Origin of the sequence: Pseudomonas sp. D1-1 (assembly GCF_051132225.1) — a bacterium.
In the GTDB taxonomy this organism is placed as follows: domain Bacteria; phylum Pseudomonadota; class Gammaproteobacteria; order Pseudomonadales; family Pseudomonadaceae; genus Aquipseudomonas.
In genome coordinates this window covers 3,923,744-4,039,086 of record NZ_CP071676.1, presented here as the reverse complement: position 1 = coordinate 4,039,086, position 115,343 = coordinate 3,923,744, and the positions used below count along the sequence as shown (strand labels likewise).

The window sequence follows — 115,343 nt, the reverse complement described above, 5'->3', positions numbered from 1 at the left end:
AACAGGCTGGGCAGCATGGACGGGCTCCTGAGCGTTAAGATGGGTTCATCTTCGGTCAGGTCAACGATCGAAATCTAATATAAGTTTTAACCCGTTTTGATCGAATTTATGGAGCGATTCCCATGGACCCCGAGTTTTGGCACAAGCGTTGGTCAACCAACCAGATCGGTTTTCATCTGCCGGAAGTGAACCCTTACTTGCAGCGTTTCTGGCCACAGTTGGGATTGCCTGAAGAAACTCGAGTATTGGTGCCCTTGTGCGGCAAGACGCTGGATCTGCTGTGGTTGGCGCAACAAGGTTTTTCCGTGCTGGGGGTGGAGCTATCGGAAAAGGCCGTCACTGATTTTTTCCAGGAGCATCAGCTTGAGCCAAACGTGAGTGAGGAGGGCGCCTTCAAGGTATTTCGTTCTGGTGCCATCGAGATCCGCTGCGGTGATGTCTTTGCGTTGACGCCTTTGGACGTCGCGGATTGCGCGACGTTGTATGACCGTGCGGCACTGATCGCCCTGCCTGCACCGATGCGCGAGCGTTATGCGGCCCATCTGCAGAACATAATGCCGGACTGCGTCGGCCTGCTGATTACCCTGGACTACAACCAGGACGAGATGCCTGGGCCGCCGTTTTCGGTAGGACATGAAGAGGTGCAGCGGTTGCTGGGCGGGGCTTGGCAATTGCAAGTCCTGCAGGAGCAGGATGTGCTGGGCGAGAGTTGGAAGTTCTTGCAGGCGGGCGTGAAGCGGCTGGATGAGCGGGTATATCTGGTGTCCAGTCGTGGGGTGCGCTCAATGACCCCGTCCCGGACGGGCCCGCTGCCGCTTTTGACTTAGCAGGCAAAAGAAAACCCGCATCGCTGCGGGCTTTCTTGTATCAGTTGGCGGTTAGCCGCGACGACGCAGTGCGTCGATTCGCTCTTCCAGCGGTGGGTGGCTCATGAACATGCGAGCCAGGCCCTGCTTGATGCCGCCGTTGATGCCGAAGGCATTCAAGGTATCGGGCATGTGCACCGGCAGGCCTTGTTCGGCGCGCAGGCGCTGCAGGGCGCCAATCATGGCGCTGGTGCCGGCCAGGCGCGCACCGGCGTCATCGGCGCGGAACTCGCGTTTGCGCGAGAACCACATGACGATGGCGCTGGCGAGGATGCCCAGGACCAGCTCGGCGAAGATGGTCGCCACGTAGTAGGCGATACCCTGGCCTTCTTCGTTCTTGAAAATCACCTTGTCGACAAAGTTGCCGATGATGCGGGCGAAGAACATGACGAAGGTGTTCACCACACCCTGGATCAACGCCAGAGTCACCATGTCGCCGTTGGCGACGTGGCCGATCTCGTGGGCCAGCACAGCTTTCACTTCATCTGGCGAAAACCGTTCCAGCAGGCCCTGGCTGACGGCGACCAAGGCGTCGTTCTTGTTCCAGCCGGTGGCGAAGGCGTTGGCTTCGTACGCCGGGAAGATCCCGACTTCCGGCATCTTGATCCCGGCTTCACGGGACAACTGCTCGACGGTCTGCAGCAGCCATTGTTCGTGACGAGTGCGCGGCTGGCTGATGATCTGGGTGCCGGTGCTCATCTTCGCCATCCACTTGGAGATGAACAGCGAGAAGAGGGAACCGGCAAAACCGAACACCGCACAGAAGATCAGCAGCTGATTGAGGTTGAGATCAACCCCGTTGGCCGCCATGAACCCGTTGAAGCCGAAAAGGCTCAGGGTGATGCTGGCAATCAGCACGACCGCCAGGTTAGTGGCCAAGAACAGCAGGATGCGCATCATGGTGGTAGCAATCTCCTCATGCTAAAGATGTAGCGTTATGCGGGGTATATAAGGTGCTGCCGCAGGCTATTCAACTCGCCTTCTATTTCAAACTGTGTCCTACAGCGGTCCTCATTGTTTGAAAGACTTTTCTGAAAGTTGCGCCGGAAAAGAAATGTGGCCGCTGCGCCCCGTGAACGTTGCGTCTCGTCGTCCATCGGACAACGAGTCCCCGCGTCAGAAACCTGCGGAGGCAGGAAAATGGATATGTTGCTGAATCAAACAGAGTGCGAGGCGAACGCCCCGCACTCCGTCTGGCTCATTGACGGTAGGATTTGAGGAAATTGCCGATGCGGCCAATGGCCTGATCGAGGTCGTCAACCCGCGGCAGGGTCACGACGCGGAAATGGTCCGGCCATGGCCAGTTGAACGCCGTTCCCTGGACGACCAGCAATTTCTCCGACAGCAGCAGGTCGAGGACGAATTTCTCGTCGTTGTGTATCGGGCAGACCTTCGGGTCGATTCGCGGGAAGGCATACAGCGCACCCATCGGTTTGACGCAGCTGACGCCGGGGATGTCATTGAGCAGTTCCCAGGTGCGATTGCGCTGTTCCAGCAAACGGCCCTGGGGCAGGACCAGGTCGTTGATGCTCTGGTAGCCACCCAACGCTGTCTGGATCGCATGCTGGCTCGGCACGTTGGCGCACAGGCGCATGTTGGCCAGCATGTCGATGCCTTCGATGTAGCTCTGAGCGTGGTGCTTGGGGCCGGAGATGGCGATCCAGCCGGAGCGGAAGCCGGCGACACGATAGGACTTGGAGAGGCCGTTGAAGGTCAGGCACAGCAGGTCCGGTGCCAGCGAGGCGGTGCAGACGTGCACGGCGTCATCGTAGAGGATCTTGTCGTAGATCTCGTCGGAGAACACCACCAGGTTGTGCTGGCGGGCCAGTTCGAGCATGCCCAGCAGCACCTCGCGGGAATACACCGCGCCGGTCGGGTTGTTCGGGTTGATGATCACCAGGGCCTTGGTATTCGGGGTGATCTTGGCCTTGATGTCCGCCAGGTCAGGGAACCAGTTGGCCTGCTCGTCGCACAGGTAATGCACCGGGTTGCCGCCGGACAGGCTGACGGCGGCGGTCCACAGCGGATAATCCGGCGCCGGCACCAGCACTTCGTCGCCGTTGTTGAGCAAGGCCTGCATCGACATCACGATCAGCTCGGACACGCCGTTGCCCAGGTAGATGTCCTCGATGCCGATGCCTTCGACCTGCTTCTGCTGGTAATACTGCATCACGGCCTTGCGCGCACTGAACAGGCCCTTGGAGTCGCTGTAGCCTTGCGCGGTCGGCAGGTTGCGGATGACGTCCTGGAGAATTTCATCGGGGGCTTCGAAACCAAAGGGCGCCGGGTTGCCGATGTTCAGCTTGAGGATGCGATGGCCTTCCTCTTCCAGGCGTTTGGCGTGCTTGAGCACCGGGCCGCGAATGTCGTAGCAGACGTTGGCGAGCTTGTTCGATTTGCTGACCTGCATGGCGATGTGTTCCCGAAAATGAACGATCCAGGCGGCGTATGAACTACCGTACTGGGGATCCTGCGTCTGTGCCCGGGCCGGACGCGGTAGATGCGCCACAATCCATTTGAATGCGCATGACGTGACTGCCAGACTGGCGCCTGACGAGGCGCAATCATACGTGCCGCCCGATCTGCGGAAAAGCGTCGGATCGGGCTTTTTCAATTGCCGAGGTAGGACGATGGAAAAGTTGCAGAAAACCCTTGAAGAATGGCGTGAGATGCTCGACCCGGAGCAGTACAACGTCTGTCGCCTCAAAGGCACCGAACGCCCATTTTCCGGCAAGTACAACGCGACCAAGACCGACGGCATCTACCACTGCATCTGCTGCAACGAGCCGTTGTTCGATTCGACGACCAAATTCGATTCCGGCTGCGGCTGGCCGAGTTTCTACGCCCCGATCGAGGGGAGCGCGGTGGTGGAGGTGCGAGATGTCAGCCACGGCATGATTCGCACCGAGGTGGTCTGCGCCAGATGCGACGCGCATCTGGGCCATGTCTTCCCTGACGGCCCACCGCCCACTGGCTTGCGTTACTGCATCAACTCGGTGTGCCTGGATCTCGTGCCTCGCGAGTAATCGGCACAGTCTTTGTGGTGAGGGGATTTATCCCCGCTGGGCTGCGAAGCAGCCCCATTCTTCTGTGTGCAGAGCGAGGTATCCAACCTTCCAGGGTCGCTTTGCGACCCAGCGGGGATAAATCCCCTCGCCACAGGACTCGGTTTTGCAGCTAAATTAAATTGCACACAATTTAATTGCTCGCTATCTTCGGCATCCTACTTCCCTCTGGAGCCGTCCCATGTCCGACAATCTGCTGAGCATTCCCTGCACCACCATCAAGGGCGAGCAGAAGACGCTCGCCGATTTTGCCGGCAAGGCCGTGCTGGTGGTCAACACCGCCAGCCAATGCGGCTTCACCCCGCAGTACAAAGGTCTTGAGGCTTTGTGGCAATCCTACAAGGACCAGGGCCTGGTGGTGCTGGGCTTTCCTTGCAACCAGTTCGGCAAGCAGGAACCAGGCAACGAAGGGGCGATCTCCGAGTTTTGCGAGCTCAACTTCGGCGTGAGTTTTCCGTTGTTCAAGAAGATCGATGTCAACGGGGCAAACGCCCATCCGCTATTTGTCCAGCTCAAGCAGCGGGCGCCCGGTGTGCTGGGGTCCAAGGGCATCAAGTGGAATTTCACCAAGTTCCTGATTGGCAAGGACGGCCAGGTGGTCAAGCGCTTCGCCCCGACCACCAAGCCCGAGGATCTCACCGGCGAGATCGAAGCCCTGCTGAAATGAGCGACCTGTCAGTCGATTCGCTGAAGCTCGACAGCCAGTTGTGCTTCAAGCTGTACGCCGCATCACGGGCGGTGATTCGTGGCTACAAGCCGATGCTCGATCAGCTTGGCCTGACCTATCCGCAGTACCTGGCGATGCTGGTGCTGTGGGAATGGCAGGACAACTCCCCGGAGCAGCCCACGGTCAAGGCGCTTGGAGAGCGTCTGCTGCTGGATTCCGGCACGCTGACACCGTTGCTCAAGCGCCTGGAGCAACTGAGTCTGATCCGCCGCCAACGCTCGGTCCAGGATGAGCGAGAGGTACATTTGAGCCTGTCGGATGCGGGCCGCGCCTTGCGCGAGCAGGTCGGCCCGCTCAAGGCGCGCCTGCTGTGCGACAGCGGGATCGATCTGGATCGCGTGGGCGAGTTGCGCGATGGCCTGGATCACCTGCTCAAGCAGATCAAAGGGCTGACGTAGTCGGCACCCACTGGTCCAGCAATGCCGCCAGTTCCTCGCGACGGAACGGCTTGGACAGGTAATCGCTCATGCCGGCGGCCCGGCAGCGTTCGCGTTCCTCGGGCATCGCGTTGGCCGTCAGCGCGACGATCGGCAGGTCCGGCCAGCGGCCGCTGCGGCGAATCTGCCGGCTGGCTTCGTAACCATCCATGACCGGCATGTTGCAGTCCATCAGGACCAGGTCGAACGCTTGCTGTTCGAGCTGGTCCAGGGCTTCGGCGCCATGGGCCGCGACCACTACCTCACACCCCAGCTTGACCAGCATGCCCTTGGCCACCAGTTGGTTGACCGGGTTGTCCTCCACCAGCAGCACCCGGCCACGCCGCGAGGGCGCCAGTGCTTCGATCTGCGCGTCGTTGATGGTCGTCGCCTCGCTTTGCAGGGCCCGGCGCAGGATCTGGTAAAGCGCGTGGCGCGCCAGCGGTCGGGCCTGCTGCAGCAAAGGCGCGAGGGTGGCGGCTTCTTCGCTGGGCATGAAACTGCCATAGGCGGTGACGAGCAGGATCGGGGCGTCGAAGGTCGGGCGTAAATTGAACAGGCATTCCGGGCAATCGGTGATCAGGATGTCCGGCTTGAGCCCCAGCAGCCCGTCGTCCACGGTGCGCTGTATGTAATCCAGTCCCCAGACCGGCAGCAACATGCCCAGCAATTCGGCCAGCCCGCTGTTGGCGGTGGTGATGGCGACCACGTTGCCCCGCAAGGTCTCGACGGGCGCGGCCGGGCTGTGGGCGGGCAGCGGCAGGTCGGCGCAGAACTGGCTGCCGAAGCCCGCCTCGGAACTGATCGTCAACCGGCCCTGCATCGCCTCGCAGAGGTTGTAGGTCAGTGCCAGGCCCAGCCCGGTGCCGCCGAACTGGCGGGTAATGCCCGCGCCGGCCTGGGTGAACGGCTGGAGAATCCGCGCCTGGTCCTCCTGGGGAATGCCGATGCCGGTGTCCCAGACCTCGACCCGCACGCCGCCTTCATAGTGATTCAATCGCACATCGACCCGACCGAAACGGGTGAACTTCAACGCGTTGGAAAGCAGGTTGCTGACGATCTGGCGAACGCGGGTCGGGTCGCCCAGTACCTGGGCTGGGAACTGCGGATCGATCAGACACGCCAGTTCGACGCTTGGCGCCGCGTTCTGCGACAGCAGGTTGGCGGTGTCTTCGACCAGCGCGCCAAGGTCGAACGGGATACGTTCGAGTTCCAGTTGGCCGGCGTCGAATTTGGACAGATCGAGAATGTCGTTGAGCAGCTCGACCAATACCTTGCCGGAGTCATGCGCTATCGACAGCTGTTGTTGTTGCTCGGCCGTCAACGGGCCATCCAGGGACAGGGCGATCATCCCGAGCAAGCCATTGAGGGGGGTGCGGATCTCATGGCTCATGTTGGCCAGGAACGCGGAGCGCGCGTCAGCCATGTCGAGGGCGGTGCGCCGGGCAATATCCAGCTCCTCGTTGGACTGGCTGAGCCGGGCATTGATGGCCTTTAGCTCGGCCGTGCGCGCCGAAACGATATTCTCCAGTTGCGCCAGGTAATCGGTCAGACGATTTTCAGCCGCGCGCCGTTGCTGGATTTCAGTGGAGACATTCTCGAACTGCTGGTTGGCGACCGAGACCAGCACGCCGATTTCGTCGTGTTGGTGGCCGGAAGGACATTCCAGCGGGCGCTGTTCGCTGCTGCCCGGGTCGCGGCTGCTGAGTTCGCGGATGACCCGCACCAAGGGTTTGGTCAGCATGACATAGAACAGCGCCAGCAGCAGGCCGGTCAGGATCAGGCTGCGGGCGAAACCGTTGAGCAGTGTCACCTCGGCCCGGCGCAGGAAACGGCTGCCGAACGCATAGGTGTCTACATCCAGTCGCAGCACGCCGAGGGACTCGCCCGGCGAATGATTCAGGTAGAGCCGGTCTTCGAACTGTCGTTGGGCGCCAAAAAGCGAGTCGCTGATAAATCGGTAACTGCTTTGCAGCTCGGGTCGCTTGACGCTGGCCAGCACCGTATTGTTGTTATCGATCAGTTCGGCGCCGACGATGGCCGGCGAGCGCAACAGGCCCAGGGCCAGTTCCTGGGCAAGCTCGGCATCGATGTTATAGGCGATGCGCGAGGCCGGGTTGTGGCTGATTTCCAGCAACGAGAGGATTTCACGGTTGATCGACGCGTCTTCGCTGGCATAATCGATGCCGATCTGTACCAGGCTTAGGAAGGTGCCCAGCACGAAACCCACCATGACGGTCAGTCGAGCCTGTTTGTACGACAGCCGTTGGGTGAATCTGATGTCCATGGGATGGTGAACCACTTACGTTTCCCTTCGCCGGTCAAGCATAGCTGATCATTTCCGAATACCGGTGCGGCCGGTTTGCATTGTCTGAAACAGACCCGCAGCTGGCCTCGTCGTTTCGTCGCTGTAGCGTCATCATTACCGTGAACTTGTCCGAGGAAAAGACGTGGACGCCCGATTGAATGCTTTTCTTGAGCGCGCCGATGCGGTGCTTGCCCGTATCGAGCCCTTGTTGCCCGCTCCGCGGCCCGACATCGACTGGAGCCAGACCCTGGCCGCCCGCTGGCAACGCGACGGGCGCAGCGGCTTCCTGATGCCGTTGACGGTCAGCCTCGACATGCGCCTGTCGGACCTGATCGGTGTCGACCGTCAGGTTGAACAACTGGGCCGCAACACCCGTCAGTTCATCGATGGCATGCCGGCCAACCACGCTTTGCTCTGGGGCTCGCGCGGCACCGGCAAGTCGTCGCTGGTACGGGCCTTGCTGGCTGAGCATGCCGGGCAGGGCCTGCGCTTGATCGAGATCGAGCGTGACCACCTGGCCGATCTGCCCCGGGTAGTCGAGCAGGTGGCAAAACTGCCCCAGCGTTTTGTGCTGTTCTGCGATGACCTGTCGTTCGAGTCCGGCGAAGGCGACTACCGCGTGCTCAAGAGTGTGCTCGACGGTTCCCTGGAACAGGCGCCGGACAATGTGCTGCTGTACGCCACCTCGAACCGCCGTCACCTGGTACCGGAAAAGGAAAGCGACAACGAGAACTGGAAACGGGTCGACGGCGAGCTGCACCCCAGCGAGGCGGTGGAAGACAAGATCGCCTTGTCCGACCGCTTCGGGTTATGGCTATCGTTCTATCCATTTACCCAGGAGCATTTCCTCGATGTGGTAGAGCATTGGATCGGCGAGCTGGCGGCCAAGGCCGGGCTCGACTGGCAGCGTGACGAAGCACTGGATGTGCAGGCGGTGCGCTGGGCAACCGGACGTGGCAACCGCAACGGACGTTGCGCCTATCAATTTGCCCGTTATTGGGTGGGCCTCAAACTCCTGGAGCACAAAGCATGATCGATTTGACCCACACCGGTGACGGCCTCGAAGGCTACGGCCTGTTGTCGGCACAGCTGCAATCGTTGCTGGCGGATGAACGCGACTTCATCGCCAATGCCGCGCAATTCTCGGCTTTCCTGTTCAGTCAGTTGGAGGGTCTGAACTGGGCCGGTTTCTACCTCAACCGCAGCGAGGAATTGGTGCTGGGGCCGTTCCAGGGCCAGATTGCCTGTGTGCGCATTCCCTTCGGTCGTGGTGTCTGCGGCACGGCGGCGGCGACTCGCCAAACCCAGCGTGTCGAAGATGTCCACGCGTTTCCCGGGCACATTGCCTGCGACAGCGCCTCGAACAGCGAACTGGTGGTGCCGCTGGTCAAAGAGGGACGACTGATCGGCGTGCTGGACCTGGACAGTCCGAAACCGGCGCGCTTCACCGAGCACGACCAGGCCGGCATCGAGCAACTGGCGGCAATCTTCCTGCGGCTGACCGATTGCTGATCACGCCTTCAGCCCGGCATTGACCAGCAGGCTGCCCGGGTCGATCTCATCGATCTGGCTCGGGTCCAGGAACTCATCGGCATAAAGCAAGTAGATTCGCTCGTCGACAAACAGCTGGAACAGCTCGGGATCGATGTGGGCGTCGCGGCACATGGTGGCCATGATGCCGAGGGCTTCACTCAGTTTCTTGGCTTTTTTATACGGGCGATCCGCTGCGGTCAGCGCTTCGAAGATATCGGCAATCGCCATCATTCGAGCCGGCAGGCTCATCTGCTCGCGCTTGAGTCGCTTCGGATAACCGGTGCCATCCATTTTCTCGTGATGGCCGCCAGCGATTTCCGCAACGTTTTCCAGGTGGCTGGGGAAGGGCAGCTGGCTGAGCATCAGGATCGTCTGCACCATGTGGTGGTTGATCACATAACGTTCTTCGCGGGTCAGTGTGCCGCGCGTGATGCTGAGGTTGTAGAGTTCGCCGCGGTTGTATTTCCAGCGCGGTACATCGAGCTGGAAGCCCCATGGGTTGTCTGCCGGAATCAGCTCGGCTGCATGCCGCTCGATCAAATGCTCGGGTTTGTCCGCCAGCAGCGATTCAGTCACCGGAAGCGTCGGCGAAGGTGTGCGCGCCTGGCGTCGGCTTTCCTCCCAGGAAACTCCCAGACGATCATCCAGGGTGCGCGTCCACGTGCGCTGGGCGATGCGTTGCAGACGCTGCAGATCACGCTCGGCCATGGCTTCGGAGCCCAGGTTGCAGCGTGCGACAAAGGCAAAGTCATCATCGAGGGCGGCCAGCGTCGCGTCGCGCTGGCGGGCCAGGGCTGACGACTCGCCACCGGTTGCCAGGGCCTGCCAGTAATTGATCCAGGCGTCGCGCTTGAGTACCTCGAAGCGGGTACGGATTTCATGGATCCGGTCGTTCAGGGTTTCCAGCTTGGTGGCCTTGTCCACTACGTACTCGGGTGTGGTGACCTTGCCGCAGTCATGCAGCCAGGCAGCGATGTGCAGCGCTTCCCATTCATCGTCCGTTGGCCGGTAGGCGTCGAACGCCGGTGCCTGGCTGGCGGCCGCGGCCTGGGCGAGCATCAGCGTCAGGGCTGGCACTCGCTGGCAATGGCCGCCGGTGTAAGGGCTCTTGGCATCGATCGCCCCGGCGAGCAGTTGGATGAATGAGTCCAGCAGCTGCTTTTGCCTGGCTTGCAGGCGCTGGCTTTCGATGCTCACCGTCGCGGTGCCGGAAACGGCCTGGAGAAAGGCGATGCGGTCCGGCTGGAGTTTCTCCAGGTCGGCTTCAGCGCCGCTGTCTGTGATCAACAGCAACAAGATGCCAACGGTTTCCTGATGGCGGTTGCGCAAGCGGATGCCGATCAGGTGCACGCGCGGGGCATCCAGTTCCAGCAGGACGCTGCGCAAATCGGCAGCCTGCTCGAAGCCCAGCGAGGACACCAGGGTCTCCGCGGTGGCCAGTTCCTGTAACCACGGCGGGCTGTCCGCGCCATTCAGTGCGTAGCCTCGCAGGGCGAAGGCTTGCAGGTCCCGAGGCGTCCCATCGATCACCAGCCCGTAGGGCTTGACTTGCTCCTCGTCGTGTTCGCGCAGATAGATCAGGCCGGCCTGGGCCTGGCCGATTTTCACCGTCTCGAACAACACCCGCTCCAATAGCGGGGCAAAGCGGGTTTCAGCGCGCAGGCTGGCCGTGATCTCGAAAAAACTCGCCAGGGTTTCTTTCATGCGTGCCATCGAAACACCCAGTTGATCGACCTCCAGCACCGGAGAACGGCGGGACACCGGATAGTTGAAGTCGAAGCTGCGAATGGCGTCGGCTTCCTTGACCAGTGCGCGCAAGGGCTTGACCAGGATTCGCGAGGTCAGCCAGCCGAGGGGCAGGCACATCAGCAACGTGGCGAGGGTAATCAGCGCGCCTTGCCAGCGCAGGCGATAGGCATCGGCGAGCAGTTCGTCCTCCGGCACCAGCAAGGCCAACTCCAAACCCTGCGGCCCGCCCTCCTGCATGTGGCTGCGGGAAACGATCCAATGGCGTCCGGCCGCTTCCAGGCGTGGCGTGTCAGTGTGGTCATCGAGCGCAGCGGCGATGGCCGGGGCAAGGTCACGCGCCTTGATCAGGCGGGACGACTGAATGTCGGCGATCAACCGGGGGCTGTCCGGATAGCCCACCGCGTTGCCTTGGGGATCGATCAGGACAATTTCGGTGCCGGCGCTCACCTTGTGCTTGGCCAATGTCTGGGACAGGGCGGCGAGGGTCAGGTCAGCGCCGATGACGGCCTGCTCGCCGCTGCGCCGCGCAAGGGTGGTGCCGATGTTTCGGGTGGAAAAGAACACGTAGGGTTCGGTGGTGATCTGTTCATGGCTGTTCAAGGCGCTACGGAACCAGCCCCGGCTCCGCGGATCGTAGGTTTCGTCAGGATGTTGCAGGCGGCTGAGAAGGTTAAGGTCCCGGTCATAGAACAACGATTGCGAGCGAACCAGGCCTTCGTTGCCGGCGCGCTCAACGGTCCAGACCTGATACAGCGCGCCGACCGGTGCCTTCATCGCAGCCCTCAAGGCATCGGTGCGCAACGGCCGGACCATGAAAAACTCGCCCTTGCTGTCACCCAGGTACAGCGACGCCAGGTTCGGGTTGTCTCGCAGCGCCTGGCTGAAGGGCACGAGCAGGTCCAGCCGTTGCGCCATCCCAGGCGCACGCGTCGCCGGGTAATCGGCCAGCAGGCCCAGCAGATGACGGATCGGTTCGTAGGTGTCGTACAGGTCCAGGCGTACGTCCTGTTCAATTCGATTGAACAGCTTTTCGCTGCTGGACAGGATGATCTGGGTGGTTTGCCGGTAGTTGAAGACGCCCAGCACGACGCCGGTCAGCAGCAGGAGCAGGGTAAACATCACGCTGATATGGACGTGCAGGGGAAACCGGCGTTTTTCCGGACGCGGTGCGCTGGGCATATCCGTCACTCCAAGTGTTCGGGGGGAGATCGCCCCCTGATACGCACTGCTGAGCCAACAGCATAGTAAACACTGGATTATCCTGCCTTGGCGATCTCCGTTTCCAGCGCCTGTTCCAGTTCGGTCATCGCTCGGTGGAGCGCTTTCGCGCAGGCGTCGATTTGTCCGGGTGCCTGCTCTTGATGACAGGCGATTTCCAGAGCCTCGCACAATTCGATCAGCCCATTTGCCTGCACGATACGGGCGACACCTTTTATCTTGTGCGCCGTTTCGGCGAGCGCTTGGGAAGCGCCGGTACGGGCGGCTTGGAGCAGTTCCTGGCGGTCGGAACGGTTGCTGCTGAGCAGTTCCGCCAGCAGCCGCCGGACGGAGATCGGGTCGCCGCCGGTGAGCATGTGCAGGCTCCGGACATTGAACACGGCTGGGCGGCTCGCGGGCTTGATCGTGTTCATCCATTGGCTCAGGGTGCTCAAATTGATCGGCTTGAACAGGCAGTCGTCCATTCCGGCCTCCTTGCAGCGCTGCTTCTCCTCGGGTTGCGCATTGGCGGTGAACCCGAGGATGGTGCAGCGCGGCTGTTGATGTTCGGCCTCGTACCGACGGATGGCCCTGGCAAGCTCGTAACCGCTCATGACAGGCATGTTGCAGTCGGCGATGATCAGGTCGAAATCACCCTCAAGCCAAGCCTTGAGCCCTTGCGCGCCATCGTTGGCGAGGGAGTGGCGATGACCGAGGTATTCCAGTTGCTGCGTCATCAATAAACGATTGGCCGGGTGATCATCCACCACCAGGACGCTCAATTGGGCCGTGGCCGTTTCGACCGCAGGCTCCACCGGGATGCCGATCGTCGTCTCGGGCAGGATGCTCGGCTCCAGGGTAAGCCGGACCTGGGTACCGACGCCCGGTTGGCTGTCCAGGGACAACTCACCGCCCATCATCTGGCACAACTGGCGGCTGATCACCAGGCCCAGCCCCGCGCCTTTGCGGGCCATCCGGCTGCTGTTGTCGGCCTGGGCAAACGGTTCGAACAGGCGCTGCATGTCCACCGGACTGATGCCAATGCCGCTGTCGCTGACTTCTATCTGCATCCGCAACGTATTTTCGTGAGCGGTTCGGGAAAGCCTGGCGCGGACCTTCACCTCGCCCTGCTCGGTAAATTTCAAGGCATTGCTGATCAGGTTCGAGATCACCTGCTTGAATCTCGACGGGTCTATCAGGACGTCGTGTTTGTCGTCGTCGGGCTCTACTTGCAGCGACAACAGCAGATTTTTTTGCCGGGCCAGTCCCTCGAATACCCTGACCACCGAGCGCAGCAAGGTGCTGACATTCACTCGTTCGGGGGCCAGGGTCAGGTGGCCTGATTCGATGCGGGCAATGTCCAGGATATCGCCGATCAGCTCCAGCATGCCTGAGGCCGATTCGTACGCGACCGCTATGGTCGAACGGTCGACCTGTCCCTTGTCGGCATGCTTGAGGGCCAGTTCCAGCATGCCGATCACTGCGTTCATGGGCGTACGGATTTCATGGCTCATGGTCGCCAGGAAGGTGCTTTTCGCGCGATTGGCGGCGTCGGCCTGTTCCTTGGCGGCATGCAGTTCCTCGACAAGCTGGCGCCGTTCACTGATGTCGATCCAGCCACCGATGATGCCTTGCACGTGTCCCGCGGCGTTACGGTAGGGGAGGATCCAGTGATAGATCGTCAGCTTCCGAGCGCCAATCTGCAGTGGCCGGTCGGTGATCAAGGCGGTGCCTTCGGCCATGACACGCTGGTAGTCCGCCCGATATTCCTGCGCTTCGAAAACATTGCTCATGGATACCGCCGCGACGTCCTTGCCGATCACTTCTTCGCGTGTTGCGTTGAATGATTCCAGGTAACTGTCGTTACAGCTTTGCAGAAGCCCATGGCGGTCCCTCACGTAGATCGGATGTGGGGTGCCGTTGAGCAGGGCATGCATGAATTCAAGCTGGTCGTTGAGCGCCAGCTCCGCCTTCTGGCGTTGCCTGATCTGCCGCTGCATATAGGCATTCCACGCCAGGGACAGCAGCAATAACAGGCCGGCGCCTGCGACAAACTGCAGGAATACCCGGTGATAGGTGCGCCAGGTAAGCTCCGCCGCCGAGATATGCCCTCGCCAGCGGTTGTTGATGACCCCCAGTTCGGCGGGTTCGATGCTGGTCAGGGCCTTGTCCAGGATCGAGCTCAACTCTGGTGAGTTCGTTGCGCTGGCCAACGAGAACAGGGCTTGTCGGGTGCCTACGGTGCTGCTGATCTGCAATGTGTCGCGCAGCGTGTGGGAAGACAGGAAATAATTGGCCATGACCAGCGAACTGACGCTGCCATCGGCCTCTCCCTGGGCGAGCATATCGACGGCCCGCAGGGAGTCGGCGGCCTCGACCAGTTGGATATGCGGATATTCGCTGCGCAGCCAGTCGATGATGGGATTGCCCGCGGCGATTGCCAGACGCTTGCCGGCGAGCTGGTCGAGGGTCGCGGGCGTGTCGGATTGTTTGCGGGTCAGCAGGACAAAGGCGCTGTCGAGGTAGGGACGGCTGAACTTCAAGGACTGTTGCCGTTCGCTGCTGGGCAGGAGCGCGGCAATCATGTCGGCCTCGCCTTTCACCACCGCGGAGATCATTTCGCCGTCAGTCTGGCGCCGCTGGATCTCCAGGCGCAGGCCGGTACGCAGCCTGATCAGTTCCAGCAGGTCGGCGCTGATACCGCGAAAATCACCGTCCGGATCGAAGAACGTAAACGGCGCGAACGTTTCGTTTACGGCCACGCGAACGACGGGATGCTTCGTCAGCCAACGTTGTTCGCGGTCAGTCAGTTGTATCCGCTGATCCGTGAGGTACAGGTCGCTGCCGGCACTCCAGCGTTTTGAGATCGCCGTCTGCTCCGCAATCGGGAGCTGGCTCAGCGTGGCGTTCAGGATTTCCAGCAGCAGGGCATTATCCCGGCGGACCGCGAAACTGAAACCGTAGGTTTCGTGTTTTCCGAAGCTGGCCATGCGGACGTTGCTCAGGTAACCCTTGTTGATCAGATAGTGGGTAGAAACGGTGTCGCCGAGAAATACGTCGGCCTGGCCGAAGGCGACGGCATTGATGGCGTTCTGGTAAGAGGTGTAGGTGGTGATCTGCGCCCTGGGATAGAGTTTTCTGATTTCATCCAGGGGCAGGTAGTGATAGGCCATGCTCAGCCGCAGCCCTTCGAGATCTTCGGTCAGGGACGGGCTGTCGCCCGTCCGGGTAACAAGGACGGGCTGGTCTACTGCATAGGGTTTCGACAGGGCGATGCCCGGATTGCTGGCCTCGAAACCGTTGGCGCTGCCGAGCAAGTCGATTTGCCCGCTTTCCAGCGCGGCAATCGCGTCGCCACGGGAACTGAAGCGCAATACCTTCATGGGCAAACCGGTCGCCTGGGCGACGACACCCGCGTAATCGGCAGTCATGCCTTCATAATCGCGGCCACTGGTGGAAAGATCGAACGGGGGATAATCCGGTGCGGATGTACCCAGGACCAGCTCCTGACGACCTTGCAGCCAGGCGCGATGGGGAGCGTCGAGTCTGATCTGCATGGGATCCGCCGTCGCCCGACTCAGCAGCGTATAACGCTCGGGCAACTGCGGGGCGGCCATGAGAGTCGCGACATAGAGTCCTGCGCACGACAGCAGAAGAAATTCGCGTAGACATCTGTACATGCTGTTATTTCTCAAACCAGTGCGTTGCGCTTGGCCATCTCGATCAGATCTACCAGGGACTTGACCTTGAGTTTCTGCATCAAGCGTTTTTTATACGTGCTGACGGTTTTATTGCTGAGAAACATGCCTTTGGCGATGTCTTTGTTGGTACGGCCCTGCGCGAAAAGTTGCAGCACCATCAATTCGCGATCGTTGACGCTTTTGAAAAGATCCAGCTCGATACTGCGCGGATCATCATGACGCAGGGGCGTCAACGCCTGGCTCGGGAAATAGTTATAGCCGGACAGTACGGCCTTAATTGCGCTGATCAATTCACTGAGGTCTTCCTGTTTACACACATAGCCGGAGGCACCAGATTGCATGCAGCGGATGCCAAACAGCGTCGGTGATTGCGCCGTCAGCACCAGCGTCTTGATCGGGGCGGTCATTGCGTTGAAACGTGAAAGAATTTCCAACCCATCAAGCTTGGGAATGCTGATGTCCAGTATGACCAGGTCCGGCATACATTCACGGACCATTTGCATCGCGTCGACGCCGTTGTCGGTTTCTCCTACAACTTTATAACCTTCATGCTCCAGCAGCATTCGAACGGCGAGGCGGATGACCGGATGATCGTCGACAATGAAAACGGAGTTCATGAATAAATCCCCTGCGAACTGAATAAAGCGCGCACCTTAGCCCAGTTAAGTCAGGGTCGTACGAGGAGACGGGGCTACATTTCCAGTTTCGGAAGTTTCCTACAAGAAAAGAGGAAAGGTACTACGAAGTATTTAGGTTATTGGTAGGCGAATGGAGTGGGACGAGCGCGTCTTATATTCTATTCAAGGCAAGATGTTTAACTTTTAATCAAGCGCGCATAGTCCGTCAGTAGCTTGTTTCGCTCATTTCGTAGAGATAGCGAGTTTGAGAAAAGTTTGTTTATCTGTTGTTGAGTGAGCCGCCGATAAAGGCGGCGCTTAGCTCATTGACGAGTGCGACCGGTCATTTCCTGTGCCATTTCGCTGGCATAGCTGTCGGTCATGCCGGCGATGAAATCGATCATTCGCAGGAACGCGCTGTGCAAGGGGCCGTCAGGGTCTGGCGCGTTGTTACCCAGCAGATCGAGGATGCGCCGATTCTTGAACGAGGGTGTACGGCCGCCGTGTTGTTCCAGGGCGGCACCACAGAACCCGTTGAGCAGAATTTCCAGCGTGGTGTAGGCACCGATTTCATGCAGGGTCTTGCGCTTGTCCTGGAATATCTTCTTGCGGGCCATGTCCTTGGCGTTCAAGACACAGCGTTTGGCCGGGCCATGCATGTGTTCCACCAGGTCTCCCTGCAGCGTGCCTGCCAGCAGTGCCTCCTGCTGCTCGACGAACGCCCGGGCGGCGGCGTTGGTCAGGTGTTCGATGGCCTTGCCGCGCAGGATCGCCAGTTTGCGCCGCCGGGAATCCAGCGGGCCAAGCTGACGATAAGTCTCCGGCAGGTCATCGCCGACCAGATCCAGCAGCAGCGATTCCACCTGCGGGTATTCCAGCAGCTCCATTTCCACGCCGTCTTCCAGGTCGATGAGCGCGTAGCAGATATCGTCGGCGGCCTCCATCAGGTAGACCAGCGGATGCCTTGCCCAGCGCTGGTCCTCGATTTGCGGCAGGCCGAGCTTGTGGGCAATCTGCTCGAGCAACGGCAGTTCGCTCTGATAGCAGCCGAACTTGTGCTTCTTGTAGCCCAAGGAGTCGGCGTGGCGGGCAGTCCAGGGATATTTCAGGTAAGTGCCAAGCGTCGCGTAGGTCAGCCGGGTGCCGCCGTCGAACTGATGGTATTCGAGCTGCGTGAGGACCCGGAATCCTTGGGCATTACCCTCGAAATTGAGAAAGTCATTGCGCTCGGCCTCGCTCATGGCATCCAGCCAGCCTCGTCCGGCCGCCTGTTGAAACCAGTAGCGGATGGCGTCTTCACCGGAGTGGCCGAACGGCGGGTTGCCGATGTCGTGGGCCAGGCAGGCCGATTGCACCACCATGCCCAGGTCGCTGGGTTCACACCAGTCTGGCAGGGCGCCGCGGATGGTTTCTCCCACGCGCATGCCCAGAGAGCGCCCGACGCAACTGACTTCAAGCGAATGGGTCAGGCGCGTGTGGATATGATCGTTGCTGGAGACCGGATGCACCTGGGTCTTGCGTCCGAGGCGACGGAATGCACCGGAAAAGATGATGCGGTCGTGGTCTTTATGGAAAGGGCTGCGGCCCAGTTCTTCCGGACTGTGCAGGGGTTTTCCCAGGCGTTCGCGAGTCAGCAGGGTGTGCCAATCCAAGGCCAGTTGCTCCGTTTGGTGAGTCGATGCCCTAGCTTCCCGGTTCGGGACGCGTCCTGCAAGGGCCGCAGGCATCGACCTGTTGTACCCGGGTGTTGCACGGACGGGTCAATCGGGCCGTTCCAATGGAAAGGCCCGTTCAGGGTCGGCCCGAGGACACGGCCGTCAGGGTTTGCGTACAGTCTTGGCCAGCTTGATCAGCGGCAGCAGCGCGGTTGCTAGCCGGATCAGTCGCGAGAAGCCACCTGAGCGTCCTGAGCGTCCGCTTCGGGTCCGCTTGCCGCCGAGGAAGCCGAGCAAGGACACGGCGGCCACGCCCCAGAGTGACGCATGCTTCAGGCCGAAGCCCTCATGCCAGCTTTGCGTAAAGCCGCGCACCCGTTGCAGCGGGTGCAGCAGTTGCCGGGTTTCCTGACGAATTTCCTGGCGGTGCATCTCCATGCGCAGGCGCACCAGCGCCTTGCGCATCTCCTGCCGGGTACGGGCTTGGGGAATATCGGGCCGACTCATGGCAACAGGCGCTCCCGGTCGTTGGCGAGTTCTTCGAGGGTGGCATGGAAAGGCGAGGACTCATCAAAAATCGCTGCCTTGAGCCGAAGCCCGCAGAACAACGCCGCCAGCAGATAAAACAGGCAGAGGCCGATGATCCCCGCGAGGCGATAGGTATCCCACACCAGAATCAGCACCAGTGCGGACAGCCCGACCAGCAGCAGCAAACCGAAAACCAGCGCGAGCCCGGCAAACAACAACAGGCTGACGGTGCGGGCCTTCTGCTCCTGCAATTCGATGCCGAACAGTTCGACATGACTGTGCAGCAAGCCGAGGAATGCCGCGCCCAGGCGCCGCGCGGTAGGCTTCGTGCCCGATTCGGGCGAGCCGGATTCGTCGATGCCCATCATTAGCGCCGTGTCGCCAGCAGTCCGATCAAAAAGCCCACGCCCGCAGCGATGCCGACCGATTGCCAAGGATTGGCCTGCACATATTCTTCGGTGGCAATCACTGCAGCCTGACCGCGCTCGCGTACCGAGTCTTCGGTCAGCTGGAGGGTTTCACGGGCGCGCAAAAGGGTTTCGTGGATCTGGCTGCGCAATTCGTCAGCCTGATCACCAGCCAGGGTCGCCGTGTGGTCCAGCAACCGTTCGGTGTCCTTGACCAGCGTCTGGAAGTCTTCCTTCAAGGTTTCTTGAGCAGTCTTTGCCTGGGTTCTGGCCATTGGTGCATCTCCGTAAGTGACGTCTGAAGCGTTCGAGTATGAGCCTTGCCGGAAGGTTCAGTGAAACTGCTGGTACAACTTTTGCTCTGGTATCCGCCATGTACTGGTGCGTCAGCATGCGCCGGTGCGCTGAAGCTGGGCAAAAGCCCGCAGAACCTTAACTCAAATAATCAAAACCCGCGAAGCACCACGCTGCGCAACGTCGTGACAGCGGTTTTCGTGCACCAAAGCGGCTCGCAGGGGAATGAGGCGTTTCAACTTGGTGCGTCGGCCGCTCGATTGAACCGCTTTGGTGCCTTTTCAACTTTCTCAGGTCTGCCAACACCATGGAAAATCTGCAAAGCGCCGTGGACAATCTGGTCCACAGCTCCAACACGCTGTTCATCCTGCTCGGTGCGGTCATGGTTCTGGCCATGCACGCCGGCTTCGCGTTCCTTGAAGTAGGCACCGTCCGACAAAAGAATCAGGTTAATGCGTTGTCGAAGATTCTCAGCGATTTCGCAGTGTCGACCTTGGCCTATTTCTTCATAGGCTACTGGATTTCCTACGGCGTGACCTTTTTGCAGCCGGCGGCGGTGCTCAGCGCTGACCACGGCTACAGCCTGGTGAAGTTTTTCTTCCTGCTGACCTTTGCCGCCGCGATCCCGGCCATTATTTCCGGAGGGATCGCCGAGCGTGCCCGGTTCGTACCGCAGTTGTGCGCCACGGTGCTGATAGTAGCGTTCATCTACCCGTTTTTCGAAGGCCTGGTCTGGAATGGCAACTACGGCCTGCAAGGCTGGCTGCAAGCCCGTTTCGGCGCCAGTTTCCATGACTTTGCCGGCTCCGTGGTCGTGCATGCCATGGGCGGCTGGCTGGCATTGGCCGCGGTACTGTTGCTCGGGCCGCGCAATGGTCGCTACCGGGACGGGCGCCTGGTGGCGTTCGCGCCTTCGAGCATCCCGTTCCTGGCGTTGGGCTCGTGGATTCTTATTGTCGGCTGGTTCGGTTTCAACGTTATGAGTGCCCAGACGTTGCCTGGAGTCAGTGGGTTGGTGGCGGTCAACTCGTTGATGGCAATGGTCGGCGGGACCGTGGCGGCTTTGATCATCGGGCGCAACGACCCCGGCTTCCTGCATAACGGCCCGTTGGCCGGGTTGGTGGCGGTCTGTGCCGGTTCCGACCTGATGCATCCGGTGGGGGCGCTGGCGACCGGAGCCATCGCGGGCGGGCTGTTTGTCTGGTGTTTCACCGCGGCCCAGGGCAAGTGGAAAATCGACGACGTGCTCGGGGTCTGGCCCCTTCATGGCCTGTGCGGCGTCTGGGGTGGCATTGCCTGCGGCATTTTCGGCCAGCAAGCCTTGGGTGGCCTGGGCGGCGTCAGCCTGGTCAGCCAACTGGTCGGCACTGCGTTGGGCGTCGTCATTGCCCTGGTTGGCGGGTTCGCGGTTTATGGTGCGATCAAGTTCGTGCTGGGCCTGCGGCTGACCCAGGAAGAGGAGTACTACGGCGCCGATCTGTCGATCCACAAGATCGGTGCCGTCAGTCAGGACTGAACACTGCGCTACGGTTCCTTGTCCTGATTGCCGGGATAGAACCCGTGCAGCAGGCCATAGCGTTCGTGACGAACCTGATCCACATGATGCCGGACCCGCTGCTCCGGCAGCCCGAGCATGACCAGCGCGTGAGAGGCGAGCATCAGGCTCGATTCAAGCAGTTCCGGGACCACTTCGGTCGCTCCGGCGGCCTGCAGTTCGGCCAGTTGGCTGTCGTCCCGAGTGCGCACCAGGATCGGTACCTGCGAGTTTACGCGTCGGGCTGCCCTGAGCACGGTCAGCGCGATGTCCGTCTTGTCGACCGCAATGACCAGCAGCCGGGCGCGGCTCAGTCCGACGGCGGCCAGCAGGTCTGCCCGGCGTGAGTCCCCGTAATGTACGCAACGCTCGTCGACCGTGGCTTCCTGAATGATCACCGGGTCGTCGTCGAGGGCGACAAAGGCCAGGCCTTCGCGGCGCAGGAACCGCCCGATGGATTGGCCCACCCGACCATACCCGCAGATCACCACATGACCCGACAAGCCTGCATTGAGTTCGCTGATCTGGTCCAGTTGTGCTTCCTGGTTGGGTTTGCGGTGCAGGCGCGCGGCAATCGCCGGCGCTGCACGCAGCAAAAGCGGGGTCAGCAGCATCGAGCAGAATGTCGCGGCCAACAGCAGGCCGCCGATGTCGGCGGGCATCAGGCGGTTCTGCTGCATCAATGCCATCAGGGCAAAACAGAACTCGCCACCTTGAGCCAGGGCCAGGCCGCTGCGCCACGCGGTTTCGCCGTCGCTGCCGCGCCACTTGACCAGTGCGGCGACCACGCAGCCCTTGATGATCATCAAGCCGAGGGTCAATCCGAGTATCTGCAGGCCATCGTCGATGAACAGTCGAAGGTCGATCAGCATGCCGATGCTGACGAAAAACAGCCCCAGCAGGATGTCGCGGAATGGACGTATATCGGCCTCGATCTGGTGCCGGTAATGGCTTTCTCCCAGCAGCATGCCGGCTAGGAATGCCCCCAGGGCCGGTGACAGGCCGAGCAGGTGCGTCAGCCATGCGGTGAGCAGTACGATCACCAGCGCCAGCAGCACGAACAGTTCGGCGGACCGGGACGCGGCTACTTCATGGAATAGCCGGGGCAGCAGCCAGCGGCTGGCAAGCAGCAGACCGCCGAACAGAAACAGAGTCTTGCCCAGGGTCAGGGGCAGCGCCCAGTACCAGGCGTACTCGCTGCTGCCGGCAAAGACCGGCACCAGGGTCAGCAGTAATACCGCAACGACATCCTGGAACAGCAGCACACCGATAGCGTTCTGGCCGTGACTACTGAAAATTTCCCCCAGGCTGGTCAGCTCCTTGCTGACTATGGCCGTGGACGACAGCGCCAGCCCGGCGCCCAGGAGCAGTGCCGCCAGCGCCGGGGCACCGCAGATCACCAGCACGCCCCCCAGCAGCACCCCCGAACACACCACCTGCAAACTGCCGAGGCCGAACACCACCCTGCGCAGTTCGAGCATCTTCGACAACGAGAATTCCAGCCCCAGCGAGAACAACAGGAAGACCACGCCGAGTTCGGCCAGATCCGGCAATTCCTCGCTGTCGTTTACCCAGTCCAGGGCTGTGGGGCCGACCGCCAGCCCGACGCAGAGGTAGCCGAGCACCGGTGGCAGGCGTAATCGCCTGAACAGGGCGATGACTACCAGGGACGAGGCTAGGATGATCAGCAGGTTGGCGAACAAGAGGAACTCCGTTTCAAGACGCTGACATCCAGCTTAGGAGAGAAAATACGTCGAGCATTGCCGAAAAGACATTTGGGCTCAATGATTTGCGTCAGTGTTTTACTGAAACATGGTGAGCCACGGTACGCCGCTCGACGGCCACGTGGAGCGAGCCTAGAATGATGGTCTATTTTTTCGGGTCTACCTGCCATGCCGCCTGAATGCCAGTTGTTCGGCACCCTGGGGTGCCACCTGTGTGAAGTTGCCGAGGGCGTGCTGATGCCTTTCGTCGAGCATGGCCTCTTGGTAGAACTGGTGGATATCGCCGAAAGCGAGGCCTTGTCCGAAGCCTATGGCTTGCGCATCCCCGTGCTCCGTCGGATCGATACAGGGGCGGAGCTGGACTGGCCCTTCGATGACCCTGATCGGGTTGCGGCGTTTCTACGTTGATACCTTCCATCGCCTGAGTCCATCCACCGCCATTGGCGAAATGACATTCTTCGGTTACTGTATGCCCATACAGCAATCCGGAGTGCGTCCCTTGGTCAATGTCGAACAATTGAAAAACAGCGTGAACAGGATGTCCGCGGACGTTGTGCGCGAGGCGGTCCTGGAGTTGCGCCTGGATGGTCTGGTAACCGAAGGCAAGACACCCTTCAACAAGCTGCATTTCAACACCTGTTTTGCCGAGATCGAAGCGTTGTTCCAGCGTGCCGGTTACCACAAGCAATTGGACGTGGTGGGTTACCAGGGGCTGTTGTATGCATTGTACGACCCGGGACGTTGGGAGGCAGTCGAGGTGCTGCGCTGGTTGAAGGAGTTCACCGAGGCAGCGGAAAAACCGACATCAGTTCGCGCATGAGCCAATAAGCACTGTGCCGGCTTGTGCGAGTGGCGGATAATACCGGCCCCGTAAACGCTCAAGAGTTTTTAATGTCCGGTTCATCATTTTCCGCCGCGCACCATCAGGCCAGCACACTGTACTTGCCGCCTGGCTCCTGGCAGACGGTGCTGGAATGTCTTTGCGAGCATTTCAGCACGATCAGCCGCGAGCAGTGGCTGGATCGGATTGTCCGGGGGCGGGTGTTGGACGGGGAGGGGCGGGCGATCGGTATTGACCTGCCCTATCGCGAAGGTATGCGGATCCACTATTTTCGCGAAGTACCCGATGAAAAACCGATCCCTGTGGTGGAGTCGATTCTCTACATCGACGAGCATCTGGTGGTGGCGGACAAACCGCATTTCCTGCCTGTCACGCCGGCGGGGGAATACGTGGAGCAGACATTGCTGCGCCGTTTGATCCGTCGCCTGGACAACCCCCATCTGGTGCCCTTGCACCGTATTGATCGGCACACGGCCGGGCTGGTCTTGTTCTCAGCCAATCCGCAGACGCGTTCGGCTTATCAATCGTTGTTTCCGACGCGGCGAATCGAAAAAAGTTATGAAGCCATTGCCCCCGCACTGCCCGGAGTGGCTTTTCCGTGTGTGCACAGAAGCCGGATGATCGACGGCGAGCCTTTTTTCCGGATGCAGGAGGGGCCAGGCGAGCCCAATACCGAGACGGCCATGGAAGTGCTTGAGAGGAACGGCGACCTGTGGCGGTACGGCCTGTATCCGGTTACCGGGAAAAAGCACCAGCTGCGGGTGCATATGAGTGCCTTGGGGGCTGGCATCTGCAACGATCCGTTTTATCCCGATGTGATTAGGGATGCCCAGGATGACTATGCCAACCCGCTCAAGCTGTTGGCCAAGAGATTAGGTTTCATCGATCCGATCACGGGTCAGGAGCGGGTCTTCAAGAGTGATATTGCCCTGCGCTGGTAGCCATCGCACTTTCCGCCAGGCATTAAAAAGCCCGCAATGCTTGCGGGCTTTTTTCTATCTGGCTGTAACGCTGAAGATCACAGGTCTTTAACGGTACGAACCTGGTCCTTGTTCACGCGAGTCTGCTTGCCGTCCAGTTGCTCGAATTCGTAGAAGCCGCTGTCTTCGTCGTATTTTGGCGTGTCGACGGCCTGGATTTCGCGACCGTCATTCAGGGTAATCACTGTTGGCGATGCACACCCGGCGAGAGTGGCGAGGCCCAGCGCGAGCATGAAAGTGGCGAGGGTCCGTTGAGTCATGGTGTTTCTCCGAAATGGATTCTTCAAGTTACTGACCGTAAGACGTATACATCGCGTGTTAGTTCCTGGCTAGTGTCAATCTGACACGCCTGTATGCCGGGCCAGCAGTTCCGGCGTATTGAGATTGGCCAGCCGGGCATCGTTGGCCGGGCATTGCAAGGCGACGGCGTGTAGTGTGCGCATGATGCGGCCGGGACTGCGTTCGCCTTCGTCCCAGGCCCTTTCAAAGTCTGCTGCCAGGACCCGTGGGATGATGCATAACAACGGCTCCCAATGCTCACCCTGACGCACCATCAACGGCTTGCCGGGATGGCGGCTTGCCGTTTCGCGCATGCTGTCGAGCAGGCTTGAGTCGATTTGCGGGACATCACAAGGCAGTACCAGCAAATACGCGTGTCGCGCCACCTTGAGACCCGCCCGGATGCCTGCCAATGGCCCGGGAAAATCCCCTTCGGCGTCATGCACCAACTGATCGGCATACAATGCGTAGCGCTGCGGGTTGCGGTTGCAAGAGATGATCAGATCGTCGCTCAGGGCCCGGGTCCGCCGATGAAGGTGGGCAATCAACGGTTCGCCTTGCCATTCCAGCAGGCCTTTGTCCTGGCCTCCCATGCGTTGTCCGCGGCCACCCGCCAGGAGCAGGATCGAGCAGGCTGGCAAGGGATCGTTCGAGGTCATGATGTGTCTCCGCACAGGCGAAAAAATGGGGCGCTGTGATATAACACCGGGCTGTTTCCCCTACAACTGGACGAGCCTATGAAAGCCAAGGCTGATGTACCTTTCGTACCGCTCAATATCGCGGTGCTGACTGTCAGTGATACCCGTACTCTGGAAACCGACACGTCGGGACAGGTTTTTGTCGACCGCCTCACGGAGGCTGGGCATAACCTTGCGGCCCGGGTACTGCTTAAAGATGATCTGTACAAGATCCGCGCACAAGTCGCCACCTGGATCGCCGACGACGTGGTGCAAGTGGTGTTGATCACCGGTGGCACCGGCTTCACCGGTCGCGACAGCACGCCCGAGGCCGTTACGTGCCTGTTGGACAAGCAGGTCGATGGTTTTGGTGAATTGTTCCGGCAGATATCCGTGGCGGACATTGGCACTTCTACCGTTCAGTCCCGGGCGCTGGCCGGCCTGGCCAACGGTACGTTGGTCTGTTGCTTGCCGGGTTCGACCAATGCGGTGCGTACCGGATGGGACGGGATCCTGGCCGAACAACTGGACGCGCGCCATCGGCCCTGTAATTTCGTCGCCCATCTGAAACAGGCTGCCCCTTGTGAATCCCGTGGGTAAACCGGGCAAGGCCGGCGCCCTGATGGCCGTCGAGGTCGCGCTGGAGCGGTTGCTCGAGATGGCGGCAGCCACGCCCATCACTCAGCATGAGCGCGTGCCGCTGGCTGAGGCGCAGGGGCGAGTATTGGCCGAGGACCTGGTCTCGACACTTGACCTGCCGCCCTGGCCCAACAGTGCGATGGACGGCTACGCCTTGCGCCTGAATGACTGGAGCGGCGAGGCGTTGGTCGTCAGTCAGCGGGTTTTCGCCGGGCAGGCTCCAGACGCTCTCGCCGCCGGTACCTGCGCGCGTATCTTCACGGGTGCGCCGGTCCCGCCGGGTGCCGATTGCGTCGAAATGCAGGAAAACGCCATTGTCGACGATGATCAGCGGGTAAGATTCACCCAGCCCATGGTCAGCGGACAGAACATTCGACCTCAAGGACAGGAAACAACCATCGGGGAGCGAGTCCTCGACGCCGGCACCCGCCTGGGTCCGATCGAGTTGGGTCTAGCGGCATCCCTGGGGTGCGCATCGCTGCCAGTGGTGCGCAAAGTACGCGTTGCGGTGCTGTCGACCGGTGATGAACTGGTGGAGCCTGGTCAGAACCTGGGTCCAGGCCAGATCTATAACAGCAATCGTGTCCTGCTCTGTAGCTGGTTGCAGCGCCTGGGTTGCGATGTTGTCGACGCAGGTATCCTGCCCGATGATTTGCCCGCTACGCGTCGCTGTCTGGCCGGGCTGTCGGATGTCGACCTGATCCTTTCCACCGGCGGCGTATCGGTGGGGGAGGCGGATTTTCTCGGCGTTGCATTGCGCGAAGAAGGCGAGTTGACGCTCTGGAAGCTCGCTATCAAGCCTGGAAAGCCGCTGACGTTCGGGCACTTCCGTGGCCTGCCGGTAATAGGCCTGCCGGGAAATCCCGCTTCTACGCTGGTGACCTTTGCGCTGTTGGCTCGGCCTTACCTGCTGCGGCGCCAGGGCGTTCAGTCAGTGGCGCCCCTCAAGTTCAAGATACCTGCAGGCTTCACCTGGCCGAAGGCGGGCTCTCGCCGAGAGTATTTGCGAGGTCGCATTGAAAACGGTCAGGCGATCATCTACCGCAACCAGAGCTCAGGTGTCCTGCGCAGCGCCGCCTGGGCCGAGGGGCTGGTCGAAGTCCTCGAAGGGCGAACACTGGTCCAGGGTGATGAAGTGAGCTTCATTCCCTTGAGCGAAGTGCTGGATTAATCCTGGCAACGTTGTCCGCCCGAGTGAGTAACCGTGCCTTATGCCGGCCTTTATCGCGACAGCAACGTCACCACCTGATCGAAGCGGCTGTTCGCCACCCAGCCCAGCAGGCCGACCACCACTGCGGCTGCGCCGGCCAGATAGGCGAGCCGGTGTCGGACCGCTTTCACATCGGTACGGATTTCATCCATGTCCCTGCGGATGTATTTGAGGTGAGTTTCCAGTTCAACGACGCGCGGTTCCAAATCAATTCCTCCTACGGGATTAATGCAACTTTTGCCTTCGTTCTGCTTATCGGCCCGCTCGCTCCTGAGCGGGCCAAATTGCCGGGGGGACAATTTGAATTCATGGCCGGGCATGAGGCGTTCCTCCGCGGTGTCCATGAGCCTTCAAATGATTGGTCCTGGCCCTGCGGGCCTTGATGTATCCATCCATGGGTTATTCATCCTTGCCTATTGGGTGTTTTTTCGATTCAGCGCAACAGAATGCCAAGGTGTTCCAATACGGCTGGAGGGTCAATTGAGCTGATTCGCCAGATCTTGTAGGAAAAGTCCTTGAATGAAGGGTTGCCGAGAAGAGGCAGTCCGCCGCCTCCTTCGAGGTGCTGGGTCTTATTTTGTATAAATTGAGCAGCGCCGGGCTTTTTCGGCTGAATGAGCGGTCCCATTTCCTGAACCTTCCAATGACGGAGACAACGATGAGCAAAGGCAAGGCGCTACTGATCCTGCACGGCAAGCAAGCGCTCAACGAAGAGGTTCGCGCGGCAGTGATGCTCAAGCGCAAACAGGGCTGGGACCTGGCGGTACGGTTGACCTGGGAAGCAGGGGATGCCCGGCGATGCGTCGACGAAGCACTGGATGCCGGTTACACCCGATTGATCGCCGGCGGCGGTGACGGAACCCTGCGCGATATCGCCGAGGCGATGGTCCAGCGGCCTGGCGATGCCAGCCTGGTGTTGCTCCCCCTGGGCACTGCTAACGATTTTGCCCGGGCGGCCGGCGTCCCGTTGGAGCCGGACCAGGCCCTGGATCTGCTGGATGTCACGCCCAGGGCGATTGATGTGGGCGAGGTCGGCGGCTGTATTTTCCTGAACATGGCGACGGGCGGCTTCGGTAGCCAGGTGACCGCCAATACCTCCGAGGACTTGAAGAAAGTCCTTGGGGGCGCCGCTTATCTGTTTACCGGCCTGTCGCGTTTCAGTGAGTTGAGCGCAGCCTATGGCGAACTGCAGGGCCCCGATTTTCACTGGCGCGGCGACTTGCTGGCGCTGGGCATCGGCAATGGTCGGCAGGCGGGTGGGGGGCATTTGCTCTGTCCGCAGGCGTTCGCCGACGACGGTTTGCTCGATATCAGCATCCTCCCGGCGCCTCAAGAGGTTGTCAGTACGCTCAAGGATCTGCTGGCCGGTGGCCTGGGCATAGACAACATGTTCGTACGAGCGCGTTTGCCCTGGGTGGAAATCAAGGTGGCGCAGGGCCTGGACATCAATCTGGATGGCGAGCCGTTGCAGGTCGACGATCTGCGTTTCACCGTGCGCCCGAAAGCGCTACGGGTGCACCTGCCGTCGGATTCGCCATTGCTGGAGGGTGCGGCGCTGCTCAATCATCCAGGCTGATGATCTGTTCGCGGACCGCAAACAGTACCAGTCCGGCCACGTCATGGATCTGCAGGCGCTTCATGATCTGGGCCCGGTGCGTTTCCACGGTCTTGATGCTCAGGCTCAGGCCGTTGGCGATTTCCCGGGTGGACTTGCCACGAACGATCAGCCGCAGGATCTCCAGCTGGCGCGCCGTCAGGTTGTGGTTCTGGGCTGGATCGGGCTGATGTTTCTGAACGCGGGTCAGCGCCTGGTTGATCACGGTATGGGCAATGGCCGGGCTCAGGTAGCGTTCGTTGTTGCGCAACGCGTCCAGGGCGTGCGCCAGCTCGGTGGCAGTGGTGTCCTTGAGCAGGTAGCCATGGGCTCCTGATTCCAGCGCCTGCATGATCAGCGCGGGGTCAGTGTGCATGGACAGGATCAGCACCTTGCTCTGGGGGCGTACCTTCCTGAGTTGCTGCAAGGCTTCCAGGCCGCCGGTATCCTTCATGGAAATATCCAGCAGCACGATATCGGGGTTGAGGCGTTCTACCAGTTCCGGCAATTGCGCGCCGTCACTGGCTTCGCCGACGACGGCGTAGCCAGGGAGATCCAGGACCAGGGCGCGTACACCGGCCCGGATCAGCGAGTGGTCATCTACCAGAAGCAAATTACAAGTCAATGGAGAACCTTATTCTTGCTGGCCCGCTCAAGGGCACGCGGTGCCCAGGGAATACGAGCTTCGATATGCGTGCCTTTGCCGGCCTCGCTGGTGACCTTGAGGGTGCCGCCCAACTGTTCGACTCGCTCCGACATGCCGGCCATGCCGCGCTGTCCTTCGCGGCCGGGGTGGCTGGCCGGGACGAATCCCTGGCCGTCATCGCTGATCAGCAACGTCAGCCCTTCAGGAAGGCGTTGCAGGCGCACCAGCAGATTGCTCGCCTGGGCGTGGCGCAACATGTTGGTGACGGCCTCCTGGGTGATCCGAAAGGCGGCGACGGTCATTTCGTCCGGGATGCCGGTCATGCGCTGCTGGCAATCGAGGCTCCATTTCACCGGCGTATTGGCCAATGTCTTGAGTAGATGAGCGCGGAGACTGGCTTCGAGCCCAAGGCTGGTCAGTTGCCTGGGATTGAGGATCGCCGAGACATCACGCACTTTGTTCAGGGTTTCGTCCAGCGTGTCGCTCAGTACGCTGCATTGGCCCTGCAAGTCTTCCGGCAGGCGGCGCTTGAGCCATTCACTTTGCAGTTTTGCCGCGGTCAGCAGTTGGCCAATGTCATCGTGCAGTTCGCGGCTGAGCCGGTGACGCTCGTTTTCCTGGACCTCCAGCAGTCGGTCGGCCAGTTCCTGCGGCTGGAACTTGATGGACTTGCGCGACAGTCGATAGTGGATCCAGACACAGGCCAGCGCCGCGCCATTGAGCACCAGCAAGCCCAACGGCAGCGGATGGGCCAACAAGTAGGCCAGCAGGCAACCGAGGGTCGAGCAGATACACAGCAGCAATGTGAACCGGCGGGCGTTTTCTCGGGACGGTGGCCAGGTGATGATTGACTTGAAGCTGGCGTGCATAACGGATGGAGCCAATGAATGTTCGCTGCGGGCAGGCCAGTCAGCGCATCTGACGGGCCGGGTCGGGTAAATGTTTCAGGTCGGGGACGGCTTCGGTTGGCGGCTTCTTGCGCCGCTGTCCGAGGCGACTGACGCGAGACATAGTACCACTTCGGATTTCGTTGGTCGCGCCCGGCTTGGCGGCGGCAAGGCACGACGGGCCAGGCACATGATGTTGGTCGGCTGCTACCAGCTCACGCTTGTTTTTGTGCGTAAGGAACCAACGCCATCGGGCGCGGCGTCGGCAACGCCTCGCAGGGACTCTGGCCAACCTGGAAGGCAAATGCTTCGATCAGGGAAGTCTGTTCAGTGTTGTCCAGACTCAGTTTGCCGGTGGTGTGGTCGACGAGCTCCAATTGCCAGGCCATCAGGGTAAAGCAATCTTTCAGCGCGACCAGTGCCTGGTCATGCAGCTCCATGTGGTGTTGCGCATGACTGAGCAAGCCATGGATATGCAGCGAAAACTCCGAAACGGCCTCCAATGCGAGAGCGTCGGCCTTGTTTGCCAGCTTCAGCAACGTGCTGAGCATGCAGTCGATGGCATCCTTGTCGTTGTTGATCAGCTCCAGATGGCTCAGGCATTCCTCCGACTTGGCCAAGAGTGTCTCGGCTTCAATCAGGAACTCGGGAAGGCGCTGGCTCCAATTGTTGCGATCGTTCGGCATGCTTATCTCCACAACATCATGTCAGGCGAAAGTAGATCGCGTGTGGCGAACGGCTGGATCTCATGGCCGGTACGAACGAAGGTGCCTTGCGGATCGCAAACTCGGCCTCGCAAACGATTGCACTGAAATCGGTTGGGAGGCTGGAAATCCGTTGTTCTGCAGTCGCGCACAAAAGCCTGACTCCGTTCAGCAATGAGAATGGCGTCACATTAATGGCTATTGGATATCGGGAATATCAGGTTAGACCTGATTGTGCCTAGGGGAATCCCTTAGGCAGGGGAACTTACTGCATCAACGGAAGTCGCGCAGCGGAAAAAACGGATGTAAAACGGAAGGCCAGTAAAGCATGATGTCTATGTGACATCAATGCCCGCGGCGGTATTTAATGTCGGGGTCAAGATCCGGCGCATACCGCCGATAGCGTCTTTATAGATTCATCCGAACAAGCCCAGGAGTCATCGATGGCCGGCATTCTCGACACAGTAGATCAACGAACCCAATTGGTGGGTGAGAATCGCCTGGAAATTCTCATGTTTCGCCTGGCGGGGCGCCAATTGTTCGCCATCAACGTATTCAAGGTCCAGGAAGTGCTGCAACTGCCGAAGCTGACCTTGATGCCCCAGCGCCACCCGTTCGTCTGTGGCGTGGTCAATCTGCGTGGCCAGACCCTTCCGGTGATCGATCTTTCCCAGGCCATCGGCATGCGTCCGCTCGTGCCCGGACCTAACAGCACCATCATCGTCACCGAGTACAACCGTTCGGTACAGGCGTTCCTGGTAGGGGGCGTGGACCGCATCGTCAACATGAACTGGGAAGCCATCCTGCCGCCTCCGACCAGTGCCGGTCGCGAGCATTACCTGACGGCTATCAGCAAGGTCGACGACCAGTTGGTGGAAATCATCGACGTGGAGAAAGTCCTCGCCGAAATCGTCCCCTACAACGCCAAGGTCTCACGGGACAAGCTCGAGGATCCGGTGCTGGAACGAGCCCGCGGTCGAGAAGTCCTGCTGGTGGACGATTCCAATGTCGCGCTCTCGCAGTTGCGTGACACCCTGGGCCAGTTGGGCGTGAAGATGCACATCGCCAGCGACGGCTTGAAGGCACTGAACATGCTCAAGGCCTGGGCCGACACCGGCGAAGTGATGACCGACAAGTTGCTGATGATTTTCACCGACGCGGAAATGCCCGAGATGGACGGCTACCGCCTGACCACGGAAATCCGCAACGATCCACGCCTGCGTGGGCTCTACGTGGTGCTGCACACCTCGCTGTCCGGCAGCTTCAACGATTCGATGGTCAAGAAGGTTGGCTGTGACAACTTCCTTTCCAAATTCCAGCCGGACAAGCTGGTCGACGTGGTGCGCCAGCGGTTGATGCTCGGCTGAGGCTGATCGAGGTTTGCTTCACCGGCTCGCTCGTATAAGGTTGCGCTTTTTCGTCATCAGGGAAAGTTGATCATGTTGCGGCTGAGCGCGCTGTATCGGTATCCGTTGAAGTCCGGCAAGGGGCAGCCGCTGCAGGGCATCGGCCTGGACAAGCTCGGGCTCGACGGTGATCGACGCTGGATGCTGGTGGATGAGGCCACCGGGCGCTTCCTGACCCAGCGGGCCGTGGCAAAGATGAGCCAGCTTTCGGCGTTGTGGAACGCGGCGGGCGGACTGACACTCAGCGCGCCGGGCTACGGCGCCATCGAGGTGCCGCTGCCGTCTTCTCTCGAAGAACAACGGCGTGGCGTGATCATCTGGCGCGATACTCTGCGTGTGCCGGATGCCGGTGACGCGACGGCAGCCTGGGTCAGTGAATTCATCGGCAATCGCACCCGGCTGGTCCATGTGCCGGTGGAATTGGCTCGCACCACGGCAGCCGGCTACGGCAAGGATGATGACAAGGTGGCCTTCGCCGACGGTTTTCCCTTGTTGTTGATCGGCCAGGCCTCGTTGGAGGATTTATCGGGCAGGGTCGGCCGCTCGCTGGAAATGCTGCGCTTTCGTCCCAACCTGGTGGTCGAGGGCAGCGAGGCGTTCGCCGAAGACGGCTGGAAGCGTATTCGTATCGGCGAGGTGGAGTTTCGGGTGGTCAAGCCGTGTTCACGCTGCATCATGACCACGGTCGATCCGCAAACCGGCGAACGCGATCCGCAGCGCGAGCCTTTCGCCACGTTGCAGCAGTACCGTTCTACCCCGGATGGTGCGATGTTCGGCCAGAATCTGGTCAACGATGGCAATGGCCGACTTGAGGTCGGCATGCCGGTCGAGGTGCTGGAATAGAAGATCCCTGAATAAAAAATGCCCGTGTCGCTGGACACGGGCATTTTTATTTATCACGCAGGCGCTTTTGTGGCGAGGGAGCAAGCTCCCTCGCCACGGCTCAGCCGCGATATTCGCAGAGGTAAGCCGTGTCGACGGCTACCTTGAGCTGGAACTTGCTGTTGGCCGGGACGTTGAACTGGCTACCGGCGGCGAAGGTTTCCCAATCGGTGCTGTCGGGCAGTTTCACGGTCAGGGCGCCGGAAACAACATGCATGATTTCCCGCTGCGCGGTGCCGAACTCATATTCGCCCGGTGCCATGACGCCGATGGTCGCTGGACCTTCGGAGGTGCCGAAGGCGATCGACTTGACGGTGCCGTCGAAGTACTCGTTGACTTTGAACATGGGCGATTCCTCGAGAAAGGGCTGAAAAAGGCCGGCCAGTATGCACAAGGCCACAACAGTCGTCATCTGTCGCGCCTGGCAGGGCGCTCAGCCGGTCAGCACCAGCGGCAACAATCGCGCCGTATTGCGGGCGTCCTCCAATGCACGGTGTTGTTGGCCGCAGAACTGCAGGCCGGCCAGTTGCAACGCCGCATTGAGCCCCAGCGGTCGCTCCAGCCGACGGGCCTTGGCAAAGCGCTGCTTGAGATTCATGTGCGGTACCTGGCCGAGCGCGCTGTGCAAGTGCTGGCCTTGCCATTCCTGAAGCAATTGCTTGCGGTCGTAGTCGCCCCAACTGACCCAGCCTTCGAGGTTCGCTCGATAAGGCGCCAGCCAGTGTTCGAATGCCGGCCAGACCTCGGTCAGCGGTGCGGCGCCGTCAATATTGGCCTGGCTGATATGCGTCAGCGTGCGACAGAAAGAGGTCAGCAACGGGCGCCTCAGCGGCCGTACAAAGCGCTGGAAATGATCCACCTCGCGCCCATCCCGATTCACCAGGGTGGCGCCGATTTCGATGATTTCCATTTCGGTAACCGGCCAGCCACCTTCGTCGGTGGTGGCTTCCAGATCAATCACCAGCCAGTAAGGCATTGCAAGGTTCCCGGTATCGGCGTGCAGATGGGTTTGAGCGTAGTCAAACCCGAAGCATCCGCCTAGTCCCTGATGACGCCCGAGCGACCAGACCGGCCTGATGGAGGTTGTCCTGCATGGAAGATGGCTGTTCGCTGTCCGAGCGCTTGCTTGGTTGCCTTGGCCAGCTTAAATTGCCCCGCGCGACCGGATGAAAGAAGAACAATGATCGAGCCGCTGTTTTAAATTGACCGTGCGGCTGGCTAAGCGGCTGAAACCGCCTAGCGTGAAGAGTGATGGGGACTTTGGGGAGTGGTTATCTTGACGTGTTCGCCGATGGGGATGACCTCACGTACCTTGCTGGCCGTCCTGGCCATGTTCTTGACCGTGTCAGCTGAAGCTGCACAAGTGGTCCGGATCGGCGCGGCGCATTTCCCGCCCTATACCGTTCGTCCCGAAAACGGCGCCGACACCGGTCTGTTACCGCAATTGGTGGAAGCCTTGAACCGGTCACAGGCCGATTATGAATTCGTGCTGGTACCCACTTCGATTCCGCGCCGGTTCAACGATTTCAAGCAGGGCCGGGTCGACATGGCGATTTTCGAGAACCCCGACTGGGGTTGGCAGGATGTGCCCCATACTCCGGTAGACATGGGCCTGGAGGATGCGGAGATATTCGTCGCCCAACGCCAGCCGGATCGCCAGCAGAGCTATTTCGCCGATCTCAGGGGCAAGCGCCTGGCCCTGTTCAGCGGTTATCACTATGCGTTTGCCGAATTCAACGCCGATCCCAAGTTCCTCATCGGCCAATACAACGCCACGTTGACCTATTCCCACGACAGCAACCTGCAGATGGTACTACGCACCCGCGCGGACATTGCCCTGGTGACCCGTTCCTACCTCAGCGATTACGTGTTGCGCAATCCGCAAGTGGCCTCGCAGTTGCTGGTATCCGAACGCATCGACCAGATTTACCACCATTACGCACTGATTCGGCCCCAGGCGCCCATTTCTCCCCAAGCGTTCGCCCAGATATTGCAGAAGTTGCGGGACGACGGCCAGTTGCTGGAAATCTTCCAGCCCTACCGGATCGAGCTGGTGCCGACCCACGCCCATTGAAAGCGGACCTTAAATTTATCTGCCTGGCTCACGTCACACGTTGACCACCGACGAAAACGTGAGCTCCCATGTCCAACCTCAATCAGCCGACCCTGTTGCCCTTGCCCGGCGGGCGCAGCCTGGGTGCCGATGAAACCGAACGCCACCTCTGCCTGATGCTCGAAGGCGCGCCGCTGATCCGCCTGCGCCTGGAGCGCGGTCCCCAGTTGCACGTGCATTTGCAGGAAAGCAACGACCGGCCGGTCGGCCCGGCACTCTGGGCGGCCTGCTATTGGCTGTTTGCCAGGGATCCCGAATGTCAGCGCCTGGTCTGGCACCTCAATGAGCGTCCCGGTGAGGCCCTGCTCAGTGGTTTGCTGACGGGCGGGGAACTCAGCGACGAATACATCTGCGAACGCACGCTGTTCTGGCAACTGCCGCAGCCCTGGCTGGGAGAGTCGTTCAGCGGCAGTTATCCGCAACAGATGATCGTCACCGACGGCAAGCGCCATCCGCGTCGCCCGATCAAGCCGCGTGGCGAGGTGTATCGCCGTTTCGACGCGCGGCTGGGGGCCTGGGTGTCTTTGCGCACGCTTGAAATCGAGCAGGACCTGACGCGATTCAACCGCTGGCAGAACAGCCCCAGGGTGGCGAGCTTCTGGCAGGAGGAGGGCAGCCTGGAACAGCACCGCGAGTACTTGACCAGGCTTGAGCATGACCCTCGGGTCTTGACCTTGATCGGTTGTTTCGATGAGCAGCCATTCGCCTACTTCGAAGCCTATTGGGCCAAGGAGGATCGAATCGCACCGTTTTATGACGCTCACGCCTATGACCGCGGCATCCACATGCTGGTGGGCGAAGAGCAGCATCGAGGTCCGCACAAGGTCGCAAGCTGGCTATCGGCGCTGGTGCATTACCTGTTTCTCGACGATCCGCGTACCCAGCGCGTGGTGGCCGAGCCTCGGGCCGACAATGCCCGGATGATCAGGCATCTGCATAACCAGTGTTTTCACTGTGAAAAGGAATTCGATTTCCCGCACAAGCGCGCGGCACTGATGATCCTGGGGCGCGAGCGGTTTTTTGACCGGTGTTCGTTGGTGTAGGGCTTCAAGGCCCCATCGCGAGCAAGCTCGCTCCCACAGGTTGGTCGTGAACCCTGTGGGAGCGAGCTTGCTCGCGATGAGGACAGCAACCCAATGCGGATTTCACCGCCGGGCGAACGTATCCCCACGCACCCCTGACACCTTGCGGCAATGCACCAGGGCGTCGCGGATCATGAAGTTCACCAGTGTCGGCGAGACGCCCAGTTCCTTGGCGATGTCTTTCTGCGGTACGCCGTGCAGCCGGTACATCTCGAAGGCGTAACGGGTTCGGCTGGGCAGCTCGGTCAGCGCGTCGGCAATGTGCTCGAGGGTGGAAAAGTTGATATGCGACGTTTCTGGCGAAGCACCCTGGATCACCACGTTCAACCCTTCTTCTTCCGGCCCCGAATATTTCTGTTCCAACGCCTGTTTGCGGTAGTGGTCGATCGCCAGATTGCGCACGATCTGGAACAGGTAGCTGAGTTGAGCCTTGAAGGACGAGGTGATCTGGGGCGCCGATTGCAACCGGAAAAACGCATCCTGGACCACGTCTTCCGCGCGGGAGCGGCAACCGGTGATACGCGCTGCGATCTTGACCAGGATCATCCGGTTGTCGACGAAGGCCTGGAGTAGCGGTGAGTCGCACCTGCTTGTGGATACTTGTTCCGTCATGGAATTCACCTTACTGCAAATAGTTAGCGGGACGACCCGTGCATCGGATCCGTCCTACATGTCGAGCGCCAAATTAGGCTTAATGATAATCGTTGTCAATTGAGAAGAAGAATTATTGATGGGCGGAAGTCCAGCCTGGAAACTGCGACCCGTTGCCGCGGCGTGGCGCCGGCCGATGATCATCCGGATGCGCGGAGGCAAGGCCTGCGACTAATTATTTGCCGGTGTAATCCGTTCCCAAGGGTGACCACTTGCAAGCCGAATCCAGGCAGGAACCCCACATGACCGACGCGTTCGAACTCCCCAGCACCCTGGCCCATGCCCTCCAGCGCCGCGCCGCGTTGACGCCGGACCGGGTGGCCTTGCGCTTTCTTGCCGACACCCCGCAGCAGGGCGTCGTGTTGAGTTATCGCGACCTGGACTTGCGCGCCCGGACCATCGCCGCCGCTTTGCAGGCCGAGGCGGAACTGGGAGATCGCGCCGTACTGCTATTCCCGAGCGGCCCGGATTACGTCGCGGCGTTTTTCGGTTGCCTGTACGCCGGCGTGATCGCCGTTCCGGCCTACCCACCCGAGTCCACCCGCCGCCACCATCAGGAGCGTCTGCTGTCGATCATCGCCGACGCCCAGCCGCGGCTGTTGCTCACCAGCAGTGAAGTGCGCGACACGCTGCAGGCCATCGAATCGGCACCGCCGGTACTCTGTGTCGATATCCTCGATCCGGCCCACGCCGGCCAATGGCGGGCGCCGAACCTGCAAGACGACGACATCGCCTTCCTGCAATACACCTCCGGCTCCACTGCGTTGCCCAAGGGGGTGCAGGTGAGCCACGGCAACCTGGTGGCCAACGAAGCGCTGATCCGGCATGGCTTCGGGATTGACGTGAATCCCGACGACGTCATTGTCAGCTGGCTGCCGCTGTATCACGACATGGGCCTGATCGGCGGTTTGCTGCAACCGATCTTCAGCGGAGTGCCGTGCGTACTGATGTCGCCGGCGTATTTCCTCGCCCGACCGTTGCGTTGGCTGGAAGCGATCAGCGAGTACGGGGGCACCATCAGCGGCGGCCCGGATTTCGCCTACCGGCTGTGCAGCGAGCGGGTCAGCGAGTCGGCCCTGGAGCGCCTCGACTTGAGCCATTGGCGCGTGGCCTATTCCGGCTCCGAACCGATTCGCCTCGACAGCCTGGAGCGCTTCGCCGAAAAGTTTGCCTCGTGCGGCTTCACGCCGGACAGTTTCATGGCTTCCTATGGCTTGGCCGAAGCCACCCTGTTCGTCGCCGGCACGCCGCGTGGCCTAGGGATCCCCGCGATGCGAATGGATGACGCGGCATTGGCGCAAAACCGCGCCGAGCCGGGGCAGGGCAACGCAGTGATGAGTTGCGGCGTGAGCCAGCCGGACCACGCGGTACTGATCGTCGAGCCCGCCACGCTACAGCCGCTGGCCGACAATCAGGTCGGCGAAGTCTGGGCCGCCGGGCCGAGCATCGCCCACGGTTACTGGCGCAACCCCGAGGCCAGCGCCAGGACATTCGTCCAGCATGCCGGCCGCACCTGGCTGCGCACCGGCGACCTTGGCTTTGTGCGCGAAGGCGAGCTGTTCATCACGGGGCGCCTGAAGGATTTGCTCATCGTGCGCGGGCATAACCTTTATCCACAGGACATCGAGCAAGCCGTAGAGCGCGAAGTCGAGGTGGTGCGCAAGGGGCGGGTCGCTGCATTCGCGGTCGACAACGGCGGCGAAGAGGGGATCGGGATTGCCGCGGAAATCAGCCGCAGCGTGCAGAAAATCCTCCCGGCCGAGGCCTTGATCAAAGCGATTCGCCAGGCCGTGGCCGATGCCTGCCAGCAAGCCCCGAGCGTGGTGGTGCTGCTCAACCCAGGGGCCTTGCCGAAGACTTCGAGCGGCAAGCTGCAGCGTTCGGCCTGCCGGGCACGACTGGCTGACGGCAGCCTCGACAGCTATGCGCTGTTTCCCTCGGTCGAGGTGGAGCAAACCCATGAGGCGGGCGCTTCATCGAAGCTGCAAACGCTGATTGGCCAGATCTGGTGCGAGCAGTTACAGGTCGACCAGGTCCAGGGCGCCGATCATTTCTTCCTGCTGGGGGGCAATTCCATCGCCGCCACCCAAGTCATTGCGCGGCTGAGCGAAACCCTCGGCCTGGAGCTCAACCTGCGCCTGCTCTTCGAAGCCCCAACGCTCGGCGCTTTTGCCGCGGCGGTGGCGAACCTGCAGGAGGACGGCGGCCAGGCCCAGGGCGCCATCAGCCGGTTGCCACGCCACGAGCCGCTGCCGCAATCGTTGGCGCAAAACCGCTTGTGGCTGACCTGGCAGCTGGACCCGGCAAGCCGTGCCTACAACATTCCCGGCGCCATCCGCCTGCGCGGCGAGCTGGACGAAAACGCCTTGCGCGCCAGCTTCCAGCAATTGATCGAGCGCCATGAGTCCCTGCGCACGCGGTTCCTGGAACGCGATGGGGTGGCCTTGCAGCAAATCGATCCGGCCGGCGAGTTCAATCTTCAGGTGATCGATCTTTGCGACATGCCCGCTGACCAGCGCGAAGCGCGGGCGCGGCAGATCCGCGAAGACGAAGCCGCCACGCAGTTCGATCTGGAAAAGGGTCCGCTGCTGTGGGTCACCTTGTTGCGCCTGGATCAGGACGACCACCAACTGTTGGTGACGATGCACCACATCATCGCCGATGGCTGGTCGATGAACGTCCTGATCGAGGAGTTCTCACGGCTCTATGCCGCGGCGTCCCAGGGACAGGTCGCCGAGTTGGCGCCGTTGCCGCTGCACTACGCCGACTACGGCAGTTGGCAGCGCCAATGGCTCGGGCAAGGTGAAGCCGAGCGCCAACTGGCCTATTGGAAACAGCAACTGGGCGATGAGCATCCGACCCTGGCGCTGAGCACCGATCATCCGCGCAGCGCCCTGCATCAGCGCAGCGCCGCGCGCCACAGCCTGCGCCTGGACAAGGTCCTCGGCGATGCCCTGCGCCGGACGGCCCAGGCCCATGACGCCACGCCGTTCATGTTCTTGCTGGCGGCATTCCAGGCGCTGCTGCAGCGCTACACCGGCCAGTCCGACATCCGCATCGGCGTGCCCAACGCCAATCGTCCGCGCCGGGAAACCCAGGGCCTGATCGGCTTCTTCATCAACACCCAGGTGCTGCGCGCGCAAACCGATTCGCGCCAGCCATTCGCCGCGCTGCTGGCCCAGGCCCGGGAAGCCACGCTGGGCGCCCAGGCGCATCAGGACCTGCCTTTCGAACAACTGCTGGAAGCGTACCCACAGGCGCGGGACCAAGGTCTGTTCCAGGTCATGTTCAACCATCAGCAGCGCGACCTCGGCGCGTTGCGGCGCCTGCCGGGGCTGTTGGCCGATGAGTTGCCGTGGCACAGCCGCGAAGCCAAGTTCGACTTGCAGTTGCATAGCGAAGAGGACCGCAACGGACGGCTGACGCTGTCGTTCGATTACGCTGACGAGCTGTTCGAGGCGACGACTATCGCCCGCTTGGCCGAACACTTTTGCAGCCTGCTTCGGTCGGTTTGCAGCAACCCGCAACAGGCGATCGGCGACGTGCAGCTGTTGAGCGACGCTGAATCCGCGCAACAACTGCCATGGGGCTCGGCGCCTTGCGAGCCGGCCAGCCAGTGGCTGCCGGAACTGCTCAACGAACAGGCCCGCCGCACCCCGCAACGTACCGCGTTGCAGTGGGACGGTGGTGCGCTGGACTATGCCGAGCTGCACACCCAGGCCAATCGCCTGGCCCATTACCTGCGGGACAAAGGCGTCGGCCCGGACGTCTGCGTGGCGATTGCCGCCGAGCGTTCGCCGCAGTTGCTGATCGGCGTGTTGGCGATCATCAAGGCGGGGGGCGCCTATGTGCCGCTGGATGTCGATTATCCGGCCGAGCGCCTGGCCTACATGTTGGGTGACAGCGGCGTCGATCTGCTGCTCACCCAAACCGCCTTGCTGGACCGCTTGCCGGCCTGCGCAGGCGTCAGCGTCATCGCCATGGACGCCCTGCACCTGGAACAGTGGCCGAGCAACCCGCCGGGGCTGCATTTGCATGGCGAGCATCTGGCGTACGTGATCTACACCTCCGGTTCGACCGGTCAGCCGAAGGGCGTCGGCAACACCCATGCCGCCCTGGCCGAGCGCCTGCAATGGATGCAGGCCGCCTATGGGCTGAATGAAACCGACGTGCTCATGCAAAAGGCGCCGATCAGTTTCGACGTGTCAGTGTGGGAGTGCTTCTGGCCGCTGATCAACGGCTGCCAACTGGTACTGGCCGGCCCCGGCGAGCACCGCGACCCGCACCGCATCGCGCAGTTGGTCGAGCGGTTTGGCGTGACCACGCTGCATTTTGTACCGCCGCTGCTCAGCCTGTTCCTCGAGGAGCCGTTGAGCGCCCGCTGCACGAGCTTGCGGCGGATCTTTTCCGGCGGCGAAGCGTTGCCGGCCGAGTTGCGCAACCGGGTGCTGGCGCAACTGCCGGCGGTGCAGCTGCACAACCGCTACGGCCCGACCGAAACCGCTATCAACGTCACGCACTGGCACTGCAGCGAGGCCGATGGCGAGCGCTCGCCGATCGGTCGTCCGCTGGCCAATGTGCTCTGCCGCATCCTCGACAGTGACCTCAATCCGGTGCCGGTCGGTGTGCCGGGTGAATTGTGCATCGGTGGCCTCGGCCTGGCCCGGGGTTACCTGGGGCGACCGGGGCTGACGGCCGAGCGGTTTGTCGCCGACCCGCTGGGTTCGGCCGGCGCGCGGCTGTACCGCACCGGCGACCGGGCGCGCTGGGGCGCTGACGGCGTCATCGAATACCTCGGCCGCCTCGACCAGCAGGTCAAGCTGCGTGGTTTCCGGGTCGAGCCGCAGGAAATCGAAGCGCGACTGCTCGCCCAGCAGGGCGTCGCCCAGGCGGCGGTGCTGGTGCGTGACACCGCGGCCGGTGCGCAATTGATCGGCTACTACACCGCGGTCGATGTCGATGAAGATGAAACCGTCCAGGCTGCTCGCCTGAAAAACGCCCTCGTCGGTGAATTGCCCGACTACATGGTGCCTGCGCAATTGCTGCGCCTGGACGTCATGCCCCTGAGTCCGAGCGGCAAGCTCGACCGTCGCGCCTTGCCCGAGCCGCAGTGGCAAGTGCGCGAGCACGTCGAGCCGGTCAGCGCCCTTGAACAGCGGGTCGCCGGCATCTGGCGCGACGTGCTGGGTCTGGAGCGCGTTGGCTTGCGCGATGACTTTTTCGCCTTGGGCGGCCATTCGTTGCTGGCGACCCAGATCATTTCCCGCACCCGCCAGGCCTGCGATGTCGAGCTACCGCTGCGCGCGTTGTTCGAAGCCAGTGAGCTGGGCGCCTTCGCTGAGCAGGTGCGGTTGATCCAGGCCAGCGGCCAGACCAACCGCCAGCCGCCGATCGAGAAAGTCGACCGCAGCCAACCGGTGCCGCTGTCCTATTCCCAACAGCGTATGTGGTTCCTCTGGCAAATGGAGCCGGATAGCCCAGCCTACAACGTCGGCGGCATGGCGCGGTTGCGCGGGGTGCTGGATGTCGGACGCTTTGAAGCGGCGTTGCAGGCCCTGATCCTGCGCCACGAAACCCTGCGCACAACGTTCCCGAGCATTGATGGCGTGCCTCGCCAACAGGTACACGGCGAGACGGGCCTGCGCATGGGCTGGAAGGATTTCTCGATGCTGGACGCCGACATGCGCCAGCAACGGGTCCGGCAACTGGCCGACAGCGAGGCCCACGAACCCTTCGACCTGGAAGCCGGGCCGCTGCTGCGGGCCTGCCTGGTCAAGACCGCCGAGCATGAGCATTACTTTGTGCTGACCTTGCACCACATCGTCACCGAAGGGTGGGCGATGGATATTTTCGCCCGTGAGCTGAGCGCGCTGTATGAAGCCTTCGTCGATGATCGCGAGTCGCCGCTGGAGCCGTTGCCGGTGCAATACCTCGACTACAGCGTCTGGCAGCGCCAATGGCTGGAATCCGGCGAGCGCCAGCGTCAGCTGGACTACTGGACCGCCCAACTGGGCCGCGAACATCCCTTGCTGGAGCTGCCCGCCGATCGCCCGCGTCCGCCGGTGCAAAGTCATCGTGGCGAACTGTTCCGTTTCGACCTCAGCGATGAGTTGGCCGCGCGGGTCCGCGCCTTCAATGCCGAACGTGGCCTGACCCTGTTCATGACCATGACCGCCGCCCTGGCCGTGCTGCTCTATCGCTACAGCGGCCAGACCGACCTGCGCATCGGCGCGCCGGTGGCCAACCGCATCCGCCCGGAAAGCGAAGGGCTGATCGGCGCGTTCCTCAACACCCAGGTGCTGCGTTGCCAGCTCGACGGGCAAATGTCGGTGGGCGAACTGTTCGAGCAGGTGCGCCACACCGTGATCGAAGGCCAGTCCCACCAGGACTTGCCCTTCGATCATCTGGTCGAAGCCCTGCAGCCACCGCGCAGTGCCGCATACAACCCGCTGTTCCAGGTGATGTGCAACGTCCAGCGCTGGGAATTCCAACAGAGCCGCACGTTGGCCGGCATGAGCGTCGATTACTTGGTCAACGACGCCCGCGCCACCAAGTTCGACCTCAACCTGGAAGTCACCGACCTCGACCAGCGCCTGGGTTGCTGCCTGACCTACAGCACCGATCTGTTCGATGAGCCGCGCATCGCCCGCATGGCCGGTCATTGGCGCAACCTGTTGGAGGCGTTGCTGGTCGATCCGGCTCGGCGGCTGAGCGAATTGCCGTTGCTTGGCGTCGGCGAGCAGCAGCAAATGCTCGACAGCCTGGGCGTCGAGCCCGGTGAGCATCGCCTCGATCAATGCCTCCAGGTGCTGTTCGAAGAACAGGCCCGGGCGCGTCCCGACGCAGCCGCGCTGACGTTCGCTGGGCAGACCCTGAGCTATGCCGAACTCGAACGCCGCGCCAATCGCCTGGCCTGGATGCTGCGCGAGCGGGGCGTCGGGCCGCAGGTGCGGGTGGGCCTGGCGCTGGAGCGCTCGCTGGAAATGGTCATCGGCCTGCTGGCGATCCTCAAGGCCGGTGGCGCCTACGTGCCGCTGGATCCGGAATACCCGCTGGACCGTTTGCACTACATGATCGAAGACAGTGGCGTCGGTCTGCTGCTCAGCGACCGGACCATGTTCCAGGCCCTCGGCCCATTGCCGCCGGGCGTGCAGCGCTGGTGCCTGGAGGACGACAGCGAGGCGTTGGCGCAGTACCCGGACCAGTCGCCATCGCTGATCAATCTGCCGCAGCACCAGGCGTACCTGATCTACACCTCCGGCTCCACCGGCAAGCCCAAGGGCGTGGTCGTGTCCCACGGTGAAATCGCCATGCATTGCCAGGCGGTGATCCGCCGTTTCGGCATGCGCCCGGACGACTGCGAGCTGCATTTCTATTCGATCAATTTCGACGCGGCCACCGAACGCCTGCTGGTGCCTTTGCTCAGCGGCGCTCACGTGGTGCTGCGCGCCCAGGGCCAGTGGGATGCTCAGGAGATTTGCGGGCTGATCCGTCAGCACCGCATCAATATTCTTGGCTTTACCCCGAGTTATGGCAGCCAGTTGGCGCAATGGCTGGCGACCCAGGGGCAAACGTTGCCGGTGCGCATGTGCATCACCGGTGGCGAAGCCTTGACCGGCGAACACCTGCAGCGCATCCGCGCCGCGTTCAGCCCGAGTCTGTTTTTCAACGCTTATGGTCCGACCGAGACGGTGGTGATGCCGCTGGCGAGCCTGGCGCCGGAACAACTGGAGGAGGGCGCGGGCAGCGTACCGATCGGCAGCGTGATCGGCGCCCGGCGGGCCTACATTCTCGACGCGGACCTGGCGTTGGTGCCGCCAGGCGCGACGGGTGAGCTGTACGTTGGTGGCGCCGGCCTGGCCCAGGGTTATCACCAGCGTCCGGGCATGACCGCCGAGCGCTTCGTCGCCGATCCGTTTGCCGCCGATGGCGGTCGGCTGTACCGCACCGGCGACCTGGTGTGCCAGCGTGCCGACGGCCAAGTGGAGTACCTGGGACGAATCGATCATCAAGTGAAGATTCGCGGTTTCCGCATCGAACTCGGGGAAATCGAAAACCGCCTGCTGGAGCACGACGCCGTGCGCGAAGCGGTGGTCCTGGCCCTCGACATGCCGGGCGGCAAGCAGTTGGCCGCTTATCTTGCCAGCGACATCGCCGAGCAGGACGCCATGGCACAAGTGGCCCTGCGCGAAGCGCTGAAGCAGCACCTCAAGACGCAACTGCCGGAGTACATGGTGCCCGCTCACCTGATCCTGCTGGCGAGCATGCCGCTGACCGCCAACGGCAAACTCGATCGCCGCGCCTTGCCGATGCCCGATCCGGAGCTCAATCGCCAGCAATACGTGGCGCCGAGCAATGCCCTGGAGCAAGCGCTGGCAGCGATCTGGTGCGACGTGCTGAACGTCAAACAGGTTGGCCTCAACGACAACTTCTTCGAGTTGGGCGGCGATTCGATCCTGTCGATCCAGGTCGTCAGCCGTGCCCGGCAGCAGGGCATCCACTTCACGCCGCGAGACCTGTTTCAGCACCAGACCGTGCAGGCCTTGGCCGCCATCGCCACCCGCAGCGAGCAGGTGAGTGTCGAGCAGGGGCTGTTGAGCGGTGAGTCGGGGCTTACGCCGATCCAGCATTGGTTCTTTGCCAGCGAGATACCCAACCGTCACCACTGGAACCAGGCGCTGCTACTGGAGCCGACCACGCTGCTCGAACCACAGCTTCTGGAGCAGGCGCTGCAGGCTGTTTTCCAGCAGCATGATGCCTTGCGCCTTGGCTTCGCCAATACCACTGGGCATTGGCGCGCCGAGCACCAGCCCTTGTTCGATGGGGCGTTGCTGCAGCATCTTTCGGTGCAGTCCACACAAGCCTGCGAAGCGCTGTTTGCCCAGGCGCAGCTTGGCTTCCAGCTGTCGAGCGGGCCGTTGCTGCGCGCCGTGCTGGCGGACTTGCCGGACGGTCGGCAGCGCCTGCTGATCGCCATCCATCACCTGGTGGTGGACGGAGTTTCATGGCGGGTGTTGATGGACGATCTGCAGACGGCTTACCGCCAATCTGCCGGCGGGCAGCCGCTGCGGTTACCGGCCAAGACCAGCCCGTTGCGTGACTGGGCTGCGCGGTTGCAGGCCTACGCCGGCAGCGAATCCCTGCGCGAGGAATTGAACTGGTGGCGCGACCAACTGAGCGGGCCGGACGTTACGCTGCCTTGCGCGAACCCTGGCGGCGGGCGGCAGGAGCGACACGCCGCAAGCGTCAGCGTGCGCCTGGACGCCGAGCGTACCCGGCAACTGTTGCAGCAGGCACCGAGCGCCTATCGCACCCAGGTCAACGACCTGCTGCTCACGGCGCTCGCCCGCGTGCTGTGCCGCCAAGGCAATCAGCAATCGGCGCTGATCCAGCTCGAAGGCCATGGCCGCGAGGCGCTGTTTGATGACGTCGACCTGACGCGCACCGTGGGCTGGTTCACCAGTGTCTATCCGCTGCGCCTGAGCCCGGCGGCCGATGATGTCGGCGCGTCGATCAAAGCCATCAAGGAGCAACTGCGCGCGGTGCCCCACAAGGGCCTCGGCTACGGCGTGCTGCGTTATCTGGCGGACGCCGGCACACGCCAGGCGATGGCCGGTTTGCCGCAAGCGGCGATCACTTTTAATTACCTCGGTCAGCTTGACCATACGCTCGGCCAGGACGCGTTGTTCCAACCGCTGGATACGCCACTTGGCGCCATTCATGACCCTGACGCGCCACTGCCGAACGAGTTGAGTGTCGACGGCCAGGTCAGCGGCGGCGAACTGCTGTTGCGCTGGACCTTCAGCGCCGAGCGGCATGACCGTGAAAGCATCGTCGCGCTGGCCGAGGCCTATCTCGACGAGTTGCAGCGGCTGATCGAACATTGCCTGGCGGACGAGGCGGGCGGCCTGACGCCGTCGGATTTCCCGCTGGCAAAACTGACCCAGGCACAGTTGGACAACCTGCCGGTGCCGGCCGGGCAGATCGAGGATGTCTACCCGCTGACGCCGATGCAGGAAGGCATGTTGCTGCACACCCTGCTCGAGCCGGGCACGGGCCTGTACTACATGCAGGACCGCTACCGCATCAACAGCGAGCTGGACCCGCAGCGTTTCGCCCAGGCCTGGCAGGCGGTGATTGCCCGCCACGAAGCCTTGCGCGCTTCGTTCTGCTGGAACGTCGGCGAAGACATGCTGCAGATCATCCACAAGCCCGGGCGCACGCCGGTGGAATACCTCGACTGGCTGCACGTGCCTGAGAACGATCAGGAGCCCAAGCTCCAGGCGCTGCTCAAGCGCGAGCGCGAGGCCGGTTTCGATCTGCTCAACGAGGCACCGTTTCACCTGCGATTGATCCGGGTCGGCGCGGCGCGCTACTGGTTCATGATGAGCAACCACCACATCCTGATCGATGCATGGTGCCGTTCACTGCTGATGGATGATTTTTTCGAGATCTACACCGCCCTCGGTGAACATCGCGAGCCCCGGCTGGCCGTGCCGCCGCGCTATCGCGATTACATCGGCTGGTTGCAACGCCAGGGCCTGGCTGAAGCCCGGCAATGGTGGAAGCAGAACCTGGAAGGCTTCGAGCGGACCACGCCGATCCCCGCCGATCGCCCGTTCCTGCGCGAACACGCCGGTGACAGTGGCGGCATGGTCGTCGGTGACTGCTACACCCGGCTCGACGCTCGGGACGGCGCGCGACTGCGAGAACTGGCCCAGGCCCATCAATTGACCGTCAATACGTTCGCCCAGGCCGCGTGGGCCCTGGTGCTGCGCCGGGTCAGCGGCGATCGGGACGTACTCTTCGGCGTCACCGTGGCCGGGCGCCCGGTGGAATTGCCGCAGATGCAACACACCGTGGGCTTGTTCATCAACAGCGTCGCCCTGCGGGTGCAGATCCCGGGCGATGACCAGCGTTGCAGCGTGCGTCAGTGGCTCAACGGCTTGCTCGACAGCAACATGCAGTTGCGCGAATACGAATACCTGCCGCTGGTGAGCATCCAGGAAGTCAGCGAACTGCCCAAGGGCCAACCGCTGTTCGACAGCCTCTTCGTGTTCGAGAACGCACCGGTGGAAGTCTCGGTGCTGGATCGTGCCCAGAGTCTCAATGCCACCTCGGACTCGGGCCGCACCCACACCAACTTCCCGCTGACGGCGGTCTGCTATCCGGGCGATGACCTGGGGCTGCACCTGTCTTACGACCAGCGCTATTTCGATGAGTCCACCGTCCAGGGCCTGCTGGGCGAGTTCAAGCGATTGCTGCTGGCCTTGATGGAAGGTTTCCACGGTGACGTGGCCGAGCTGCCGCTGATTGGCAGCGCGGAACAGGACTTCCTGATCGAAGGCTGCAACCAGAGCGAGCGCGCCTATCCGCTGGAGCGCAGTTATGTCGAGCTGTTCGAGGCCCAGGTGGCGGCCCATCCGCAACGCATCGCCGCCAGTTGCCTGGAGGACCGCTGCACTTACACCGAGCTGAACGAGCGCAGCAATCGCCTCGGCCACGCGTTGGTCGCCGCTGGCGTCGGGCTCGATCATCCGGTGGCGCTGCTGGCCGAACGCGATCTCGACCTGTTGGGCATGATCATCGGCAGCTTCAAGGCCGGCGGCGGTTACCTGCCGCTTGATCCGGGCCTGCCGAGCCAGCGCCTGAGCCGTATCATCGAACTGAGCCGCACGCCGTTGCTGGTCTGCACCCAGGCCTGTCATGAACAGGCGCTGGCCTTGCTGGAAGAGTTCGCCTGCGCCGGCCGGCCAAAGCTGCTGGTCTGGGAAACCGTTCAGGCCAGCGATGTGTCGCGGGACAATCCGCGCCTCTACAGCGGGCCGGACAACCTGGCCTACGTGATCTACACCTCCGGTTCCACCGGCTTGCCCAAAGGCGTCATGGTGCAACAGCGGGGCATGCTCAATAACCAGCTCAGCAAGGTGCCATACCTGGCGCTGGACGAGACGGATGTGATCGCCCAGACGGCGTCGCAGAGCTTCGACATTTCCGTGTGGCAGTTCCTTGCCGCGCCGCTGTTCGGTGCTCGGGTGGACATCGTGCCCAATGCCATCGCCCACGATCCGCAAGGGCTGCTGGAGCACGTAAAACGCCAGGGCATCAGCGTGCTGGAGAGCGTGCCATCGTTGATCCAGGGCATGCTCGCCGAGGAACGCATCGGCTTGGAAGGCCTGCGCTGGATGCTTCCGACCGGCGAGGCAATGCCGCCGGAACTGGCCCATCAATGGTTGTTGCGTTATCCGGACATCGGCCTGGTGAATGCCTACGGTCCGGCCGAATGTTCCGATGACGTGGCGTTCTTCCGGGTCGACCTGGCTTCGACGCGCGGCAGCTACCTGCCCATCGGCACGCCGACCGACAATAACCGCCTGTACCTGCTCGACGGTGCGCTGGAGCTGGTGCCGCTGGGCGCGGTGGGCGAGTTGTGCGTCGCCGGCACCGGGGTCGGGCGCGGTTATGTCGGCGATCCGCTGCGCACGGCGCCGGTGTTCATGCCCGATCCGTTCGGGGCGCCGGGCGACCGGCTGTACCGCACCGGTGACCTGGCGCGCCGCCGCAGCGATGGGGTGTTGGAATATGTCGGGCGGATCGACCACCAGGTGAAGATTCGCGGCTATCGCATCGAACTGGGGGAAATCGAAGCGCGGCTGCATGAACAGCCCGAAGTACGCGATGCGGCAGTGGGCGTGCAGGAAGGCGCCAATGGCAGACATCTGGTGGGTTATCTGGTCGCCGCCGACGCGACGCTGAGCCCGACCGAGCGCCTGGATCGCATCAAGCAGCGCCTGCGCAGCGAATTGCCGGAATACATGGTGCCGCTGCACTGGCTGTGGCTCGACCGCCTGCCCCTGAACGCCAACGGCAAGCTCGATCGCAAGGCCTTGCCGGCCCTGGAGATCGGCCAGTTGCAAAGCCAGGATTACCAGGCCCCGGCCAACGAGCTGGAACAGACCCTGGCGGAAATCTGGGCCGAGGTGCTGAAGGTCGAGCGGGTGGGCGTACGCGACAACTTCTTCGAGCTGGGCGGACACTCATTGCTGGCCACACAGATCGCCTCGCGCGTGCAAAAAACCCTGCAGCGCAACGTGCCGCTCAGGGCCATGTTCGAGTGCAGCACGGTGCAGGAACTGGCCGAATATATCGCAGGGCTGGAAGCCAGTGAAATCACCGAGGAGAAAGTCGATCGACTGAATGATTTGATGGCGGAATTGGAAGGAATGTAGTTTTGCGGCGTCTATAAGGACCCTTTCGCGAGCAGGCTCGCTCCCACAGTGGATTGGTGGACATGATCCATGTGGGAGCGAGCCTGCTCGCGAAGGCGTCTGCATAAACAGTGCAAAACCCGAAGTTGACGACCCGCTCATCGCGGCCCAGTCTCCTGAAGGTTTTTCCGGACTCAATCAAGGAATTCACTCATGCCCTTCGCAACGATCGACGGACAACCGCTCCATTACCTCGACCAGGGCCAGGGCCCGGTGGTGCTGCTTGGCAGCAGCTATTTGTGGGACCACAGCATGTGGGCGCCGCAGATTGACGCCTTGTCGAAGCACTATCGGGTCATCGTCCCTGAACTGTGGGGCCACGGCCAGTCCGGACGTTTGCCCGAGAATACGTCCTCGCTGAACGATCTGGCTCGCCAGGCATTGGCGTTGCTCGATCAGCTGGGCATCGACTGCTTCAGCCTGGTGGGGCTGTCGGTGGGCGGCATGTGGGGCGCACGCCTGGCGCTGGCGGCGCCCAAACGCGTGCAATCGCTGGTATTGATGGACACCTATGTGGGCGTCGAACCGGAGCCAACCCGTCTGTACTACTTTTCGCTGTTCGACAAGATCGAGGCCAGCGGTAGCATCCCGGAGCCGTTGCTGGACATCGTCGTGCCGATTTTCTTCCGGCCCGGCATCGACCCGCAATCAGCGCTTTACCAGCAGTTTCGCGCCACCTTGGCGGCGTTGCCAGCCGACCGCCTGCGCGACAGCATCGTACCGCTGGGGCGGATTATCTTTGGTCGGGACGACATCCTGGGGCAATTGCGTGAGTTGAACGCCGAGCGCACGCTGGTGATGTGTGGTGACCAGGACAAGCCACGGCCACCGTCCGAGGCGCTGGAGATGGCTGAATTGATCGGCTGCGAGCATGTGTTGATTCCCGAGGCGGGGCATATTTCCAACCTGGAGAACCCGGCGTTTGTGACCGAGGCGTTGCTGGGGTTCCTGAAACACAGGCATTGATTGCTGCTCAAACCCGTGGCGAGGGAGCTTGCTCCCGCTGGGCTGCGCAGCAGCCCCTGGTTCTCTTGCTGCGGTTCTTCAGATTGATTGCCTATGCTTTTTTGGGGCTGCTGCGCAACCCAGCGGGAGCAAGCTCCCTCGCCACAGGTGGCCGGGGTTTATTTCGGCCCGAGAATCTTCACCAGTTTGTCCGGCGAGGGCGCGCCTTGCTGCTGTTGCAGGTCGCCCTGGTCGTCCAGGTAGAAAATCGCCGGGGTCGCGGACAGCTCCAGTTCATCCATCAACTGCTGGTTGGCGTCCAGTTTGGCCTGGATCGCCGGCGGTATTTCTTTCAGCGGTTTCAGCGGGCTGCCCTTGCCGGCCTTTTCGTGGTCCGCCAGGGCTTTTTCCGGCTCTTTGGCGGCCAGCAATGCGGCTGATTTCCCCGGGCTGTCTTCGCGGATGATGCCCACCATGATGTGGCGCAACTGCACCTTGCCGGCATTGACCCACGGCCGCGCCTGCTCCCAGAACATGTTGCAGTACGGGCAGTTCGGGTCGCTGAACAGGTACACGGTGCGCGGTGCGTCCTTGCTGCCGTCGGCGATCCAGCTGCTGGCTTGCATCTTCGCCCAGATCTCCTTCGACATCGGATCGTAGACCAGCTTTTTCAGGGGTTCGAGGCTCAGGTCCTTGCCATCGGCGTCGTACAGGTTGCCCAGCAGCACATGCTGGCCGTCCGGCGTCAGGTAGAGCGTCATGCCGCGGCTCTGGTACTGCGCCGCGTAGCCGCGCAAGCCGTTCGGTGCGTCGAAGGTGCCGACGATCTTTGCGCCCTTGGCTTCGATCTTCCTGATCGCCGCGGGCAGCTCTTCGGCCTGAAGCAGCGGCGCTTGTAGCAGTGCGCCGGCGAATGCCAGGGTCAGCAGGTGGTGGAGGCGGGGCATGGCAATTTCCTTGTCGCGGGGTGGATCGCCGTGGTGGAACCCGGCGTTTCGAAATTTTCCAGGGCGCGGGCCAGGCTCGCTTCCGACAGTTCGCCCAGGTGGCTGCCCAGCAGGCGACCCTCGGCGCTGTAGAACAGGGTCGTTGGCAGGGCCATGGAGCCGACGGCCTGGCCGAGGCGTCCACTGCCGTCGAACAGCACGTTGGTCAGGCTCAGGCCCTGGGTGGCGAGGTAGGTGCTGACGCTTTGCATGCTTTCGGCCTGATTGACGAACAGGAACGTCAGGTCCGGGCGCTGTTTTTGCGCCTCTTCCAGGACCGGCATTTCCCGTCGGCAAGGCGGGCACCAGGTGGCCCACAGGTTGATCACCAAGGGGCCGCCCTGGTAGTCGGCGAGGTTCACGGTTTCGCCTTCAGCGTTGCGCAGCTCGATCTCCGGCAGCCGGGTGCCTTGCTCGTAGATCGTCAGCGACATTGTCGCCACCAGCCAGAACAGCAGACCGCTGCCGACGCTGAAGCCCAGGGGCCGGCGCAGGGCGGGTCGGCGACGCGCCCAGAGCAGCGCGGCGACCAGCAGGGCGATGATGCCAGGCCAGGCCAGGAATCCGCCGTCGCGTAAATCGACGATCTGCCACGGGTCGTCCCGGTAATGGTTCCAGTACGCGGCGACGAAGCCGATTCTCGCGGCAAGCAGTCCCAGCAGGAACAGCCCGAACAGCACCGACTCGGGGTTCTCGCCGCCGCGCTTGGCCACGCGCCAGCCGACGAAAGTCGCCAAGGCCAGTGCGCTGATCAGCAGCAGATGATTGAGGGCGATGGCAAAGGTGCCCAGGGTAAACGTCAGCATCAGCGTGCGTTCCGGGTCATGTTCCAACGTTCCAGGAACGCCTCGGCGTCCACTTCTCCGGTGATCCGCTGGCTGCGGCGCTCTTCACCGTCGGCACCGATCCACAACAGGCTCGGCGGCCCCGGCACTTTGTAGCGACCCAGCAGCTCACGGCTGGCGGCGTTGTCAGCGGTGACGTCCAGGCGTAGCAGGCGCACGCCTTTCAGGGCGTCGAGCACTTCGACGCGGCCGAACACCTGTTTTTCCATGATCTTGCAGGACACGCACCAGTCGGCGTAGTAATCGAGCAACACCCATTGGCCCTGCGCCTTGGCGGCGTCCAGTTCGCGCTGCAGGGCGGCGGGCTCGCTGACCGTGACGAAGGCATCGTGGGCGCTGACGGTGGCGCTGCCCCTGGCGCCGCTGTAGACCTGCAGCGGCCTGAACAGATCGTCGCTGCCGCCCGCCGCGCCAATCACCAGCACGCTACCCCACAGGCCGAACAGCAGCGATACGCTGCCCCACAGATAGGCGGCGCGACCGAAGCCCTGGGTCTGGCGCCAGGCGCAATAGGCGGCGACAACCAGTAACGCGCCCCACAGTCCGATCCACAATGAGCCATCGATGACCGGGCGGAGCATCAGCAGCGCGGTGCCCAGGAACAGGAAACCGAACACGCCCTTGAGCAGATTCATCCAGGCGCCGGGCTTGGGCAGGAAGCGATTGCCCACCGTCACCAGCAGCAACAGCGGCAGACCCATGCCGACACCCATGGTGAACAGGATCAACCCGCCATGCAGCGCGTTGCCGCTCTGGGCGATGTACAGCAGCGCGCCGGCCAGGGGCGCGGTCATGCAGGGGCCGACCAGCAGGCCGGACAACGCCCCGAGAACGCCCGCGCCCACCAGGCTGCCGCCGCGGCGCTGGCGGCCGGCATTTTCCAATCGATCACGCAGAGCGGCCGGCAGTTGCAGTTCGAAGAAACCGAACATCGGCAGCGCCAACACCACGAATACCGCGGCGAAAGTGCCCAGCAGCCAGGGTTGCTGGAGCAATGCCTGAAGATTGGCGCCCAACAGCGCAGCAAGCACGCCCATGGCGGCGTACACCAGCGCCATGCTGATGACATAACTGCCGGCCAGTGCCAGGCCGCGCCGGGGCCCGGCGCCGCTGCCCACCACCAGCCCCGCCAGGATCGGCAGCATCGGCAGCGAGCACGGGGTAAACGCCAGCAGCAGCCCCAGGCCGAAGAACACCAGCAGGCTCCAGCCCAGCGCGCGCTGTTGCAGGCCGCTGGCCAGGGCCTGGTCCTGCGCCTCGCCACTGGCCGTGGCCGGTGCGTCGCCGCCCAGGTCGACCACCTGGGTCTGGGGCGGATAGCAGAGGCCCGCGTCGGCACAACCCTGGAAACCGACCTTGATCTTGCCGGTGGCCCCGGCGGGAATCTTCAGCTCCAGTGCCTGGCGATAGACTTGCTGGTCGCCGAAGAACTCATCGCTGTGAGCTTCGCCCTCGGGCAGCCTGGGCTTCTGCGCGTCGGCCAGGCCGTCGAATTTGAGCCGTTGCTGATACAGGTAGTAACCGTCGGCGATCTGCCAGAACAACTGGGTCTCACCCGAGTCCAGGCGTTCGGAGGTAAAGACGAAGGCCTTTTCCACCGGCAGGAAGTCGGGTTTGGTCTCGAAGGGATTGGCGGCCTGGGCCAGACCCGAGATCAGCAGTAGACACAGCAAAAACAATCGACGCATGGATAAAGCCTTAGAACGAAGCAAGTGGAATGCACATTGGTGGCTGGCGATTAACCGTCGATTAACCCGGCGACGGCCGGTTTACAGCGAAGATCCCCCATGCCTGGCGTACTCGTCGCATAATGTCGACTTAATCGGCCGGCGGCCTAATGTACCTTTTTCCACGGGGCTTACCATGCGCGTACTGGTCTGCGAAGACGACGAGTTGATCGCCAGCGGCATTGTCGCCGGGCTCACGGCTCAAGGCCTGACCGTCGAACATGTCGCCACCGCCTCGGCGGCGCGGGCGATGCTGGGTGTCGCCGAATTCGATGTCATGGTGCTGGATCTTGGCCTGCCCGATGAAGATGGTCTCAAGCTGCTCAAGCAATTGCGCCAGCAAGGCCTGGAGACGCCGGTGCTGATCCTCACCGCGCGGGATTCGGTGACCGATCGGGTCGACGGCCTGCAGGCCGGGGCCGATGATTATCTGCTCAAACCCTTCGATCTGCGGGAACTGGCGGCACGCCTGCACACCTTGCTGCGGCGCGTGGCGGGGCGCAGCGTCAACCTGATCGAGCACGGTCGCCTGACCTATGACCCCAGCAGCCGCGAAACCACCCTGGGCGGCCAGCCGGTGGACCTCTCGCGCCGCGAGCAGTCGCTGTTGCAGGCGCTGCTGCACAGTCGCGGTCGTGTGTTGTCCACCGAGCAACTCAAGGACAGTGTCTATGGATTCAGTGACGAGCTGGAAAGCAACGCCTTGAACGTGCATATCCACCATCTGCGCCGCAAGCTGGGCAACGGCATTGTCGAGACCGTGCGTGGCCTGGGGTATCGGCTGGGGCCGGCCGATGGCGGGGAATCCTCCAAGTGATGAGCCTGCGGCTACGGCTGAGCCTGACGCTCGGCGCGGCCTTTACCTTGATCTGGGCCCTGGCCGCGGCCTGGATGCTCAGCGACCTGCGCAACCAGATGATGTTTTCCCTCGACCAGCGCCTGGTGGCTTCGGCGCGGATGGTCGCCGGGTTGCTGGAGCAGTTGCCACCGGTGCCCAGCAAAGGTGAAGGCACGCACTTGAGCTCGGAGCAGTTGAGCATCCCGGGCGGCATGGCCTGCCAGGTCAGTTCCTTGCGCGGCGAGATCCTGGCACGCAGCCACGGTAACCCGGAACAGGCCCTGGAAGCCGAGAAGACAGGCTTCCATGACCAGATGATCGACGGTGCGCCATGGCGCAGCTTTACCCTGGTTCGAGGCGATTTGCGCATTACCACGGCCGACCGCCAGATCGAACGCGAAGCGTTGAACCTGTCGGTGCTGCTGGCAGCGTCGGTGCCGGTCGGCGTGGCGTTGCTCGGTTGCCTGTGCTTGTTGTGGCTGGGCATCGGCCAGGGCCTGGCGCCGCTCAACCGCATGCGTGATGCGTTGATGCGCCGTAACGCGGACTCCCTCGAACCCCTGCAGATCCATCCGCTGCCCAGCGAGCTGCGGCCCTTGCTGGAAACCCAGAACCAGCTGTTCCAGCGTATCGGCAAGACCATCGAGCGCGAGCGCCGGTTGACCGGTGACGCTGCCCATGAATTGCGCAGCCCGCTGACGGCCATCAAGACGCATCTGCAAGTGGCGCGCATGACCGAGGGGGCTGCGCGCGATCAGTCCTTGGCCCGGGCAGAGGAGGGCGCCGACCGCTTGCACCGTACCCTTGAGCAACTGTTGCTGCTGGCGCGGGTCGAGGGCAGCCTTTCGTTTGATGATGGCGTGCAATGCAACGCCGAGCAGGTCGCGCGACTGGCGATCCAGGATGCGGCCGGCGGCGCGCCCCAGCGGATCAGGCTGCACCTATCGCCGCCGCTGTCCGATGCGCCGGTGCAAATGCCGGCGGTGCTGGCTATCGCCGCGTTGCGCAACCTGCTGGAGAACGCCCTGCGCCACACCCCGGCCGATACCGAGGTCGAACTGAGCCTGGAGATGATCGGCCAGCGCGTGCGTTTCCTGGTACGTGATCATGGCGACGGAATCGCCGCCGACGATATCCAGCACCTGACCCAGCGTTTCTGGCGCAACGGCCACAGCACCGGCTGCGGTCTGGGCCTGGCGATCGTCCAGGCGATCGTCCAGCGTTGCGGCTGCGGTCTGCATTTCGATAGCCGCCCGGATGGGCTGCGGGTCGAGCTGACCGTGCCAGTGCAAGTCTCTTCGGGCCAGTAGATCTCGTGGCGAGGGAGCTTGCTCCCGCTGAACCGCGCAGCGGGCCAAAACTTTTCACCTCGGTCAATCTGATCTACCGCGTGCTCTGGCTTGAGGGGGCTGCTGCGCAGCCCAGCGGGAGCAAGCTCCCTCGCCACGGGATAGGGTGATAGTAAATCCTTGCCTCGCTGATGCGTTTCCACAACAGGAAACCTGCATGTGCGCCTTGAATGCGCACCTGTCCGGTGTGCCGTTTGGTCACTCATCGCGGGGTCGAGAAATGTCAGTCGCCAATCCTTCTGTCGAAGCAGCGCCAGCGCGGGTCAGTCCCGCGTCGGGCGAGACGCTCTATCAATTCAACGAATCACCGTTGCTGGCCCGCCAGAGCCGGCAGGAATCCAATGCTCGCAGCTATCCACGGCGGATTCCCCTGGCCCTCAAGCGCGCCAAGGGCCTTTACGTCGAGGATGTCGAAGGCCGCACCTTCATCGATTGCCTGGCCGGCGCCGGCACGCTGGCCCTCGGGCACAACCACCCGGTCGTGATCGAGGCGATCCGGCAGGTGCTCGCCGACGAGTTGCCCCTGCATACCCTGGACCTGACCACGCCGGTCAAGGACCGGTTTGTCCAGGACCTGTTCGGCCTGTTGCCGGCGAGCCTCGCCGCCGAGGCGAAGATCCAGTTCTGCGGCCCCACGGGGACCGACGCGGTGGAAGCGGCACTCAAATTGGTGCGCACCGCCACCGGGCGTAGCACCGTACTGTCGTTCCAGGGCGGATATCACGGCATGAGCCAGGGCGCGCTGAGCCTGATGGGCAGCCTGGGGCCGAAGAAGCCTTTGGGGGCATTGCTAAGCAACGGCGTGCAGTTCATGCCATACCCCTACGATTATCGCTGCCCGTTCGGGCTCGGTGGCGTCGAAGGGGTCAAGGCCAATCTGCATTACCTGGAAAATCTGCTGAACGATCCCGAGGCCGGGGTGCAGTTACCGGCGGCGGTGATCGTCGAGGTGGTGCAGGGCGAGGGCGGGGTCATACCGGCCGATCTTGATTGGCTGCGCGGCTTGCGGCGAATCACCGAGCAGGCCGGGGTGGCGTTGATCGTCGATGAAATCCAGAGTGGTTTCGGTCGCACCGGCAAGATGTTCGCGTTCGAGCACGCCGGCATCATTCCGGATGTGGTGGTGCTGTCCAAGGCCATCGGCGGCAGCCTGCCACTGGCCGTGGTGGTGTATCGCGATTGGCTCGACACCTGGTTGCCGGGCGCCCATGCCGGGACCTTCCGCGGTAACCAGATGGCGATGGCGGCGGGCAGCGCGGTGATGCGCTACCTGGTCGAACACAACCTGCCGGCCCACGCCGCCGCCATGGGCGCGCGCTTGAGCGAGCACCTGCATATCCTGCAGAGGGATTTTCCGCAATTGGGCGACATCCGCGGTCGCGGCCTGATGCTCGGCGTCGAGCTGGTGGACCCGACCGGCAAGCCGGACGCCTTGGGCCATCCTCCGGTGGACGCACGGCTGGCGCCGCGGTTGCAGCGTGAATGCCTCAAGCGCGGCCTGATCCTGGAACTGGGTGGACGGCAGGGTGGCGTGGTGCGTTTCCTGCCGCCACTGATCATTACCGCGGTGGAAATCGACCGTGTGGCCGAGCTGTTCCGGCGCGCCCTGGAGGCTGCCGTGGCCGACGCCTAATTTTCATCCGGCCCGGTACGTTCCTTTTCATACCTTGGCTGCGCCCATGGCGCGGCGAACCTTGAGCAACGACGGAGAAACACCATGACTTCAGTATTCGACCGCGAGGACATCCTCTTCCAGGTCGTGGTCAACCACGAAGAGCAGTATTCGATCTGGCCGGACTACAAGGCCGTTCCGGAAGGTTGGCGGACCGTGGGCAAGAGCGGCTTCAAGAAGGAGTGCCTGGCCTACATCGAAGAGGTCTGGACCGACATGCGCCCGTTGAGCTTGCGCAAGAAGATGGAAGAGCAGGCGACTGTGGCCCATTGATACAGAAGTTCTGAGAACACCCCTGTGGGAGCGAGCTTGCTCGCGATAGCGGAGAGTCAGCCGGCATTAATGTTGCTGATCCACCGCTATCGCGAGCAAGCTCGCTCCCACAGGTTTTGGTTTTGGGCGTCTAGATTACTTGAACCGCCGCTCCACCCCTTTCTCCACCAGGATCTTCGCCGAAATCTCCTCCACGGAAAAATGCGTGGAGTTGATGTGGGGAATATTCTCCCGCCGGAACAGGTTTTCCACTTCGCGCACTTCGAATTCGCACTGGGCATAGCTCGAATAGCGGCTGTTGGGCTTGCGCTCGTTGCGAATCGCGGTGAGGCGGTCCGGGTCGATGGTCAGGCCGAACAGCTTGTGCTGATGGGCGCGCAAGGCGTTGGGCAGTTGCAACCGCTCCATGTCGTCTTCGGTCAGCGGATAGTTGGCCGCGCGGATCCCAAATTGCATCGCCATGTACAGACACGTCGGCGTCTTACCACAGCGCGACACACCCACTAGGATCAAATCGGCCTTGTCGTAATAATGCGTGCGGGCGCCGTCGTCGTTGTCCAGGGCGAAGTTGACCGCCTCGATCCGCTCCATGTAGTTGGAGTTGTGGCCAATGGAATGGGACTTGCCGACCGAGTAGGAGGAGTGTTCGCTCAGTTCCTGCTCCAGGGGCGCCAGGAACGTGGAAAAAATGTCGATCATGAAACCATTGGACGTTGCGAGAATCTCACGGATGTCCTGATTGACGATGGTATCGAAGATGATCGGGCGAAAACCGTCGGTTTCGGCGGCTTTATTGATTTGCTGTACCATGGCCCGCGCCTTGTCGACGCTGTCTATATACGGCCGTGTCAGCTTGGTGAAGGTTATGTTTTCGAACTGCGCCAACAGGCTCTGGCCCAGCGTTTCGGCCGTGATGCCGGTGCCGTCGGAGATAAAGAAAGCGGATCGTTTCATTTGCGCCTTGGGCCTTAAGCTAGTGAGCTAGTAACGATTCTTGGATATGATAGGCGCGATTTGCCGGCCGCCCGTGGCCAGCATTCTCACTTATTTTCCAGGTCCAGGCCATATCGCCGGCGATTGCTCCCTGGAGCTGCCGGTACTTGAGCTTTTCCAACACAGTCAGTGGAGAGATCACCTTGGTAGAGTACGTAGTTTCCCTCGATAAGCTCGGCGTCCATGATGTAGAGCATGTGGGGGGCAAGAACGCATCCCTGGGCGAGATGATCAGTAACCTCGCCGGCGCCGGTGTCTCGGTGCCAGGTGGCTTCGCCACGACCGCCCAGGCATATCGTGATTTCCTGGAACTGAGCGGCCTGAACCAGCAGATCCACGATGCGCTCGACGCCCTCGACGTCGATGACGTCAATGCCCTGGCCAGGACCGGCGCCCAGATCCGCCAATGGATCATGGAAGCCGAGTTCCCCGAGAAACTCAACGCCGAGATCCGTACTGCTTTCGCCAAGCTGTCCGAAGGCAATCCCGACATCGCCGTCGCCGTCCGCTCCTCGGCCACCGCTGAAGACCTGCCGGACGCCTCGTTCGCCGGTCAGCAGGAGACCTTCCTGAACATCCGTGGCGTGGAAAACGTCATCCGGGCGGCCAAGGAAGTCTTCGCCTCCCTCTTCAACGACCGCGCCATTTCCTACCGCGTGCACCAGGGCTTCGACCACAAGCTGGTCGCCCTGTCCGCCGGCGTGCAGCGCATGGTCCGCTCCGAAACCGGCACCGCCGGTGTGATGTTCACCCTCGACACCGAGTCGGGCTTTCGTGACGTGGTGTTCATCACCGGCGCCTACGGCCTGGGCGAAACCGTCGTGCAGGGCGCGGTGAACCCGGACGAATTTTATGTCCACAAAGGCACCCTGGAAGCCGGCCGCCCCGCCATCCTGCGTCGCAACCTCGGCAGCAAGGCGATCAAGATGATCTACGGCGACGAGGCCAAGGCTGGTCGCTCGGTCAAGACCGTCGAGGTGGACAAGGCTGATCGCGCGCGCTTCTGCCTGACCGACGCCGAAGTCAGTGAACTGGCCAAGCAGGCGATGACCATCGAGAAACACTACAAGTGCCCGATGGACATCGAGTGGGCCAAGGACGGTGACGACGGCAAGCTGTACATCGTCCAGGCCCGCCCGGAAACCGTGAAGAGCCGCACCCAGGCCAACGTCATGGAGCGCTACCTGCTCAAGGAAACCGGCACCGTGCTGGTGGAAGGCCGGGCCATCGGCCAACGCATTGGCGCGGGCAAGGTGCGGATCATCAAGGACGTCTCGGAGATGGACAAGGTCCAGGCCGGCGACGTACTGGTTTCCGACATGACCGATCCGGACTGGGAACCGGTCATGAAGCGCGCCAGCGCCATCGTCACCAATCGCGGCGGGCGTACCTGCCACGCGGCAATCATTGCCCGTGAGCTGGGCATCCCGGCGGTTGTTGGTTGCGGCAACGCCACCCAATTGCTCAAGGACGGCCAGGGCGTCACCGTTTCCTGCGCCGAAGGCGATACCGGCTACATCTTCGAAGGCGAGCTGGGCTTCGACATCAAGAAGAACTCCGTGGACGCGATGCCGGAGCTGCCGTTCAAGATCATGATGAACGTCGGCAACCCGGACCGCGCCTTCGACTTCGCGCAGTTGCCGAATGCCGGCGTGGGCTTGGCCCGCCTGGAATTCATCATCAACCGCATGATCGGCGTGCACCCCAAGGCGCTGCTGAACTACGACGGCCTGCCGCAGGAAATCAAGGACAGCGTCGACAAGCGCATTGCCGGCTACGACGATCCGGTCGGTTTCTACGTCGAGAAGCTGGTGGAAGGCATCAGCACCCTGGCGGCGGCGTTCTCGCCGAAAAAAGTCATCGTGCGCCTGTCGGACTTCAAGTCCAACGAGTACGCCAACCTGATCGGCGGCAAGCTCTACGAGCCGGAAGAAGAGAACCCGATGCTGGGCTTCCGCGGAGCTTCGCGCTACATCAGCGAGTCGTTCCGTGACTGCTTCGAGCTCGAATGCCGGGCTCTGAAGCGCGTGCGTAACGAGATGGGCCTGACCAACGTCGAGATCATGGTGCCGTTCGTGCGCACCCTCGGCGAAGCGAGCCAGGTGGTCGACCTGCTGGCGGAAAACGGCCTGGCCCGTGGCGAAAACGGCTTGCGCGTGATCATGATGTGCGAGCTGCCATCCAACGCGATCCTGGCCGAAGAGTTCCTTGAGTTCTTCGACGGCTTCTCCATTGGTTCCAACGACCTGACCCAGTTGACCCTGGGCCTGGACCGCGACTCCGGGATCATCGCCCACCTGTTCGACGAGCGTAACCCGGCGGTCAAGAAGCTGCTGGCCAATGCGATTGCCGCCTGTAACAAGGCCGGTAAATACATCGGCATCTGCGGCCAGGGCCCTTCCGACCACCCGGATCTGGCCAAGTGGCTGATGGAGCAGGGCATCGAGAGCGTTTCGTTGAACCCGGACTCCGTGCTGGAAACCTGGTTCTTCCTGGCTGAGGGTCAGGCTGCGGTCTGATTGAGTGAAGGGGCTTCGCTGGTGATGTAAACCGAGGAATGCCTTGTGGGAGCGAGCCTGCTCGCGATTGCGGAGTGTCAGCCGATACGGGTTTTACTGACCCATCGTCTTCGCGAGCAGGCTCGCTCCCACAGGTTCGCGGGCGACCAGTCTCCCAGTCCCTTTTGATTTGAAGCAGGGCGGGCTCCACCAGGACGCCGCCCTTTTTTGTGCAAGAAGATCATGCAAAGCAGCAGCAACCTATTTCCTGTCGCCCTGATCAGCGCCGAGCGGCGCGGTGATCTGAGCGAAGATGTGTATCGCCTGAAACCTGGCAACAGCCCGGACTACAGCGTCGAAGTGGCCGTTACCCGCCTGGGCATGGCCGATGCCGGCGAGGTCCGTGGTGTTCCGGTGATCCTGCTCCACGGCAGTTTTTCCAACCGGCGCTTCTGGTATTCGCCCAAGGGCCTGGGGCTGGGAGCGTACCTGGTGCGCCTGGGGTTCGATGTCTGGATTCCCGAGATGCGTGGCCATGGGTTATCCCAGCGCAACCAGGGCTACCGCAATAACCGGGTCGCGGACTATGCCCGTTACGACTTGCCAGCCATCGGCGCTTTTGTGCGCGAGCAAAGCGGGCAAGTGCCCCACTGGATTGGCCATTCGCTGGGTGGCATCACCCTGGCGGCAGCGTTGGGCGGCCATTACCTGGGCGAGCCCGCCGTGGCGTCGGCGGCGTTTTTCGGCACTCAGGTCAGCCGCACTTACTGGCCCTTGAAAATCCCCCCGGTGGAGTGGAGCGGGCGCTTCATTCTCAAGCGTTTTTCCCAATTGTCCGGCCCAAGGCTCAAGCGCGGCCCGGAAGACGAGCCTATCGGCCTGGCCCTGGAGAGCATGCGCTGGTATGGCCTGTTCGGGCGTTTCGGCGATGCCGAGAAGAACTGGTGGGCCGGCCTGGCGGACGTGCAAGTGCCGGTACTGGCGGTGAGTGCCGCCGGCGATCAGCAGGATCCGACCTGGGCGTGTCGAAAACTTTTCGAGCAGATCGGTTCCGAGCGCAAGCAGTTTGTCTGCCTGGGCCGGGCGCAGGGCTTCGGTGATGATTACGGCCATGTCGAAATGCTTGTCAGCAAAGCCGCGCAAGCCGAGGTCTGGCCGCTGGTGGCGCGCTGGCTGGAAGATCAGCGCGCGCCGCTGTCGGCAGACCAGCCTCGCCTGGCCGAAGCGGTTTGAGGGGAAGGCTCTGACAAGGGCATTCCGCTCTGGTCGGCTTGCGGCTAAGATATGACGCGCTACGTTGTTTCGGTCACAAACGGTTATTCATTCAGCCAGACGTCCAACCCTTGCAGGAGCTGCCCGATGAACCATTACCTCACGCCCGACCTGTGCGATACCTACCCGGACCTGGTGCAGGTGTTGGAACCGATGTTCAGCAATTTCGGTGGCCGCGACTCCTTTGGTGGTGAAATCGTGACCATCAAGTGCTTCGAAGACAATTCGCTGGTCAAGGAGCAGGTTGAGCTCGAAGGCAAGGGCAAAGTGCTGGTCGTCGACGGTGGCGGGTCGCTGCGGCGGGCCCTGTTGGGTGACATGCTGGCCGAGAAAGCGGCGAAGAATGGCTGGGAAGGGCTGGTGATCTACGGCTGCATCCGCGATGTCGACGTCATTGCCCAGACCGACCTCGGGGTCCAGGCCCTGGCCAGCCACCCGATGAAAACCGACAAGCGCGGCATTGGTGATCTTAATGTACCGGTGACCTTCGCTGGCGTGACGTTTCGCCCGGGCGAGTATGTCTATGCGGACAACAACGGCGTGATTGTTTCGCCGAGCCCGCTGAAAATGCCTGAATGAAGCGCTACAGCCATAAGGGATGAGGATGTTCGAGGAAGAAAACGCGCAGTGGGGATTGGTGCATGCCCTGGTGCTGGATGGTAAAGGCGGCGCGCGTTCGATAGCCCGGACCGAACTGGACGACTTGCAGTTGCAGGCTCATGAAAGCCTGTGGCTGCATTGGGACCGCAGTCATCCGCAAACCCACACGTGGTTGCGCAAATCCAGCGGCCTGAGCGAATTCAATTGCGACCTGCTGCTGGAAGAGAACACCCGGCCGCGCCTGCTGCCGCTGCCCAATGCCGAGCTGCTGCTGTTTCTTCGCGGGATCAACCTCAACCCGGGCGCGGAACCGGAAGACATGGTCTCGGTGCGCATCTTCGCCTCGGCCCAGCGGGTGATTTCCCTGCGGTTGCGCCCGTTGCGCGCCACCGATGAGTTGCTGGCGGAACTGGCCGAGGGCAAGGGGCCCAAGACGGCTTCGGAACTCATCCTTTATATGGCGCAATACCTGACCAACAAAGTCCAGGACCTGGTCACCTGTCTCTCGGAAATCGTCGACGGCGAGGAAGAAAAACTCGATACCGACGAACGGTACACTCCCGAGCACGACGCCATTTTGCATATCCGTCGAAGGGCGGCCGGACTGAAGCGATTCCTGGCCCCGCAGCGGGATATCTTCGGCCAGATGTCACGGATCAAATTGCCCTGGTTCGTCGAGGACGACGGCGACTACTGGAATGAATTGAACAACAGCCTGACCCGTTACCTGGAAGAGCTGGAATTGACCCGGGAGCGCGTGGGGCTTGTGCTGGAGGCCGAGGACCGGCGTCTTTCGGTGCGCATGAACCGTACGATGTATCGCTTCGGCATCATCACCGGCATCTTCCTGCCGATGAGCTTTCTCACCGGGCTGCTGGGGATCAATGTCGGCGGCATTCCGTTTTCGGAAAGCCCCTATGGTTTCCTCGTTGCCTGCCTGTTGATGCTGTGCGTGGCCCTGGGGCAGTGGTGGCTGTTTCGCCGTTTGCGCTGGGTGTGACGAGGCTTCATGTGACCCAACGAAATCTGATCGCGTCTTCCACAGACATCACGAGAGGTGCGCGTATGCACGATCCGTTTGAACAGTCTCTGCGCGACATGCTCAAGGCTTCGCCGTCCAGCCGGGACGACGACGCATGCCTGGGACGCGTACTCAAAACCGCCAACCGTCAGGTTGGCGCCGGTGATCTTTTCAGCCTGCTGGGCCGCTGGCTGCCCGCGCTGATGATCGCCCTGAACAACGGGTCGGCCCATGTCTCGCCGGTCTCCCGTCGCAAACCCGTTACTCGCACCGCTGATAAGGCTGACTGAATATGGAACTTGATCTCTGGACCCAGAGCCTCGTCACGGCAATGACTGCGTTGTGGACCAAAGTGGCTAACTTCATCCCCAACCTCTTTGGCGCCCTGGTGGTGCTGTTGCTAGGTTTCGTGGTGGCCAAGCTCCTCGACACGCTGCTCTCCAAATTGCTCGCCAAACTTGGCCTCGACCGCCTGATGGGCGGTACCGGCCTGACCAAGTTGCTGTCGCGTGGCGGCATCCAGGTTCCGATCTCGACGCTGGTGGGCAAGATTGTCTACTGGTTCGTCCTGCTTATTTTCCTGGTTTCGGCGGCTGAGTCCCTGGGGCTGGAGCGGGTCTCGGCCACGCTCGACATGCTTGCGCTCTATCTGCCAAAGGTCTTCGGTGCCGCGTTGGTGCTGCTGGTGGGCGTACTGCTGGCGCAACTGGCCAACGGGCTGGTGCGTGGCGCGGCAGAGGGCGTCGGGCTGGATTATGCCTCGGGCGTTGGGCGTATCGCCCAGGGCCTGGTGATCATCATCAGTATTTCGGTTGCGATCAGCCAGTTGGAGGTCAAGACGGACCTGCTCAACCACGTGATCGTGATCGTCCTGATTACCGTTGGTCTGGCAGTCGCGCTGGCAATGGGGTTGGGGAGCCGGGAAATCGCCGGTCAGATTCTTGCGGGAATCTATGTGCGTGAATTGTATGAGGTTGGGCAACAAGTGCGTGTTGGCGAGGTCGAAGGCCAGATCGAAGAGATCGGCACGGTGAAAACCACATTGCTGACCGAGGAGGGCGAACTGGTATCGCTGTCTAATCGGATCCTGCTGGAGCAGCATGTGAGTAGCCGCTAACCCGGCAAATCCTGCTAATGTATGCCGCCGCAAAATGCCCGCCACGGCGGGTTGCGGCGCACATTGACCTAGACTGTCGGCCCGACTTGTTTTGAACAAACCCCAATCGCTATCCACGCGCTACGACCCCCGTGATCTCTCTGATGAGGAGTTGGTCGCGCGCGCGCATACGGAGCTGTTCCACGTCACGCGCGCCTATGAAGAGTTGATGCGCCGTTACCAGAGAACTTTATTTAACGTTTGTGCACGATATCTTGGGAACGATCGCGATGCTGATGATGTCTGTCAGGAGGTGATGTTGAAGGTGCTTTACGGGTTGAAGAACTTCGAGGGGAAATCGAAGTTCAAGACCTGGCTGTACAGCATCACCTACAACGAATGCATCACGCAGTATCGAAAGGAACGGCGAAAGCGTCGCTTGATGGACGCTTTGAGCCTGGACCCCCTCGAGGAAGCGTCTGAAGAAAAGGCGCCCAAGCCCGAGGAAAAGGGTGGGCTCGACCGCTGGCTGGTTTATGTGAACCCGATCGATCGGGAGATTCTGGTGCTACGATTTGTCGCAGAACTGGAATTCCAGGAGATCGCAGACATAATGCATATGGGTTTGAGCGCGACAAAAATGCGTTACAAGCGCGCGCTCGATAAGCTGCGTGAGAAATTTGCAGGCATTGCCGAAACTTAGTTCGGCGCAAATATCTCTTACGTGTAGGCAAGTTCTGATAGACTTGCCGCCGAGTTGTCCCCCGGTTTGCGGGACTGCTTCACAATCACCAGATGGGGATTTAACGGATGAAACTGAAAAACACCTTGGGCTTTGCCATTGGTTCTTTGATTGCTGCCACTTCGTTCGGCGCTCTGGCACAAGGCCAAGGCGCAGTTGAAATCGAAGGCTTCGCCAAGAAAGAAATGTTCGACAGCGCTCGTGATTTCAAGAACAACGGCAACCTGTTTGGCGGTTCGGTTGGTTACTTCCTGACCGACGACGTTGAACTGCGTCTGGCCTACGACGAAGTGCACAACGCACGTACCGACGACGGCACTAACGTCAAGGGCGCCAACACCGCTCTGGACGCTCTGTACCATTTCAACAACCCAGGCGACATGCTGCGTCCTTACGTCTCTGCCGGTTTCTCGGACCAGAGCATCGACCAGAATGGCAGCAACGGTCGTAACCGTTCTACCTTCGCCAACGTTGGTGGCGGCGCCAAGCTGTATTTCACTGACAACTTCTACGCCCGTGCCGGCGTTGAAGCTCAGTACAACATCGACCAGGGCGACACCGAGTGGGCGCCTAGCGTTGGTATCGGTGTGAACTTCGGTGGCGGTTCCAAGCCAGCCGCTGCTCCAGTTCCAGCACCTGCTGAAGTCTGCTCCGACAGCGACAATGATGGCGTGTGCGACAACGTCGACAAGTGCCCTGACACCCCAGCCAACGTAACCGTTGACGCTGATGGCTGCCCAGCTGTTGCTGAAGTCGTACGTGTTGAGCTGGACGTCAAGTTCGACTTCGACAAGTCGGTCGTTAAAGAAAACAGCTACGGCGACATCAAGAACCTGGCTGATTTCATGAAGCAGTACCCATCCACCAGCACCACTGTTGAAGGTCACACTGACTCCGTCGGTCCTGACGCTTACAACCAGAAGCTGTCCGAGCGTCGTGCAAACGCCGTCAAGCAGGTTCTGACCAACCAGTACGGTGTTGAATCGTCCCGCGTTCAGTCTGTTGGCTACGGCGAATCCCGCCCAGTTGCTGACAACGCCACTGAAGCTGGTCGTGCAGTTAACCGTCGCGTAGAAGCGCAGGTTGAAGCCCAAGCTAAGTAATTAGCCCAAAGCTTTGGAAAAGCCCGGCTCAGGCCGGGCTTTTCTTTGCCTGCGATTTGGTGAATTAGTGGCCGGCTGGAAAAACCAGGAACCTGTGGGAGCGAGCCTGCTCGCGAATGCGGCTTTTCAACCGGCATATCTTTACCGGTCGTACTCCGATTCTATTGTGGGAGCGAGCTTGCTCGCGATGGCGGCCTGAAAGTCGGCCAGGGTTTTGTTGACTGGGTACATATCCGTTGCTGCGGTGACGGCGGCTTAGGGTTCCGCCCTTACGGCGGGTCACTTTTTTCAGACGCCAAAAAAGTAACCCAAAACGCTTGCCCCACCACTCGGCACCTCGCCTGGGCTCGGTGTGCCCTCACTCCGGCATTGCTCCGTGGGCCCGCCGCGAAGGGCCGTCCCTGGCCCAGCGCGGCTATCCCGGCATCCATGCCGGGATGCCCACTGCGCACTGCCTGCGTTCGGCCAGCGTGGTTAACGGGGCGCCGAAATCAACGTCCACCGCGAGGCGGCCTTATAGCCGACCTGGTTTTGGGTGGATCCGCGTTTCCCTGTGGGAGCGAGCCTGCTCGCGAAGGCGGCCTGACAGTCGGCCTATCTCTCCCAGTCGTACCTCAATCCCATTGTGGGAGCGAGCCTGCTCGCGAAGACGGCCTGACAGTCGGCCTATCTCTCCCAGTCGTATCCCAATCCCATTGTGGGAGCGAGCCTGCTCGCGAATGCGGTAAATCAGTCACCAGTGAGGTTGCTGATACATTGCATCGCGAGCAGGCTCGCTCCCACATTGTGCAGGGCTGTCAGATGGTTGATGCCTGGGCGAAGACCGGCGGGGAGGCAGCCAGTTCGGCTGCACCGGCCACCTCGCCAATCACCAGGATCGCCGGGCTCTTGAGTTGAAACGCGACGGCATCGGTCTCCATCGAGGCCAGGTCGCTGCGGCAGTCACGTTGATGGGGCAGGGAGGCGTTTTCGATCATCGCTACCGGCGTGTCCGCTGCCAGTCCGCCGGCCAGCAGTTGCTCGCGGATCTCGCTCAGTTTCGCCACGCCCATGTACACCACCAAGGTCGTGCCGCTTTGCGCCAGGGCTTGCCAGTTCAGGCTGCTGCCGTCCTGGGTGTGAGCCGTTACCAAGGTCACGCCCCGGGCAACCCCGCGCAGGGTCAGTGGGATGTCGCACTGGGTCGCGCCGGCAAGACCGGCGGTGATGCCATTGACCAGCTCCACCTCGACGCCGTGCTCGCGCAGCCACTGTGCTTCTTCACCGCCCCGGCCGAAGATGCACGGGTCGCCGCCTTTGAGGCGCACCACGCATTTGCCTTGGCGGGCATAACGCAACATCAGCCGGTGGATGAACGCCTGGGGAGTGGAGCGGCAGCCGCCGCGCTTGCCGACGGCGATGATGCGCGCACTGGGGCAGTGCTCCAGCACCGCGTCGTTGACCAGGTCGTCGATCAACACCACGTCGGCCTCGGCCAGGGCGCGCACGGCTTTGAGGGTCAGCAATTCAGGGTCGCCAGGACCCGCACCTACCAGCCAGACTTTTGCGTTCATAGTGTTTTCCTCACGAGATCGCGGCGACCGGTTGCGCGGTGGCAACCAGCAGGCGCTTGATTTCCGGTACGCAGGAACCGCACTGCGTGCCGCAGCCCAGTTCTTTTTTCAGGCCCTGCAAATCCAGGCCGCGCTCGATGCCCGCGCAAACCGAACGCTGGCTGACATTCATGCAATTGCACAGCGTCTTCCCACCAGCCGTGGCGGCGCCGGTGTTACCCGGCGGTGCGCTCAAGGGGGCCAGCAGCCAGCGCCGCAACTGGTCGTCGGCGCGCCCTTCCAACCAGAGGTTTTGCAACCAATGCCGGGCCAGGGTTTCGCCGGCTAGGCGAATGGCGGTGATGCGGCTGTTTTCGATCCGTACCCGCTTGCCAATGGCGCGGCGCGGGTCGTCATAGGCCAGGACCGGGCCTTCGATCAGCCCCAGCTGTTCGTCGATCGCCTGCAAAAGCTGCGGTTCGGGCGCCACGGCGCTGGCAGCGCGTATCAGCAACGCGGGACGGTCGCGGCCGGTCAGGCTCAGGCTGACGTAGGAAAACGCCTCACACAGCGGACGCAACGCCTCCAGATGCTGTTGAACATTGCCTTCAACCAGGGCGAAAAGCTGCCAGGGCAGGTTCACCGGTTCCAGGCGTACGCCGCTGTGCTTGAGTTCCGGCTGTTTCGACAACGGGTCGAATGCCGGTTGAGTCAGGGTGTTGACCCCGCCCTTGAGAAACCTGTCGCCCCAGTGCATGGGCAGGAAGGCCTGGCCGGGGCGCACGCTGTCGTCGCTGTCCACGGCCACGATCACGCTGCCGCGACGGCTCTTCAGACTGACCAGGTCGCCGGACTGCAGGCGATGCCGCAGTAGTTCGTCGGGATGCAGGCTGAGCACCGCTTCGTTCACATGGCCGAACAACTGCGCGGCGGTACCGGTACGGCTCATCCCGTGCCACTGGTCGCGCAGCCGACCGGTGTTCAGCGTCAGGGGGTAGCGTGCGTCGCGCAATTCCTTGGCGGCGCGATAAGGGTCGGCCACGAATCGGGCGCGGCCGCTGTCGGTCGGGAAAATCCCGTCCCCGTACAAGCGCGCCGTTCCGACCGTGGCGCCCTCCGGGAACGGCCATTGCTGAGGGCCGAGGCGGTCGATCACGGCATGACTGATGCCGGACAGGTCCAGGTCGCGGCCACGGGTCAGTTGCTTGTATTCATCGAACAAGTGGGCCGGGGTTTCAAAGGCGAACAGGCTGGGCTGGCCGGGGCGCAGGCGTTTCTCCAGTCGTTGCGCGAAATCTACCGTGATCGCCCAGTCCGGCCGTGCTTCCCCCGGTGCGTTTATCGCCCGGCGAACATGGGAAATGCGTCGTTCGGAGTTGGTGACCGAGCCTTCTTTTTCGCCCCAACTGGTCGCCGGCAGCAGCAGGTCGGCAAAGGCGGCGGTTTCGGTAGTCCGGAAGGCCTCTTGCAACACCACGAACGGGCAAGCTTGCAGGGCTTCGCGCACGGCGGCCTGGTCCGGCATCGACTGGGCCGGGTTGGTGCAGGCGATCCACAAGGCCTTGATCTTGCCGCTGCGAACCTGCTCGAACAATTCGATGGCGCTCAAGCCTGTGGTGCTCGGCAATTGCTCAACGCCCCAATAGCTGGCGACCTCGGCGCGATGCTCCGGATTGCCGGCTTCGCGATGGCCCGGCAGCAGGTTGGACAGGCTGCCGGTTTCGCGGCCGCCCATGGCGTTGGGCTGGCCGGTCAGCGAGAACGGTCCCGCGCCCGGTCGGCCGATCTGGCCGGTGGCCAGGTGCAGATTGATCAGGGCGCTGTTTTTTGCGCTGCCGGCAGTCGACTGGTTCAAGCCCATGCACCACAACGAGAGGAAACTTGGCGAGGTGCCGACCCACTCGGCGCATTGGTGCAGTTGCTCGACGCTGATCCCGCACAGCTGGGCAACCATGGCGGGGGTGTAGTCGCGCACCAGGTTCTTCAGGTCCGCCAGGCCTTCGGTGTGGGCCTTGATGAAGCTGCGGTCGACCCAGTCTTCCCACAACAGCAGATGCAAGATCCCGTGGAACAAGGCGACATCGGTGCCAGGCAGGATCGCCAGGTGCAGGTCTGCAAGGTCGCAGGTGTCGGTGCGCCGAGGGTCGATGACGATGACTTTCATCTGCGGCCGGCGGGATTTGGCTTCTTCGAGCCGACGAAACAGGATGGGATGGGCGTAGGCCATGTTACTGCCGACGATCATCACGCAGTCGCTCAGCTCCAGATCCTCATAGCTGCACGGTGGCGCGTCGGCACCCAGGCTGCGCTTGTAGCCCACCACGGCGGAAGACATGCACAGCCGGGAATTGCTGTCGATGTTGTTGGTACCGACCAGTGCCCGGGCGAGTTTGTTGAAGGCGTAGTAATCCTCGGTCAGCAGTTGGCCGGAGATGTAGAAGGCCACGCTGTCCGGTCCGTGCTCGACAATCGTGTCGGCGAAGACGTTGGCGGCATGGTCCAGGGCGCTGTCCCAATCGGTACGGCCACGGGCCAGGCCTTTGCCCAGCCGCAGTTCGGGATAGAGGGCGCGCGCGGCGAGGTCGCCGGTCAAGTGCAGGGTCGAGCCCTTGCTGCACAGTTTGCCGAAGTTGGCCGGATGGGTGGGATCGCCACTGACGCCGAGAATGCGCTCGCCGTCATGTTCGATCAGCACGCCGCAACCGACCCCGCAATAACAGCAGGTCGAGGCAGTCGTCTGGCGGTTCATCAGCTTGCGTCCCGCAGGGCCAGCATCACCCGGCCGTTCTCGACGCGGGCCGAATGATGATGGGCGCAGCCCACGTCCGGGGCCTGGGCCTGGCCGGTTTCCAGGTCGATCTGCCAGTTGTGCAGCGGGCAGGCCACGCGCTTGCCATAGATCAGGCCTTGGGACAGCGGGCCGCCCTTGTGCGGGCAACGGTCGTCGAGTGCGAATACTTCATTGTCGCTGGTGCGAAAAATCGCGATATCGCCTTTCGGCCCGTTGATGATGCGTGAGCCCAAGGCGTTGATGTCTTCCAGCGCGCAGATATCCAGCCAGTTCATGCCAGTACCTCCAGGTTCTTCACGGGGATGACCTCGAACTCTTTTTTCAGCTGCGGTTGTTCCAGCCGTTGTTTCCAGGGGTCCTGCTCCAGCGACAGGGAAAACTTCAAGCGCTCGTGCAGGGCCTTGCGCCGCTCCGGGTCTTCCAGCACGGCTTTCTTGATGTGTTCCATGCCGACACGCTGCATGTAGTGCACGGTGCGTTCGAGGTAGAAGGCTTCTTCGCGGTACAGCTGCAGGAAGGCGCCGTTGTATTCGCGCACTTCTTCGGCGGTCTTGAGCTTGACGAAAAACTCGGCGACTTCGGTCTTGATCCCGCCGTTGCCACCGATGTACATCTCCCAGCCGGAATCTACGCCGATGATGCCGACGTCCTTGATGCCCGCTTCCGAGCAGTTGCGTGGGCAACCGGAGACCGCCAGCTTCACCTTGTGCGGCGACCACATGTTGAACAGGTCGTGTTCCAGCTCGATGCCCAATTGGGTGGAGTTCTGCGTGCCGAAGCGGCAGAACTCGCTGCCCACGCAAGTCTTCACGGTGCGAATGGATTTGCCATAGGCGTGGCCGGACGGCATGTCGAGGTCTTTCCAGACACCGGGCAGGTCTTGCTTCCTGATGCCCAGCAGGTCGATACGCTGGCCGCCGGTGACCTTGACCATGGGCACGTTGTATTTGTCGGCCACGTCGGCGATGCGGCGCAGCTCGGATGGGTTGGTCACGCCACCCCACATCCGTGGGACCACTGAGTAGGTGCCGTCTTTCTGGATGTTGGCGTGAGCGCGTTCGTTGATCAGGCGCGACTGCGGGTCATCCTGGGCTTCGCCGGGCCAGGTGGAAATCAGGTAGTAGTTCAGGGCCGGACGGCAGGTGGCGCAGCCGTTCGGGGTGCGCCAGTTCAAGTAACCCATGGTCCCGGCGATGGTCAGCAGATGCTGGTCGCGGATCGCCTGGCGGATCTGCCCATGGTTTAGGTCGCTGCAACCGCAGATGGCTTTTTCGCTTTTCGGCTTCACGTCCGCCGCGCCGCCGACGGTGTTGATCAGGATCTGTTCCACCAGGCCGGCGCAGGAGCCGCAGGAGCTGGCGGCCTTGGTGTGCTTTTTCACGTCATCGACGCTGAACAGGCCGTGTTCCTGGATCGCCTTGACGATGGTGCCCTTGCACACGCCGTTGCAGCCGCAGACTTCAGCGGTGTCGGCCATGCTCATGGCTTTGTCCTGGCCTTGATGGCCGACGTCGCCCAAAGCGTTTTCGCCAAACATCAAGTGATCGCGGATCTCGCTGATGCCGTGGTTCTCACGGATCTGCCGGAAATACCAGCCGCCGTCCGCGGTATCACCGTACAGGCAGGCACCCACCAACACGTCATCCTTGATCACCAGTTTCTTGTAGACGCCGCCAATCGGGTCGGAAAGGGTGATGGTCTCGGTGCCTTCGCCGCCCATGAAGTCGCCGGCGGAAAACAGATCGATACCGGTGACTTTCAACTTGGTCGACGTCACCGAACCCTTGTAAGTGGCGAAGCCCAGTTGCGCGAGGTGATTGGCGCAGACCTTGGCTTGCTCGAACAGCGGCGCCACCAGGCCATAGGCTGTGCCGCGATGGTTGGCGCACTCGCCGATGGCGTAGATGCGCGGGTCATAGGTTTGCATCGTGTCGTTGACGAGGATTCCGCGGTTGCACGGAATGCCGGATTTTTCCGCCAGTCCGGTATTGGGCCGGATACCGGCAGCCATCACCACCAGATCGGCGGGAATGATGTCGCCGTTCTTGAACTGGACCGAGCCGACCCGGCCGTTGCCGGCGTCGTGCAAGGCCTGGGTCTGCTCGCTGAGGCGGAATTTCAGGCCACGGTTTTCCAGGGCGGTTTGCAGCAGCTGGCCGCTGGTCTTGTCCAGTTGGCGTTCCAGCAGCCATTCGCCGATGTGCACCACGGTCACGTCCATGCCGCGCAGTTTCAAGCCATTGGCGGCTTCCAGGCCGAGCAGGCCGCCACCGATGACCACCGCGTGCTTGTGGGTCTTGGCCGTGTTGATCATGGCCTGGGTGTCGGCGATGTCGCGGTAGCCGATCACGCCATCCAGAGTGTTGCCAGGGATTGGCAGGATGAACGGCGTGGAGCCGGTGGCGATGAGCAGGCGATCGTATTCGGCTTCGCTGCCGTCTTCGGCGATGACCCGGCGCTTGACCCGGTCGATCTCCACCACCTTGCGGTTGAGCAGCAGCTTGATGTTGTTGTCCAGGTACCAGCTCAGGTCATTGAGCACGATTTCTTCGAACGTCTGTTCCCCGGCCAGCACGGGCGAGAGCAGGATGCGGTTGTAGTTGGTGTGGGGCTCGGCGCCGAAGACCGTGATGTCGTAGAGCTCGTTGCTCAGTTTGAGCAGTTCCTCGAGGGTGCGAACCCCGGCCATGCCGTTGCCGATCATTACCAGCTTGAGTTTTTTCATCAGGGTTCTCCGCAAGCTCAGGCCCGTTTCATCACGGCGGTCGGGCTGGCTCGGCAATTTTTTCGAAAACAAAAAAAGGCGTCTCGCTAGCAAACTAGCGAGGACGCCTTTGTCCTGGTCCCGTTCTCTCGGGAAGCACCGCCTTCATCGTTGGAGGCGTTGCTTTATGTATGGTGGAAGAGGTTATGCAGTGGTTGTGCCAAGTGGCGCGAGGGCGTGAATTTACTGGAGGAGGCGCGGATTGGCCGCGTTGCGGGGGGATTTATTGCACCGAATCAAAGCGTGTTGCCCGGTAATGGAGCGTGGCAGGGCTGGCGAGAAGGCTTTTGTGGCGAGGGAGCTTGCTCCCGCTGGGCTGCGAAGCAGACCCAAAAAAACGGCGACCGCTGCGCGCTCGAGCGGGAGCAAGCTCCCTCGCCACGGTGGTTATGAGTGAAACACCAGGAACAACAACACAACATTCACCACCAACGACACCAGCGCCAACGTCCGCCAGACCTTCAGCGGCTCCCGCTCAAGCAATGGCCGGGGCCTTACGCTCAAGCTTCGCCGCTCGCCCTGTTCCAGCTGCAACAGCCATTCTTCAGCCGTTTCAAAGCGCTGCGCAGGGTCTGCCGCCACGGCGCGTTCCAGGCTCTGCCCGAGCCATTCGGGCAGGTCCGGTCGATAACGATTGGCGCTCACGGGCACACCAAAGCGTGGTCGCTGGAAGGCTTCGATTTCGCCGTAGGGGTAATGCCCGGTCAGCAGGAAATACAAGGTCACGCCGACCGCATATAAGTCCTGTTGCGCCGTCGGCGCGGCGCCGCCGAAGGCTTCCGGCGCTATGTAGCTGGGGGTGCCGGGCAACACGTTGGCCTGGTCCTCGGACAGGCCCGGACAGTAGGCCAGGCCAAAATCCAGCAAGCGCAATTCCCCATCGTCGCCCAGATGCAGGTTTTCCGGCTTGATGTCGCGGTGGTAGATCTGCCTTCGATGCAACAGGCCCACTGCCCGCACCAGCCGCTGCGCCAGGTCCAGCCATTGGGCCAGGGGCAGCGGCCCACCCTGGTTGAACAGCTCGGCCAGGGTCGCGCCCGAATATTCACGCATCACGTAGTACAGATGTTGGCGCTGGGGTACGCCATGCACTTCCGGAAATTGCCGACCCGCGACCCGCTTGAGAAACCATTCCTCCGACAACAGCGCCTGGCCGGCGCGGGTGTCGTCCCGTAGCTGCACGGGCAAGGTTTTCAGCAGCCAGGGTTGGCCCTGACCATCGTGTACCCGGTAGAGCAACGATTGCTGGCTCTGGCCGAGCAGGCTTTCGATCTGCCAGCCTTCGAACGCCTGGCCCGCCTTCAGTGAAGGGGGCAGCGGCCACTGTTGCAGTTGGATCAGCGCGTCGCCGATGCTCGCTTCGCCCACCGCATCGACGCGCACCAACAGCGCGCTGGCGTTGTCCTGGCTACCGGCCAGGTGCGCGGCGTTGACCAGCGTCTGCGCCGCGCGATCCAGGTCTGGCTGGTCGCGCAGGATGCCGGCAATGGCCGTGTCTCCCAGTACCGCCCAGACGCCGTCGCTGAGCAGCACGAAGGTTTCATCTTCACGCAGCTCACCGTCGAGGAAGTCGAGTATCAAATGCTGATCCAGCCCCAAGGCACGCTTGAGCACGTGTTGCATGCCCTGTTGTTCCCAGACGTGATCTTCGCTGACTCGTTGCAAATGGTCGGCGTGCCATCGGTAGACCCGGCAATCGCCGACGTGCGCCAGGGTGAAGCGCCGCCCCCGCAGGACCAGCGCGCTGACCGTGGTCAGCAGCGGTTGGCCGCCGCCGTTGGCTTGCAGCCAGCGATTCTGCGCCAGCAGCAGCCGGTCCAGCGCCTGGGCCACGCCCCAGGTCTGCGGCGTGGAGTAGTAGTCCAGGGCGAGTGCCTGCAAGGTCGAACGCGCGGCCAATCCGCCATCGGCGCATTGGCTCACGCCGTCGGCGATGGCGAACAGGTAACCCTTGCTGGCGGCCAGGGCCGGGGCGGGAGTGACCAGGCGCAGGGCGTCCTGGTTTTCCTCTCGGGGACCCGTGGCGCTGGCTTCGGCAAAACTCAGTTGCAGGCTCATGGTTGCAGGTTATACCCGAGCCGCGGTGACCGCTGCCGAACCCCAGGTGGTCCTCCAGCGACGCTTGACCCCGTGCAGGCCGAACCAGGCCAGGACACCGAGGCTGGCGAACAACCACAGCGCCAGCTGGTAGCTGCCGGTGCTCTGCTTGATCGCGCCCATGCCCGCCGCCAGGGCGAAGCCGCCGATGCCGCCGGCCATGCCGATCAGCCCGGTCATCACGCCGATCTCGCGACGGAAACGTTGTGGCACCAGTTGGAACACCGCGCCGTTGCCCGCACCCAGGCCGAGCATGGTGCAGACGAACAGGGCCAGCGCCGCGTAGGAACTCGGCAGGTTGAAGCCGACCGCGGCGATGCAGATAGCCGCCACGGTGTACATGCCCAGCAAGGTGCGGATGCCGCCGAAACGGTCCGCCAGCGCGCCACCCAAGGGCCGCATCAGGCTGCCACCGAAGACGCAGGCCGCGGTGTAGTAGCCGGCGGTCACCGGGCTCAGGCCATACTGGTCGTTGAAGTAGCCGGGCAGGGCGCTGGCCAGGCCGATGAAGCCGCCGAAGGTCACGCTGTAGAAGAACATGAACCACCAGCTGTCGCGGTCACCGAGGGCCTTGAGGTAGTCAGCCATGGATTTGGCCTTGGGCCGCTCCGGTGCGTTCTTGGCCAGCCAGGCGAACAGGACCAGGGTAATCACCAGCGGGATCACCGCGAAGCCGAACACGTTGGTCCAGCCGAAGGCCACCGCCATCACCGGAGCGATCAACGCGGCAAGCACGGTGCCCGAGTTACCGGCACCGGCGATGCCCATGGCCTTGCCCTGGTGCTGTGGTGGATACCACTGGGAAGCCAGCGGCAGGGCCACGGCGAACGAAGCGCCGGCCACGCCCAGAAACAGGCCCAGCAGCAAGGCTTGTTCGTAGCTGTGGATGCCCAGCTTCCAGGCGCAGAACAGCGCGCCGATCACGATCACCTGGCCGACCATGCCGGCGGTCTTCGGTGAAATGCGGTCGGCCAGCAGGCCCATGAACAGGCGCAGCACGGCGCCGGCGAGGATTGGCGTCGCGACCATCAGGCCGCGTTGCTGGGTGGTCAGGTGCAGGTCGGCGGAGATCTGTACCGCCAATGGGCCGAGCAGGTACCAGACCATGAAGCTCAGGTCGAAATAGAGGAAGGCCGCGAACAATGTCGGGGTGTGGCCGGATTTCCAGAAGCTTGAATTCATCGCGCACCTCAGCTGTAAAAGTCTCGAGAAATGAGTCAGTGCTTTGAGCAGTGCGCCGTCTGTGGTCGCACCACCGGCCCCGCGGGGCCAAAACAAAAAAACGCCGCAACCCGGATCGCCAGAGAGGCGAGGAGGGTGTGCGACGTCTTTGTCGTAGGTGGGGCAACCGCCGTTGGTTACCTGTGGGGTTGCTTAAGCGAGATCTGTGCCAACCTGCGAGGTTCGGGGAGGGCCTTCGCGAGCAGGCTCGCTCCCACATGGAATCGGAGGTGTTCTCAGAACCTGTGGGAGCGAGCCTGCTCGCGAAGGCGTCTGGCCAGGCGCTACAAGGCTTTCAGCCGAGCAACTCGTTCATGGCAATGATCTGCTCCGCCACCTGGATCAGCTTCTGCTGGCGGCTCATGGCCTGGCGGCGCATCAGGGTGTAGGCCTGTTCCTCGTTGCAGTCCTTCATCTTCATCAGCATGCCCTTGGCCAGTTCGATGCGCTTGCGTTCGGCCAGTTGCTGGTCCCGGGCCAGGAGTTGCGCGCGCAGGGCCTGGTCGCTTTCGAAGCGGGCCATGGCCACGTCGAGGATCGGTTGCAGGCGTGCGGCATGGATGCCTTCGACGATGTAGGCGCTGACGCCTGACTTGATCGCCTGGCGCATCACATCCGGGTCGTGCTCGTCGGTAAACATGACGATCGGTCGTGGCTGGTCACGACTGACCAGCACCACTTGCTCCATGACGTCGCGCCCGGGTGACTCGGTATCGATCAGGATCACGTCCGGACGCACCGTTTCGACGCGCGCCGGCAGGTCGATGGTCAAACCGGATTCGTCGATCACCTCGAATCCGGCTTCAATCAGGGCCGCCTTGAGACGCCCGACTTTTTTCGCGGTGTCGTTGATCAGCAGGATACGCAGCATAATCGAGGCTCCTGTCAGCGGCTGGCGAGAAGGGGAGCCGCATCGCTCAAGGCGTGCAGTTTGAAGCTGCGGGCATACCCGACCGGGTCCGAGCCGTCCCAGGTCGTGCCGTCGATCAGTTGACTGCTGCGCATGTCCTGGCGAGGCGACGTCACGCCCAGCGCCGCGCAGGCTTCACGATACAGCTTGAGCTGTTGGACCTGGCGGGCCACGGCCAGGTAGTCCGGGTCTTCGCGCAGCAGGCCCCAGCGCCGGAACTGGGTCATGAACCACATCCCGTCGGACAGGTACGGCAGGTTCACCGCGCCGTCCCCATGAAAGCGCATGGCGTGGGGATCCTGCCAGCTGTTGCCCAGGCCGTCGGCATAAATCCCGAGCAGGCGCGGCTCGATGCAATCGAGCGGAGCGTCGAGATATTCCGGGGCGCTCAATAATTGCGCGGTACTGCGGCGGTTTTCAGTGCTTTGTTCGATGAAGCGGCTGGCTTCGAGGATGGCCATCACCAGCGCGCGGGCAGTGTTGGGGTATTGCTCGACAAACGCGCGGGTACAACCCAGGACTTTCTCCGGGTGGTCGGGCCAGATGGTCTGGGTAGTCGCCAGGGTAAAGCCGAGGTTCTGCTTCACGGCACTGGCGCACCAGGGCTCGCCGACGCAGAAACCATCGATGCGCCCGGCTTGCAGGTGCGCGATCATCTGCGGCGGTGGCACCACTACGCTGTCGACATCCGACAACGGATGGATGCCCTGGGCGGCGAGCCAGTAATAGAGCCACATGGCATGGGTGCCGGTGGGAAAGGTCTGGGCGAAGGTCAGTTTCGGGCGAGTTTGGTGCACATGCTGCTCCAGTGCCTCAGGACTGGTCACGCCTTGCGCCTGCAAACCATGGGACAGGTTGATGCTCTGGCCGTTCTGGTTCAGCCCCATCAGCACGGCCATATCGGTCGGCGCGACGCCACCGATGCCCAGGTGCACGGCATAAACCAGGCCGTACAGGCTGTGGGCCGCGTCGATTTCACCGCTGACCAGTTTGTCCCTCAGGTTGGCCCACGAGGCCTGGCGCTTGAGGTTCAGCGTCAAGCCGTAGGGCTGGGCGAAGCCCTGGGTGGCGGCCACGACCACCGGGGCGCAGTCGCTCAGGGCCATGAAGCCGAGGTTGACCGCGCTCTTTTCCGGGGCATCGCTGCCATTGACCCAAGCCAGGGGGGTGGCTGGAATTTCGTTCATCGCGCATCACCTTCCGCATAAAAAAGCGTCGCTTCCGGGCCGAGGAAGCCGGACGACGACGCCGTTGTCCCTTAAACCAGTGTGGCGCTCATTCCGTCACTGGCATGGGCGCTGATGACCAAAAGGGTGCAAGGCATATGCCAGCGCTATTGTTTTGTGCGGGCGCCTCGCTTGCGTTGCCGTTGCCCGGCTATAATCGCCGCCTCATTTCGCCCGAGTCAAAGCCGCCCATGTACACCCTGGCCCGTGAACTGCTGTTCAAACTTTCCCCGGAAACTTCCCATGATCTGTCCCTGGACCTGATCGGCGCGGGTGGACGTTTGGGGCTCAACGGGTTGCTGTGCAAGGCCCCGGCAAAATTGCCGGTGACAGTCATGGGCCTGGAATTTCCCAACCCGGTCGGCCTGGCCGCCGGCCTGGACAAGAATGGCGCGGCCATCGACGGGTTCGCCCAGCTGGGGTTCGGCTTCGTTGAAATCGGCACCGTGACGCCGCGTCCGCAGCCGGGCAATCCCAAGCCACGGCTGTTCCGTTTGCCGCAGGCCGAGGCAATCATCAACCGCATGGGCTTCAACAACCTGGGCGTCGATCATCTGCTGGCCCGTGTGGCTGCTGCCAGGTACAAGGGTGTGCTAGGGATCAACATCGGCAAGAACTTCGATACGCCGGTGGAGCGCGCCGTCGACGATTACCTGATCTGCCTGGACAAGGTCTACGCTCACGCCAGTTATGTGACCGTCAACGTCAGTTCGCCGAACACGCCAGGGCTGCGCAGCCTGCAGTTCGGCGATTCGCTCAAGCAATTGCTGGCCGATCTGGCGCGACGTCGCGCGGAACTGGCGGTGACGCACGGCAGGCATGTGCCGCTGGCCATCAAGATTGCCCCGGACATGAGCGACGAAGAAACCGTCCAAGTGGCCCAGGCCTTGATCGAGACCGGCATGGATGCGGTGATCGCCACCAACACCACGCTGGGCCGCGAAGGTGTAGAAGGCCTGGAGCATGGTGACGAGGCGGGCGGCCTGTCCGGCGCTCCGGTGCGCGACAAGAGCACCCACACGGTGAAAGTGCTGGCCGGCGAATTGGCGGGACGCTTGCCGATCATCGCGGCGGGCGGTATTACCGAAGGCCGGCATGCCGCCGAGAAAATCACGGCAGGGGCGAGCCTGGTGCAGGTTTATTCCGGGTTCATCTACAAGGGCCCGACGTTGATTCGCGAGTCGGTGGATGCGATTGCCGCGTTGGGTTGATTCCCAAGGCTGGTGAGGCCCATTTGTGGCGAGGGGATTTATCCCCGCTGGGCTGCACAGCAGCCCCAAAAAAAACACACAATAAACCTGACACACCGAGGGCTGCTTACTGGGGCTGCTTCGCAGCCCAGCGGGGATAAATCCCCTCGCCACAGCAGCGTTCGCAGCTCAAGGTCAAGAACCAGGCATAAAAAGGGCTCCTCAAGGGAGCCCTCTGGGCCGTAGCCCGCCGCCCGGATGGGACGTGCGTGGTTAAAACGATTTGAATGTCAGATTGTCGGGTTTTTGATTATCAGGGCCCTGTGTCAGCCGACGGCGTGAAGTTCGTTGAGTCTGTGGATACCCGCAGTGCCGGTCATACCGTCCCAGTTGTCGCCGCGTCCTTCTCGCCAGCCGTTGATCCAGGCTTGACGTACCGACGGTAGAGTAAAGGGGCAAAGCTCACGGGATTTACCACCAACGCCATATTGGTAACCGCGTAAAAATGCTCTTTCCAACGGATCACGCTTAAGTCTTCTCATAGGGTGTTGCCCTCACTTGTTGACTGTTGCTTAGCGTCGACCTCTATCGAGGCCGGGGCAGAATCATTCTGCCGTTGGTGGCTCGTTGCCGGCGTGACGAGCCAAGGGTGTTGACGCCGTTGCGACGTCAACCTGTGGTGAGTTCTAACCAAAGCGTCACATGGATGGAATGATCGTTTTGTCATAAGCACGTAACAAGAAAGATGTTAGTGCGATAAGTAACATCATGTTCGGCGCCCGCTTTTGCGTCAGACCCCTGTATGATCAGCCCTGCGCCGAAGGGCGGCCGCCGGTGTCGAATGAGAATGTCCCCCCGTTGCACTCGGGTACTATTCGACGAAAGGGACAATTTTTCACAATTTGTTGCACAGAATTTTCTATCTGTCCTCGCATCTAAGCTCTTTGAACCTGAGCGGCGAGTACGGAACGGCACACGTTCGTGCCACGCGGGTGCTCTTGAGAAAAGCACCTGATTGAACCCGGCCCGGCAATGCGTTGCCCGGCCCACTTAGCCAAAGGCTCTGAATCCCATGTCCGATCGTTTCGAACTCTTCCTCACTTGCCCCAAGGGCCTCGAAGGCCTGCTTCTCGAGGAAGCCGTCGGGCTTGGCCTTGAAGAGGCGCGCGAGCACACCTCGGCCGTTCGCGGCATCGCCGACATGGAAACGGCCTATCGCCTGTGCCTGTGGTCGCGCCTGGCGAACCGCGTATTGCTGGTGCTCAAGCGCTTCGCGATGAAAGACGCTGAAGACCTGTACCACGGGGTGCTGGACGTCGACTGGCAAGACCACATGCTCGCCGATGGTACCTTGGCGGTCGAGTTCAGCGGTCACGGCTCGGGCATCGACAACACGCATTTCGGCGCCTTGAAGGTCAAGGATGCCATTGTCGACAAGCTGCGCACGCCGTCGGGTGAGCGGCCATCCATCGACAAGCTCAACCCGGACCTGCGCATCCACCTGCGCCTGGACCGTGGCGAAGCAATCCTGTCCCTCGACCTTTCGGGCCATAGCCTGCACCAACGTGGCTATCGCTTGCAGCAGGGCGCCGCCCCGCTGAAGGAAAACCTCGCCGCCGCCATCCTGATTCGCGCCGGTTGGCCACGCATTGCCGCCGAAGGCGGGGCACTGGCGGACCCGATGTGCGGCGTCGGCACGTTCCTGGTAGAGGCCGGAATGATCGCCGCCGACATGGCGCCGAACCTGCGTCGCCAGCAATGGGGCTTTACCGCCTGGCTCGGCCACGTGCCGGCGTTATGGAAAAAACTCCACGAAGAAGCCAGCGAGCGCGCCGCCGCCGGGCTGGCCAAGCCACCGTTGTGGATTCGCGGCTACGAAGCTGACCCACGGCTGATCCAGCCGGGCCGCAACAACGTCGAACGTGCGGGCCTGAGCGAGTGGATCAAGATCTATCAGGGCGAAGTCGCCACCTTCGAGCCGCGCCCGGACCAGAACCAGAAGGGCCTGGTGATCTGCAACCCGCCGTACGGCGAGCGTTTGGGCGACGAAGCCAGCTTGCTCTATCTGTACCAGAATCTTGGTGAACGCCTGCGCCAGGCCTGCCTCAACTGGGAGGCCGCGGTGTTCACTGGCGCGCCGGACCTGGGCAAGCGCATGGGCATTCGCAGCCACAAGCAGTATTCGTTCTGGAACGGCGCCTTGCCGTGCAAGTTGCTACTGATCAAGGTGCTCCCGGATCAGTTCGTCACTGGCGAGCGTCGCACCCCGGAACAACGCCAGGCCGAGCGTGAACAGGCTGTCTACGATCAAACCCCTGAAGTACCGCAAGAGCGCCAGTACAACAAGAATGGCAACCCGATCAAACCGGCCCCGGCGCCAGCCCCTGTGGTCGAGCAGGCGCGGTTGAGCGAAGGCGGGCAGATGTTCGCCAATCGCCTGCAGAAAAATCTCAAGCTGCTGAGCAAGTGGGCCAAGCGTGAAGGCGTCGACTGCTACCGGGTCTATGATGCCGACATGCCGGAATATTCCATGGCCATCGACCTGTATCACGACTGGGTGCACGTCCAGGAATACGTCGCGCCGAAGTCCATCGACCCGGAAAAGGCCTCGGCCCGGTTGTTCGATGCGCTGGCCGCCATTCCCCAGGCCTTGAATGTCGACAAGAGCCGCGTTGTCATCAAGCGCCGCGAGCGCCAGAGCGGCACCAAGCAGTACGAGCGCCAGAGCGCCCAGGGCAAGTTCACCGAGGTCAACGAGGGCGGCGTGAAGCTGCTGGTCAACCTCACCGACTACCTCGACACCGGGTTGTTCCTCGATCACCGGCCAATGCGCCTGCGGATCCAGAAAGAGGCCGCCGGCAAGCGCTTCCTGAACCTGTTCTGCTACACCGCGACCGCCAGCGTCCATGCCGCCAAGGGCGGGGCGCGCAGCACTACCAGCGTCGATTTGTCGAAAACCTATCTGGACTGGGCGCGGCGCAACCTGTCGCTCAATGGTTTTTCCGACAAGAACCGCTTGGAGCAGGGCGATGTCATGGCCTGGCTTGAAGCCAGTCGCGACGAGTACGACCTGATCTTCATCGATCCACCGACGTTCTCCAACTCCAAGCGCATGGAAGGCGTGTTCGACGTGCAGCGCGACCACGTCCAGCTGTTGGATCTGGCCATGGCGCGCCTGGCGCCGGGTGGCGTGCTGTATTTTTCCAACAACTTCCGCAAGTTCCAGCTCGAAGACAACTTGGGCGAGCGTTACGCCGTGGAGGAAATCACCGCCGGGACCATCGACCCGGATTTTGCCCGAAACAGCAAGATTCACCGCGCCTGGAAAATCATGGCGCGCTGACCGGCGGTCGATTGGATCCATGCAGGCCTTGAAATTCAAGGCTTGCAGGCGTTTTTGGGACTGGCAAAAGTAATGGCAAATAGCTATAACTTAGTGTGTGACCGGGGCTGGACCAATGCCTGGTCCTTTCTGAGTCATGTTTATGGCATTACATCAGGTGCGTCCCAGGATCCTGGGCTTTATCAGCGAAGATGTTTCAGCATGGCTCGTGGCTTGCGTCGTCCTGATGGCAGGCCTGCTGCTGACCGGTTTGTTGGCCTGGGGCACGTTGAAGCAGTTCAACCAGCAATTGCGCCAGCGCTTCGAATTGCTCGCCGAAGAACGCTATAGCCGCCTCGACGAGCGTTTCCAGGACCAGGAGCAACGTCTCGACAGTCTGAGGCGGTTCTTTGCCAACTCCGCGGGAGTGTCTGGCGCCGAATTCCATGGCTATACCGAAGCGCTCTTGCGGCGTACCCGGGCCTTTGCCTGGGCGCCACGGGTGCTGCGGGAGGAGCGCCAGGCATTCGAGCAACAGGCACGAGCCGAAGTATCCACTACCTTTACCGTTCGTGAACGAGACGAGGCCGGAATCCTGCGCCAGGCCGCTGAGCGGAATGAATACGCGCCGCTGCTGTATATCCAGAGCCAGCCATCCTATGGCGCGCCGCTGGGCCTGGATCTGCTTTCGCATCCACTGCGCCGTGCCACGCTGGAACGGGCGCGCCAGCGTAACGCCCTGGTAGTTTCCGAGCCCATTGATCTGATCGGGAGCGATCCGGCCTTTGCCCGAGGTGTGATGCTGGCGGCGCCCGTTCTCAAGCCTCTGGCCCGCGAGCCGTTCGGCTACGTGGTGGCGGCCATCAGCATGCGCCAGTTGGTCGCCGATGGGCTGCCGGAGGCGGAGGATGACAGTCTGACGATGCGTGTGATTGATTCCGCCCACGATACCCCTTGGGAAGTCCTGTTCGAAACATCCAACCGACCGGGTAAAAGCGAGCTGTCGGCGGTCCGGATGTTGCGCCTGGCCGATCATGACTTCCGCGTGGAGTTGCGGCCCAGTCTCGCGTTCCTGTCGAACAATCATTCCAGCGTCGTGAGCGTCACGGTGTTGGGCGGGCTGCTCAGCCTGATGCTCAGCGTCTTGCTGTATACGTTGGTCAGCCAGCGACAGCGGGCCTTGGCGCTGGTGGAACAGCGCACCCGGGAACTGCATGCCCGGGAATCGGAACTGCGCGGCACCCACGGCCAATTGAAGGGCGTGCTCGACGCCGCGACGCAAGTCGCGATCATCGCGACCGACCTGCGCGGTGTCATCACCACGTTCAATGCCGGCGCCGAGCAGATGCTCGGCTATCGCAGTTGCGATGTCCTGCAGAGCATGACCCTGGAAAGTCTTCACGTTCCGCGTGAGCTGCAGCATCGGGCCGCACAGCTGGCCGTGCGTTTCGGCAAGCCAATCCCGACGTGCCATGCGATGCTGCTCGAAGGCGGTGAGCAGGGCGGCCAACAGGCTCGGGAGTGGACCCTGGTGCGCCGCGACGGCAGCCACCTGACGGTCAACATGCTGGCCACGCCCGTGCTCGACGACCAAGGGTTGTGGGTCGGGCACCTGGCAATCTGCATCGACGTCACCGAACGCAAGCGCGTCCACGAAGCCTTGGCCGCACGGGACCTGCTGTTGAAAAAACTCAGCGCCCATGTCCCCGGCGGCATCTATCAGTTCAAGATGGACTTTACCGGTGAGTTCAGCGTGATCTATGCCAGCGACGGCATCCGCGACATCTACGAACTGGAGCCTGACGTGCTGGTACGGCACGCCGAAGCGGTGTTTTCGCGCATCCATCCGCTGGACAGCGCCCGGGTGCGTGCTTCGATCCGCATCTCGGCGGAGACATTGAGCCCGTGGCGCGAAGAGTACCGGGTGCAACTGCCGCAGCGCGGTCTGCGCTGGGTACGCGGAGAGGCCACGCCCGAGCAATTGCCTGGCGGCGGTGTGTTGTGGCACGGCTATGTCTCGGACATCTCCGACCTCAAGCGCGTGGAAGAAGAACTGCGGGCACTGTCCATTACCGACGCGTTGACCGGCATTCGCAACCGGCGCTATTTCCAGGAGCGCCTGACTTCGGAGATGGCCCGGGTTGAACGGGGCTCCGGCGAGCTGGCGGTCATCATGCTCGACATCGATCACTTCAAGCGCATCAACGACCAGCATGGCCATGCGGTGGGTGATCGGGTGTTGCAGGCGGTCTGCCAGCGCATCACCCATCGGTTACGCCGCACCGACGTATTCTGCCGGTTGGGCGGCGAAGAGTTCGTGGTGCTCTGCCCGGATACGGACAATGAAAGTGCCTACACCCTGGCGTTGGGGTTATGGGACGGCCTGCGGGGTTCGCCGATCGACGACATCGGCACCATCACCGCCAGTTTTGGCATCGCCAGCTGGCGCGTTGGCGAAGGTGCCGACGCGCTGCTGTTGCGCGCCGACTCAGGTGTGTACGCGGCGAAGCAGGCCGGGCGGGATCGGGTCGAGGTGCAGTTGGGCTAGCCAACTTCACCCCGAGACGATGTGGGAGCGAGCTTGCTCGCGAAGCGGTGATTCAGTCCATGAAGAGTCTGAATGTTCCGGCGCTTTCGCGAGCAGGCTCGCTCCCACACATCTGGTTTTGTGTTGGGGCTGGCTCAGAGCACCGACGCCGTCTGCGGCAGTTTCGGCTGGCGATACAAGTCCAGCAGCACCTGGTCCAGCACGGAGGAGGCGCCCCATGGCTTCGGATCGTTGAGGATCGCCACGACCGCCCAGGTATTGCCATTGATGTCGCGGCTATAGCCGGCAATGGCGCGGACTGTGTTCAACGTACCGGTCTTGACGTGCGCTTCGCCGGCCATGGCGGTGGTCTTGAGGCGTTTGCGCATGGTGCCGTCCGTGCCGGCGATGGGCATCGAGCTGATGAACTCCGCCGCATACGGGCTGCGCCATGCCGCCTGCAGCATCGCCGCCATTTCCCGGGCGCTGACCCGTTCGGCGCGGGACAGGCCGGAGCCGTTTTCCATCACCAGGTGCGGCGCGGTGATGCCTTTCTTGGCCAGCCACTGGCGCACCACTCGCTGCGCAGCCTTGGCATCGTCGCCGTCGGCCTCGTTGCGAAACTCCGCGCCCAGGCTCAGGAACAGTTGCTGGGCCATGGTGTTGTTACTGTATTTGTTAATGTCGCGGATGATCTCCGCCAGGTCCGGGGAGAACGCCCGGGCCAGCAGCTTGGCGTTCTTCGGCGTCGCGGCCAGGCGGTCGCTGCCCTGGATGCTGCCGCCCAGCTCCTTCCAGATCGCTCGCACGGCGCCAGCGGTGTAGGTGGCATGGTCGAGCAGCGACAGGTAGGTCTGGGAGCTGCAACCCTCGCCGAGTTGGCCGCTGACGGTCACGGTCATGCTGCCGTCCGCCTGGGCCACCGGGTTGTAGCGCACGCCACCAGTGCACTGCTTGGAGTTGGCGGCCTTGACCACATTCTCGATGCGGATGCTGGCGATGGGCGGTTCGACCGATATCAGTACCCGGCCAGCGTCATTGCGGGCCACGAAGCGCAGCGCCTTGAGGTTGACCAGCAGCGAATCGGGCTTGACCAGGAAGGGTTTGTTTTCGTCATTGCCGTCGTCGTTGAACTCGGGCAATTGCGGCTGGATGAAGAAGCTGCGGTCCAGCACCAGGTCGCCGGTGATCTGCTGCACGCCGTTGGCTCGCAGGTCACGCATCAACAGCCAGAGCTTTTCCATGTTCAGCTTGGGATCGCCGCCGCCCTTGAGGTACAGGTTGCCGTTGAGAATGCCCCCGCTGAGGGTGCCGTCGGTGTAGAACTCGGTTTTCCACTGATGGTTCGGCCCGAGCATTTCCAGGGCTGCGTAGGTCGTTACCAGCTTCATGGTGGACGCCGGGTTCACCGAGACATCGGCGTTATACAGCGTCGGGGTGCCGGGGCCGTTGAGCGGTACCATCACCAGGGACAGGGCGTGGTCTTGCAGTTTGCTGTTCTTCAGGGCCTTTTGCACATTCGGCGACAGGGCGGTGTTGATGGTGGCGGCTTGGGTGGGGACAGGCAGGGCCAAAGGAAGAAGAAGGCTGGCCAGAAGCAATGGGCGCAAAGATTTGATCATGTGAAATAAAACCCTGCAGGCGAGGGGGAAAAGAACGAGGACATGAAAATGAACGCCCTCAACGGTCATGAAAGTGTCGGCATTATGCCCCAAGGCGCAACGGCTTGTGCCGTGCCCAAGCCCAGCGAAGCGGTATTTTTTTACCGGCGGTAGGCGGACTTGCCCGATCAGTCGGGCAATCGACGCACCAAACTGGTAAAGTGCCGGCCGTTATTACTTATGAGGATTGTTCCAATGGCGACTAACCGTTCCCAGCGTCTGCGCAAAAAGCTGTGCGTGGATGAATTTCAAGAGCTGGGTTTCGAACTGAACCTGGATTTCAAAGAAGATCTGGCCGATGAGGCTATTGACGCTTTCCTCGACGCTTTCCTGAAAGAAGCCATGGAAGCCAATGGCCTGGGCTATGTCGGCGGTGACGACTATGGTCTGGTCTGCCTGCAGAAGCGTGGCTCGGTGACCGAAGAGCAGCGCGCTGCCGTTGAAGCCTGGCTCAAGGCCCGTCCTGAGCTGACCAGTGTTGAAGTCAGCCCGCTGATGGATGTCTGGTATCCGGAAAAGCCGATCAACAAGGCTTGATGGTCTGAAAAAAACCGGCAACCCGTTTGGGTGCCGGTTTTTTTTGTGCCTGTCGGTTGGGTAATTGTTGTCCTTCAGGTCGCTTTCGCGAGCAGGCTCGCTCCCACCGGGGATGTGTGAACACCGACCCAATGTGGGAGCGAGCCTGCTCGCGAAGCTTTCAAGATTCAGGCATTCCGCCAGTTCAGGATGAGCAAGGTCACCACCCCCGCGACAATCCCCCAGAACGCCGAGCCGATGGAAAACAGCGTCAACCCCGACGCCGTGACCATGAAGGTGATCAACGCCGCTTCCCGTTCCTTCGCTTCGCTCATGGCGATGCTCAGGCCATTGATGATCGAGCCGAACAGCGCCAATGCCGCGATGGACAGCACCAACTCCTTGGGCAGCGCAGCGAACAGCGCCGCCAGCGTTGCGCCGAAAACCCCGGCAAAGCCGTAGAAAATCCCGCACCAGACGGCCGCCGTGTAGCGCTTGTCGCGATCTTCATGGGCATGTGGCCCGGTGCAGATCGCCGCGCTGATGGCGGCGAGGTTGATACCATGGGAACCGAATGGGGCCAGCAACAGCGACGCAACGCCGGTGCTGGTGATCAATGGCGAGGCCGGTACGTTGTAGCCGTCGGCGCGCAGCACGGCGATGCCAGGCATGTTCTGCGAGGTCATCGCCACCACGAACAGCGGGATACCGATGCTGATGGTGGCCCCCAGGGAAAATTCTGGCGTGGTCCAGACCGGTGTCGCCACTTCCAGGGCGAAACCGCTGAAGTCGAGAAGTCCGAGCAAGCCCGACAGGGCAGTGCCGACCAGCAGCGCGGCCAATACCGCATAGCGGGGCGACAGGCGCTTGACGATCAGATAGGTAAAGAACATCCCCAGCACCAGGCCGGTGCGATGTTGCGCGGCGACAAATATTTCGCTGCCGATCTTGAACAGAATCCCCGCCAGCAGCGCGGCCGCCAGCGAAGCCGGAATGCGTTTGACCAGGCGCTCGAAGCTGCCGGTCAGGCCACAGATCGTCACCAGCACCGCACAGGTGATGTACGCGCCGATGGCTTCGCCATAACTCACGCCGCCCAGGCTGGTGATCAGCAAGGCTGCGCCGGGTGTTGACCAGGCGATGGTGATTGGCGTGCGGTAGCGCAGCGACAAGCCGATGGAGCACACCGCCATGCCGATGGAGATGGCCCAGATCCATGATGAAATCTGCCCGCTGGTCAGCCCCGCCGCCTGCCCGGCCTGGAACATCAGTACCAGTGAGCTGGTGTAGCCGGTCATCATGGCGATGAAACCGGCGACGATGGCCGATGGCGAGGTATCGGCCAGGGGGCGAAGTGGCGCGGTGCTGATTTCGGTCATGGTGAGCGGTTGTCCTTGTTGTAGATTGGCTGGACTGGCGGAGCCACGGATTGCCGGATCAAGCCTAAACTCAACGCAGTTGTCGATTGCAATACAGCCATGCCCGCAAAGAGCCGTACAGTCGTGTTGCCATCAGAGGTTGTGTACAATCGCCGTGTTTATTACGCGATACTTGCCAGCGACCCGCTGTGCCGTATTACAGTCACGGTTAAATCGCCGCAGTTCTCCCGACTCGAGTGCCCATGAACGAACAGTTGCAACCCCTCAAGAAACAACCGCGAGCAGGCAAAGCCGGCCGCAGCGGAACCCAGGACGATATTGTCTACGCGCACATTTTCGAGGCCATCCTCGAACAGCGTCTGGCGCCTGGTACGAAGTTGAGTGAAGAGGCGCTTGGGGAGATTTTCGGGGTGAGTCGCACCATCATTCGTCGCGCGCTGTCGCGCCTGGCTCATGAAGGCGTGGTGCTGCTGCGCCCGAATCGCGGTGCGGTGGTCGCCAGCCCGAGCGTCGAAGAGGCACGCCAGGTGTTCTTTGCCCGGCGCATGGTGGAGAAGGCGATCACTGAACTGGCGGTACAGCATGCCAGCGCCGAACAGCTTGCCGAGCTGCGGCAGATGGTCAGCGACGAGCGCGACAGTTTTTCCCGAGGGGACCGTGGCGCCGGCATCCGGTTGTCGGGCGAGTTTCACCTCAAGCTGGCCGAGGCGGCAAAAAACGCGCCGCTGATCAGCTTTCAGCGCAGCCTGGTATCACAGACTTCGTTGATCATCGCCCAGTACGAAAGCGGTAACCGTTCCCACTGTTCCTATGACGAACACACCCAGTTGATCGATGCCATCGAGGCCCGTGACGCAGCCCTGGCGGTGAACCTGATGATGCATCACATGGATCACATCGACAGCAAGCTCAACCTCGACGAAGAAAGCGCGTCGGACGATTTGCATGCAGTGTTCTCGCATCTGTTGCAGAGCAAGAAGCCGGGGCGGTCGACGGCCAAGCTCTGATTGAGTTGAGTCAGCGATGCCGAGGCGCGCCCTTCGCGAGCAGGCTCGCTCCCACAGTGGATTTGTGTTGGTCACACTGACCCTGGACTGTCTCCAGAAAGTTGGACACCAATCTGGCTTCTGGGGTCAGGCAACCCTGTGGGAGCGAGCCTGCTCGCGAAAGCGGTCTGGCAGGCGCTGAAAGTTAGCGCTGGTGCACCAACCGGCCTGCCGCATAAGTCTGCGCCACCGTCCGGTCATCCCCCAGGGTCATCAGTACGAACAACCGCTCGGCCATGTCCTTGGCCTGCTTCAGGCGATAGCTCAACAGCGGCGTGGTGTTGTAGTCCAGCACCAGGAAGTCCGCGTCCGTGCCCGGCTGCAACGTGCCGATCCGGTCTTCCAGGCGCAAGGCCCGGGCGCCGCCGAGGGTGGCCAGGTACAGCGATTTGAACGGGCTCAGTCGCGCACCTTGCAACTGCATGACCTTGTAGGCTTCGTTCAGGGTTTGCAGCAGCGAAAAACTGGTTCCGCCGCCCACGTCGGTGCCAAGGCCCACATTGACTTTGTGCTTCTCGGCCATCGGCAGGTTGAACAGGCCGCTGCCCAGGAACAGGTTCGAGGTCGGGCAGAACGCGATGGCCGAACCGGTTTGTGCCAGGCGTGCGCATTCTTCGTCGCACAGATGCACGCCATGGGCAAACACCGAGCGCTCGCCGAGCAATTGGTAGTGGTCGTAGACGTCCAGGTAGCCTTTGCGCTCGGGGAACAGCTCCTTGACCCATTGCACTTCCTGCAGGTTCTCGCTGATGTGCGTCTGCATGTACAGGTCCGGGTATTCGCCGAGTAACTGGCCGGCCAGGGTCAGCTGCTCCGGCGTGCTGGTCGGCGCGAAGCGCGGGGTCACGGCGTAATGCAGGCGACCCTTGCCATGCCAGCGTTCGATCAGCGCCTTGCTCTCGGTGTAGCTGGATTCGGCGGTGTCGACCAGGTAGTCCGGCGCGTTGCGGTCCATCATGACCTTGCCGGCGATCATCCGCAGGTCGAGTTTCTCGGCAACCTCAAAAAAAGCGTTCACCGATTGCGGGTGCACACTGCCGAATACCAGGGCTGTGGTGGTGCCGTTGCGCAGCAGTTCCTTGACGAAAATGTCCGCCACCGCCTCGGCGTGGGCCGGGTCGGCGAACTGGCTTTCGCAGGGGAACGTGTAGGTGTTGAGCCAATCCAGCAACTGCTCGCCATAGGCGCCCACCATGCCGGTCTGCGGCAGGTGGATATGGGTGTCGATGAAGCCGGGAGTGATCAGGGTGTCCTGGTAGTGCGTGATCTCGATATCCGCCGGAAGGGTCGGCAACAAATCGCTGGCGTGGCCGATAGTGCTGATCAGGCCATTTTCAACTACCAGCAGGCCATCCTCGAAATACTCATAGGACGCCTCGATACCGACTTCGGCCGGGTCGGCGAGGCTGTGGAGCAGGGCGGCGCGGTAGGCTTTGCGTGTCAGGGGCATGGGAATTCTCGATAACAGGGTTAACGCTGGTTGCGGCGCGAGACCGGCAGCAACCTGGCAATGGGTTCGGCGCGGGAGGTGTGCTGGCCGAAATCCGCGTTATAGGTGGCGATGATTTCGCCGGCGATGGAGATGGCGATTTCAACGGGCAGCTTGCCTTTGACTTCGCCGATGCCCATCGGGCAGCGCATGCGTTGCAGGGCGCCACTGTCGAAGCCGCGATCACGCAGGCGATGTTCGAACTTGACGCGTTTGGTCTTCGAGCCGATCAGGCCGAAGTAGGCGAAGTCGTTGCGCTTGAGGATCGCGGCGCTCAGTTCCAGGTCGAGCTGGTGGTTGTGGGTCATGACGATGCAGTAGCTGCCGGCGGGCAGTTCGTCGACTTCGTCCAGCGGGTCTTCAGTCACGATTTTCTGTACGCCGTGGGGCAACTGCTCAGGAAATTCCGATTCCCGCGAGTCGATCCAGCGCACCCGGCAAGGCAGGCTCGCCAGCAGCGGCACCAGGGCGCGGCCGACATGACCGGCACCGAACACGGCAATCTGCGCCTGGACCTGGCCCATGGGTTCGAACAGCAACACGGTAACGCCACCGCAGCACTGGCCCAGGCTGGCGCCGAGGCTGAAGCGCTCGAGATGGGTGTTCTGCTGGCCGCTGGCAAGCATCTGCCGGGCAATCTCCATCGCCTTGTATTCCAGATGACCGCCGCCAATGGTGTCGAATGTCTGGCGGGCGCTGATGACCATCTTCGAGCCGGCGTTGCGCGGGGTGGAGCCGAGCTCCTCGATGATCGTCACCAGCACGCAGGGTTCGCCGCGGGTTTGCAGGTCGGCGAGGGCGCTGATCCAGTTGTACATATTCACCTCGACATCTTTGTTGTCTGTTCCAGCCTCATCGCGAGCAAGCTCGCTCCCACATTGGATCGGTGTTCACAAATCCCTGTGGGAGCGAGCTTGCTCGCGATTGGCCGCGCCGCGGTCTAGAGCGAAGCCACTTCGGCTTCGGCTGCCGCAGGCTTCACAGCCTTTGGCTGGCGCATCTGCTCACATCCCCACAACACCCGCTCCGGCGTCGCCGGCGCATCGATTTTCGGTTGCTGCCGATAATCCCCCAGGCTCGCCACGGCGTCCTTGATGGCGCACCACGCGGCGATGCCGAGCATGAACGGCGGCTCGCCCACGGCCTTGGAATGGAACACCGTGTCTTCGGGGTTCTTGCGGTTTTCCACCAGTCGCACCCGCAGGTCCAACGGCATGTCGGCCACGGCCGGGATCTTGTAGCTGGCCGGGCCATTGGTCATCAGCTTGCCCTTGTCGTTCCACACCAGTTCTTCCATGGTTAGCCAGCCCATGCCCTGGATGAAGCCGCCCTCGACCTGGCCGATGTCGATGGCCGGGTTCAGCGAGGCGCCAACGTCGTGGAGGATGTCGGTGCGCAGCATCTTGTATTCGCCGGTGAGGGTGTCGACGATCACCTCGGCACACGCGGCGCCGAAGGCATAGTAATAGAACGGCCGGCCACGGGCCTGGCTGCGGTCGTAGTAGATTTTCGGGGTCTTGTAGAACCCGGTGCTCGACAGCGAGACCTGGGCGAAGTAAGCCTGTTGTACCAGCGCTTCGAAGGTCAGGATGTGATCGCGCACCCGCACGTGGCCGTTGTGGAATTCCACGTCTTCTTCGCTGACCTTGTATTGCCGCGCGGCGAATTCCACCAGCCGTTGCTTGATGGTTTCGGCGGCATTCTGCGCGGCCTTGCCGTTCAGGTCGGCGCCGCTGGACGCGGCGGTGGGCGAGGTGTTCGGGACCTTGTCGGTGTTGGTCGCGGTGATCTGCACGCGGTCCATTTCCACCTGGAACACCTCGGCAACCACTTGGGCGACTTTGGTATTGAGCCCTTGGCCCATTTCCGTGCCGCCGTGGTTCAGGTGGATGCTGCCGTCGGTGTAGACGTGAATCAACGCCCCGGCCTGGTTGAGGAAACTGGCGGTGAAGGAAATGCCGAACTTCACCGGCGTCAGCGCCAGGCCCTTCTTGAGGATCGGGCTGCCTGCGTTGTAGCGGCGGATCGCTTCGCGGCGCTCGGCGTACTGGCTGCTTTCCTCCAGTTCAGCGGTCATTTCCTCGAGCATGTTGTGCTCGACGGTCTGGTAGTAGTGCGTGACGTTGCGCTCGGTCTTGCCGTAGTAGTTGACCTTGCGCACCGCCAGCGGGTCGAGCCCCAGGTGCCGGGCGATGGCATCCATCACCTCTTCGATGGCGACCATGCCTTGGGGCCCGCCGAAACCACGGTAAGCGGTGTTCGACGCGGTGTTGGTCTTGCAGCGATGGCCGTTGATGGTCGCATCGCCCAGGTAGTAGGCATTGTCGGCATGGAACATCGCCCGGTCGACAATCGAGGCCGACAGGTCCGGCGAGCAACCGCAGTTGCCGGCCAGTTCCAGGGCGATGCCATGCAGGCGCCCGATGTCGTCGAAGCCAACGTCGTATTCGATATAGAAAGGATGGCGCTTGCCGGTCATCAGCATGTCCTCCACCCGGGGCAGGCGCATCTTGGTCGGCTGGCCGGTGAGATGCGCGATGACGGCGCACAGGCAGGCCGGGCTGGCGGCCTGGGTTTCCTTGCCGCCAAAGCCGCCGCCCATGCGGCGCATGTCCACCACGACCTTGTTCATCGACACGCCCAACACTTCGGCCACCAGCTTCTGCACTTCGGTGGGGTTCTGGGTCGAGCAGTAGACGATCATGCCGCCGTCTTCGGTGGGCATCACCGAGGAAATCTGGGTTTCCAGGTAAAAGTGTTCCTGGCCGCCGATGTGCAGCGAGCCCTGGATGCGATGTTCGGCGGTAGCCAGCGCCGTGGCCGAATCGCCGCGCTGGTGGGTGTGACTGTCGAGCACGAAGTGCCGCTTGCGCAGCGCCTCGACCACATCCAGCACCGGTTCGAGGTCTTCATATTCAATGATCGCGGCCATGGCTGCCTGGCGTGCGGTCTCCAGATCCCTGGCCGCCACGGCGAGTACCGGTTGGCCGACGAACTGCACGTCATCGATCGCCAGCAGCGGGTCGCCGGGCAACAACGGGCCAATGTCCTTCAGGCCTGGTATGTCCTGATGGGTAATGGCGATGCGCACCCCTTCGAAGGCGTAGCAGGGCGTGGTGTCGATACGCAGGATTCGCGCATGGGCGCGGTCCGACAGCCGGGCATAGACGTGTAACTGATTGGGAAATTCAAGCCGGTCATCGATGTACTGGGCTTCGCCGGACACGTGTTTGGCAGCGCTGTCATGCTTGACACTGCGGCCCACGCCCGTGGTGAGGTCGCGGGCGAACAGCTCGGCCAGTTCGGCCTGGGTCTTCTCTACGGCGTGATGGTTAGACATAAGCGGTCACCCGAGTCTCGATGTGCGGCGTTTGCAGCTCGATGAAGTATTTGCGCAGCAGGTTGCGGGCGCTGAGCAGACGGTATTCCTTGCTGGCGCGGAAGTCCGACAGCGGCGTGAAATCCTCGGCCAAGGCCGCGCAGGCGCGTTCGAGGGTGCTGTCGTTCCACGGCGCGCCGATCAGTGCGGCTTCACAGTGCCTGGCACGCTTGGGTGTTGCGGCCATGCCGCCGAAGGCGACACGCGCGTCCTCCACCAGACCGTTTTCAATATGCAGGTTGAACGCCGCGCACACTGCGGAAATGTCATCGTCCAGGCGCTTGGAAACCTTGTAGGCGCGGAACGTCTGTTCGGCGCTGGCTCGGGGCACGATGATCTTTTCGATAAATTCGCTTTCCTGGCGGGCGGTTACCCGGTAGTCGATGAAATAGTCTTCCAGGGCCAGGGTGCGGCGGGTCTGGCCCTTGCACAGCACGATCTGCGCGCCGAGGGCGATCAGCAGGGGCGGGGAGTCGCCGATGGGCGAGGCGTTGCCGATGTTGCCGCCCAACGTGCCCTGGTTGCGGATCTGTAGCGAGGCGAAACGCTGCAGCAGTTCGCCGAAATCCGGGTATTCGGCTTTTAATGCCTCGTAGCAATCGGAAAGCGCGGTGGCGGCGCCGATCTCCAAACGGTCTTCAAAACGCTCGATGCGCTTGAGTTCGGCGACGCTACCTACGTAGATCATCACCGGCAGGGTGCGGTGGAACTGCGTGACCTCCAGCGCCAGATCGGTGCCGCCCGCCAGTAGCCGCGCCTGCGGATAGGCGTCGTAGAGGTCGGCCAGGTCGGCCACGGTCAGCGGCACCAGGCAACGCTTGTCACCGCTGTTGAGCTCTCCGGTTTCGGTCGGGGCAATGGCTTTCAGGCGGGCGATGGTCTGGGCTTCGCGGGCGTCGAACTGGTCCGGTTGTTTGCCGCAGCAGGCCTGGTCGGCCGCCGCCAGGATCGGCCGGTAGCCGGTGCAGCGGCACAGGTTGCCGGCCAAGGCTTCGTGGGCCTTGTGGGCGTCGGGTTGTTCGCTGTTCTTTTGCAGGGCGAACAGCGACATGACGAAGCCCGGGGTGCAGAAACCGCATTGCGAGCCGTGGCAGTCGACCATCGCCTGCTGGACGCTGTGCAACTGGCCATTGTGCTTGAGGTCTTCGACGCTGATCAGTTGCTTGCCGTGCAGCGACGAGACGAAGGTCAGGCACGAATTGAGGCTGCGGTAGCGGATGCGCTCGCTACCGTTCGCGTCCGTTTCCAGTTCGCCCACCACCACGGTGCATGCACCACAGTCGCCGCTGGCGCAGCCTTCCTTGGTGCCGGGTTTGCCAACATGCTCGCGCAGATAGTTGAGCACGGTCAGGTTCGGGTCCAGGGCGTGCTCGCTACGGAGTTCCTGGTTGAGTAAAAACTGGATCACGGAAGGCCTCGCAGATTCATTATTGTTGTATCGACGTGGGCTGAATTTAGCAGTTCTGACTTTTCGGTCAACGATTTTCTGACTTAAAGGTCAAGAAAAGCTGTTTTGTCGATACACAATGACCTATGGACACTGTAGAGCCCTGTGGGAGCGAGCTTGCTCGCGATGACGGCGTTACATTCAGTATGGATGCAAGCTGACAGACCGCTATCGCGAGCAAGCTCGCTCCCACAGTTTTTTGTTTCGGTACAAACTCCTGAAGTTTTTGCTTATATCGTGCCAAAAACCCGGTGCAGGCCCTGCGCCATGACGTATCGAGTGCGCTACACTGCGCCGCTTGTGCAGATCGAAGAGTTTGAAGGACAACCATGACGTTCAAGGCCCCGGACAGCCTCGCCGAGCAAATCGCCCATTACCTCGCCGAACGCATCATTCGCGGCGAAATGAAACCGGGAGAGCGCATCCAGGAGCAAAAGGTCACGCTGGCGCTCAATGTCAGTCGCGGCTCGGTCCGCGAGGCTTTGCTGATCCTCGAGCGGCGTCATCTGATCGCTATCCTGCCGCGCCGTGGCGCCCACGTCACCGAGCTTACCGAGCACAAGGTGCGCAGCCTGTGCGCGTTGATGAGCGAGCTCTACATCCTGCTGGGCAATGCGGTGGCTCATGGCTGGAAGGAACAGGCCGACATGGCCCCGTTCGTGGCGATCCAGCAACGCCTACAGCAAGCTTACGAGCGCCAGGACATCCGCACCTTCGTTGATGAAAGCTTCAGCGTGATGCGCGCGGCCTATCCGTTTGCCGACAATCCGTATCTGCAAGAGACCGTCGAGAACCTGCAACCGGCGATGAGTCGCGCCTACTTCCTGGCACTTGAGCAGCGCAAGGCTGAAATGAGCGAATTCCTCGACCTGTTCCAGCGTCTGCTTGTAGCGGTGCTGGCCCGCGATCTGCCGCAGATCCGCATCGTGCTGACGGCCTATGCCCAGCGCAGTTGCGATCTGGTGGTTTCGGCCCTGACGGCGGCCTGACGTGCGGCTCAAGTGCATCAAGCTGGCGGGGTTCAAATCCTTCGTCGACCCGACCACGGTGAACTTCCCCAGTAACATGGCGGCGGTGGTCGGGCCCAATGGCTGCGGCAAGTCGAACATCATCGACGCCGTGCGCTGGGTGATGGGCGAAAGCTCGGCCAAGAACCTGCGCGGCGAATCGATGACCGACGTCATCTTCAACGGCTCCACCAGTCGCAAGCCGGTGAGCCAGGCCAGTATCGAGCTGGTGTTCGATAACTCCGACGGCACTTTGATCGGTGAATACGCGGCCTACGCGGAAATCTCCATTCGTCGCAAAGTGACCCGCGACAGCCAGAACAGCTATTTCCTCAACGGCACCAAATGCCGTCGCCGCGACATCACTGACATCTTCCTCGGCACCGGCCTGGGCCCGCGCAGCTACTCGATCATCGAGCAGGGCATGATCTCCAAGCTGATCGAGGCCAAGCCGGAAGACCTGCGTAATTTCATCGAGGAAGCCGCCGGCATCTCCAAGTACAAGGAGCGGCGCCGGGAAACCGAAAACCGCATCCGCCGTACCCACGAGAACCTTGCGCGCCTGACCGACTTGCGCGAGGAGCTCGAACGTCAGCTCGAACGACTGCATCGCCAGGCCGAGGCCGCCAAGAAGTATCAGGAATACAAGGGCGAGGAGCGCCAGCTCAAGGCCCAGCTTTCAGCGTTGCGCTGGCAGGCGTTGAACGAACAGGTCGGCCAGCGAGAGGCGATCATCGGCAACCAGGAAGTCAGTTTCGAAGCACTGGTGGCCGAGCAGCGCAATGCCGATGCCGCCATCGAGCGCCTGCGCGACGGGCACCACGAACTGTCCGAGCGCTTCAATCTGGTGCAGGGACGCTTCTATTCGGTGGGTGGCGACATTGCCCGGGTCGAACAGAGTATCCAGCACGGCCAACAGCGTTTGCGCCAGTTGCAGGACGATTTGAAGGAAGCCGAGCGCGCGCGCCTGGAAACCGAATCCCACCTGGGCCACGACCGCACCTTGTTGCTGACCCTTGGTGAAGAGCTGGACCGTCTTGTGCCGGAACAGGAAATCACCAGCGCCGCCGCCGAAGAGGCCGCGGCAGCCCTGGAAGAAGCCGAGCTGACCATGCACGGCTGGCAGGAGCAGTGGGACAGTTTCAACCTGACTTCCGCCGAACCGCGGCGCCAGGCCGAGGTGCAGCAGTCGCGCATCCAGCAGCTCGAAACCAGCATGGAACGTTTGGCTGAACGGCAACGGCGCCTGGCTGAAGAGCGGGCGTTGCTCGCTGCGGATCCGGAAGACGCGGCGATCCTCGACCTGAGCGAGCAGCTCGCCACCAGCGAAGCGACCCTGGAAGATTTGCAGGCCAGCGAAGACGCCCAGGTCGAGCGGCTGGAACAACTGCGCCAAGCCTTGCAACTGGCCTTGCAGAACCAGCAGCAGGCCCAGGGCGAACTGCAACGCCTCAACGGCCGCCTGGCCTCGCTGGAAGCGTTGCAACAGGCCGCGCTGGACCCAGGCACCGGCACGGCCGAGTGGTTGCGCGACCAGCATCTGGCCGAGCGCCCGCGTCTGGCCGAGGGGTTGAAAGTCGACGCGGGCTGGGAGCTGGCGGTGGAAACCGTGCTGGGCGCCGACCTGCAAGCGGTGCTGGTGGATGATTTCGCCGGCTTCGATCTCTCGGGGTTTGCCCAAGGCGATTTGCGCCTGCTCAGTCCGGCTGGCGATGGCGTGCGGATCCCTGGAAGTCTGCTGGACAAAGTCGAGGCCCAGGTTGACTTGTCGCCCTGGTTGGGTCAGGTCAAACCCGTGGATAGCCTGGAGCAGGCCCTGGCCTTGCGTGGTCAATTGGCCGCCGGCGAGAGCCTGATCAGTCGTGACGGGTACTGGGTCGGCCGGCATTTCCTGCGGGTGCGCCGGGCCGGCGAGGCCGAAAGCGGCATGCTCGCCCGTGGCCAGGAAATCCAGCGTCTGGTCGCCGAGCGCGAAGAGCGCGAGGCCAGCGTCGAAGCCCTGGAAACCGAATTGCAGAACCTGCGGGCGCAACAGCGCCAGCAGGAAAACGGTCGCGAACACCTGCGCCGCTTGTTGCAGGACGAGGCGCGCCAGCAGGGCGAACTCAAGGCGCAGCTGTCCGCTGGCAAGGCCAAGGTTGAACAACTGGCCCTGCGGCGCACCCGTCTCGATGAAGAAATCGCCGAGTTGGGCGAACAGCGGGCGCTGGAGCATGAACAGATCGGCGAGGCGCGCCTGCAATTGCAGGAAGCCCTCGACGCCATGGCGCTGGACACCGAACAACGCGAATTGCTCCTGGCCCAGCGTGACAGCCTGCGCGAACGCCTCGATCGGGTGCGCCAGGAAGCGCGCCAACACAAGGATCATGCCCATCAGCTGGCAGTGCGCCTGGGCTCGCTCCAGGCCCAATACGATTCCACGCGCCAGGCGCTGGAACGTTTGGAAATGCAATCCGAACGCCTCACCGAAAAGCGCGAACAGCTGAGCCTCAACCTGGAGGAGGGCGAGGCGCCGCTGGAGGAGCTGCGCCTGAAACTCGAGGAATTGCTCGACAAACGCATGAGCGTCGACGAAGAACTCAAGACCGCGCAGATCGCGCTGGAGGACGCCGACCGCGAACTGCGCGACGCGGAGAAGCGCCGCAGCCAGGCCGAGCAGCAATCCCAGCTGATTCGCGGCCAGATGGAGCAGCAGCGCATGGAATGGCAGGCCCTGACGGTCCGCCGCAAAGCCTTGCAGGACCAGTTGCTGGAGGACGGCTACGACCTCAACGGAGTGCTCGCCACCCTCGTGGCAGGTGCCAACGAGAAAGAGGCCGAGGAAGAACTCGAACGCATTGCCGCGCGCATCCAGCGCCTGGGCGCGATCAACCTGGCCGCCATCGACGAGTATCAGCAGCAGTCCGAGCGCAAGCGCTACCTCGACGCCCAGAACGATGACCTGGTGGAGGCGCTGGAGACCCTGGAAAACGTCATTCGCAAGATCGACAAGGAAACCCGCAATCGCTTCAAGGATACCTTTGATCAGATCAACGGCGGTTTGCAGGCACTTTTCCCGAAAGTTTTCGGCGGCGGCAGTGCCTATTTGGAACTGACGGGCGAAGATCTACTCGATACTGGGGTGACAATCATGGCGCGTCCTCCCGGCAAGAAGAACAGCACCATTCATTTACTTTCCGGCGGCGAAAAGGCCCTGACCGCATTGGCCCTGGTTTTTGCCATTTTCAAGTTGAATCCGGCGCCGTTCTGCATGCTCGACGAAGTCGATGCGCCACTGGACGACGCCAACGTGGGCCGTTACGCACGTCTGGTAAAGGAAATGTCTGAAACGGTGCAGTTCATCTACATCACCCATAACAAAATCGCCATGGAAATGGCCGATCAGTTGATGGGCGTCACCATGCATGAGCCGGGTTGCTCGCGACTGGTGGCGGTGGATGTGGAAGAGGCCATGGCCATGGTTGATGCGTAAAGCATGTCTGTAGGCGCTTTGCGTAGGGCGTTGTAGGCCTTTTTACCCTTTTGGCTTGTCACTCAATTCACAGATTGGGCATAAGCCAATGCGACAGACGGTGTAAAGTTGTCTTTGGTCGTGCTAGTTTAATGTCAATTTTTCGTGTGCGTGGGCAAAACGCCATTCAGAACATAGAGTTGGCGCCACGTTTTAAAGCGGTTTGCAAATAGCTAAGCCCCTTATTTATCAGCATTTTTATAGAGGCACGGGATTACATGGAAATCGGTCTGCGCGAGTGGCTGATCGTCATCGGCATCATTGTCATTGCCGGTATTCTTTTCGACGGCTGGCGTCGCATGCGCGGCGGCAAGGGGAAACTCAAGTTTCGCCTGGATCGCAGCCTGTCGAACCTGCCGGATGAAGATGACAGTGCCGAACTGCTGGGCCCGCCCCGGGTGCTGGATACCCACAAGGAGCCGCAGCTGGACGAACACGACCTGCCGTCCATGAGCGCGCCGGCGCGCGAGCCACGTGAGTCGGGCTCCAAGCGCGGCAAGCGCAACAGTGAGCCGTCCCAGGGCGACCTGAACCTGAACCTCGACCTCGATGGCGGTCCAGGCTTCAGCAGCCGTGACGGTGATTTCCCGGACGAGAGCAAGGCCTCCGGTTCCAACGGTGACAAGGACCAGGCCCAGGCTGAAGAAGTGCTGGTGATCAGTGTGATCTGCCGCGATCCAGCCGGCTTCAAGGGCCCGGCGTTGCTGCAGAACATCCTCGAAAGTGGCCTGCGTTTCGGCGAAATGGATATTTTCCATCGCCACGAAAGCATGGCAGGCAATGGCGAGGTGCTGTTTTCCATGGCCAACGCCGTCAAGCCAGGCGTGTTCGATCTGGACGACATCGATCATTTCAGTACCCCGGCGGTGAGCTTCTTCCTTGGGCTGCCAGGCCCGCGCCATCCAAAACAGGCTTTCGATGTGATGGTGGCCGCGGCTCGCAAGCTGGCCCAGGAACTCAACGGTGAATTGAAGGATGACCAGCGCAGCGTGCTGACTGCCCAGACCATCGAGCATTACCGCCAGCGCATCGTCGAGTTCGAGCGCCGGGCATTGACCCAGAAACGCTGAAGTCGCCAGAGTCTTTATGGCTAGGGCTTTTTGTGGCGAGGGAGCTTGCTCCCGCTGGAGGGCGAAGCCCTCCCAGAAAGTCTTGAAAAAATGAGCAGCCCAGGCTGCTCTTTTGCTTTATGAGAGAACACCCATGAACGCCGTCGAAACCCGCATCCTGGAGCTGCGCTCCGAGCTGGACCAGCATAACTATCGCTACCACGTCCTTGACGAACCGACCATCCCGGACGCCGAGTACGATCGCCTGTTCCACGAACTCAAGGCCCTGGAAGAGCAGCATCCGGAGCTGGTGACCAGCGATTCCCCGACCCAACGGGTCGGCAGCGTGGCGCTGTCGGCGTTCAGCCAGGTGCGTCATGAAATCCCGATGCTCAGCCTGGGCAACGCCTTCGATGAAAACACCATGCGTGAGTTCGACCGCCGGGTGACGGAAGGTCTGGACTTGCCCACGGGCGATTTGCTCGGCGCTGGCGCGGCGGTGGAGTACAGCTGCGAACCGAAACTCGATGGCCTGGCCGTCAGCCTGTTGTATCAGGACGGCATGCTGGTGCGCGGCGCGACGCGCGGTGACGGAACCACGGGCGAGGACATCAGTGTCAACGTGCGCACCGTGCGCAATATTCCTCTCAAGCTGCAGGGCAGCGGCTGGCCACCGGTGTTGGAAGTGCGTGGCGAGGTGTACATGTCCAAGGCCGGTTTCGAGCGTCTCAACGCTACGCAACTGGAGGTGGGCGGCAAGACCTTCGCCAACCCGCGCAACGCCGCGGCGGGCAGTTTGCGCCAGCTGGATTCGAGGATCACCGCCAACCGTCCCCTGGAGTTCTGCTGCTATGGTATCGGCCAGGTGACCTCGGACATCGCCGATACCCACATCGGCAACCTCAAGCAGCTCAAGGCCTGGGGCATGCCCGTCAGCCGCGAGCTGAAGCTGGCCCACGGTATCGACGAATGCCTGGACTACTACCGCGACATCGGCGAACGGCGCAATTCGCTGCCCTACGAAATCGACGGCGTGGTGTTCAAGGTCAACAGCATCGCCTCGCAGCGCGAGCTGGGTTTTCGGGCACGGGAGCCGCGCTGGGCCATCGCGCATAAATTCCCCGCCAGCGAAGAACTCACCGAGTTGCTGGACGTGGAGTTCCAGGTCGGCCGCACCGGCGCCGTCACCCCCGTGGCGCGGCTCAAGCCGGTCAAGGTGGCTGGCGTGACCGTGGCCAACGCCACGCTGCACAACATGGACGAAGTGGCGCGGCTGGGCTTGATGATCGGCGATACGGTGATCATTCGCCGCGCCGGCGACGTCATTCCGCAGGTGGTGCAGGTTGTCACCGAGCGTCGTCCGGACAACGCCCGGGCGGTGCAGGTGCCTGAGCAGTGTCCGGTCTGCGGTTCCCATGTCGAGCGCACGCAACTGATCAAACGCAGCAAGGGCCGCGAAACCGTCAGCGAAGGCGCGGTGTACCGCTGCGTCGGTCGGCTGGCCTGCGGCGCGCAGCTCAAGCAGGCGATCATCCACTTTGTCTCGCGCCGGGCGATGGACATCGAAGGCCTGGGTGAAAAAAGCGTCGAGCAGTTGGTGGATGAAGGTCTGGTGGGCTCGCCAGCCGATCTCTACGCGCTGACGTTCGAGCAAGTGGTCGATCTGGAAGGTTTCGCCGAGTTGTCGAGCAGGAACCTGCTGGCGGCTATCGTCGACAGCAAGAAGCCGAGCCTGGCGCGCTTCATCTATGCCCTCGGCATTCCAGACGTGGGCGAGGAAACCGCCAAGATCCTGGCCCGCTCCCTCGGTTCGCTGGAGCGCGTGCAGGCGGCCTTGCCCCAAGTGCTGACGTACTTGCCGGATGTCGGCCTGGAAGTCGCTCATGAGATCCACAGCTTTTTTGAGGATCCGCACAATCGCCAGGTCATCAAGGATTTGCTGCGTCATGGCCTGGAGATTCAGGACCAGGGCGAACTCGGCGCCGAGTTTTCCGCCAGCACCACCCTGGGCGGCTTCCTCGACAAGCTGCACATCCCTTCGGTCGGACCGGGCGGGGCGCAAAAACTGGCGGACAAATTCGGCTCCCTCGAAGCGGTCATGAATGCCGACTGGCTGGACATGCGCCAGGCATTGCCGGAAAAGCAGGCCAACGCCGTGCGGGAGTACTTCGCCAGCGCCGCCAGCCGCGAGCTGGCCGTGGCCGCAGAGCAGCAATTGCGCGATTTCGGCATGCACTGGCAGAGCGAGAAAAAAGTCGTCGAGGGTTTGCCTGAAGCGGGGCATACCTGGGTGCTGACCGGCTCGCTGGAATTGATGAGTCGCGACGTCGCCAAGGACAAGCTGGAAAGCCTCGGCGCCAAGGTGGCCGGTTCCGTGTCGGCAAAGACCCATTGCGTGGTGGCCGGGCCGGGCGCCGGTTCGAAGTTGGCCAAGGCCAATGAGCTGGGGCTCAAGGTGCTCGACGAACAAGCCTTCGTCGATTTCTTGAAGGGGCATGGCATCACAGTGTGAGTGGGCGCCCGGCTTTTGTGGTGAGGGGATTTATCCCCGCTGGGCTGCGCAGCAGCCCTGGACCTGTCGCTTTATGTGTCAGGTGGATAGTGTCCAGCTTCTTTGGGGCCGCTGCGCGACCCAGCGGGGATAAATCCCCTCGCCACGATTATCCGGTGCCAGCAGTACATGGCGTGGGAACGATCATGCACGCAGGGTGATCTAGTCTTGCACGCTCCAGGGAGAGATCGCCATGTACCGCTTCTTCGAACAACTGAGCTCACGCATCGCTGCGCCGTTCCTGGGCGACCGATCACGCAACAGCAAGATCTGGCCGTGTCGCTGCGGCCAGTCATTGTTCTTTCGCAACAGCCAGTGCCTGGCCTGCCTGGCGGCGCTGGGCTATCAGCCGGAGCAGAGCCGCCTGTCGTCCCTGCAACCCGGCGCGCAACCGGATACCTGGACCCTGGATGTCGATCCGCAGGCGGGACTGTTTCGTCGCTGCGCCAATCTCGATACCCCGGCGTCGTGTAACTGGCTGCTGCCTGCCAACGGGCAAGACACGCTGTGCATCGCTTGTTGCCTGAATCGCACGATTCCCGACCTGTCGGTCCCCGAAAATCCCGAGCGCTGGCGCAAGGTCGAAACCGCCAAGCGTCGCCTGGTAGCGCAACTGATCACCCTCGGTTTGCCGGTCATTCCGAAGGCCGTCGACGAGAATATCGGCCTGGCCTTCGATTTCATCGGCGTCGACCTCGACGGCAAACCGCCGACGACCGGGCACGCCAGTGGACTCATCACCCTCGATATCAAAGAGGCCGACGATGCTCACCGCGAACACGTGCGTCAGCAGATGCGCGAGCCGTATCGCACCTTGCTCGGACACTTTCGCCATGAGGTGGGTCATTACTATTGGGATCGCCTGATTGCCGACAGCCATTGGCTGGAACCCTTCCGCGAGCTGTTCGGCGACGAGCGCGCCAGCTATTCCGAAGCCTTGGAGCGGCACTACCAGCAAGGCGCGCCGGTGGACTGGCAGTCCCGTTACGTCAGCGCCTACGCCACCATGCATCCGTGGGAGGACTGGGCCGAAACCTGGGCTCATTACCTGCACATGATGGACGCGGTGGATACGGCGCTGGGCTTTGGCATGAGCGCGCGGGAAATGGATTTCGACTACCAGCCATTTCCCCCCGAAACCCTGTTCGACCCCGAGCACACCGGCGGCGCGGCGTTCCTGTCATTCGTCAACGCCTGGATCGAACTGGCCGGCATGCTCAACGAACTCTCGCGCAGCATGGGCCAGCCGGATTTCTACCCGTTCGTCGTGCCGGCGGCGGTGATCACCAAGCTGCATTTCATCCATCTGGTGATTCAGGAGGAGGGTGGCCGGGCGGATGAGGTGCTGTTGTAGTCTGTGGAAGGAGGCTGCCCCTATCTCGAATGTACCGACGCCTTCGCGAGCAGGCTCGCTCCCACCTTTGGATACCTTATCTGTTCTGTGGGAGCGAGCCTTCTCGCGAAAGCGTCCGGCCCGCCTGCATCCGGGTCGATGTGTGCAGATCAGCCGAAGCAAGTGCTTGAGCTTAATCAGTTTTTAATCCCGCACGAACGGTTGTAACTTCTTGTCAGATAGGTACAATGGCGCGGCTCGCCGTCAGGCGGGCGTCGTTATGGTGACCCCATCGGTCCCCCCGCAACGATTACCCGTGAACCTGGTCAGATCCGGAAGGAAGCAGCCACAGCGGGAACATTGTGTGCCGGGGTGTGGCTGGTGGGGTTGCCTCCATAACGCCCAAGGCCTTCGTTCGCAAGGTTTGCCGAATACTACCTAGCCTTTTCTGTTGATCCATATAGATCGTCGCGCTCGGCTGTCCCACGCTTTGGTCTGCTCGACGATCGAATGAAAAAAGGAGCCGATCCGTCGAAAAACGACAGGTTGGGCTCCTTTTTCATATCCACCTCAAGACTTGGCCAGCGCCTGCTCAACCGCGGCAATCAGCTTCCCGAGATCCTTCGAAGTGGCTTTGTGAATGACATTGAACAGGTATGCCCGCTGTTCATCTTCCTCGCCCATTTCGGCGAAAAAAGCCTTGGGCTGTACGTCCAGCGCGTTGGCCAGCAGGAACAAGGCTTCGACGCTGGGAGTGTAGGTGCCGGTCTCGAAGCGGCTGATGGTTTTGGGGTCAAAACCGGTCTTTTCGCCAAGTTCAGCCTGAGTGAGCCCCGCTACTTTGCGGTAGCGTCTGATGGCCGAGCCCAGACTTGAAATTTGCATCGCTTAATTCCCATTCAGAATCAAGAACTTAACGATAGATTTTCGCATTAGGCAACCGCGCGTTCCATCACCTTGCTTTGCAAAATGTGATGCGTTTCGTAGAATCAGCCTTTGGCATGGGGATTTGGTGACCTGCTTCAGAAGCCGGGTGTGCGAAAAGACCGGGGCTCGCGCTTCTTTGCAGCGACACAAGGCGGGGCCTGGAGCATGCAGGTCGCACCGCCAGCGTCCGTGCTCCAGCTTTCTCAAGGTATTTGAGCCTAGTTGATTTTCGCCCGTCCGGGGGCGGTGCAACCGCGCGCGACAAACGAGCCTGACTCATGGATGACTGCTTCGATGGATAAGAAGTACCGCAGGGCTGTTGACGCCGCCGCGATCTTTTCCGAAACCGATTTGAGCGGGCGCATCACCTACGTCAACGATCAATTCTGCGCCCTGTTTGGCTACCGACGCGATGAGCTGCTGGGATCCAACCACCGGTTGCTCAACTCGGGGCAGCACCCCAGCGAATTTTTCAGTGCGATGTGGCGCACCATCGCCCTGGGTAATGTCTGGAAAGGTGAAATCTGCAATCGGGCCAAGGACGGCACGCTGCATTGGGTCGATACCACCCTGGTACCGGTAGCCGACGAAACGAGCGGGCATATCGAGCGCTACCTGGCGATTCGCTTCGATGTCAGCGAAAAGCGCCGGTTGTTGCACTCGTTGCAATGGCGTGTCGGGCATGACGTGCTGACCGGGCTGCCCAATCGCACCTACCTGTCCGAGCTGCTGGACCAGGCCCTGGACTTTTCGCGGGGGGAAAGTCTGCCCCTGGCGGTGTGCATGCTCGATCTGGATGGCTTCAAGGCCGTCAACGACGGTTATGGCCATGCCAGCGGTGACCGGCTGCTGGTGGAAGTCGCCCGGCGGCTGCGCAGCATTGTGCGCGGCGAGGATGTGGTGGCGCGCCTGGCGGGCGACGAGTTCGTACTGGTGCTGCGTCATGTGCTTGGAATGGACGAGCTGCATGCCGCATTGAACCGGGTCCTGATTGCGGTTTCCATGCCCTATGCGATCGACGGCAAGAGTATCAACGTCTTCGCCAGCATTGGTGTCACCTTGTCACCGTGGGATAACGAAGACGCCGATACGTTGCTGCGCCACGCCGATCAAGCGATGTATGTCGCCAAGCAGAGCGGCCGCAATCGTTTCCATCTGTTTGATGTATCCCGGGACAAGGAAGTGCGGGCCACTTACCAGATTGTCGATCGGGTGCGGCAGGCACTCGCCGGCGATGAGCTGCGGCTGCATTTCCAGCCCAAGGTCAATATGCGCAACGGCGCGGTAGTCGGTCTCGAAGCCTTGTTGCGCTGGAAGCATCCGCAACGAGGCCTGGTGCCGCCGCGCGAGTTCCTGCCACTGGTAGAAGAGACCGACCTGATTGTCGAGATCGGCGAATGGGTCATGGGCCAGGTCCTGACGCTGCTTCAGCAATGGCAGCAGGCGGGGCAGGGCTGGCCGGTGAGCATCAATATTTCGGCGCGGCATTTCCAGCGGGCGGATTTCGTCGAGCGGCTGCAACGCATGCTGGAACGGCATCCGACGGTCCCGCCGCGGATGCTCGATCTGCAGATCGTCGAGTCGGTCGCCGTGGAGAATCTCGCCCATGTCAGTGCCTGCCTCCAAGCGTGCCAGGCCTTGGGTGTAGGGTTTTCATTGGGCGGTTTCGGTACGGGTTATTGCTCGCTCAATGACCTCAAGCACTTGCGCACGCAAACCATCAAGATCGACAAGACGTTCGTGCGCGACATCCTCGACGACCGGGACGACCTGGCATTGACCGAGGCGGTAATCGGCCTGGCCCGGGCGTTCGGCCGGCAGGTGGTCGCGGAAGGCCTGGACAGTCTCGAACATGGGCAATTGTTGCTGCGCCTGGGCTGCGAAGTGGCCCAAGGTTACTTCATCGCCCGGCCCATGCCGGCCGACGAGGTCCCGGGCTGGGTAAGGGACTTCATCTCGCCGCCGCAGTGGCAGGCCCACCCGGGCAGTCAAGGGGAGGCGGCCTGCGACCCTTCGTTGCGGCCGGTATAAAGCTGGATGATCGCGTCGATTTCCCCGGACATTTTCATTTTTAACAAGGTGCGCAGAATGCGTTGCGCCGGAATGTCCGGGTCATTGCGCACATAACAGCTCAGTTGCTGTTCCTGGAGGACGGCAACCTCATGCAGTTGCCGGTCGGCGCCATGCCGTTGATTGAACCAGTCCAGTGCCCATTGATTGCTGACCGCATAGCGGTAGCGGCCGGCCAGCAGTTTCGCCAGCACCTGGTCCTGGCTGCGCGCGTCGTCACGACGCAGATGGCCGCTGTCGAACAAGGGTTGCAGCGTCGGGTAGCGATAGCTGAGCACGGTACCGATGGATTGCTGGGCGAGTGTTGCCGGTGTCACTCGGGCGGGGGCGCTGGCCGAGCCAACGAGCACATCGCGCTGAAAGAACAGCGGGACGCTCCAAAGGTAATCGCCCCCTTTATCCTTCACCCAGTCGGGCGAGACGTAACATCGCATGTCTATTTCGCCGTGTTCCATGGCGCTGTCCAATCGCGCGCGGGCAAGGACATGAAACTGTGCCGGTATGCCGACCTGAGTTGCCAGGCTGGTCATGACGTCCGGAAGAATGCCCTGGGTCGGACGGCCCCGTTCGATCTGTACCATGGGCATGGCCCAGCCATCGGTAATGGCGAAGCGCAGGGGCACTTCGGCGGCGAAACATCCTGTACCCAGCAACAGCAAAGCCCCCATGGCTGAGCGCATAAACTCTCCTGACTGTGCAAAACCGCGTCGACAACCGAGCCCCAACTCAAGCTTAGTCAGATTAGACGAGCACACCGGATGCAATTTCGGCCCTGCTCCGCTAGCATTAGCCGCTTATGTTCCTTCGTTGCGACGGTTTTCGATGAGTTATCAGGTTCTTGCACGTAAATGGCGTCCGCGCTCGTTCCGCGAAATGGTCGGCCAGACCCATGTGCTCAAGGCTCTGATCAATGCCTTGGACAGCCAGCGGCTGCACCATGCCTACCTGTTTACCGGCACCCGTGGCGTGGGCAAGACGACCATTGCGCGGATCATTGCCAAGTGCCTGAACTGTGAAACCGGTATCACCTCGACGCCCTGCGGCGAGTGTTCGGTCTGCCGGGAAATCGACGAAGGTCGTTTCGTCGACCTGATCGAGATCGACGCCGCCAGCCGCACCAAGGTCGAAGACACCCGCGAGCTGCTCGACAACGTGCAATACGCCCCGAGCCGTGGGCGCTTCAAGGTCTACCTGATCGACGAAGTGCACATGCTTTCCAGCCATTCCTTCAATGCGCTGCTCAAGACCCTCGAAGAGCCGCCGCCGTACGTCAAATTCATCCTGGCCACCACCGACCCGCAGAAACTTCCGGCAACGATTCTGTCGCGCTGCCTGCAGTTTTCTCTGAAGAACATGACGCCGGAACGGGTGGTCGAGCACCTGACGCACGTCCTGGGCGTCGAGAACGTACCCTTCGAGGACGACGCGCTCTGGCTGCTGGGCCGCGCTGCCGATGGTTCGATGCGCGACGCCATGAGCCTGACCGACCAGGCGATCGCCTTTGGTGAGGGCAAGGTCATGGCTGCCGATGTGCGCGCCATGCTCGGTACCCTCGATCACGGCCAGGTCTATGACGTGTTGCATGCGCTGATAGAAGGTGACGCAAAGGCGCTGCTTGAAGCGGTGCGTCACCTGGCCGAGCAGGGGCCGGACTGGAATGGCGTACTCTCGGAAATTCTCAACGTACTGCACCGTGTCGCCATCGCCCAGGCCTTGCCTGAGGGTGTCGATAACGGTCACGGGGACCGCGATCGCGTACTGGCATTGGCCCAGGCGCTGCCGGCCGAAGACGTGCAGTTCTATTACCAGATGGGCCTGATCGGTCGACGCGACTTGCCTTTGGCCCCGGATCCGCGTGGCGGCTTCGAAATGGTCCTGCTGCGCATGCTCGCGTTCCGGCCGGCCGATACGCCGGACGCGCCGAGACAAGCGCTAAAGCCAGTGGGGATCAGCCAGGCCACAGCTGATTCCGCCAAGCCAGTGGCTGCCACGCCCGTTGTTGCGTCGGCAGCGGCTTCTGCCCCGGCAACGGTGGTGCCCATAGCCGAGCCGACAGCTGTCGTCGCTACACCCGAGCCGGTCGTCGAGGCGCAGCCTGAGCCGGCTGTCGAGGCGCCATCCGAGCCGGTCGCCGAAGCCATTATCGACCTGCCCTGGAATGATCCGGTCGAGCCGGAGATCGTCCAGCAACCTGCCGTGGAACCGGTGCTGGAAACCGTCGCCGAGCAGCCTGACCTGCCGCCGATGCCTATGCCCACGCCTGACAGTGTGGTGCCCGATGCACCCGAGTGGGTGGCCGCGCCGATGCCTGAGCCGACGGTGGCTGACGTTGCTGTCGCCACGCCGGGCATCGACCTGGACGATGAGCCACCGTTGGATGAGGACTACATCGAGCCGGACATGGACTCGGCCTACAGCTATCTGGACGACCTGGCCAGCGAGCACGCCGCCGAGCCGGCGCCGGAGCCCGAACCCGAACCGGCGGCAATGCCGGCCACCGGGCTGGCGCTGCAATGGCTGGAGTTGTTCCCGAAACTGCAGATCAGTGGCATGACCGGCAGCATCGCCGCCAACTGCACTTTGATTTCGGTGGACGGCGACCATTGGCTGCTGCACCTGGATCCGGCCCACAGCGCGCTGTTCAACGCGACCCAGCAACGTCGCCTGAACGATGCGCTGAACCAATATCACCAGCGCACCCTGACGTTGACCATCGAGCTGATCAAGCCCGAGCAGGAAACCCCGGCCCAGGCTGCATCCCGCCGGCGTGCCGACCGCCAGCGCGAAGCCGAGGAGTCGATCCACAACGATCCGTTCATCCAGCAGATGATGCAACAGTTCGGCGCCGTGGTCCGTCACGATACTATCGAACCTGTCGAGGCCCCGGTTACCCAGGGCTCATAATTGAAAGCGCCGGCCTGAACGCCGGGCGCTGTGTTTATCCACGTACTTTCGAGGTGATTCCCATGATGAAAGGTGGCATGGCCGGCCTGATGAAGCAGGCGCAGCAGATGCAGGAAAAAATGGCCAAGATGCAGGAAGAGCTGGCCAACGCCGAAGTCACCGGCAAGTCCGGCGGCGACATGGTGACCGTGGTCATGACCGGTCGCCACGACATCAAGCGCGTCAGCATCGACCCGAGCGTGGTCGAGGGCTTGAGCGAAGACGACAAGGAAATGCTCGAGGCCCTGTTTGCCGCCGCCGTCAATGACGCGGTGCGCAAGATCGAAGCCAACAGCCAGGACAAAATGTCCGGCATGACCGCCGGCATGCAACTGCCGCCGGGCATGAAGCTGCCGTTCTGATTCGCCATCCCGCTCGGGATGGGCTACATACAATGCCAGGCATCGCGCCTGGCATTTTTGTTTCTGCTTCAGAGATAGCGGTGGATGCCAGATCGCTATCGCGAGCAAGCTCGCTCCCACAGTGGATTGTGATGAATACAAGATGTGTGTTCACCCATGAACCCTGTGGGAGCGAGCTTGCTCGCGATGCGGCCACTGCGGACCAACTGAACAAACATCGAACGCCGCCCCCTCGGCAATGGTCTGCTCCCTATACGTGTCCACTCACCGAACAAGGAGACCGCCTCCATGTCATCGATTTCCAATCAGCGCATCGTCCTGGCCTCGCGCCCCCAAGGTGCGCCAACCCCGGAAAACTTTCGTCTTGAAGACGTGACGCTGCCGGACCTGGCGGACGGGCAGATCCTGCTAAAGACGCTGTACCTTTCGCTCGATCCTTACATGCGTGGGCGTATGAGTGACGCGCCTTCCTACGCCGCGCCAGTGCAAATCGACGAAGTGATGACCGGTGGCGCCGTCAGTCGTGTGGAGCGCTCGATGCACCCGAAATTCCAGGAAGGTGATCTGGTGGTCGGCGCTACGGGCTGGCAGAGCCACTGCATCAGCGATGGCCGCAACGTCATCCCCATCCCGTCCGGACTCCCCAGCCCCTCGATGGCGCTCGGAGTACTGGGCATGCCGGGCATGACCGCCTACATGGGACTGATGGACATCGGCCAACCCAAGGCAGGCGAGACCCTGGTGGTCGCGGCGGCATCGGGCGCCGTGGGCTCGGTGGTCGGCCAGGTGGCGAAGATCAAGGGGCTGCGAGTGGTGGGCGTGGCCGGTGGCAGTGAAAAATGCAAATACGTGGTCGACGAGTTGGGATTTGACGCCTGCGTCGATCACAAGAGTGCGAATTTCGCCGACGAACTGGCCCGGGCCTGCGACCAGGGCATCGATATCTATTACGA

The 115,343-nt window shown here is 62.0% G+C and carries 87 protein-coding genes and 1 other RNA gene (2 of these 88 running past the window's edge); 46 read left to right on the top strand and 42 right to left on the bottom strand.

The window, feature by feature from the left end:
* Positions 1–17 carry the beginning of a DODA-type extradiol aromatic ring-opening family dioxygenase gene (locus tag J3P86_RS18030; protein ID WP_434698569.1) on the bottom strand. It extends 751 nt beyond the left edge of the window, so the window shows 17 of its 768 coding nt (coding positions 1–17); the start codon lies at positions 15–17; its stop codon lies beyond the left edge, outside the window.
* Positions 18–122: 105 nt separating this feature from the next.
* Between J3P86_RS18030 and J3P86_RS18025 the strand changes: the two genes are divergently transcribed.
* Complete coding sequence (locus J3P86_RS18025; protein WP_434698567.1) at positions 123–827, top strand: thiopurine S-methyltransferase; 705 nt, start codon at positions 123–125, stop codon at positions 825–827.
* A 51-nt stretch (positions 828–878) separates the two neighbouring features.
* Here the strand turns inward: J3P86_RS18025 and htpX are convergent, their stop codons facing one another.
* On the bottom strand, positions 879–1,766 hold the full coding sequence (gene htpX, locus J3P86_RS18020) for a protease HtpX (RefSeq protein WP_003183732.1): 888 nt from the start codon (positions 1,764–1,766) through the stop codon (positions 879–881).
* Positions 1,767–2,064: 298 nt separating this feature from the next.
* The gene (locus tag J3P86_RS18015) at positions 2,065–3,276 is read right to left on the bottom strand and encodes a pyridoxal phosphate-dependent aminotransferase (RefSeq protein WP_018603142.1); all 1,212 of its coding nucleotides are present in this window, start codon (positions 3,274–3,276) and stop codon (positions 2,065–2,067) included.
* A gap of 220 nt (positions 3,277–3,496) precedes the next feature.
* On the opposite strand from J3P86_RS18015, the gene msrB reads away from it, so the two are divergent.
* The 3 genes from msrB (at position 3,497) to J3P86_RS18000 (ending at position 5,056) form a co-directional block, all read left to right on the top strand.
* Entirely contained in the window at positions 3,497–3,892 is a 396-nt protein-coding gene (msrB, locus tag J3P86_RS18010; RefSeq protein ID WP_434629465.1) for a peptide-methionine (R)-S-oxide reductase MsrB, read from the top strand.
* A 220-nt stretch (positions 3,893–4,112) separates the two neighbouring features.
* A complete protein-coding gene (locus J3P86_RS18005) occupies positions 4,113–4,598 on the top strand; it encodes a glutathione peroxidase (protein ID WP_434698566.1) in 486 nt (161 codons plus the stop codon).
* Complete coding sequence (locus tag J3P86_RS18000; protein ID WP_434698565.1) at positions 4,595–5,056, top strand: MarR family winged helix-turn-helix transcriptional regulator; 462 nt, start codon at positions 4,595–4,597, stop codon at positions 5,054–5,056. The genes J3P86_RS18005 and J3P86_RS18000 overlap by 4 nt, the downstream gene beginning before the upstream one ends.
* Here the strand turns inward: J3P86_RS18000 and J3P86_RS17995 are convergent.
* A complete protein-coding gene (locus J3P86_RS17995; protein WP_434698564.1) occupies positions 5,040–7,361 on the bottom strand; it encodes a response regulator in 2,322 nt (773 codons plus the stop codon). The two genes, J3P86_RS18000 and J3P86_RS17995, sit on opposite strands and share 17 nt — an antisense overlap.
* Before the next feature lie 163 nt (positions 7,362–7,524).
* Between J3P86_RS17995 and J3P86_RS17990 the strand changes: the two genes are divergently transcribed.
* Together J3P86_RS17990 and J3P86_RS17985 are read left to right on the top strand one after the other, a co-directional pair.
* The gene (locus J3P86_RS17990; protein WP_434601395.1) at positions 7,525–8,415 is read left to right on the top strand and encodes an ATP-binding protein; all 891 of its coding nucleotides are present in this window, start codon (positions 7,525–7,527) and stop codon (positions 8,413–8,415) included.
* Positions 8,412–8,894, top strand: coding sequence for a GAF domain-containing protein (locus tag J3P86_RS17985; protein WP_434629478.1), 483 nt, complete (start codon positions 8,412–8,414; stop codon positions 8,892–8,894). Before J3P86_RS17990 ends, J3P86_RS17985 begins: the two co-directional genes overlap by 4 nt.
* Here J3P86_RS17985 and J3P86_RS17980 read toward each other — a convergent pair whose 3' ends face one another.
* From J3P86_RS17980 to J3P86_RS17950, 7 genes are all read right to left on the bottom strand, one after another.
* Positions 8,895–11,843, bottom strand: coding sequence for an HD domain-containing phosphohydrolase (locus J3P86_RS17980; RefSeq protein ID WP_434629481.1), 2,949 nt, complete (start codon positions 11,841–11,843; stop codon positions 8,895–8,897).
* Positions 11,844–11,920: 77 nt separating this feature from the next.
* A complete protein-coding gene (locus tag J3P86_RS17975; RefSeq protein ID WP_434700656.1) occupies positions 11,921–15,478 on the bottom strand; it encodes a transporter substrate-binding domain-containing protein in 3,558 nt (1,185 codons plus the stop codon).
* Positions 15,479–15,552: 74 nt separating this feature from the next.
* A complete protein-coding gene (locus J3P86_RS17970; protein ID WP_305499795.1) occupies positions 15,553–16,179 on the bottom strand; it encodes a response regulator transcription factor in 627 nt (208 codons plus the stop codon).
* A 323-nt stretch (positions 16,180–16,502) separates the two neighbouring features.
* On the bottom strand, positions 16,503–17,831 hold the full coding sequence (locus J3P86_RS17965; RefSeq protein ID WP_305499797.1) for a deoxyguanosinetriphosphate triphosphohydrolase: 1,329 nt from the start codon (positions 17,829–17,831) through the stop codon (positions 16,503–16,505).
* A 165-nt stretch (positions 17,832–17,996) separates the two neighbouring features.
* Positions 17,997–18,341 (bottom strand): hypothetical protein, encoded by a 345-nt coding sequence (locus J3P86_RS17960; protein WP_434629485.1) that lies wholly within the window; start codon positions 18,339–18,341, stop codon positions 17,997–17,999.
* A complete protein-coding gene (locus J3P86_RS17955) occupies positions 18,338–18,727 on the bottom strand; it encodes a phage holin family protein (RefSeq protein ID WP_305499799.1) in 390 nt (129 codons plus the stop codon). The genes J3P86_RS17960 and J3P86_RS17955 overlap by 4 nt, the downstream gene beginning before the upstream one ends.
* Positions 18,728–18,729: 2 nt before the next feature.
* Positions 18,730–19,044 carry a DUF883 family protein gene (locus tag J3P86_RS17950; protein WP_434572838.1) on the bottom strand — a complete coding sequence of 105 codons (315 nt, stop codon included), beginning with the start codon at positions 19,042–19,044 and terminating at the stop codon, positions 18,730–18,732.
* A 326-nt stretch (positions 19,045–19,370) separates the two neighbouring features.
* Here J3P86_RS17950 and J3P86_RS17945 point away from each other — a divergent pair, with 326 nt between their 5' ends.
* Positions 19,371–20,579 carry an ammonium transporter gene (locus tag J3P86_RS17945; RefSeq protein WP_434629488.1) on the top strand — a complete coding sequence of 403 codons (1,209 nt, stop codon included), beginning with the start codon at positions 19,371–19,373 and terminating at the stop codon, positions 20,577–20,579.
* Between the two features lie 8 nt (positions 20,580–20,587).
* On the opposite strand, the gene J3P86_RS17940 is transcribed toward J3P86_RS17945, so the two are convergent.
* On the bottom strand, positions 20,588–22,300 hold the full coding sequence (locus J3P86_RS17940; RefSeq protein WP_434629491.1) for a cation:proton antiporter: 1,713 nt from the start codon (positions 22,298–22,300) through the stop codon (positions 20,588–20,590).
* 189 nt (positions 22,301–22,489) lie between these two features.
* On the opposite strand from J3P86_RS17940, the gene J3P86_RS17935 reads away from it, so the two are divergent.
* The 3 genes from J3P86_RS17935 to J3P86_RS17925 all read left to right on the top strand — a co-directional run bounded on the left by J3P86_RS17935 (position 22,490) and on the right by J3P86_RS17925 (position 24,103).
* Positions 22,490–22,729, top strand: coding sequence for a glutaredoxin family protein (locus J3P86_RS17935; protein ID WP_434574141.1), 240 nt, complete (start codon positions 22,490–22,492; stop codon positions 22,727–22,729).
* Between the two features lie 91 nt (positions 22,730–22,820).
* Complete coding sequence (locus tag J3P86_RS17930; RefSeq protein ID WP_434631229.1) at positions 22,821–23,141, top strand: transcriptional regulator; 321 nt, start codon at positions 22,821–22,823, stop codon at positions 23,139–23,141.
* A gap of 71 nt (positions 23,142–23,212) precedes the next feature.
* On the top strand, positions 23,213–24,103 hold the full coding sequence (locus J3P86_RS17925; RefSeq protein ID WP_434631232.1) for a pseudouridine synthase: 891 nt from the start codon (positions 23,213–23,215) through the stop codon (positions 24,101–24,103).
* A 77-nt stretch (positions 24,104–24,180) separates the two neighbouring features.
* Here J3P86_RS17925 and J3P86_RS17920 read toward each other — a convergent pair whose 3' ends face one another.
* Together J3P86_RS17920 and mobA are read right to left on the bottom strand one after the other, a co-directional pair.
* Positions 24,181–24,402, bottom strand: a complete 222-nt coding sequence (locus tag J3P86_RS17920) for a YgdI/YgdR family lipoprotein (protein ID WP_025212647.1) — start codon at positions 24,400–24,402, stop codon at positions 24,181–24,183.
* Between the two features lie 75 nt (positions 24,403–24,477).
* Positions 24,478–25,080 (bottom strand): molybdenum cofactor guanylyltransferase MobA, encoded by a 603-nt coding sequence (gene mobA / locus J3P86_RS17915; RefSeq protein ID WP_434698563.1) that lies wholly within the window; start codon positions 25,078–25,080, stop codon positions 24,478–24,480.
* A gap of 78 nt (positions 25,081–25,158) precedes the next feature.
* Between mobA and moaB the strand changes: the two genes are divergently transcribed.
* Both moaB and J3P86_RS17905 read left to right on the top strand, forming a co-directional pair.
* Complete coding sequence (gene moaB, locus J3P86_RS17910; RefSeq protein ID WP_434572850.1) at positions 25,159–25,698, top strand: molybdenum cofactor biosynthesis protein B; 540 nt, start codon at positions 25,159–25,161, stop codon at positions 25,696–25,698.
* A gap of 22 nt (positions 25,699–25,720) precedes the next feature.
* Positions 25,721–26,908: a molybdopterin molybdotransferase MoeA gene (locus J3P86_RS17905; protein WP_434700654.1), complete on the top strand. Its 1,188-nt coding sequence runs from the start codon at positions 25,721–25,723 to the stop codon at positions 26,906–26,908.
* Between the two features lie 50 nt (positions 26,909–26,958).
* On the opposite strand, the gene J3P86_RS17900 is transcribed toward J3P86_RS17905, so the two are convergent.
* Positions 26,959–27,267 (bottom strand): hypothetical protein, encoded by a 309-nt coding sequence (locus tag J3P86_RS17900; protein WP_305499812.1) that lies wholly within the window; start codon positions 27,265–27,267, stop codon positions 26,959–26,961.
* Between the two features lie 338 nt (positions 27,268–27,605).
* On the opposite strand from J3P86_RS17900, the gene yegS reads away from it, so the two are divergent.
* Entirely contained in the window at positions 27,606–28,523 is a 918-nt protein-coding gene (yegS, locus tag J3P86_RS17895; protein ID WP_434697247.1) for a lipid kinase YegS, read from the top strand.
* On the opposite strand, the gene J3P86_RS17890 is transcribed toward yegS, so the two are convergent.
* From J3P86_RS17890 to J3P86_RS17880, 3 genes are all read right to left on the bottom strand, one after another.
* Positions 28,507–29,166, bottom strand: coding sequence for a response regulator (locus J3P86_RS17890; RefSeq protein ID WP_305499816.1), 660 nt, complete (start codon positions 29,164–29,166; stop codon positions 28,507–28,509). The genes yegS and J3P86_RS17890 overlap by 17 nt on opposite strands.
* A complete protein-coding gene (locus tag J3P86_RS17885) occupies positions 29,163–30,056 on the bottom strand; it encodes a sensor histidine kinase (protein ID WP_434574144.1) in 894 nt (297 codons plus the stop codon). Before J3P86_RS17885 ends, J3P86_RS17890 begins: the two co-directional genes overlap by 4 nt.
* A gap of 233 nt (positions 30,057–30,289) precedes the next feature.
* Positions 30,290–30,760, bottom strand: a complete 471-nt coding sequence (locus J3P86_RS17880) for a hypothetical protein (RefSeq protein ID WP_305499818.1) — start codon at positions 30,758–30,760, stop codon at positions 30,290–30,292.
* Between the two features lie 461 nt (positions 30,761–31,221).
* Between J3P86_RS17880 and J3P86_RS17875 the strand changes: the two genes are divergently transcribed.
* Together J3P86_RS17875 and J3P86_RS17870 are read left to right on the top strand one after the other, a co-directional pair.
* On the top strand, positions 31,222–32,145 hold the full coding sequence (locus J3P86_RS17875) for a chemotaxis protein CheV (RefSeq protein WP_214999118.1): 924 nt from the start codon (positions 31,222–31,224) through the stop codon (positions 32,143–32,145).
* Positions 32,146–32,217: 72 nt separating this feature from the next.
* Positions 32,218–33,027, top strand: a complete 810-nt coding sequence (locus tag J3P86_RS17870; protein WP_434698562.1) for an MOSC domain-containing protein — start codon at positions 32,218–32,220, stop codon at positions 33,025–33,027.
* A 100-nt stretch (positions 33,028–33,127) separates the two neighbouring features.
* On the opposite strand, the gene J3P86_RS17865 is transcribed toward J3P86_RS17870, so the two are convergent.
* Positions 33,128–33,412, bottom strand: coding sequence for a pyrimidine/purine nucleoside phosphorylase (locus J3P86_RS17865; protein WP_434698561.1), 285 nt, complete (start codon positions 33,410–33,412; stop codon positions 33,128–33,130).
* A gap of 87 nt (positions 33,413–33,499) precedes the next feature.
* Positions 33,500–34,042 carry an exonuclease domain-containing protein gene (locus tag J3P86_RS17860; protein WP_305499825.1) on the bottom strand — a complete coding sequence of 181 codons (543 nt, stop codon included), beginning with the start codon at positions 34,040–34,042 and terminating at the stop codon, positions 33,500–33,502.
* Between the two features lie 321 nt (positions 34,043–34,363).
* Between J3P86_RS17860 and J3P86_RS17855 the strand changes: the two genes are divergently transcribed.
* Both J3P86_RS17855 and J3P86_RS17850 read left to right on the top strand, forming a co-directional pair.
* Entirely contained in the window at positions 34,364–35,140 is a 777-nt protein-coding gene (locus J3P86_RS17855) for a substrate-binding periplasmic protein (protein WP_434698560.1), read from the top strand.
* Between the two features lie 68 nt (positions 35,141–35,208).
* Positions 35,209–36,222 carry a GNAT family N-acetyltransferase gene (locus J3P86_RS17850; RefSeq protein ID WP_434698559.1) on the top strand — a complete coding sequence of 338 codons (1,014 nt, stop codon included), beginning with the start codon at positions 35,209–35,211 and terminating at the stop codon, positions 36,220–36,222.
* A gap of 102 nt (positions 36,223–36,324) precedes the next feature.
* Here J3P86_RS17850 and J3P86_RS17845 read toward each other — a convergent pair whose 3' ends face one another.
* On the bottom strand, positions 36,325–36,873 hold the full coding sequence (locus J3P86_RS17845) for an RNA polymerase factor sigma-70 (RefSeq protein WP_025212663.1): 549 nt from the start codon (positions 36,871–36,873) through the stop codon (positions 36,325–36,327).
* Between the two features lie 281 nt (positions 36,874–37,154).
* Here J3P86_RS17845 and J3P86_RS17840 point away from each other — a divergent pair, with 281 nt between their 5' ends.
* Together J3P86_RS17840 and J3P86_RS17835 are read left to right on the top strand one after the other, a co-directional pair.
* Positions 37,155–50,141: a non-ribosomal peptide synthetase gene (locus tag J3P86_RS17840; protein ID WP_434698558.1), complete on the top strand. Its 12,987-nt coding sequence runs from the start codon at positions 37,155–37,157 to the stop codon at positions 50,139–50,141.
* Between the two features lie 192 nt (positions 50,142–50,333).
* The gene (locus J3P86_RS17835) at positions 50,334–51,146 is read left to right on the top strand and encodes an alpha/beta fold hydrolase (protein WP_434698557.1); all 813 of its coding nucleotides are present in this window, start codon (positions 50,334–50,336) and stop codon (positions 51,144–51,146) included.
* A 158-nt stretch (positions 51,147–51,304) separates the two neighbouring features.
* Here the strand turns inward: J3P86_RS17835 and dsbG are convergent, their stop codons facing one another.
* Genes dsbG through dsbD form a run of 3 tightly spaced genes read right to left on the bottom strand, consistent with a single transcriptional unit; the run spans position 51,305 to position 54,644 of the window.
* Complete coding sequence (gene dsbG / locus J3P86_RS17830) at positions 51,305–52,072, bottom strand: thiol:disulfide interchange protein DsbG (RefSeq protein ID WP_434698556.1); 768 nt, start codon at positions 52,070–52,072, stop codon at positions 51,305–51,307.
* Complete coding sequence (locus tag J3P86_RS17825) at positions 52,048–52,917, bottom strand: TlpA family protein disulfide reductase (protein WP_434629522.1); 870 nt, start codon at positions 52,915–52,917, stop codon at positions 52,048–52,050. Before J3P86_RS17825 ends, dsbG begins: the two co-directional genes overlap by 25 nt.
* Positions 52,917–54,644, bottom strand: coding sequence for a protein-disulfide reductase DsbD (dsbD, locus tag J3P86_RS17820; protein WP_434698555.1), 1,728 nt, complete (start codon positions 54,642–54,644; stop codon positions 52,917–52,919). Before dsbD ends, J3P86_RS17825 begins: the two co-directional genes overlap by 1 nt.
* Before the next feature lie 175 nt (positions 54,645–54,819).
* Here dsbD and J3P86_RS17815 point away from each other — a divergent pair, with 175 nt between their 5' ends.
* From J3P86_RS17815 to J3P86_RS17800, 4 genes are all read left to right on the top strand, one after another.
* Positions 54,820–55,500, top strand: a complete 681-nt coding sequence (locus J3P86_RS17815) for a response regulator (RefSeq protein WP_305499838.1) — start codon at positions 54,820–54,822, stop codon at positions 55,498–55,500.
* On the top strand, positions 55,497–56,831 hold the full coding sequence (locus tag J3P86_RS17810; protein ID WP_434629528.1) for an ATP-binding protein: 1,335 nt from the start codon (positions 55,497–55,499) through the stop codon (positions 56,829–56,831). The genes J3P86_RS17815 and J3P86_RS17810 overlap by 4 nt, the downstream gene beginning before the upstream one ends.
* 259 nt (positions 56,832–57,090) lie before the next feature.
* Positions 57,091–58,503 (top strand): aspartate aminotransferase family protein, encoded by a 1,413-nt coding sequence (locus tag J3P86_RS17805; RefSeq protein ID WP_434631241.1) that lies wholly within the window; start codon positions 57,091–57,093, stop codon positions 58,501–58,503.
* An 84-nt stretch (positions 58,504–58,587) separates the two neighbouring features.
* Positions 58,588–58,815 (top strand): MbtH family protein, encoded by a 228-nt coding sequence (locus J3P86_RS17800; RefSeq protein ID WP_305499843.1) that lies wholly within the window; start codon positions 58,588–58,590, stop codon positions 58,813–58,815.
* 135 nt (positions 58,816–58,950) lie between these two features.
* Here J3P86_RS17800 and ppsR read toward each other — a convergent pair whose 3' ends face one another.
* A complete protein-coding gene (ppsR, locus tag J3P86_RS17795; protein ID WP_434572879.1) occupies positions 58,951–59,769 on the bottom strand; it encodes a posphoenolpyruvate synthetase regulatory kinase/phosphorylase PpsR in 819 nt (272 codons plus the stop codon).
* A gap of 182 nt (positions 59,770–59,951) precedes the next feature.
* Between ppsR and ppsA the strand changes: the two genes are divergently transcribed.
* From ppsA to J3P86_RS17755, 8 genes are all read left to right on the top strand, one after another.
* A complete protein-coding gene (gene ppsA / locus J3P86_RS17790; RefSeq protein WP_434629532.1) occupies positions 59,952–62,327 on the top strand; it encodes a phosphoenolpyruvate synthase in 2,376 nt (791 codons plus the stop codon).
* Positions 62,328–62,549: 222 nt separating this feature from the next.
* The gene (locus J3P86_RS17785) at positions 62,550–63,539 is read left to right on the top strand and encodes an alpha/beta fold hydrolase (RefSeq protein ID WP_434629535.1); all 990 of its coding nucleotides are present in this window, start codon (positions 62,550–62,552) and stop codon (positions 63,537–63,539) included.
* Positions 63,540–63,665: 126 nt separating this feature from the next.
* Positions 63,666–64,157: a ribonuclease E activity regulator RraA gene (gene rraA, locus J3P86_RS17780; RefSeq protein WP_305499847.1), complete on the top strand. Its 492-nt coding sequence runs from the start codon at positions 63,666–63,668 to the stop codon at positions 64,155–64,157.
* A 25-nt stretch (positions 64,158–64,182) separates the two neighbouring features.
* Entirely contained in the window at positions 64,183–65,178 is a 996-nt protein-coding gene (locus tag J3P86_RS17775) for a zinc transporter ZntB (protein WP_434572885.1), read from the top strand.
* A 65-nt stretch (positions 65,179–65,243) separates the two neighbouring features.
* A complete protein-coding gene (locus J3P86_RS17770) occupies positions 65,244–65,489 on the top strand; it encodes a hypothetical protein (RefSeq protein WP_014337331.1) in 246 nt (81 codons plus the stop codon).
* A gap of 2 nt (positions 65,490–65,491) precedes the next feature.
* Positions 65,492–66,316 carry a mechanosensitive ion channel family protein gene (locus J3P86_RS17765; RefSeq protein WP_305499852.1) on the top strand — a complete coding sequence of 275 codons (825 nt, stop codon included), beginning with the start codon at positions 65,492–65,494 and terminating at the stop codon, positions 66,314–66,316.
* Between the two features lie 91 nt (positions 66,317–66,407).
* On the top strand, positions 66,408–66,998 hold the full coding sequence (gene sigX, locus J3P86_RS17760) for an RNA polymerase sigma factor SigX (RefSeq protein WP_025212681.1): 591 nt from the start codon (positions 66,408–66,410) through the stop codon (positions 66,996–66,998).
* Between the two features lie 107 nt (positions 66,999–67,105).
* Positions 67,106–68,140, top strand: coding sequence for an OmpA family protein (locus J3P86_RS17755; protein ID WP_058542369.1), 1,035 nt, complete (start codon positions 67,106–67,108; stop codon positions 68,138–68,140).
* Positions 68,141–68,937: 797 nt separating this feature from the next.
* On the opposite strand, the gene cobA is transcribed toward J3P86_RS17755, so the two are convergent.
* From cobA to J3P86_RS17715, 8 genes are all read right to left on the bottom strand, one after another.
* The gene (cobA, locus tag J3P86_RS17750) at positions 68,938–69,693 is read right to left on the bottom strand and encodes a uroporphyrinogen-III C-methyltransferase (protein WP_434698554.1); all 756 of its coding nucleotides are present in this window, start codon (positions 69,691–69,693) and stop codon (positions 68,938–68,940) included.
* Between the two features lie 10 nt (positions 69,694–69,703).
* Positions 69,704–72,421, bottom strand: coding sequence for a nitrate reductase (locus J3P86_RS17745; RefSeq protein ID WP_434698553.1), 2,718 nt, complete (start codon positions 72,419–72,421; stop codon positions 69,704–69,706).
* Complete coding sequence (nirD, locus tag J3P86_RS17740) at positions 72,421–72,738, bottom strand: nitrite reductase small subunit NirD (protein WP_434629546.1); 318 nt, start codon at positions 72,736–72,738, stop codon at positions 72,421–72,423. The genes J3P86_RS17745 and nirD overlap by 1 nt, the downstream gene beginning before the upstream one ends.
* On the bottom strand, positions 72,735–75,188 hold the full coding sequence (gene nirB, locus J3P86_RS17735; protein ID WP_434698552.1) for a nitrite reductase large subunit NirB: 2,454 nt from the start codon (positions 75,186–75,188) through the stop codon (positions 72,735–72,737). Before nirB ends, nirD begins: the two co-directional genes overlap by 4 nt.
* 426 nt (positions 75,189–75,614) lie before the next feature.
* Positions 75,615–77,285: a protein kinase domain-containing protein gene (locus tag J3P86_RS17730; RefSeq protein ID WP_434698551.1), complete on the bottom strand. Its 1,671-nt coding sequence runs from the start codon at positions 77,283–77,285 to the stop codon at positions 75,615–75,617.
* 9 nt (positions 77,286–77,294) lie between these two features.
* Positions 77,295–78,506, bottom strand: coding sequence for a nitrate/nitrite transporter (locus J3P86_RS17725; protein WP_434698550.1), 1,212 nt, complete (start codon positions 78,504–78,506; stop codon positions 77,295–77,297).
* Positions 78,507–78,840: 334 nt separating this feature from the next.
* Complete coding sequence (locus J3P86_RS17720) at positions 78,841–79,416, bottom strand: ANTAR domain-containing response regulator (protein ID WP_047737436.1); 576 nt, start codon at positions 79,414–79,416, stop codon at positions 78,841–78,843.
* 14 nt (positions 79,417–79,430) lie between these two features.
* Entirely contained in the window at positions 79,431–80,642 is a 1,212-nt protein-coding gene (locus J3P86_RS17715) for a CmpA/NrtA family ABC transporter substrate-binding protein (protein WP_434698549.1), read from the bottom strand.
* 230 nt (positions 80,643–80,872) lie between these two features.
* Between J3P86_RS17715 and J3P86_RS17710 the strand changes: the two genes are divergently transcribed.
* Positions 80,873–81,892 carry a quinone-dependent dihydroorotate dehydrogenase gene (locus J3P86_RS17710; protein WP_434656661.1) on the top strand — a complete coding sequence of 340 codons (1,020 nt, stop codon included), beginning with the start codon at positions 80,873–80,875 and terminating at the stop codon, positions 81,890–81,892.
* A 305-nt stretch (positions 81,893–82,197) separates the two neighbouring features.
* On the opposite strand, the gene rmf is transcribed toward J3P86_RS17710, so the two are convergent.
* Complete coding sequence (gene rmf / locus J3P86_RS17705; protein WP_003223300.1) at positions 82,198–82,413, bottom strand: ribosome modulation factor; 216 nt, start codon at positions 82,411–82,413, stop codon at positions 82,198–82,200.
* Positions 82,414–82,943: 530 nt separating this feature from the next.
* On the opposite strand from rmf, the gene rlmKL reads away from it, so the two are divergent.
* Both rlmKL and J3P86_RS17695 read left to right on the top strand, forming a co-directional pair.
* Entirely contained in the window at positions 82,944–85,214 is a 2,271-nt protein-coding gene (gene rlmKL / locus J3P86_RS17700; RefSeq protein ID WP_434672450.1) for a bifunctional 23S rRNA (guanine(2069)-N(7))-methyltransferase RlmK/23S rRNA (guanine(2445)-N(2))-methyltransferase RlmL, read from the top strand.
* A 142-nt stretch (positions 85,215–85,356) separates the two neighbouring features.
* Complete coding sequence (locus J3P86_RS17695) at positions 85,357–87,741, top strand: sensor domain-containing diguanylate cyclase (RefSeq protein WP_434698547.1); 2,385 nt, start codon at positions 85,357–85,359, stop codon at positions 87,739–87,741.
* 134 nt (positions 87,742–87,875) lie between these two features.
* On the opposite strand, the gene dacB is transcribed toward J3P86_RS17695, so the two are convergent.
* Entirely contained in the window at positions 87,876–89,342 is a 1,467-nt protein-coding gene (dacB, locus tag J3P86_RS17690; protein ID WP_434629634.1) for a D-alanyl-D-alanine carboxypeptidase/D-alanyl-D-alanine endopeptidase, read from the bottom strand.
* Between the two features lie 234 nt (positions 89,343–89,576).
* On the opposite strand from dacB, the gene J3P86_RS17685 reads away from it, so the two are divergent.
* Positions 89,577–89,918, top strand: a complete 342-nt coding sequence (locus J3P86_RS17685; protein ID WP_434572947.1) for a YggL family protein — start codon at positions 89,577–89,579, stop codon at positions 89,916–89,918.
* 167 nt (positions 89,919–90,085) lie between these two features.
* Here the strand turns inward: J3P86_RS17685 and J3P86_RS17680 are convergent, their stop codons facing one another.
* On the bottom strand, positions 90,086–91,276 hold the full coding sequence (locus J3P86_RS17680; protein ID WP_434629638.1) for a benzoate/H(+) symporter BenE family transporter: 1,191 nt from the start codon (positions 91,274–91,276) through the stop codon (positions 90,086–90,088).
* 242 nt (positions 91,277–91,518) lie between these two features.
* On the opposite strand from J3P86_RS17680, the gene J3P86_RS17675 reads away from it, so the two are divergent.
* Positions 91,519–92,283: a GntR family transcriptional regulator gene (locus J3P86_RS17675; protein WP_305499918.1), complete on the top strand. Its 765-nt coding sequence runs from the start codon at positions 91,519–91,521 to the stop codon at positions 92,281–92,283.
* A gap of 184 nt (positions 92,284–92,467) precedes the next feature.
* Here the strand turns inward: J3P86_RS17675 and guaD are convergent, their stop codons facing one another.
* The 4 genes from guaD to xdhA all read right to left on the bottom strand — a co-directional run bounded on the left by guaD (position 92,468) and on the right by xdhA (position 98,598).
* On the bottom strand, positions 92,468–93,772 hold the full coding sequence (gene guaD, locus J3P86_RS17670; RefSeq protein ID WP_434698546.1) for a guanine deaminase: 1,305 nt from the start codon (positions 93,770–93,772) through the stop codon (positions 92,468–92,470).
* A 20-nt stretch (positions 93,773–93,792) separates the two neighbouring features.
* Complete coding sequence (xdhC, locus tag J3P86_RS17665) at positions 93,793–94,629, bottom strand: xanthine dehydrogenase accessory protein XdhC (protein WP_434698545.1); 837 nt, start codon at positions 94,627–94,629, stop codon at positions 93,793–93,795.
* A 122-nt stretch (positions 94,630–94,751) separates the two neighbouring features.
* Positions 94,752–97,151 (bottom strand): xanthine dehydrogenase molybdopterin binding subunit, encoded by a 2,400-nt coding sequence (gene xdhB, locus J3P86_RS17660; protein WP_434698544.1) that lies wholly within the window; start codon positions 97,149–97,151, stop codon positions 94,752–94,754.
* Entirely contained in the window at positions 97,144–98,598 is a 1,455-nt protein-coding gene (gene xdhA / locus J3P86_RS17655) for a xanthine dehydrogenase small subunit (protein WP_434698543.1), read from the bottom strand. Before xdhA ends, xdhB begins: the two co-directional genes overlap by 8 nt.
* Before the next feature lie 368 nt (positions 98,599–98,966).
* Between xdhA and J3P86_RS17650 the strand changes: the two genes are divergently transcribed.
* The 6 genes from J3P86_RS17650 (at position 98,967) to ffs (ending at position 108,475) form a co-directional block, all read left to right on the top strand.
* Positions 98,967–99,626 carry a GntR family transcriptional regulator gene (locus J3P86_RS17650; protein WP_305499923.1) on the top strand — a complete coding sequence of 220 codons (660 nt, stop codon included), beginning with the start codon at positions 98,967–98,969 and terminating at the stop codon, positions 99,624–99,626.
* Position 99,627: 1 nt separating this feature from the next.
* Entirely contained in the window at positions 99,628–103,116 is a 3,489-nt protein-coding gene (gene smc, locus J3P86_RS17645; protein WP_434698542.1) for a chromosome segregation protein SMC, read from the top strand.
* A 257-nt stretch (positions 103,117–103,373) separates the two neighbouring features.
* Positions 103,374–104,225 (top strand): cell division protein ZipA, encoded by an 852-nt coding sequence (zipA, locus tag J3P86_RS17640; protein WP_434572960.1) that lies wholly within the window; start codon positions 103,374–103,376, stop codon positions 104,223–104,225.
* Between the two features lie 133 nt (positions 104,226–104,358).
* Complete coding sequence (gene ligA, locus J3P86_RS17635) at positions 104,359–106,716, top strand: NAD-dependent DNA ligase LigA (protein WP_434698541.1); 2,358 nt, start codon at positions 104,359–104,361, stop codon at positions 106,714–106,716.
* 232 nt (positions 106,717–106,948) lie between these two features.
* Entirely contained in the window at positions 106,949–108,109 is a 1,161-nt protein-coding gene (locus tag J3P86_RS17630) for a zinc-binding metallopeptidase family protein (protein WP_434698540.1), read from the top strand.
* A gap of 269 nt (positions 108,110–108,378) precedes the next feature.
* Positions 108,379–108,475: signal recognition particle sRNA small type (gene ffs / locus J3P86_RS17625), an RNA gene on the top strand.
* A 183-nt stretch (positions 108,476–108,658) separates the two neighbouring features.
* Here the strand turns inward: ffs and J3P86_RS17620 are convergent.
* Positions 108,659–108,973, bottom strand: a complete 315-nt coding sequence (locus J3P86_RS17620) for a helix-turn-helix domain-containing protein (protein WP_434698539.1) — start codon at positions 108,971–108,973, stop codon at positions 108,659–108,661.
* 336 nt (positions 108,974–109,309) lie between these two features.
* Here J3P86_RS17620 and J3P86_RS17615 point away from each other — a divergent pair, with 336 nt between their 5' ends.
* Positions 109,310–111,046, top strand: a complete 1,737-nt coding sequence (locus tag J3P86_RS17615) for a putative bifunctional diguanylate cyclase/phosphodiesterase (protein WP_434629664.1) — start codon at positions 109,310–109,312, stop codon at positions 111,044–111,046.
* Here J3P86_RS17615 and J3P86_RS17610 read toward each other — a convergent pair.
* Entirely contained in the window at positions 111,004–111,765 is a 762-nt protein-coding gene (locus tag J3P86_RS17610) for a substrate-binding periplasmic protein (protein WP_434698538.1), read from the bottom strand. The two genes, J3P86_RS17615 and J3P86_RS17610, sit on opposite strands and share 43 nt — an antisense overlap.
* 142 nt (positions 111,766–111,907) lie before the next feature.
* On the opposite strand from J3P86_RS17610, the gene dnaX reads away from it, so the two are divergent.
* The 3 genes from dnaX to J3P86_RS17595 form a co-directional block, all read left to right on the top strand.
* Complete coding sequence (gene dnaX / locus J3P86_RS17605; RefSeq protein WP_434698537.1) at positions 111,908–113,989, top strand: DNA polymerase III subunit gamma/tau; 2,082 nt, start codon at positions 111,908–111,910, stop codon at positions 113,987–113,989.
* Between the two features lie 62 nt (positions 113,990–114,051).
* The gene (locus J3P86_RS17600) at positions 114,052–114,390 is read left to right on the top strand and encodes a YbaB/EbfC family nucleoid-associated protein (RefSeq protein ID WP_003183512.1); all 339 of its coding nucleotides are present in this window, start codon (positions 114,052–114,054) and stop codon (positions 114,388–114,390) included.
* Between the two features lie 288 nt (positions 114,391–114,678).
* On the top strand, positions 114,679–115,343 hold the 5' portion of the coding sequence (locus J3P86_RS17595; protein ID WP_434697279.1) for an NADP-dependent oxidoreductase. It continues 364 nt past the right edge of the window; the window shows 665 of its 1,029 coding nt (coding positions 1–665); it begins with the start codon at positions 114,679–114,681; its stop codon lies off the right edge, out of view.

What these genes read in the sequence shown, in the direction of transcription:
- J3P86_RS17680 (WP_434629638.1), bottom strand. Translation starts at nt 91,276, where the DNA reads ATGACCGAAATCAGCACCGCGCCACTTCGCCCCCTGGCCGATACCTCG.
- J3P86_RS17975 (WP_434700656.1), bottom strand. Translation starts at nt 15,478, where the DNA reads ATGGCCGCCCCGCAGTTGCCCGAGCGTTATACGCTGCTGAGTCGGGCG.
- J3P86_RS17900 (WP_305499812.1), bottom strand. Translation starts at nt 27,267, where the DNA reads ATGCCCGGCCATGAATTCAAATTGTCCCCCCGGCAATTTGGCCCGCTC.
- J3P86_RS17995 (WP_434698564.1), bottom strand. Translation starts at nt 7,361, where the DNA reads ATGGACATCAGATTCACCCAACGGCTGTCGTACAAACAGGCTCGACTG.
- dsbD (WP_434698555.1), bottom strand. Translation starts at nt 54,644, where the DNA reads ATGCGTCGATTGTTTTTGCTGTGTCTACTGCTGATCTCGGGTCTGGCC.
- J3P86_RS17880 (WP_305499818.1), bottom strand. Translation starts at nt 30,760, where the DNA reads ATGCCGAACGATCGCAACAATTGGAGCCAGCGCCTTCCCGAGTTCCTG.
- J3P86_RS17865 (WP_434698561.1), bottom strand. Translation starts at nt 33,412, where the DNA reads ATGTTCAAAGTCAACGAGTACTTCGACGGCACCGTCAAGTCGATCGCC.
- J3P86_RS17685 (WP_434572947.1), top strand. Translation starts at nt 89,577, where the DNA reads ATGGCGACTAACCGTTCCCAGCGTCTGCGCAAAAAGCTGTGCGTGGAT.
- J3P86_RS17970 (WP_305499795.1), bottom strand. Translation starts at nt 16,179, where the DNA reads ATGAACTCCGTTTTCATTGTCGACGATCATCCGGTCATCCGCCTCGCC.
- J3P86_RS17765 (WP_305499852.1), top strand. Translation starts at nt 65,492, where the DNA reads ATGGAACTTGATCTCTGGACCCAGAGCCTCGTCACGGCAATGACTGCG.
- J3P86_RS18005 (WP_434698566.1), top strand. Translation starts at nt 4,113, where the DNA reads ATGTCCGACAATCTGCTGAGCATTCCCTGCACCACCATCAAGGGCGAG.
- J3P86_RS17730 (WP_434698551.1), bottom strand. Translation starts at nt 77,285, where the DNA reads ATGAGCCTGCAACTGAGTTTTGCCGAAGCCAGCGCCACGGGTCCCCGA.
- J3P86_RS17825 (WP_434629522.1), bottom strand. Translation starts at nt 52,917, where the DNA reads ATGCTGACGTTTACCCTGGGCACCTTTGCCATCGCCCTCAATCATCTG.
- J3P86_RS17870 (WP_434698562.1), top strand. Translation starts at nt 32,218, where the DNA reads ATGTTGCGGCTGAGCGCGCTGTATCGGTATCCGTTGAAGTCCGGCAAG.
- dnaX (WP_434698537.1), top strand. Translation starts at nt 111,908, where the DNA reads ATGAGTTATCAGGTTCTTGCACGTAAATGGCGTCCGCGCTCGTTCCGC.
- rlmKL (WP_434672450.1), top strand. Translation starts at nt 82,944, where the DNA reads ATGTCCGATCGTTTCGAACTCTTCCTCACTTGCCCCAAGGGCCTCGAA.
- J3P86_RS17935 (WP_434574141.1), top strand. Translation starts at nt 22,490, where the DNA reads ATGCCGCCTGAATGCCAGTTGTTCGGCACCCTGGGGTGCCACCTGTGT.
- nirD (WP_434629546.1), bottom strand. Translation starts at nt 72,738, where the DNA reads ATGAACTGGCTGGATATCTGCGCGCTGGAAGACATCAACGCCTTGGGC.
- guaD (WP_434698546.1), bottom strand. Translation starts at nt 93,772, where the DNA reads ATGCCCCTGACACGCAAAGCCTACCGCGCCGCCCTGCTCCACAGCCTC.
- J3P86_RS17785 (WP_434629535.1), top strand. Translation starts at nt 62,550, where the DNA reads ATGCAAAGCAGCAGCAACCTATTTCCTGTCGCCCTGATCAGCGCCGAG.
- J3P86_RS17955 (WP_305499799.1), bottom strand. Translation starts at nt 18,727, where the DNA reads ATGGGCATCGACGAATCCGGCTCGCCCGAATCGGGCACGAAGCCTACC.
- J3P86_RS17800 (WP_305499843.1), top strand. Translation starts at nt 58,588, where the DNA reads ATGACTTCAGTATTCGACCGCGAGGACATCCTCTTCCAGGTCGTGGTC.
- msrB (WP_434629465.1), top strand. Translation starts at nt 3,497, where the DNA reads ATGGAAAAGTTGCAGAAAACCCTTGAAGAATGGCGTGAGATGCTCGAC.
- J3P86_RS17875 (WP_214999118.1), top strand. Translation starts at nt 31,222, where the DNA reads ATGGCCGGCATTCTCGACACAGTAGATCAACGAACCCAATTGGTGGGT.
- J3P86_RS17600 (WP_003183512.1), top strand. Translation starts at nt 114,052, where the DNA reads ATGATGAAAGGTGGCATGGCCGGCCTGATGAAGCAGGCGCAGCAGATG.
- J3P86_RS17885 (WP_434574144.1), bottom strand. Translation starts at nt 30,056, where the DNA reads ATGCACGCCAGCTTCAAGTCAATCATCACCTGGCCACCGTCCCGAGAA.
- J3P86_RS17855 (WP_434698560.1), top strand. Translation starts at nt 34,364, where the DNA reads ATGACCTCACGTACCTTGCTGGCCGTCCTGGCCATGTTCTTGACCGTG.
- xdhC (WP_434698545.1), bottom strand. Translation starts at nt 94,629, where the DNA reads ATGTACAACTGGATCAGCGCCCTCGCCGACCTGCAAACCCGCGGCGAA.
- J3P86_RS18015 (WP_018603142.1), bottom strand. Translation starts at nt 3,276, where the DNA reads ATGCAGGTCAGCAAATCGAACAAGCTCGCCAACGTCTGCTACGACATT.
- J3P86_RS17720 (WP_047737436.1), bottom strand. Translation starts at nt 79,416, where the DNA reads ATGCTGCGTATCCTGCTGATCAACGACACCGCGAAAAAAGTCGGGCGT.
- J3P86_RS17745 (WP_434698553.1), bottom strand. Translation starts at nt 72,421, where the DNA reads ATGAACCGCCAGACGACTGCCTCGACCTGCTGTTATTGCGGGGTCGGT.
- moaB (WP_434572850.1), top strand. Translation starts at nt 25,159, where the DNA reads ATGAAAGCCAAGGCTGATGTACCTTTCGTACCGCTCAATATCGCGGTG.
- J3P86_RS17755 (WP_058542369.1), top strand. Translation starts at nt 67,106, where the DNA reads ATGAAACTGAAAAACACCTTGGGCTTTGCCATTGGTTCTTTGATTGCT.
- J3P86_RS17850 (WP_434698559.1), top strand. Translation starts at nt 35,209, where the DNA reads ATGTCCAACCTCAATCAGCCGACCCTGTTGCCCTTGCCCGGCGGGCGC.
- yegS (WP_434697247.1), top strand. Translation starts at nt 27,606, where the DNA reads ATGAGCAAAGGCAAGGCGCTACTGATCCTGCACGGCAAGCAAGCGCTC.
- ppsR (WP_434572879.1), bottom strand. Translation starts at nt 59,769, where the DNA reads ATGAAACGATCCGCTTTCTTTATCTCCGACGGCACCGGCATCACGGCC.
- J3P86_RS17960 (WP_434629485.1), bottom strand. Translation starts at nt 18,341, where the DNA reads ATGAGTCGGCCCGATATTCCCCAAGCCCGTACCCGGCAGGAGATGCGC.
- J3P86_RS17950 (WP_434572838.1), bottom strand. Translation starts at nt 19,044, where the DNA reads ATGGCCAGAACCCAGGCAAAGACTGCTCAAGAAACCTTGAAGGAAGAC.
- J3P86_RS17715 (WP_434698549.1), bottom strand. Translation starts at nt 80,642, where the DNA reads ATGAACGAAATTCCAGCCACCCCCCTGGCTTGGGTCAATGGCAGCGAT.
- rraA (WP_305499847.1), top strand. Translation starts at nt 63,666, where the DNA reads ATGAACCATTACCTCACGCCCGACCTGTGCGATACCTACCCGGACCTG.
- J3P86_RS17815 (WP_305499838.1), top strand. Translation starts at nt 54,820, where the DNA reads ATGCGCGTACTGGTCTGCGAAGACGACGAGTTGATCGCCAGCGGCATT.
- J3P86_RS17845 (WP_025212663.1), bottom strand. Translation starts at nt 36,873, where the DNA reads ATGACGGAACAAGTATCCACAAGCAGGTGCGACTCACCGCTACTCCAG.
- J3P86_RS17840 (WP_434698558.1), top strand. Translation starts at nt 37,155, where the DNA reads ATGACCGACGCGTTCGAACTCCCCAGCACCCTGGCCCATGCCCTCCAG.
- J3P86_RS17620 (WP_434698539.1), bottom strand. Translation starts at nt 108,973, where the DNA reads ATGCAAATTTCAAGTCTGGGCTCGGCCATCAGACGCTACCGCAAAGTA.
- J3P86_RS17725 (WP_434698550.1), bottom strand. Translation starts at nt 78,506, where the DNA reads ATGAATTCAAGCTTCTGGAAATCCGGCCACACCCCGACATTGTTCGCG.
- J3P86_RS17695 (WP_434698547.1), top strand. Translation starts at nt 85,357, where the DNA reads ATGGCATTACATCAGGTGCGTCCCAGGATCCTGGGCTTTATCAGCGAA.
- J3P86_RS18000 (WP_434698565.1), top strand. Translation starts at nt 4,595, where the DNA reads ATGAGCGACCTGTCAGTCGATTCGCTGAAGCTCGACAGCCAGTTGTGC.
- mobA (WP_434698563.1), bottom strand. Translation starts at nt 25,080, where the DNA reads ATGACCTCGAACGATCCCTTGCCAGCCTGCTCGATCCTGCTCCTGGCG.
- J3P86_RS17650 (WP_305499923.1), top strand. Translation starts at nt 98,967, where the DNA reads ATGACGTTCAAGGCCCCGGACAGCCTCGCCGAGCAAATCGCCCATTAC.
- J3P86_RS17775 (WP_434572885.1), top strand. Translation starts at nt 64,183, where the DNA reads ATGTTCGAGGAAGAAAACGCGCAGTGGGGATTGGTGCATGCCCTGGTG.
- J3P86_RS17675 (WP_305499918.1), top strand. Translation starts at nt 91,519, where the DNA reads ATGAACGAACAGTTGCAACCCCTCAAGAAACAACCGCGAGCAGGCAAA.
- cobA (WP_434698554.1), bottom strand. Translation starts at nt 69,693, where the DNA reads ATGAACGCAAAAGTCTGGCTGGTAGGTGCGGGTCCTGGCGACCCTGAA.
- J3P86_RS17905 (WP_434700654.1), top strand. Translation starts at nt 25,721, where the DNA reads ATGGCCGTCGAGGTCGCGCTGGAGCGGTTGCTCGAGATGGCGGCAGCC.
- htpX (WP_003183732.1), bottom strand. Translation starts at nt 1,766, where the DNA reads ATGATGCGCATCCTGCTGTTCTTGGCCACTAACCTGGCGGTCGTGCTG.
- ligA (WP_434698541.1), top strand. Translation starts at nt 104,359, where the DNA reads ATGAACGCCGTCGAAACCCGCATCCTGGAGCTGCGCTCCGAGCTGGAC.
- J3P86_RS17925 (WP_434631232.1), top strand. Translation starts at nt 23,213, where the DNA reads ATGTCCGGTTCATCATTTTCCGCCGCGCACCATCAGGCCAGCACACTG.
- J3P86_RS17630 (WP_434698540.1), top strand. Translation starts at nt 106,949, where the DNA reads ATGTACCGCTTCTTCGAACAACTGAGCTCACGCATCGCTGCGCCGTTC.
- J3P86_RS17945 (WP_434629488.1), top strand. Translation starts at nt 19,371, where the DNA reads ATGGAAAATCTGCAAAGCGCCGTGGACAATCTGGTCCACAGCTCCAAC.
- J3P86_RS17985 (WP_434629478.1), top strand. Translation starts at nt 8,412, where the DNA reads ATGATCGATTTGACCCACACCGGTGACGGCCTCGAAGGCTACGGCCTG.
- J3P86_RS18025 (WP_434698567.1), top strand. Translation starts at nt 123, where the DNA reads ATGGACCCCGAGTTTTGGCACAAGCGTTGGTCAACCAACCAGATCGGT.
- J3P86_RS17860 (WP_305499825.1), bottom strand. Translation starts at nt 34,042, where the DNA reads ATGCCTTACTGGCTGGTGATTGATCTGGAAGCCACCACCGACGAAGGT.
- xdhB (WP_434698544.1), bottom strand. Translation starts at nt 97,151, where the DNA reads ATGTCTAACCATCACGCCGTAGAGAAGACCCAGGCCGAACTGGCCGAG.
- J3P86_RS17610 (WP_434698538.1), bottom strand. Translation starts at nt 111,765, where the DNA reads ATGCGCTCAGCCATGGGGGCTTTGCTGTTGCTGGGTACAGGATGTTTC.
- nirB (WP_434698552.1), bottom strand. Translation starts at nt 75,188, where the DNA reads ATGAAAAAACTCAAGCTGGTAATGATCGGCAACGGCATGGCCGGGGTT.
- J3P86_RS17805 (WP_434631241.1), top strand. Translation starts at nt 57,091, where the DNA reads ATGTCAGTCGCCAATCCTTCTGTCGAAGCAGCGCCAGCGCGGGTCAGT.
- J3P86_RS17770 (WP_014337331.1), top strand. Translation starts at nt 65,244, where the DNA reads ATGCACGATCCGTTTGAACAGTCTCTGCGCGACATGCTCAAGGCTTCG.
- J3P86_RS17920 (WP_025212647.1), bottom strand. Translation starts at nt 24,402, where the DNA reads ATGACTCAACGGACCCTCGCCACTTTCATGCTCGCGCTGGGCCTCGCC.
- zipA (WP_434572960.1), top strand. Translation starts at nt 103,374, where the DNA reads ATGGAAATCGGTCTGCGCGAGTGGCTGATCGTCATCGGCATCATTGTC.
- J3P86_RS17980 (WP_434629481.1), bottom strand. Translation starts at nt 11,843, where the DNA reads ATGCCCAGCGCACCGCGTCCGGAAAAACGCCGGTTTCCCCTGCACGTC.
- rmf (WP_003223300.1), bottom strand. Translation starts at nt 82,413, where the DNA reads ATGAGAAGACTTAAGCGTGATCCGTTGGAAAGAGCATTTTTACGCGGT.
- dsbG (WP_434698556.1), bottom strand. Translation starts at nt 52,072, where the DNA reads ATGCCCCGCCTCCACCACCTGCTGACCCTGGCATTCGCCGGCGCACTG.
- J3P86_RS17615 (WP_434629664.1), top strand. Translation starts at nt 109,310, where the DNA reads ATGGATAAGAAGTACCGCAGGGCTGTTGACGCCGCCGCGATCTTTTCC.
- J3P86_RS17835 (WP_434698557.1), top strand. Translation starts at nt 50,334, where the DNA reads ATGCCCTTCGCAACGATCGACGGACAACCGCTCCATTACCTCGACCAG.
- dacB (WP_434629634.1), bottom strand. Translation starts at nt 89,342, where the DNA reads ATGATCAAATCTTTGCGCCCATTGCTTCTGGCCAGCCTTCTTCTTCCT.
- J3P86_RS17710 (WP_434656661.1), top strand. Translation starts at nt 80,873, where the DNA reads ATGTACACCCTGGCCCGTGAACTGCTGTTCAAACTTTCCCCGGAAACT.